Genomic DNA, 115,343 nt, shown 5'->3' with positions numbered 1-115,343 from the left:
TCAGAAATCAATGACGATCCTTTGAACCCGATTTCCCGTTTTGCCAAAGATTTAATTACCGAAAAAGGAGATGCCACTCCAATATCCTGGTTGCACCGTAGTGAACGTTTCTTTGAGAAATTAGCCACTCCAGATGTTACTGTAGCCGATTTAATAGGTGATGTCGATCCGATAAAAGCAGCTAATTTAAAATTATCCTATGCTGATGATCGAGTAATTCATTTTGGGATGATTCCGCGTGCCAACCGCTGTATTTTTGTGATAAATGAATTACCTGATTTACAGGCCAGAATTCAGGTGGCTTTGTTTAATATTCTGCAGGAAGGCGATATCCAGATACGTGGATTTAAATTGCGGTTACCTCTTGATATGCAGTTTGTATTTACGGCAAATCCTGAAGATTATACAAATCGTGGAAGTATTGTGACACCTTTGAAAGATAGAATTGGTTCTCAGATATTAACCCATTATCCGGAGACTTTAAAAATAGCCAGAACTATTACGGAACAGGAAGCCAAATTAGATGCTGCTCAGGACAGTACGGTTTATGTTCCTTCATTAGCCAAAGATTTATTGGAACAAATTAGTTTTGAAGCCCGAGAAAGTGAATATGTTGATCATAAAAGTGGTGTAAGTGCCCGAATGAGTATTACGGCTTATGAAAATTTATTGAGCACTGCTGAACGTCGTGCATTGAAAGCAGGAGTTGATAAAACGACTTTACGGTTGTCAGATTTTATGGGGATTATTCCGGCTATTACCGGAAAAGTTGAATTGGTTTACGAAGGAGAGCAGGAGGGAGCTGCTGCTGTTGCTGAACATTTGATTGCTGCTGCTGTAAAAACGATGTTTCCTGCATATTTTCCTAAGATAGAAAAGCTGGAAAAACCAAATGATAAAACCCCTTATTCCGATTTAATTGAATGGTTTTTTGCTGAAAGCGGTTTTGAATTGCCGGATGATTGTACAGATGAAGAATATCAACAAATTTTAGGAGCTATCGTACCTCTGGAAATTCTGGTAAAAGAATATCAAAGTGATTTAGCAAAAGAAGATAAATTTTTCATGAAAGAATTTATTCTTTGGGGATTAGTCGAATATCGAAAATTAAGCAAAGACAGGATTACCGAAGGGTATCAGTTTAAGGATATTTATGGAAGTTATATCAGTAAGTTGTAATTTTAGTTAAATAATAAGTTCTAATAGTTATGAAAAATATTCTATTTGTAATTTTTTCTTTGATTTCGTTTTCAGGATGGGCTTGTAGTTGCGGTCTCTTAAATATGACTGAAAAATATATTGAGTCTGATTTTGTGGCTATGGTAACTATAACTAAAATATATCCAAATGAAAAAAATGCTAATAGTTACAGAGCTGATATCAAAATAAACGATTTGTTTAAAGGTGAAAAGCTAAAATCTATATATGTTTATGGGAGAAGTGATAAAAGTATGGGGACATCTTGTGATATTTTTATTCCGGTAAACACAAAATTAGTAGCCTATGCCAGAAAAGATAGTGATGGGAATTATAGTGTTGGAATGTGTTCAGGTTTACTTTATTTAAATGGAAGAGATGGTAAGCGACAAGATATAGAATTGGAAATATTAGAAGTATTGAAGTCTAAAAATATTGATTATACAAATAAAACAAGGTATCTTGATATTACTAATTTCCCTGCTAATTTAAATCAGTTTAAAGGAATTCAGTTAGATAAAAAATATGGAATTTATGAAATAACTTTAGATCATGATTTGAAAAGTACACAGGTTAAAGAAATAAGTGGATTTGGAGGCGATATTGATGATGAAATGATTCAGATTTTAAGTAAAACAAAATGGCGTGTTTCTAATCCTAAATTGAAAGATGATATTGATAATAATAAATTATTAGTTGGAGTATATTATTATGAAGCAGATAAGGAAAACCCTTCTTTCTTGAGTGATTTTTATTTATGGTAATAAGCACTAAATATATTTTTTAGATAGTCTATGTGAGTTATATTTAGTTTACATTCGCTTGCTGGCCCTACTTGGAGCTATTGACAAAATGGAAAAGAATTTTGAGGCTTTAATTGCTTCGTATATTGAGAATAAAGTGGGGATTTCTGAACACTTTTTGAGTGATGAGTTGGCCAATAATTTAAAACAAAATTTATTTTCCTTAAACAAACAAAGTTTATTGAAAGAAGCAGGAACAGGTAATTCAGAAACTGTTGCCTATGATAGTGCTGTTCGAAGCGATTCTATTTACTGGTTGGATAAAAAGCATAATAATGCGTTTGAAAATGAGTTTTTCAAACAGATCGAAGATTTTATTCGTTACCTCAATCAAAGTTGCTACACCGGAATTACGGGTTATGAATTTCATTATTCCTTATACGAAAAAGGCGATTTTTATCTCAGGCATTTCGATCAGTTTCAAAACAATTCCAGTCGTAAATTTTCGATGATTAGCTATTTAAACAGCAATTGGCAACCCGAAGATGGAGGAGAATTAATGATTCATCAGGACAATAACAATTAAAAAATAAGTCCAGTACAAGGAAAAACAGTTTTTTTTAAAAGTGATGAATTACTCCACGAAGTGTTGCTCACGAATACCACCAGAATGAGTATCACAGGTTGGTTAAAATGTGATTAATTATAAAAAGCTCCACGCAATTGCTTAAAGACAATTGGTATGGAGCTTTATAAAAGGTATTTTTGAATCTTATTTTTTTAGAGTTGTTCGGCCATAATTAGCAACAACTGCTAAGCAAATTAAGGGTAAAATAAACGAAAAGTTAACTTCAGGAATGAAACCTAAAACTTTTACATCTGAAAATCCGGGGCCGCCCCAGTCTAAAATGCTTCCTTGTAAAACCGGCATTAAAGCACCTCCTACAATCGCCATTACTAATCCTGCGGAACCAATTTTGGCTTCGTCTCCCATGTCTTTTAACGCAATCCCGTAAATTGTAGGAAACATAATTGACATGAATAATGAAATGCCTACTAAGCAGTACAAACCGGCAGTTCCGGAAAGTAAAATAGTTCCTGTACACAAAAGAACCCCTCCAATACCAAACAGCATTAATATTTTTGAGGGATTAATAGTTTTCATTAATGCTGTTCCAATCCATCTGCCTGTAAGGAAAATTATCATTGCCGAAATATTAAACCAGGAAGCCGTTAATTGTTGACTTTCCGGTAGGTTTTCGTTGATATTGTCGACATATTGGAAAATAAATGTCCAGCACATGATTTGAGCTCCTACATAAAATGCCTGAGCAATTACTCCCTGAATATAAGTCTTATTAGCAAATAACTTTTGGAAAGATTCAGAAATAGACATTTTATCATGATCCGCTGTTTTTGGGATTTTAGTAAAAATAATAATCGTCATAATTACTAAAACAACTCCTCCTAAAAGAAGGTAAGGAACACTAATTATTCCCAAATCGTTTTCACGAACTGTAGCTTTTGCAGTTTCAGATAAAGTATCATAAATTAAGGCTCCCGAAGCATCTTTATCGTCAGAACGCAAGGCTGAAATAACAAATTGCTGTGCCACAATCATTCCCATTAAGGAACCAACCGGATTGAAAGATTGTGCCAAATTTAACCGGCGAGTAGCGGTTTCTGTATCTCCTAAAGCTAAAATTAAAGGATTAGATGTTGTTTCTAAAAACGCTAGCCCACAGGTGATTACCCATAAGGATATTAAGAAAAAGTTATAGTCCTGATAAGCGGCAGCCGGGTAAAATAAAAATGCTCCCGAAGCATACAGGCAAAGCCCTAAAATAATTCCGGATTTATAGCTGTATTTTCGAATGAATAAAGCTGCCGGCAAAGCCATAAAAAAATAGCCAAAATAGAATGCAAACTGTACAAGTGAGGCTTGCATGTTAGATAACTCAGGCATTACTTTCTTAAATGCAGAAACCATTGGGTTGGTCAAATCGTTAGCAACTCCCCACAAGGCAAATAAAGATGTGATGATAATAAACGGGAAAAGTAGTTCCTTTTTTACTACAGGGATTTTTGAAGTTTTTGTCATTTGGTATACGTTTAATAATGGTTTTTGGTCTGGTTTGTCAAGAAAAAGAACAAATCCTATCAGAATAAGATTTGTTCTTTCACAGTTGAAATAGTATTATTCGGTTAGTAACGAGCGGTCTAAATGAACGTAACCACCGTCACAAAAGATGAATTGCCCTGTAGTATGTGATGATCTTTCTGAAATGGTAAACAAGCAGGTATCTGCAATTTCATCAGGTGTAGTCATTCTGTTTTCCAAAGGAATTTTTTTGACAATAGATTTCAGTTTTTCTTCACCGTTTTCCAGTGTTTTAATCCAGGTGTCATAAGCGGGAGTCCAGCTTTCGGCAATGATTACGGCATTCACTCTTATCGAATGCTTGATTAAATCTACGGCCCATTCGCGGGTTAAACCTAACACGCCACCTTTTGCAGCAGCATAACCCGAAGTACCACCCTGACCTGTTAAGCCTACTTTAGAACCAATATTTAAAATAGGTCCTTTCGATTCTTTAAGGTAAGGAAGTGCGTGTTTCACCGTTAGAAAATAACTCACCATATTGAGCTTTAAAGAATCCATAAATTCTTCATAAGAAGCATCTAATCCTGCTCCGTCATTAACACCTACATTATTGATTAAAGCATCAATTCGACCGTATTTTGCAGTAATTTCGGCAATTGCTTTTTCAATTTGCTCAGGATTAGTAACGTCTGTTTTGCAAAATAAGGCGTCAATTCCTTTTTGTTGTAATTCTTCTACATAGGCAAATCCACGATCATTTCTGTCAATCACTGCTGGTATTGCACCTTCGGCAGCTAAATGCTGTAAAATAGTTTCTCCAATACTTCCTTTAATTCCTGCAGCCCCGGTAATAACGACTACTTTTCCTTTTAATCCTAAATCCATTATTTATAAGTTATAAAATTTAATTGCATTTCCACCCATAATGGCAGCTTGCTCCTCTGAACTTAATTTTGCAATAAATTGGGTTACTAATTCTTTTGTTTTTGTATAGTTTCCAGCGACTAAGCACACTGGCCAATCAGAACCAAATAAGATTCTGTCAGTGCCAAAAGCATCTAAAACCAATTGCATATAAGGCTCAATTTGTTCTGGTGTCCAAGTGTTGTAATCGGCTTCTGTGGTCATTCCGGATAATTTGCAGTACACATTTGGATATTGACCTATTGTTTTCATTAAAGCTGCCCAACCATCATAAAACCCATCTTTTATGTATGGTTTTGCAATGTGATCAATAACGAATTTCTGATTTGGAAAACGGCGAACTAATTCTAATGCAGCGCCTAACTGATGTGGAAAAATTAAAATATCATAAGTGAAATTGTATTTTTCTAAAGCAGCAATTCCGTTTAGGAAATTGGGGCGAAGCATAAAATTATGATCGGCTTCACCTTGCACCACATGTCTGAATCCTTTTAGTTTTGGAAATTGACTGTAGTGTTTTAAAACCGTGTCAATATCAGAGGCTCTTAAGTCAACCCAGCCTACAATTCCTTTGATAAAATCATTTTTTTTAGCTAAATCCAAAAGAAAATCCGTTTCGGCTAAGGTTTGGTCTGCCTGTACCGCTACACAACCATCAACGTCATTTTGCTGATAAACCAATTTTAAATCTTCAGGCAGAAAATTTTTACGAATGACTTTCATGTTATCGTCAATCCAGGCATGTTTTTCTGCTTCGTAAATCCAAAAATGCTGATGCGAATCTACTACCATATTATTTTAATTTAAAATCGACCGTAGCTTTAATAACGCCTGTTGCAGGGTTTAACCAACTGTCAAAATTTGCAATCATTTCTGTGTAAGGAACTGTATGGCTAATATAAGATTCTGTTGGGAATTGGTCTAAAACACTGATTACGTGTTCAAAATCTTCTGTAGTAGCATTTCGGCTGCACATTAAAGTCATTTCTTTAGCGTGAATAGCAGGGTGGCTGTAAGTCAATTCTCCTTTAGATAAACCTACAAGAACAAAACGTCCACCATGTGACATATAATCAGGGCAGATTTCTAAAGCACCTTTATGTCCCGAAGCATCAAAAACAGCGGTACATAAATCGCCATTCGTGATTTTAGTAATTTCTTCAACCGTATTTTCGCCTGCTTTTACAGTGAAATCTACTCCGATTTTATCTTTGGCGTAAGCCAGACGTTGCTCATTCATATCAATAGCAATTACTTTTGCACCGGCAATTTGAGCTAACTTCATAATCCCGATTCCAATAGGTCCACAACCTACTACCGCAACTGTTTCGCCGGGAACAATGGCTGCTCTGCGTATAGCGTGTGCTCCAATTGCTAAGGGTTCTACAATAGCCATTTGGTCATCAGTTAAATTGTTTGCAGGCAAAAGAATAGAAGCCGGAACTGTAATTTGTTCCTGCATCCCGCCATCGGCATGAACACCTAAAACCTTAATGTTTGTACAGCAGTTTGTTTTTCCATTTCTACAGGCAATACAAGTACCGCAGCTCACATAAGGCATTACTACAACATTGTCACCTGCTTTAATTCCTCTGGGATTATCTCCAATTTCGAGTACCGTAGAGGCTAATTCATGACCTAAGATTCTGGGATATGTAAAAAAGGCCTGATTTCCGCCATAAGCGTGTAAATCAGTACCACAAATCCCAACCTTGTTGATTTGTAATAAGGCTTCATTTTCTTTTCTGACAGGAGCTTCTTTTTCTTTTAAAATAAATTCACCTGGCTTTTCGCAAACAATGTATTTCATATATGTAAAAGTTATTTGTTGTTGGTCATTGATATTATCGCTTTTGTTTTAGAGTTGTTTACCGGCAAACTATGTGCGATGCTGTTTTCTCCTGAATCTTTAAATCATTTTTTAAATAAAAAAAACACAACTGACAGGAATTGTGTTTCTCGTTAAAATTTCTATTTTTGTTCAATCGATTGAACAAATATAAAAACTAATTGGAGAATAAAAAAAAATCCACAATAAAAGATATCGCAGCAGTTTTAGGTTTAACACCTTCTGCAGTTTCAAAAGCTCTGAGTGATCATCCCCGAATTAGCGATAAGACTAAAATTGCAGTAAGGCAGGTGGCGCAGGAATTGGATTATCAGCCTAACTTTTTATCCAGTGCTTTACGCAAAGGGAAAAGCAATTTAGTTGGCGTAATTATTCCCCGTGTCAACAGTCATTTTTTTTCTTCGGTAGTCGAGAATATTGAAAAAGTACTGAATTTAAACGGTTATAATATTATTATGACTCAGTCGAATGAATTGTATGCTAAAGAATGTCAGGAAATAGACACTTTATTGAAAATCCAGGTTGACGGGATTATTGCTTCTATGGCTAATGAAACGATTGATTTAGAATATTACGAAAAAATTAAATCCAAAGGAACGGAACTGGTTTTGTTTGATAGGGGTGAGGAGGAACTGAATGTGGATTATGTAGGGATTGATGATTATAAAAGTAGTCATCTGGTTGTTGATCATCTGGTTTCTCAAAACTGCAAACGCATTGCACATATTGCAGGATTTCATCATATCCGGATTTATAAGGAAAGAATTCGAGGATACAAAGATGCGCTGGAAAAATGGAATTTGTCTATTCAGGAAGATTGGATTATTGAAAGTAATCTGCGCATTGATGATGGGCGACGTATTATGCAGCAATTGCTAGACGCTCCTGAAAAACCCGATGCAGTTTATGTGGCAGGTGATATTGCGGCACTGGGAGCATTGCAGGTCCTTTTAGAAAATAATATTAAAGTTCCTGAAGAAATTGCTTTGATCGGTTTTAGTGACGAACCTTTTACCTCATTAACACAGCCTTCCATTTCAACAGTGAATCAGCATAGTGACCAAATAGGGAAATTAGCTGCCGAAGCTTTTTTAGAGCGAATGAAAAAAACAAAGAAAAAAACAGTAAGCCGTATTATATTAGAACCTGAATTGATTATCAGGCAGTCTTCTGATAAGAATGTAGAATAGATAACCATAGGGACTTTTGGGACACTAATTGGAGTAATTAAAAGGATTGTAAAATATAAGAAAAAAGGTTTCTATTTTCAATTTTTTTTGACTCGGTATTTTTAATACTATTCTGTTTTTCCATAAACAGGAACGATGAAATTTCCATTTAAAAAAGATTCGGTTTCCAACTGACTCTGAAGAATAATACCTTTAAGATTATTATCAAGTAATAGTTGAGCTGATTGTACCAAAGGAGCTGAAGTAGTGGTTTGTATTGCTCTTAGAGTGTAGTTCCCTATCCTTTGAGGTAAGATGCATTTGTGAACTTCTTTTCTTCTTAAAATACCTTTTTTATCTCTGCCTTCAACAGCAGCATACAAAATAATCTGATCTTCTTCAATGAGCGGAATTTTCTTTTGCATAATATTTTGTAATTCCTGAATGGTATTTTCGTGATTTCCTATTGTAATTAATTGTTTATGTATCCAGTCGTAATGCCCTGGGAAACGGAGTGTTTTGTAATTTAGATTACGGACTTTACCACATAAGGCATCCGGTAAATCTGCTGCACCGCCTGAAGTTAAATCAGCTTCATACATAATTCCGTTAAGGATAACAGAAGTTCTTTCAGATAAGGCAGGGATTTCGGTTTTTTTATAATTTCTTAAAACGGTAGCTTTTTTAAGATATTCTGTTGCGACTCCCACAGGACTCCAGGTAAAACCATAATAATGTGGAGCAACAGCATTTTTTGTCAATGCTCCAACTTTAAACTCCAGTTTCTCGACAGTATCTGTTTGATGCTCGCTGCAGAATTTTTGAAAAAGGGAATTAGCAAGTACATTAATGTAACCTGGAGCGATTCCTGTTTGTAAAATAAAACCTGTTTTAGCTTCCTTGGCTAAAGATTTAATCTCCTCAGTTTCGGCAACATATTCGGTTAGATTAGCGTAATGCAAATGATATTCTCTGGCTAATCGGGCAATTCTAGGCGCTTCACTTCCCGGAAGGCAGTCTAAAATAATATCACCTTTTGTCAAAACAGCCTGCATTTGAGCTGTAATTTTATTTTCGGCAAAGTAAAAAGCTTCAACGGTACAGTTTTTAGTGGTTCCTTTTTTAATCCATTCTGCTACAGATTGTGCTTTAGCAAGTGTCCGGTTTCCAATAAATATTGTTGGTGTAACCTGACTCCATTCAGCCAGAATTAAGCCGGTTGCTTCAGCAATTCCTCCGGCTCCTGCAATAATAATGTTGTAGTGCTTTTTCATAGATTATTGTTTTCCCTGAGGGGATATTGGCAATCTTAAAGTTACAATTTTATATTTAATCAATTAGCAGGGCATATGAACTGCACTAAAATAAAGTTCCCTGGCCGTAAAACGAATCCGGATTATTGTTAAAAGAAAAGGAACTTACTATTTCAAATTGTTTGACATCAGGATTATAACAGCGCAGCGTAATGCTGTCGCAAATAAAATTTAGCGCAACAGCTGATGGAAATAACCGATAGGCTTTTTCAATTTTCTCAGGACTTAATTTGCGTGCAATTGACAGATGAGGTTCGCTGTTTTTAAAGCGTGTGTTTGTATTAAAGGCTTGATTTACATATTGAAGTATCGATTTTAATTCCGGTTTTGTAATTTCATCAGGTGCCAGAAAAAAAGCACCATTTGGATAGGTACCAAAAGTTTTGAGTGAAACGGCAACAGGTTTTATGCTGTCACAAATAAGAATCAGTTCTTTTTTTATAAACTCAATCTGTTTTTCTGACGCCATAAATTCATTAATAGTAATATGCGCCAGAGAATTTTTACTGTTGAACCAGCCGATTTCTTCCGCTAATTGATCTTTCATAGATTTAACTATGGAGATAATTGTTTCCGGCGGACTTATTACAAGTGAATATTTATTTTGCATCGTTTCTTAATAATACAATCTGAAATCAAGGTATTTACAGAGTGCGTAGTTTTTTTGATGTAATTCTTCTACAATTTCCACTAAATCATCCAGCTCATCACATAAGTTAAAAAAGAATTTGTCAAGATGTATGCTGCTTACTTTGTTCCATTTAGCACCATAACCGGAAATTGCTCTGGCACCAGTAATGTCAAGAAAATATTGCGCTTCATCTGCAGATAAGTCTAAAATTTTTTTGTTAGCAAAATGAACAATTTTGCCTTTGAGTTTTCCTTCGAACAATTCCGCTATTTCTTCTAAGCTATAATAATAATCGTGGAGACAAATGTTGTTTTCCTGCCCGGGCATAACGAGATAGATTATTCTGTAATCTTTAAAATTATGGTCATCATATAACAAAGCGCCTAAACTTTCTTCAAGTCCTTCAATGGTGTCGCAGCTTTTATATATACTGGCAATTTTATGTTCGAATGCTAAATGTTCCAGGTTTTTAAGAACCTCTGTAGTAATATAAGTGTCTACGTCAGGAACTCCTTCGAGACAAAAAATAAAGGACTCATTAAGCATGTAGTTTTTGTTTTAAAAATGTTTGAGTACTACAAATGTATCATTTTATTAAAATTCAATCTGTTCAAATAAGAGGGGATTTTATCTTTTTATAGTATTAAGTATAATTAATAATCGTATCGGGCTGATAAAATCATCAGCAATATTAACTTTGTAATCCTAATAATAAAACTATGAGACTTTCTATACTGGATTTATCAATTGTTCCACAGAATGGTGACCGCCATCAGGCTTTGATGAATACCCTTGAAACAGCAAAACAGGCTGATGAGTTAGGTTATACCCGTTTTTGGCTGGCACAACATTATGCAGCCAAAGCCGGCGCTGGTCGCAGTCCCGAAGTGATGATACCTTTTATAGCAGCTCATACTCATAAAATTAAAGTAGGATCAGGTGCTTTATTATTGAATCATTACAGTCCGTTTAAAGTTGCTGAGATTTTCAACACTATGGAAGAATTATTTCCCGGCCGGATAGACATGGGAATAGGAAGAGCGTCAACAGGAATGATTAGTGATTTAGCTTTACAACGTTATCGGTTTGTTGGTTCCAAAAAAAATGATGATTCTGAACAACAAGTAGTGGAACTTCTGAACTGGATGCATCAGGATTTTGATGATGAAAACCCTTTTTCTGAAATTATATCTTACAATAATGGTACTTCACCTGATTTTTGGTTACTGGGTTCGGGTTCATGGAGTTCAAAAACAGCTGCCAGTCTGGGTTTACGATATGTGTTTGCAGGATTTATAAATCCGGCTATGTCTTTTAACATTGTACAAAATTACCATAAGGAATTTACGCCGTCTGATTATTCGGCGAAACAAAAACCTGAATTAATATTGGCACTGAATGTTTTTGCTGCCGAAACAGAAGAAAAAGCCCATAGAATGACAGCGCCTTATCAGTTATTTGAACATCGCTTAAAAACAGAAGGAGATACGCAAAGTCTGTTGGAAGACGAAGAAACAGCTTTAATACTACTGGGAAACAAGTTCCGTTCGCCTGAAATTAACCTGATTGATCCCAGACAGCCTCCACGATTTTTAGCAGCAACTCCTGATAAATTATATGACTGGATTAATCAGATAGCAACAGCTTTTGGAGCTCATGAGATTATGATACAAACCATTACCGGAAATCATCAGGAGCGTTTAAAATCCAACAGATTACTGGCAGAGGTCTTCTTTAAGAATACATTTAGTTAAAAATAAAATCATAAATAATCCAATTATTTGTTTAAACAAAAAGCTTAAAAATATATAAATATGAATCCTTTAGAATTAGCCCAAATACGATATTCTGCGAAAAAGTTTGACAGCAGTAAAAAGATACCTCAGGAAATTATTGACGATCTTAAAGAAATTTTGCGTCTGGCACCCTCTTCTATAAACATCCAGCCCTGGAAATTTACGTTTGTACAAAATCCCGCAATAAAAGAAAAACTGGCAGCTGTTTCAATGCACAATGTAGAAAAAGTAAACCAGGCAGATTTATTGGTAGTTTTTAGCGTGGCAGATGATCTGGATGCCTTTCAGGAAGTGGTAGACTGCGGTGTACTCTCTGACAGACATAAGGACTGGTATAACAGTCTTAGAAAAAACACTCCCGAAGCAGATTTAAAAACATGGATGGCAAAGCAGGTTTATATTGCTTTGGGAGTAGGATTGAATGCATCTGCTGCTTTTGGACTGGATGCCACCCCAATGGAAGGAATAGAAACGGATAAATATGCTGCTATTCTTGAGATGACTGTTTATAAACCACTTTTTGCTATGGCGGTGGGCTATGCAGCAGCAGATGATCACAACCGACTTGAAGTTACACCTAAGTTAAGACGACCATTAGAGGATGTAATTGAAAGTGTTTAGGTTGTTTGTGGAAAACAAATAAATTCAAGAAGTCATACTTATCAGATTAACTGTTTTGTTTGTTTTTGGTTCGATTATTCTTGAATAAAACAAGCATTATTTTATTAATGATAAAAAATAATGCTTTTTTTTATCAAAAAAAATGCAACCGATTGTGTAAATTTTGTATGTTTGTAATGTTAAAATGCTGTAGAGTTTTATTATGTAAGATTTTTATTCCTTTATTAAGGAAAATATGAAATAGATAAAACAGTGTTTAATACTTTATTAATTAACCAACTAAATTATTTTTATGACGAACTTTTTTATTATTAAAAGTGAATCAAAGCATATGAAACATTTGGGGTTTCTTGTTTTGATGTTTTTGTTTTCTGTTGGAGCTAATGCTCAATCAACAGTTTCTGGAGTTGTCTCTGATGCAAATGGTCCCATTCCGGGGGCAAATGTTTTAATCAAAGGGACGAGTACAGGAGTAATGACAAATTTTGATGGTGCCTATTCGATTAAAGATGTACCTTCTAATGGCATTCTTGTCTTTAGTTTTGTGGGTTTAGATACTAAAGAGGTAACTGTAAAAGGACAAACTAAAATCAATGTTGTTTTAGAGGAAAATTCGAATGCTTTGAAAGAAGTAGTGGTTATTGGATACGGAACGCAAAGGAAAGAAGCGGTAACAGGATCTGTTGCTTCTATAGGAGGAAAAGAACTTAATGAAGTACAATCTGCCAACATAACACAAGCATTACAAGGTAGATTACCGGGGGTAGAGCTCACACAGACTTCCTCTAAACCAGGGGCGGCTATGCAAATCCGTATTCGTGGAACCAGATCACTTACGGGCAGTAATGATCCCTTAGTAGTCCTTGACGGAGTTCCTTTTGCAGGGCAGATTGGAGATATTAATCCGGTTGATGTTAAATCTGTTGATATATTGAAAGATGCTTCAGCTACTGCCATTTATGGGTCAAGAGGAGCGAATGGGGTAATATTAGTTACAACTAATAAAGGACGTAAAAATCAGAAAGCTACCTTTACTTATAATGGTTTCACTGGTATCAAGCAGGTTTTTGGAAAATATGATATGATGGACGGTGCTAAGTTTGCAGCACTCCGTGATTATTCGACTTTATATACTGATGGTGTAGACGAAACAAGGGATACCAATATTGACTGGCAGGATTTATTATATGGATCGGGTGAGATGAGTAGTCATGATGTTAGCATTTCAGGAGGCAGTGAAAATGGCACATACAATGCAGGTTTAGGATATTATAAAGAACAGTCTGTATTACCGGGTCAAAAATACGAACGTTTTACATTAAGAGCAGGTTTAGATCAGCAACTTGGGAAATCTATACATATTGGATTTAATACTAATAGTAATTATGCTATTACAAATGGAGATAATATTGGTACTGGAACTATCTTAGGTACTTCACCTTTAGCTAATCCATATAATACAGACGGATCACTAAAAAGAACAGTTAGAATGGGAGCTGACGAAAATTGGGTATATACAAGAAATACAATTGAAGGTTTAGGAGATTCCTATGTGAATCAAACAAGGGCTTTTAGTTCTTATAACAATATATTTGGTGAGGTTAAGATTCCAGGAGTTGAAGGGTTAAAATATCGTATGAATGCCGGATTAAACTTTCGTACCTCTAACAGCGGTTATTACGAAGGTCAGGGTGTGTTTGATGTTAATCCAGCAACGATTTCAAATGCTTCAATCAGCAATACTATGTCAACTCAATGGCTAATTGAAAACCTGTTAACTTATGATAAAACTTTTGCTGACAAGCACACTGTAAATTTTGTAGGATTATATTCGAATGAACAGTTTACAGGCAATACTTCCCGTATAACAAGAAACGGAATTACTTCTGATGCATTTCAATTTTATAACTTAGGACAAAGTGAAGAAGAAGCAGTTATAAATCCAGCAGATCAGGATTATACGCAATGGGGATTGAGTTCATATATGGCAAGAGCGATGTATTCCTATGATAATAAATACTTCATTTCAGCAACTGTTCGTTCAGATGGCTCATCGCGATTGGCTAAAGGAAATAAATGGGTAACTTATCCGGCTGTTTCTGCAGGATGGACCGTTTCTAATGAATCTTTTATGAAAAATCTTTCATGGGTTAATTTATTAAAATTCCGTGCAGGATACGGTGAGACTTCTAATCAGGCTGTTAATCCATATGCTACTTTAGGTGCTTTGAGTACAAGGCCTTATAACTTTGGTAACACCAATTCAACGGGTGTATATGTTACTGAATTGCCAAATCCAAATTTAGGATGGGAATTTTCTACAACATGGAATTATGGACTGGACTTCGGATTCTTTAATAATCGTTTATCCGGTACGATTGAATATTACAGGACCAATACAAAAGATATTCTGCAAAGAGTAAATCTCCCAGCAACATCGGGAGTGGGAAGTTATGTTGCAAATGTTGGAGAGACTGAAAATAATGGTTTCGAAATAGCATTAAACGGAGTCATTATCGATAATCCGGAAGGTTTGAGCTGGTCTGTTGGTTTGAATTTATATGCTAATAATAATAAGCTAGTCAAACTGGCATCAGGAGCTACCAGAGATGAAGGGAATTCCTGGTTTGTAGGTCATAATATTAATTCTATATATGATTATGAAAAAGTGGGTATCTGGCAGGAAGGTGATCCTTATATGTCAATATTAGAACCTGGTCCAACAGGAATAAATGATCAGGGAACAGTTGTAGGATCTATCAAAGTTAAATATACGGGAGATTATAACGCGGATGGTTCTCCTACACGTGCTATTAATGCAAGTGACAGACAAATTATAGATACTGACCCGGATTTTCAGGGAGGATTTAATACCAATTTAAGCTACAAAGGTTTCGATTTTTCTGCTGTTGGGGCATTTAAAAGCGGCGGAGTATTAATCAGTACCCTTTATGGTGGAGCAAGTTACCTTAATTTACTTAATGGAAGAAGAAGCAATGTTGACGTAGATTACTGGACACCGGATAACAGAGATGCCGAATTTCCTAATCCAAGAGGGATAAGAAGTGGTGATAATCCTAAATATATGTCAGCAATGGGATATTTTGATGCGTCTTATGTAAAAATCAGAGCATTAACATTAGGATATACATTAGATCAGCAATTCATGAAAGATTTAGGTATTGAAAAATTAAGGCTTTATTTTACAGCGCAAAATCCTTTTGTACTGTTCTCTCCTTATCATAAACAATCCGGAATGGATCCAGAAACTAATTCATTTGGAGATGAAAATCAGGCAGTAAACTCATACCAGCGAAGGTTTTTGGTTATTGGAACGAACACTCCTTCAACCAGAAATTATTTAATCGGACTTAATTTAACATTTTAATAAGGAACAACCATGAAACGATATATTTTTAAAAAATTAATTATAGGATCAGTAGTTTTGTTCTCCTTTGCAGGCTGCTCTGATATTTTAGAAGAAAAACCACATGACTTTTATGAACCGGGCTATTTTAAAACAGAACAGGGTGTAATACAAGGGTTAACTTCGCACTATGCTCATTTACGCTGGATATACGGTCAGGCTTATTATTACAATTCTGTTCAAACCGGTACAGATGAACATACTTATGCACAGAGTGCTGACGGAAATTTTAAGGATCATGATTTGTCAGGAGTAGGAGTTATTAATCCTAATTCGAGCAGGGCTGACGTAGTCTGGAACAATTCTTACAATGATATTAATACTGCCAGCGGTATTATTGAAAATGGAGCGGAAGTGGGAGTGGCAAGCAGCTTAATTGCCGAATCCAGGTTTTTCAGAGCTTTTGATTATTTTCTACTGGTACAGAATTTTGGTGGTGTACCTTTAGATTTGGGAGCAGGTGAACTTAAATTTAACAATAAACCATCAAGATCTTCTAAACGAAATACAGTAACAGAAGTCTATACTAAAGCCATTTTTCCGGATTTGGTAACGGCTGTGAATGAATTGCCTGATGTTCCAAGATTAACAGGAACGGCAACTAAAACATTAGCTCGTTTGTATTTAGCAAAAGCATATTTAACGTATGCCTGGTGGTTAGAAAATCCAAATAATATTCCAACTTATCCTGAAACGCCAAGAACAGATCCGGATGGACACAATGCACAATGGTATTTTCAAAAAGCTTATGATATTGCTTTAGAAGGAATTAACAATCCTGGGTCTTACGGATTATTAGATTACTATTATGATGTTAATTTAGGTGTTAATGATCGCAATAAGGAAATGATGTTGTATGCAGATCATACTGAAGAGAGTGAATATTATAATGGTGCCAGCCTTACTTATGGAAGTGGTGGTTCACCTGATAATTTTGCCGGATGGATGGGGACATGGAATTATACAGCGATAAGAAGTAAAAATGGTGCAGGGGCATCTGTTTCTACAGTACAGCGTGCAGCTGATCAGTTTTTAGGACGTCCATGGACAAGAATGGCACCACCTATCGAAGTTTTTACTAATACTTTTGCTGACAAAACAAATGATTCCAGATATGATGGGACGTTTACAACTGTTTACCGTGGAAACTGGAATCTAAAAGGTACAGGGTTAACCGATGTCACGACACTTTACAATGCAAATTCATTACCGGTAAATCCGGGTGATGCAATTGTAAGTTTTCTTAATAATGAGCCTGCTACATCAATTACTTATCCTTCAGGAGCAGGTGATAATGGTGTAGGTGCCGGAACTTTGCCAGGAAGAGCTGACTATGTAATTTCTCCACAAGGAATAAGCAGAATTGTATATCCGGGATTGTGGAAATTAGGACCATACCGTACAGATAATGATGGAGGCTTAGGTCAGCCTAATGCCGGAAGTACGAGACCTTTCCCAATAGCTAAATTCTCAGAACTTTATTTTGTTGCAGCTGAAGCAGCAGTAAAAGGGGCGACAGGTTCTATGACTGCTAGAAATCTTATCAATGTAATTCGTGCTCGTGCAGGAAAATGGCGTTGGGACAATAATGGTAATATGGTTAAAAATGCAGATAATAGTGCCGTATTGACAAGTGCAACTCCTGCTGTAATTACTATAAATTATATTCTGGCTGAACGTTCCCGTGAATATTACGGTGAAGGATACCGCTGGTATGATTTAGTAAGAACTCAAAAATGGAATGAGCTTGCTGGTACCTACTCAATAGGTGGTTCAAATTATGGTCAGCATACGCCACAGATTGTTACCAGAACTATTGAACCCTATCACTATTTGCGTCCAATTCCTCAGGGTCAGATAGATTTAATGGAGATGAGTGATGCTGATAAAGCAGCATATCAGAATCCAGGTTACAACTAATATTAGATAATTTATTAGTACCAATATGAAAAGAATCTGTTATTTCAATTGGTATTAATATTTTAAAAACAATGTGTGTTTTAATTAGTATTTTTTGGTTTTTAAGTCGAGAGCTGGTTACTCTCGGCTTTTAATTTTTGTTAGATTATAATTTAAAAAATTCATAGAAAAAATATCTATGAATTTTTTTAGGCTTTTTTTTAAATGTAATACATACACATATAATATTTAACTAAATACATTAGTATTTTATGAGAAAAATATTCATTATAGCTTTGCTTTTAGTACAATGTTTAGATTATGCACAAGAGAACAATAGTCTTAAGCTTTGGTACAACCAACCATCAGCTAGTACTTGGGAAAATGCTTTGCCGATTGGTAATGGATTTTTGGGAGCTATGGTTTATGGGAATGTTGCTCATGAAATTATTCAGTTGAATGAAAATACCGTTTGGAGTGGAGGACCTAACAGAAATGATAATCCAGCTGCTTTTGCTGCATTACCAAAAATTCAGAAATTAATTTTTGAAGGCAAACACAAAGAAGCGGAAAAATTAGCTAACGAAGCTTTTATTTCTAAAAAGTCCCATGGTCAAACGTTTCAAACCGTGGGGAATTTGAATTTGACTTTTGAAGGACAGGAAAACTGTTCTAATTATAGAAGGGAATTAGATATAGAAAAAGCAATAACAAAAACTACTTATGTTGTTTATGGTATAACCTATACCAGAGAGGCTTTTGTATCTTTTGCAGATAGAGTTATTGTTATTCATCTTACGGCAAGTAAAAAAGGGAGTATTTCATTTACTGCCGATTATACTTCGCCTCATAAAATCAAAAATTTTAAAGTAAGCAATTCTAAAGATTTAGAAATTTCAGGTTCTACTAGTGACCATGAAGGCGTGGCAAGTTTAATTAAGTTTAAAGGCATCACTCGTATTCAATTAAATAAAGGAAAACTAGAGCAAACCGAAAATTCGCTTACAGTAAAAGGGGCAAACTCAGCAATATTATTCATATCAATAGCGACTAATTTTAATAATTATCAGGACGTCAGTGGCAATGAAAACCAACGCGCTTTGGACTATTTGAATAAGGCTTCTGGGAAATCGTATGAATCTCTTAAAAAAGCACATATTGTTGGATATCAAAAATATTTCAATCGGGTAAAATTGGATTTAGGTACAACTCAAGAAGCCAATTTGCCAACAGATGAGCGTTTGAAAAATTTTAGAAATACCAATGATCCACAATTTGTAGCACTATATTATCAGTATGGTCGCTATTTATTGATTTCGTCTTCTCAACCAGGAGGACAACCAGCGAACTTACAGGGAATTTGGAATAACAATCTTAATCCGGCTTGGGACAGTAAATACACGATTAATATCAATGCCGAAATGAATTATTGGCCAGCCGAGAAAACAAATCTTTCCGAATTGCATGCTCCTTTTTTACAAATGGTTAAAGATTTATCTGAAACTGGAAAAGAGACAGCTAAAAGAATGTATGGTGCGAGAGGTTGGATGGCACACCACAATACCGATATTTGGCGAACAACTGGTGCTGTAGATGGTGCTTTTTGGGGATTATGGACTGCGGGTGGCGGATGGACCAGTCAGCATTTATGGGAACATTATCTTTACACAGGAGACAAAGAATTTTTGGCATCCATATATCCTGCACTTAAAGGCGCTGCTTTGTTTTATGTCGATTTTTTGGTAAAACATCCTAAATACAATTGGTTGGTAGTCAATCCTGGGAATTCCCCGGAGAATGCTCCGCAAGCTCATAATGGTTCTTCTCTTGATGCCGGAACCACAATGGATACTCAGATTGTAAGTGATGTTTTTAATACAACCATTCGTGCTGCACAAATTTTAAATGAAGACTTTACTTTGATTGATACTTTAAAGCAAATGCGTAGCCAATTGGCACCAATGCACATTGGAAAATATAACCAACTTCAAGAATGGCTGGATGATATTGATGATCCAAAAGACAATCACCGCCATGTGTCTCATTTATATGGATTATTTCCATCCAATCAAATATCAGCATACAAAACGCCGGAATTATTTGCGGCTTCTAAAAATACATTATTGCAACGTGGCGATGTATCTACAGGTTGGAGTATGGGATGGAAAATAAATTGGTGGGCAAAATTACAAGATGGTAACCACGCTTATTCATTGATTAAAAATCAACTCACTCCTTTAGGGGTAAACAAAGGAGGCGGCGGAACTTACAATAATTTATTTGACGCACATCCACCTTTTCAAATTGATGGAAACTTTGGGTGTACGTCTGGAATTACTGAAATGCTGGTTCAAAGTTCCGATGGTGCCATTCACTTGCTTCCTGCATTACCCGATGTATGGAAAAATGGAAGCATTAGTGGAATACGCGTCAGAGGTGGTTTTGAGATTGTCAGTATGGAATGGAAAGCCGGTAAACTTATTAATATAGCAGTGAAATCAGCTTTAGGAGGAAATTTAAGATTACGTTTACCAAATACTATGAAAGAAAAGTCAGGAGCTGATTTGGTAATTGCAAAAGGGGAAAATCCAAATCCTTTTTATTTTGTAAATGAAACGGCAGAGCCCATTATATCTAAAGAATCTAACATTAAAGCATTGGAATTAAGACCAACAATTTTGGTCGATATAAATACCGTGAAAGGAAAAACGTACACATTCGAAACTAAATAAATTATTATATACAAAATCTAAAAATAGAATAATATGAAAAATAAATTAAACGGCTTGTTTCTAGTAGCAGTATTATTTTGTGTATCAAATACATTTGGACAAAATCCTAAATTTTATGTTTATCTGTGTTTTGGGCAATCTAATATGGAAGGTAATGCTAAGTTTGAACCACAAGATACTGTAGTTGATAAAAGATTTAAAGTTTTAGAAGCAGTCAATTGTGATAATTTGAAAAGAAAAAAGGGGGAGTGGTACACTGCAGTTCCGCCTTTAAGTCGTTGTACTACAGGATTGACTCCATCTGATTATTTTGGAAGAGAAATGATCGCTAATTTGCCTGATGATGTAACAGTAGGTGTTATCAATGTAGCTGTTGGTGGCTGTAAAATTGAACTTTTTGACAAAGATAATTATGAATCCTATGTAAGTACATCGCCAGATTGGTTAAAAAACACGGTGTCACAGTATGATGGAAATCCTTATGCCAGATTAGTAGAAATGGCTAAAATTGCTCAAAAAACAGGTGTAATAAAAGGAATATTATTGCATCAGGGAGAATCAAATACGGGTGATGTGCTTTGGCCAAAAAAGGTAAAATTAGTGTATGATAATTTATTGAAAGACCTAAATCTTAAAGCGGAATCTACTCCTTTACTAGCCGGAGAAGTGGTTCATGCGAATCAAGAAGGGATTTGCGCGAGTATGAATAATATCATTGCGACTTTGCCAGAGGTAATTTCAAATTCTTATGTGATTTCGTCAAGTGGTATTCCTGATGCTAAAGATAATCTTCATTTTACAGCCGAAGGGTATAGAATATTAGGGAAACGATATGCAGCAAAAATGCTTGAATTAATGAAAATTAAATAAGAATATGAAATTCAGAATATATGTATTTATTGGATTTTTGTTTGGAATACTTCCAACTTTTTCCCAGCAATTAAAATTACAATCCCCAAATAAAAAAAACAGGGTGGAATTGTTCTCTATGAATGCTGGTAATAGAGGCGAATGGTATTTAAAAGTATCCTACAATACAGATAAAAATACATCTGAAATTCTTCCAAAAGTACATCTTGGATTATCTCGAAATGATCAGGATTTTTCGAAAGAACTTCTTTTTTTAAAGGCAAGTAAATCAAAAATGATAAAGGAGCACTATGAACTTCCTTTCGGCAAAAAGGCAGTGCGTGATAATGAAGCCAACGAAGTGGTGGTCTCATTTGAAAATCCTAGCAAAGCTAAGTTAAACCTTATCATTAGAGCTTATAATGACGGAATTACTTTTCGATATGAATTTCCTGAAAAAAAAGGAACTTATAGTTTAAAAGATGAATTTACCGCGTATGAAATTCCAAATAAAAGTATGCGATGGTTAGAAAAATGGAATCCTGCCAATGAAGGTTTGTATGCTGCTTCTAGTGAAGATAAATTGCTGCAACAAGAGTGGTGCTATCCTGCCTTATTCAATTCTGCAGACAAATCGTGTTGGTATTTGCTTCACGAAGCTGATTTAGACCGCAATTATTGTGGAACAAAATTAAGTAATATGCAGGATGTAAATACATATAAACTTACTTTTCCTGATCCCAGAGATGGTAGAGGAACTGGTGAATCAAAACCGAATATTTCGCTTCCATGGCAATCGCCTTGGAGGGTAATTACTATTGGTAGTTTAGCCGATATTGTAGAAAGCACTTTAGTTGAAGATGTATCAACTCCCACAAATTTTAAAAATTCGGATTGGGTAAAACCAGGAAAAGTATCCTGGAATTATTGGTCGAGTAACCACGGCACCAAAGATTATAAAATTGTTTGCGATTTTACTGATTTGGCAGTAAAAATGGATTGGCCTTATACGCTTTTAGATTGGGAATGGGATGGAATGACAAATGGCGGGAATCTTGAAGATGCCTTGAAATACATCCATTCTAAAGGTATAAAACCCTTGATGTGGTATAATTCCGGAGGAGATCACACTTGGGTTTCTTCTACTCCAAAAAATCGTATGCTTACCCATGAAAATCGAGTGGAAGAATTTACAAAATTGAAAAAATTAGGTGTTGCTGGTGTCAAAATAGATTTTTTTGAAAGTGAAAAACAAAATATGATACAATACTATCTTGATATTTTGGAAGATGCCGCTCAATTTGAAATGATGGTTTATTTTCACGGATGTATCGTACCTCGTGGTTGGTCTCGAACCTATCCTAATTTAATGACTTACGAAGCCGTACGTGGTGCTGAATGGTATAATAATGGTCCAGAATTTAGTACTACAGCACCAGAGCATAATACTATTTTGCCTTTTACAAGAAATGTTGTTGGAGCGATGGATTATACACCTGTTACGTTTACCAATTCGCAATTTCCGCATCATACTTCTTATGGGCATGAATTGGCTCTTTCCGTCATTTTTGAGTCTCCTTTGCAACATTTGGCAGACAGACCAGAAGGCTATTATGAACTTCCTGATGAAGCCAAAACTTTTTTGAAGGAAGTGCCAACAGCTTGGGATAACACCAAACTTATTGATGGTTATCCGGGGCAAGAAGTTACTATGGCACGACAAAAAGGGGATACATGGTATATTGGAGGTATTAGTGCCTCAGAACGTCAAGAAAAAACAAAGAAAATCAAGTTGGACTTTTTGAAAGAAGGGATGAGTTATCGCGCCGTTATCATTACTGATGGTAAGCACGATAAGGATTTTAATTCACAAGTAATGGTAGTAGATAAAACAAGTGCAATTGAAGTAAAACTACTCAGAAGAGGAGGTTTTGTAGTGTCTTTAAATCCAATTCGAAATTAAGATTAGCGATAAAATATAAACCATTAGGTAATAACTATTATAACCAACCTAAAATAACTATAAATATGAAATTGAAAACTAAGATTGTATTGGCATTTTGTTGTTTGCCAATGATTGAAATGACAGCCCAAAATCCAATTATAAAACACATTTTTACTGCAGACCCTTCTCCGATTGTACATAACGATACTTTGTTTCTATATACTGGTCATGATGTGGCAACAGAAGCAGATACCAATTATAAAATGGCCGATTGGCACGTATTTTCAACAACTGATATGGCCACGTGGAAAGATCACGGAGCACCGCTTTCTCCAAGTACTTTTTCTTGGGCTACAGGAGATGCTTATGCCGCTCAATGTATCGAGCGAAATGGTAAATTTTACTGGTTTGTCTCTACCTTTCACGAAAAAGATGATGTTAGTGGCGGTGGAGCTGCCATAGGAGTTGCTGTTTCAGATACGCCTACAGGGCCTTTCAAAGATGCCATAGGAAAAGCACTTGTTATTAACGAAATGACTAAAGATTTACCTCACGCATGGGATGATATTGATCCTACCGTATTTGTGGATGATGACGGGCAGGCCTACATGTTTTGGGGTAACGGAAGTTGTAAGTGGGTGAAATTGAAAGAGAATATGACTGAAATAGACGGTTCCATTACTACTTTCAAACCAAAAAATTATATAGAAGGACCTTGGGTTTACAAAAGAAAAGGCCTGTATTATTTAGTATATGCTAGTGCTGGTACAAAACCAGAAATGATAGAGTATTGTACAGCAACAAGCATTACAGGACCTTGGACGTACCAAGGAATTATTCAGGAAAATGTACCTAACAGTTTTACTACTCATCCAGGTATCATTGACTATAAAGGAAAATCGTATTTCTTTTACCATAACGGAACTTTACCAACTGGAGGTAGTTACAGACGCTCTGTTTGTGTAGATTATATGTATTATAATGAGGACGGAACGATTCAAAAAGTAATACAAACTACTGATGGCGTTAAAAAAATCGAGTAATAATTAATTCAATTTAAATCTTTTATCCAATGATACATAAGAACAGGTTTATCTTCTCATGTCTGCTTATAATTATCCAAATGGTCGCTTTTGCACAAGAAAAAAAAGCACAAAATCCAATTATTTATGCTGATGTTCCGGATATGTCTATGATAAGAGTAGGAGATACGTATTATATGAGCAGTACCACAATGCACGTGAATCCAGGAGTACCCATTATGAAATCGACTGATTTAGTCAATTGGAAACTGGTTAATTATGCTTACGAAACATTAGAAGATAATAACGATAGACTCAATTTAGAAAACGGTAAAAATGATTATGGCAGAGGTTCTTGGGCTAGTTGTTTGCGCTACCAAAACGGAATTTATTATGTAAGTACTTTTTCAGGAACAACAGGCAAAACCTATATTTATTCAACAAAAGATATCGAAAAAGGACCTTGGAAAAAAATAGTTTTAAACAGTTCTTACCATGATCATTCTATTCTTTTTGATGATGATGGAAAAGTGTATCTGGTTTGGGGAGCAGGAAAACTTGAAATTATAGAGCTAAACAAAGACCTTTCAGGTGTAAAAGAAGAAACGAAAAGAGTCTTGATTGAAAATGCCAGCGCACCTGCTGGAAATAACATTATGCTAAATTCTGAAGGTTCTCAACTTTTTAAAATAAACGGAAAGTACTATTTATTTAATATTTGTTGGCCGCGTGGCGGAATGCGAACTGTAGTTATCCATCGTGCCGATAACATCAATGGTCCTTGGGAAGGTAAAGTGGGATTACAAGATCAGGGTGTGGCACAAGGCGGACTTATAGATACTCCGGATGGCAGATGGTTTTCGTATTTATTTAAAGATAATGGAGGCGTTGGTCGAATTCCTTATTTAGTTCCCGTTAAATGGGAAAATGGTTGGCCAAAATTAGGCGAAAATGGGAAAGTTCCTGAATATTTAGATTTACCACCTAGCAAAGGATTAATTCCTGGAATCGTAAATTCTGATGAATTTAATCGTAAAAAAGGAGATGCAGCTTTGCCTTTGGTTTGGCAGTGGAATCATAATCCGGATAATTCACTTTGGTCGGTTACAGAGCGAAAAGGCTATCTAAGATTAAAAACCGCAAGAATAGACAGCAGTTTTGTTCAAGCCAAAAATACCTTAACTCAAAGAACTTTTGGACCAGAAAGTTACGCAACGACACTTGTTGATGTTTCTAAAATGAAAGAAGGAGATCTTGCCGGACTTTCTTTGTTACAAAAACAATATGGTTTGATTGCTGTCAAAATTGAAAATGGTTCTAAAAAAATTGTAATGATTGATGCCGCACAAGACATTCCAAAAGAAATCGAAAGTGTTCCTTTAAATCAGGACAAAGTATATTTTAAAGCAGCATGTGATTTTAAAAACAGAGCAGATAAAGGACGGTTTTATTACAGTCTTGACGGAAAAAAATGGACTCCTATTGGAAACACGATAAACCTACCTTATACACTTCCGCATTTCATGGGGTATCGTTTTGGCTTATTTAATTATGCAACTAAAAATCCAGGAGGATATGTTGATTTTGATTGGTTTAGAATTAAATAGTTGATTTAATATTATGATTATAAAAAAGTAAAAATTTAAATAATTAAAAAACATGAAAAAGTATTCAATTATCTTATTCGTATTTCTAATGTTCTCTGGTTCTTTGTGTTCAGCACAAACAGCACAGGCAACTATTATTGAAGATTTCAAAGCTTCAACAGTTAATCAACCCGGACAAGAATATCCACAAGTGAATTCTCAAGGTTATGCCCGATTCCAAATTAAGGCACCCGATGCTAAATCGGTTGTTGTAAGTCTAGGATTGGGTGGAGCAAAAGGCGGAACTGAACTTTCTAAAGGAGAAAATGGATTTTGGACAGGAACAACAGCTGGTCCTATGGATGAAGGATTTCATTATTATCACGTTACAGTTGATGGAGGTGTTTTTAATGATCCTGGAGCACTAAATTTTTATGGCTCTACTCGTTGGGAAAGTGGTATCGAAATTCCGGCTCATGATCAAGATTTTTATGCTTTGAAAAATGTTCCTCATGGTCATGTACAGCAAATTCTTTTTCCTTCAAAAAGCACCAATACTTCACGTAGAGCTTATGTCTATACACCGCCAAGTTATTCAAAAGAGCAATCAAAACGTTTTCCAGTTTTGTATTTGCAACACGGTTGGGGAGAAGATGAAACAGCTTGGAGCAATCAAGGACGCGTCAATTTGATCATGGATAATTTAATTGCCGAAGGGAAAATAAAACCTTTCATTATTGTGATGACTTATGGAATGACTAATGAAATCAAATGGGGGGGTATAGCAAGTTTCAAGATTGAACCATTTCAGACGGTTTTGGTCGATGAATTAATTCCTTATGTAGACGCTAATTTCCGTACGTTAGCCAACCAACCCAATCGTGCAATGGCTGGTCTTTCTATGGGAGGTATGGAAACCCATACAATCACATTGAATAAACCAGATGTTTTTTCACAATTTGCACTGCTAAGTGGAGGCATTTATACTCCGGAAGAGATTAAAGATAAATCTAAAGTGAAACTTATTTTCATAAGCTGTGGAAGTCGCGAAAATCCAGATCGAGTTCAAACTGCGGTAAAAGGGCTTAAAGAGGCTGGATTCAATGCCGTTTCCTACGTGTCTGATCAAACAGCTCATGAGTTTCAAACTTGGCGTCGCAGCATAAAAGAATTAGCTCCTTTGCTTTTTAAAGATTAAAAGAATAATTAAGCTATCAATCAATCTAAAAATAAAATAATGAAAAAAATTATCGCTACAGCAAGCATGCTTTTTATGTGTAACCTAATTGTTGTTGCCCAAAAAATAGAAAAAGAAGGACCAAAAGGATTTGACCAGGAAAGAGCAGCTATTGCACACGGTAAAATAGACACCATTTCTTATGATTCTAAAACAGTAGGTACAACCAGAAAAGCTTTGGTTTATACTACTCCTGGTTTTTCAAAAAGTAATAAATATCCCGTACTTTATTTGCTACACGGTATTGGTGGTGATGAAAAAGAATGGTTAAAAGGAGGTTCTCCTCAAGTAATATTAGATAATTTATATGCTGAAGGAAAAATTAAACCAATGATTGTGGTGATGCCAAATGGTCGCGCTATTAAAGATGATAGAGCTACAGGAAATATTATGGCTTCGGATAAAGTTCAGGGATTTACCACTTTTGAAAGAGATCTTTTGGACGATTTAATTCCGTTTATTGAAAAAACATATCCCACCTTGACCGATAGAGAGAACCGTGCCATTGCAGGACTTTCTATGGGAGGTGGACAATCTCTGAATTTTGGTTTGGGGAACTTAGATAAATTTGCCTGGGTGGGAGGTTTTTCTTCTGCTCCCAACACTAAATTACCTGAAGTTTTAGTTCCAAATCCAGAAGAAGCAAAGAAACAATTAAAACTGTTATGGATTTCTTGTGGTGATGCTGATGGATTACTTAATTTCAGTAAACGTACTCACGACTATTTACTTCAAAACAATGTACCTCATGTGTATTATTTAGAACCAGGCGGGCATGATTTTAAAGTTTGGAAAAATGGTCTATATATGTTATCTCAGTTTTTGTTTAAAGCTGTTGATGTTTCATCATTAAACAAATACACAATTTTAGATAACACCTCTAAAGGAGAGTAAAAAACATCAATTATGATTAAATTATTAGAATGTAACACAAAAAAAATACGGGTTTTAGGAATCCTATTTCTTTTGAATTTTGCAGCAGTAATGGCTCAAAAACCAATAATTCAAACTAAATATACAGCTGATCCTGCTCCAATGGTGCATAATGATACCATATTTCTTTATACTTCCCATGATGAAGATGATGCCAAAGGATTTAAAATGCTTAATTGGTTATTGTATACATCAACCGATATGGTCAATTGGACAGAACATGGGGTAGTTGCCTCTTTAAAAGACTTTTCTTGGGCCAGACAAGATAATGGTGCTTGGGCAGTGCAATGCATTGAACGCAATGGTAAATTTTATTTATACTGTCCCATGCATGGTGGAGGTATCGGGGTTTTGGTTTCTGATAGTCCTTATGGACCATTTAAAGATCCTCTGGGTAAGAGACTAGTGTATTCTGATCATAATATTTGGGACGACATCGATCCTAGTCCGTTTATTGATGATGATGGTCAGGTTTACTTATACTGGGGGAATCCGCATTTGTATTATGTTAAACTAAATGAAGATATGATTTCTACTTCAGGCAAAGTTGTAAAAGTGGATTCAAAACCTAAAAATTATCAGGAAGGACCGTGGGTATGGAAACGAAATAATCATTATTATTTGTCTTATGCTTCTACTTGTTGTCCGGAAGGCATTGGTTATGCAATGAGTAATACTCCAACAGGACCTTGGGAATACAAAGGAATGATTGTAGATGCAAGCGAAAAAACAAGAGGAAATCATCCCGGAATTATTGATTATAAGGGGAAATCTTATGTCTTTGGGCACAGTTATGATTTGATTAAAAGTGAAACTTCTACCTTTTATGAAAGACGTTCTGTAGATGCTGACAGGATTATTTATAACGAGGATGGAACCATTCAAAATCATTCTTATTTTACAAATGAAGGTCCTGAACAAATAGAAACAGTCAATCCATTTAGACGTATTGAAGCCGAAACGATGGCTTGTAGTAAAGGCGTTAAAACAGATAAAAGTGAGGATAAGGGAGTATATGTAACCCAAATTCACAATGGCGATTTTATTCAGGTGCGAGGAGTTGACTTTGCAAAAGGAGCTAAAAAAATAGAAATTATAGCTGCTTCTTTAAATGAGGGAAAGGTTGAGGTTCGTTTGGATAATGAAGTTGGTGAAATTATTGGAACACTAAAAATTGAAAATACTGGTGGATGGCAAAACTGGAAAACAGTTCAAACTAAAGTTAAGAAAGTAGATGGTGTGCATGATTTGTTTTTTATTTTTAAAGGAGGACAAGGAGAGTTGTTTAATTTTGATGCATGGAAATTCAGTAAATAGATAAAAATGAGAAAAATAATTGTTTTATACTGCTTGATAATGGCTTCGGTAGTTTATTCGCAAAACACAATGTCAGTTTCTAGTCCTGATGGAGAATTGATATTGAATGTATTGGTCAAAAGTGGTCAACCCGTTTATTCAGTAACGTATAAAGGTGGAATTGTACTAGAAGATTCTCCATTAGGACTAATTACTAATGCAGGTGATTTTACGGCTAATATGAATTTTGTAAGTTCAGCTACAGCTAAAGTGGAGGAAAATTACAATCAAACAAAAATTAAACAATCGCAAGTAAGTTATAAAGCAAATGCTTTAAACTGTGTGTTTTCGAATGCTAAAGAACAAAAAATAGCTGTTTTGTTTCAAGTGAGTAATAATAATATTGCTTTTCGATATGAAATCCCTTCTTGGGGAGATACTAAAGTTTGTGTCGTTACTGAAGAAAAGACAGGATTTAGCTTTCCATCTTCAACAACTACATTTCTTTCTCCAATGATGCGACCAATGACTGGATTTGCACGTACAGCACCTAGTTATGAAAGTGGTTACGAAGCCGATTTGCCATTGGATAAGGCTACATCTTCTGAAGGTTATGTATTTCCGGGACTTTTCCATTTAGGAGATAAAGCATGGGTTTTGTTATCCGAAACAGGAGTTAGTAGTTTATATACAGGCTCACATTTGAGTAAGTTTAAAGATGGATTGTTTACTGTAGAATATCCTAATCCCAAACAAAATAATGGTTTTGGAAGCTCGGGAGCACAAATAAGCCTTCCTGGAGTAACACCTTGGAGAACGATTACTGTTGGTGAAACACTCAAACCAATTGTTGAAACAACAATCCCTTTTGATGTAGTAAAACCACTTTATAAACCATCGCAAGAATATAAAACGGGGCGTGGTTCCTGGAGTTGGATTGTTTGGCAAGACAATAGTATGAACTACGATGTTCAGGTTAAATATATTGATTTGGCTGCTGCTATGAAGTTCGAATATATTCTAATTGATGCCTGGTGGGATGAAAGAATTGGTTATGAAAAAATGAAAGAATTAATCCAGTATGCCAAATCTAAAAATGTAGAGGTATTCTTGTGGTACAATTCGAATGGTACTGCAAATGATGCATTTCAGACTCCGCTTAATAAAATGAATACTACGATTGCCCGAAAAAATGAGATGAAATGGCTCAAAGAAGCTGGTGTAAAAGGGCTGAAAGTAGATTTCTTTGGTGGTGACAAGCAAGAAACAATGAAATTGTACGAAGATATTCTTTCAGATGCGAATGATTATGGTCTAATGATAATTTTTCACGGTACAACTCTTCCACGTGGTTGGGAAAAAATGTATCCCAATTTTGTTGGTAGCGAAGCTGTTCTTGCCTCCGAAATGCTAATTTTTTCGCAGGATGTTCGCGAAAAAGAAGCTTATTTTGCGTCATTACATCCTTTTATTCGAAATGCGGTTGGAAGTATGGAATTTGGTGGGGTATTGTTAAATAAGTTCTTGAACAAAGGAAATCAAAAAGGACAAGAGCGTTTAACCACTGATGCTTTTCAGTTAGCAACTGCTGTTCTTTTTCAAAATCCTGTTCAAATGTTTGGTTTGACTCCCAATAACCTTCAAGATGTGCCAGCATTCGAATTGGATTTTCTGAAAACTGTTCCAACCACTTGGGATGAGACTGTTTTTATTGATGGTTATCCAGGGAAATATACTGTAATTGCCCGAAGAAATAATCAAAAATGGTGTGTTGCTGGTGTGAATGCCGAAAAAGCAGCTAAAGTATTAAAACTTAAATTGCCAATACTTGCTGGTCAAACAATCAATATCTATAATGATAAGGTTGATAAAGAAACGTATACAACATCGGTTAAAGTTTCTAAAAAAGGAGATCTTACAATTACAATACAACCTAATGGAGGATTTGTATTAACAAATTAAAACAAAATGAAGCATCTTTATAAAATAGTAGTATTACTTATAATTCTTTTAAAAGCTACAATAGGAGAGGCTCAAAATCCTATTGTACAAACCAATTATACGGCCGATCCCGCACCGATGGTCTATAATGGGAAAGTATATTTATATACTAGTCATGATGAAGATGAATCGACTTGGTTCACTATGAATGATTGGCGATTATATACCACAGAAGATATGGTCAATTGGACAGATCACGGAGCTGTATTATCTTACAAAGAGTTTGCTTGGGCAAAAATGAATGCCTGGGCACCACAATGTATCGAGCGTAACGGAAAATTTTATATGTATGTACCCATTACCGATCGCCAGGGGAAAAATGGTATTGGTGTCGCTGTTTCCAATAGTGCTTATGGACCATTTATTGACTCATTAGGAAAACCTTTAGTATCAAATAGTAATGCCGATATTGATCCAACCGTTTTTATTGATGATGATGGACAGGGGTATTTATTTTGGGGAAATCCTGTTTGTTACTATGTAAAGTTGAATGAAGATATGATTTCTTATGAAGGCGAAATCAAGCAAATTCCTAATACAATTGAAGCTTTTGGCAAGCGTGAAGGAAAAGTGAACGAACAAAGACCAACGACTTATGAAGAAGGCCCTTGGATGTATAAACGGAACAATCTCTATTATTTATTTTTTGCTGCCGGTCCAATATCGGAACATATTGGTTATTCAACCAGTAAAAGTATCACAGGACTTTGGAAATATCAGGGTGTTGTAATGCCTACACAAGGCGGATCTTTTACCAATCATCCCAGTGTTATCGATTTTAAAGGGAAAAGTTATTTTTTCTATCACAATGCGGGCTTGCCTGGAGGAAGTGGTTTTAATCGTTCGGTATGTGTAGAAGAACTTCAATTTAATAAAGATGGTTCTATTATACCGTTGAATATGACCGAAGGCATAAAACAGAGTTTAAGTCCATTAAATCCTTATGCTAAAAATGAAGCAGAGACTATTGCCTGGTCGGAAGGTGTAAAATCAATGAAAAATGATGTTGTGGGGAATTTTATCACCGCAAAATACAATGATGCTTACACTAAAGTAAAAGCTGTAGATTTCCGAAAAAAAGGCGCTTCAAAATTTACTGCAAGAATTGGTACTACTCATAATGGAAATGTGTCAATGGAAATAAGATTAGACAGCAAAGACGGAGAATTACTAGGAACGCTAAAAATACCCATGACGGGAGGTAATGACCGTTGGTCGCTACAGACAATTGATATTAAAAAAGTAACCGGAATTCACGATTTATATTTTGTTTTCAAAGGAAAAGCAACGAGTCAAATCATGTACTTCGATTATTGGATGTTTTCTAAATAATCCTCTTTTTAAATATTTAAGCAATCGGTTGTTTTTGTGTTGAAAAAAGTATAAATTAGATTTTTTAAACAACCGCAATTTAATGCTATTAAAAATTATTTTTTAATAAATGAATTATAATATAAATTAACCAATTAAAATTAATGTAATGAAAAAACCGCAAGTGCAGCAATTGTTATTAATGTTAGTACTGTTTTCTTTTATGGGAGCCAACAGTCAAAATAAATCAAAGAATAATGCACCATTATTTTCGAATTTTACCTACCAAGGAGATGATCAAGTATATAAAGATAACCCCTTAAAATCGGATGAGTTTTATACGCCAATTTTGCAAGGTTGCTACCCAGATCCTGCCATTACCAGAAAAGGAGATGACTATTATATGGTTTGCTCTTCCTTTGCGATGTTTCCGGGAGTACCTGTTTTTCACTCTAAAGATTTAGTAAACTGGACAGATTTGGGTGGAGTATTAAATGATGTTACTCAATTTAATCCTCACGATACAGGTATTAGCGCAGGTGTTTATGCTCCTGGGATTACTTATAATCCTCACAATGATACTTTTTATATGATTGTAACCGCTTTTTCTGGAGGTTTGAACAATATTATTGTAAAAACTAAAGATCCTAAGAAAGGTTGGGGTAATCCTATAAAATTAGGATTTGGAGGAATAGATCCTTGTATCTTTTTCGATGATGATGGAAAAGGATATATTGTTCATAATGATGCACCGGATAATGGGAAAGAGCGTTACAATGGCCACCGTGTGATTAAAGTATGGGAATATGATGTTGAAAATGATAAGGTAATTCCGGGAACAGACAAAATTATTGTGGATGGAGGAGTAGATCCGGCTAAAAATCCAATTTGGATCGAAGCACCACATCTGTATAAAAAAGATGGAAAATATTTTTTAATGTGTGCTGAAGGTGGTACAGGAGGTAATCATACCGAAGTTATTTTTAAAAGTGATAGTCCAAAAGGGCCTTTCATTCCTGCTCCAAGCAATCCAATTTTGACTCAGCGCTTTTTTCCAAGAGACAGAGCCAATAAAGTTGATTGGGCTGGTCATGCGGATTTAGTAAAAGGACCTGGAGATAAATACTACGGAGTTTTCTTGGCAGTGAGACCAAATGAAAAAAACAGAGTCAACACAGGTCGTGAAACTTTTATTCTACCTGTAGATTGGTCTGGAGAATTTCCGGTTTTTGAAAATGGTTTAATTCCATTAGAGCCAAAATTAAAAATGCCAAAAGGAGTTAGCGAAAATAAAACAGGAAAAGAGGGATTCTTCCCTAATGGAAATTTTACATTCAATGATAATTTTACCGCAACTAAGTTAGATTATCGTTGGATTGGTCTAAGAGGACCCCGTGAAAAATTTATCACAACTTCGAAAAAAGGTCTAACAATTAATCCGTTTGATACTAATATTAAGGAAGTAAAGCCAACTTCTACTTTGTTTTATCGTCAGCAGCATAATAGTTTTTCATTGACGACTACGATTGATTATAAACCAAAATCAGACAAAGATTTAACTGGGGTTGTGGCTTTGCAAAATGAAGCTTCTAATTATGTATTTGGAATTACGATGAAAGACAAAGACTATTATGTGGTTTTACAAAAAAATCAAAAAACAAGAAGAGATGCTGCAGTAAACTCTACAATAATTGGCAGTGTAAAAATTGATATTAAAAAACCAATACAATTACAAATAAAAGCCAAAGGAGACGAATACAACTTCAGTTATTCTCTCGATGGAGTTAATTTTGTTAATGTTGGCGGACCTGTTTCAGGAGATATTTTATCAACTGATGTAGCAGGTGGATTTACAGGTTGCTTGTTAGGATTGTATGCTACTTCAAACAATGATGCACACCCATAAATAAAGGAATATGTTTTATCTGTTAAGCTTGAATCAAGTTTAACAGATAAAACAATCTTCTAAAATGATTTAACTACTATAAATATTGTTTAAATAATTATTACCTGAAAAAAACATAAAGCTTGCTTAGGTTTAATGTTGCTATATGTGTAATTCAATTGTTATATAAATACAGTTAAAATATTTTATTTTACTTTTTTTTGTATTTATATTAAAAAAAACAACACAATCGGTTGTTTTTATCTTTTTTTATTTTACATTTGTTTAACACTTACTCAAAAGACTGTGTTAAAATTATTTAGTGTTGTGCTAACACTTATTTTTTTAAAACAATTACACAACCGATTGTTTAAACAGGATTTGGATTTTAAAAATTTTTAAATAACCAACAATAAACTACTATTAACTAACCAAATAATAACCAAAAAGCCTATGGGATAAGTTTTCAAAAAGAAAACACCTTTTTATGTAACTAATATTCATATTTCTTTAGAAGATGTGAAGTAAGAGGAGGGTGTTTTATTTCAATTAAATCATGTACTGTGTTTTATTTTAGATATAAGTCTCAAAGTATTATCAATTCGATTAAGCTTAAAGTAGAATAGTTTGTAAAGTATGTGATGTTTAATTTAAGTGTTAATTTTTAATAAATTAAAAAATGTCAAAATATTAATATGAAAATACAATTAATTAAGATTCCACGAAAAGGAAAGTTCGTGGTAATGGGAGTTTTATTTCAGTTTATGTATTCGAATGTATTATTGGCTAATGAAGGAAATACTTCTTTACCTTCTGTAGAAACTAATAAATCTCAAAAAACACAACAAATAATTATTACAGGAACTATAACATCGGCAGAAGATAAGATGCCAATTCCGGGTGTAACTGTATCTGTAAAGGGAAACCCTAAAATTGGTGTTGTAGCCGATTTTGATGGTAAATATAAAATTAGTGTACCATCATCAGATGCAATTTTAATTTTTTCTAGTATTGGTTTTACTACTATTGAGAAAAAATTAAGTGGGCAGTCTGTGATTAATGTAGTAATGACTTCAGATCAAACAGTATTAGAAGAGGTCGTTATTGTTGGTTACGGAACGCAAAAAAAGGAAAGCTTAGTTGCTGCTATTTCCCAAGTATCAGGAAAAACGTTAGAAAGAGCGGGTGGGGTTTCCAGTCTTGGTGCAGCCTTGACGGGTAATGCACCAGGTTTAGTGACTAATGCCAGTACAGGTATGCCAGGAGAAGAAGATCCTCGTATTGTAATACGTGGTTCAAGTTCGCCTAATGGATCAGATCCCCTTATTTTAGTTGATGGTATTGAGCGTCCAATGAATAGTGTTGATATCGGATCCGTTGAAACGGTTTCTGTATTAAAAGATGCTTCAGCTACTGCAGTTTATGGAAGTAGAGGGGCTAATGGGGTTATTCTTATTACTACTAAGAGAGGTAGTTTAGGAAAAGCTCAAATTCGTGCAAGAATTAACTCTACAATGAAGAGTCCTTCTCAATTGCCAAATAAGTTTGATGCTTATGACGCTTTAATGGTGAAAAATCAAGCTATCGAAAACGAGTTGTCTCTTTCTCCTGGAGCATGGAATAATTATTTGCCTCAGGATATCATTGATAAGTACAGATTTCCGGCTAATCAAACAGAGAGAGAACGTTATCCAAATGTGGATTGGGCAAAAACTTTATTTAAGGATTTTGTGATGTCACACAATGCCAGTTTAAACGTAAGTGGTGGTACTGATTTCGTGAAATATTTCTCAAGTATCGATTATTTACATGAAGGTGATCTTTTTAGAAAGGTTGATAATAATAGAGGTTATGAAGGAGGTTATGGTTTTGACCGTATCAACGTAAGAACAAATTTAGATTTTACATTGAGTCCTACAACTACTTTTAAGGTAAGTTTATCAGGTTCTCATGGTGTTAGAAAAATGCCGGCAGCACGTTTAAATGAGTATACCATGTGGGATGCTGCCTATTCTACTGCACCAGATGTATTCCTGCCTTATTATGAGAGTGATGGTTCTTGGGGATATTTTGCACCTAATGAAGGTAAAGCCTCTAACTCCGTTCGCAGTTTAGCACTTAGTGGGGTTGAATATCAAACTACTACAAGGATTAATACGGATTTCAGTTTGACACAAAATTTAGATAAACTAATAAAAGGACTTTCTATAACAGGTACAATTGCTTTTGATAATAGTTTTCGTGAAGTTTCCAGAGGTGTTAATGATATTAATAACAATACTCAGGAAAAATGGATTGATCCAGCAACTGGTCTTGCAATTTTCAAAAGACCATTTGATGCAAATAATAGATTTGATTTTCAAGATGGTGTCAGATGGACACCTAATGCCGGGAATGTTGATAACAATCAAACTTTTAGAAGATTGTTTTATCAAGGACAGTTAAATTATAATACAACAATAAACAGGGACCATAACATAGCAACTACAGCTTTGGTAAATCGTAACGAATTTACACAGGGGTCACAAATTCCGAGTTATCGTGAGGATTGGGTTTTCCGTACTGCTTATGATTACAGAGGCAAGTATTTTATTGAATACAATGGAGCTTACAATGGTTCAGAAAAATTTGGTGTAGGGAATCGTTTTGGTTTCTTTTCTTCAGGTGGATTGAGCTGGATTATCAGTAAGGAGAATTTTATGAAAAAAACAAGTTCCTTTATTGATTTATTAAAGTTAAGAGCTAATTACGGTGAAGTTGGTGATGACTCTGCCGGAGCAAGGTTTGCATATCAATCCCTGTGGGGGTTAGGAGGTCAGTCTCAATTAGGTACACTTGGCGAAGGTGGCGAATTAAGTCCTTATGTATGGTACACGGAAAATTCAGTAGGGAATCCTAATGTGAAATGGGAAAAAGTGGTTAAATCTAATTTTGGTCTTGATTTTGGTTTTTTCAAAGGCTTCTTAAAAGGTTCTGTTGATGTATTCCAGGATGAACGTTCAGATATTTTGGTAAATGGTGTTAATAGAGCGATTCCTTCTTACTATGGTGCTTCTTCACCTCCTGCGGCTAACCTTGGAATAGTTAGAAATAGAGGTTATGAAATTGAGATAAAACTAAATCATACTTTTGCTAATGGCTTGAATCTATGGTCAGATTTAAATATGACTCATGCCAAGAGTGATGTCATAGAATTAGATGACCCGAAACTTTTACCAGATTACCAGAAGCGAGTGGGAAGACCATTAGGTCAAGCTTATTCTCATGTAGCTCAGGGTTATTATAATACCTGGGATGATTTGTATGCTAGTACAATACACGATCAGAACGACGCCCAAAAGTTACCAGGTAATTATAATCTTATTGATTACAATGGTGATGGAATTATCAACACTTTTGATAACATACCATTTGGATATTCCGGAGTACCTCAAAATACTTATAATGCAAATGTGGGGCTAAATTGGAAAAATTTTAGCGTTTTTGTTCAGTTTTATGGGGTAAATAATGTGACCAGGCAAGTGGTTTTAGGCAGTTTAGTTTCACAAAATACAGTAGTTTATGATCAAGGGACACTTTGGAATAAAGACAATATAAATGCTGATGTTCCTATGCCACGATGGTTGTCAACTCCTAGTCCATATAATAATGCCCAACGTTACATGTACGATGGTTCGTATATAAGATTTAAAAATGCTGAAATAGCATACACTTTTGATAATTCGAGCTCTTTTGTAAAATCTTTAGGAATACAAAGTGTAAGAGTATTTGTCAACGGTGACAACTTATATATTTGGTCTAAAATGCCAGATGACAGAGAGAGTAATTTTGCTGGAACCGGATGGGCATCACAGGGCGCTTATCCTACCGTGAAACGATATAATGTAGGTGCTAATATTATTTTTTAAATTTTAGAATTATGAAAAAATATTTTAAATCAATAGTAAAGTATAGTTTTTTATTTAGTATAGTTTTTTCTGCTAGTTCCTGTGAAGACTATTTGGATATAACACAAGAAGCTGTTGTTTCAGAAACTGCAGCTTTTGAGAATTTTACCAGATTTCAGGGTTTTACTGAAGAGTTGTATATGTGCATTCCAGATTTCACTAATGCCTATTGGACTAATTCATGGAATTGGGGTGAGGATGAGATTCAATCCACGGCTCGTGATTTTCACTTTGTAGTAAAAATTGATAATGGAAATTTTTTAGGTTGGCAATCTGAAAACGATGGTTGGCAAGCTGGCTGGATGAATAGAAATAGGAATAACATGAGAACTAGCGGAGATCGGTTCCAAAAAGATCTTTGGACTTTGGGTTGGTATGGTATTCGTAAAGCCAATTTGGGATTAGCTAATATCGATCTTTTAGAAGAAGCTACTCAGGAAGAAAAAAATTTGATAAAAGGACAGTTGCTTTTCTTTAGAGGCTGGTTTCATTTCCAGTTTATGCAATATTTTGGAGGTTTACCTTATATCGATAAAGTGATTCCCGGAGATGCACCAATACAATTGCCAAGATTATCTTATGCAGAATGTGCGGAGAAAGCAGCAGCAGATTTTAGGGCAGCAGCAGATTTGTTACCTGCTGATTGGGATAATACAGTTACAGGTAAAAGAACCGAAACAAAAAATGCATTACGTATTAATAAAATAATGGCTTTAGGTTACCTTGGTAAAAACTATTTATGGGCGGGTAGTCCATTGATGAATAAAGTTTCTACAGGTAGTGAATCGTATAATGCTGAATTTTGTAAGAAGGCCAGTGAGGCATTTGCTGAGTTATTGAATATTACGGAATCAGGAGGTTCTAAACATGCTTTGTTGCCATTTGCAAAATACAGTGACAATTTTTATACAACTGGTCAAAACTGGGCTATACCAGGTGGAACTGAAGCTATTTTTAGAGGTCCTTATTTAGGAGCACACAGTTCCACTTATGGTACTGCAAAACAATACCAGCCTGCACCAATTTTAACTGATGGGGATGTGAAATTCTTACCAACAGCAAATTATGTTGACAACTATGGTATGGCTAATGGTTTGCCAATTGCAAACCCAACACAAGCTGATCCAGTATCAGGATATGATCCTTCTTATCCATGGAAAAACCGTGACCCGCGTTTTTATAATGATATAATTTATGATGGGGTAAAAATGGTAAGTGGTACAATGCCTGCCGGAAGTGCTTCAGATCGTTATGCTAATTTATTCTCAGGAGGAAGTTATAGAAATATTAGTACTGGTAGCCGTACAGGGTATCTATTGTACAAATTTATTCCTATTACAGCTAATTTGTATGATGGTGGATATAATTATGGTAATAATCTAAATATTCACCTTCCATGGATGCGTTTGTCTGATATTTATTTGATGTATGCTGAGGCTACTGCTGTTGCTTACAATTCACCTACTGCTAAAGATCCATCTTATAATAAAACAGCTGTTGATGCTATTAACTTTGTAAGAGACAGAGCAGGAGTAGGTCATGTTGCAAGTAAATTTACCGGTTCAGTTGATGCTTTTATGCCAGAGTTACGCAGAGAACGTGCTGTAGAACTGGCTTTTGAAGGACATCGTTTTAATGATTTACGTCGTTGGATGTTATTGATTAAAAGTCCTTATACATTGAAAAAATCACTTGAGTTTGATCGTGACGCTTCATTTAATCCAGCTACGCCAAAGACGAATAAGGTGAATAACCTAAGACAAGTAACTATTTTGGAAAGAAACTTTTCAGAAAAGCACTATTGGTTGCCATTAAAAAATGCTGATGTGAGTATGTATCTTGAGTTTCCTCAAAATCCAGGTTGGTAATACTTACAATCATTTTAAAATTTATAAATACAAATTAGAAAATAATGAGATATATACAGCTAAGAATAGTGTTATGTTTTTTAATTATTGCTTTTTTTCCTAAGATATCATTGGCTCAAGTTAGTAATGTTGAAGTTAATGGTATCGTGAAGACTGCAGAAGGAAAGCCTATTGATGGTGCTTCTCTTGTAGACGAGAAAGACAATATATTATCGATTACCGACCCGAGTGGTAAGTTTTCGATGAATGTTCCTATGGGGGCAAAATTATCAGTTGTTGCCAAAGGGTTTGGTACTAAATCATTTTCGGTTAACAGTAATTCAAGTGATTATAGTATTTCTTTACTAAAAGACAATGCTGTACAAGTTGCTTTCAAGAAAGTACAGGAAAGAGACCTTTCTAGTGGAATTTCTTTTGTTAATGTACAGGATATTTTAAATAAAGGTTATTCCACATATAGTTTGGATGGAATGCAGTCTTTAGTAGGAGGTTTTAATTACAACATTTGGGGACAAAGTGGATATTTAGTCCTAGTTGATGGTTTTCTTCGTGAGCCAGGTTCTATTTTGCCTGTTGAAATTGATCAAATTACTTTTTTAAAAGGAGCCAATGCAGTTGCTTTGTATGGTAGTAGAGCTGCTCAGGGTGTGGTATATATTACTTCTAAAAGAGGTTCTGTGCAAAAACAGCAAATTAGTGTTCGTGCTAATGCTGGGATTGATGTACCAAAACGATTTGCTAAGTATCTGGGATCAGCTGAGTATATGACTTATTACAATCAGGCATTGGCTAATGATGGTCTTGCACCTTTGTACAATGATGAAACAATATATAATCACGCGTTTGGTAATGAATTTCGTTATCCTAATGTTGATTACTATTCCTCTAAGTACTTAAAAAACTTTTCAAATCGTTATGATGCTAACATTGAAATAAAAGGTGGAAGCCCAGTTGCTCAGTATTATACGGTTGTTAATTTTTCTAACAATAATGATCTTTTAAACTTTGGTGAAGCCAAAAACAATCAGACAACTCGCTTTAATGTCAGAGGGAATGTTGATGTGGCGATTAACGATTTCATCACCGCAAAACTGGGTGTTAATGCTATTTATTCTAATTCTCGGGGCGTAAATGCAGATTATTGGGGTGGTGCTGCTACTTTGAGACCATTTCGTTATACTCCTTTAATACCTATCGATCTTATTGAAGCTTCTGATGCTGCAACTCAATTGCAAATTAAAAATAGTAAGAATGTAATTGATGGAATGTATTTATTAGGTGGCAATCAATTAGAGACAACTAATCCAATTGGATCAATTTATGCAGGAGGTAGTAGTAATTTTGTAAGTCGTCAATTTCAATTCAATACAGGTATCGATGCTAATTTGAACAGTTTATTAAAAGGTTTGACATCACATACTAATTTCGGTATTGACTATGATACGCAATACACGACTTCTTATAATGATACCTATGCTGTTTATCAACCTACATGGAATACTTTTGCAGGTTTTGATCAAATCACTTCATTGTCAAAAATTAATGATGATGCTAGTAATGGCAGACAGAATGTAGGTAATAGTTTTTACAGACAAACACTTACTTTCTCCACTAATCTTGATTACAAAAAGCAAGTAGACAAAAATAATTTTGGTGCGATGTTTCTTGTCAACGGTTATCAACGTTCAACTTCTGCAGTTTATCACAAGGAAAGTAATGCCAATTTAGGTTTAAATCTTTCCTACAATTATGATAGCAGATACTATGTTGATTTCAACGAAGCCTTGGTACATTCAGCAAGATTTGCTAAATCTAAAAGAATGATGTCATCACCAACTTTGTCTTTAGGATGGAGGCTAAGTGAAGAAAACTTTCTTAAAAACTGGAAGTCTTTAGATAATCTGAAAATTACTGTTTCTGCGGGTATTTTACATACTGACATTAGTGCTTCAAACTATTATCTTTATGAAACTGTTTATTCTCAAACAGATGGACAATGGTTTAGCTGGAGAGATGGTGCTTTAGAGAGAAGTACAGATATTAGAAGAGGGGAAAATTTAGATCTTACATTTGCACAAAGACGTGAGATTAATGCAGGTTTAGAAGCATCATTCTTTAATAGAATGATTACCTTCAATGGAAGTTTTTATGCCAATAGAATGAAGGGAAATATTACACAAGCAAATGCTTTGTATCCAAATTATTTTGTCACTGGTTTTCCTAATAGTTCATTGCTTCCTTATATTAATTTCAATAATGACGATCGTATAGGTTTAGATTTTAATATTAATTTTAATAAAAAAGTAGGTACAGTTGATTTATCGTTAGGAGTTACTGGAAATTACTATAATTCTACGGCATCACAAAGGGCTGAAATATTGGAAGATAATTATCAGTATAGAGAAGGGAAGCCTCTAGATGCCATTTTCGGTTTAAAAAATCTAGGTTTTTACACCGATCAAACTGATATCACTAATAGCCCAACTTCTGCTTTTGGTACTGTAAAACCTGGTGATATTAAATATCAGGATCAAAATGGTGATGGAGTAATCAATCAGCAGGATGAAGTTTATTTAGGAAAAGCTGGTTTTAATGGCTCACCTTTCTTTGGAGGTATTAATTTCACTGTTAAATGGAAAAACTTTACATTATTTGCTATGGCTACGGGCCAAGTTGGTGCTTATGCCTTGAAAAATCAGAGTGCATATTATAACATTGATGGTATTGACAAGTATTCTGTGAATGTGAGAAACAGTTGGACAGTTGAAAATCAGGCTACAGCAACTTTCCCAAGATTGACAACACTTACTTCTGATAATAACTATCGCAATTCTGATTTCTGGTTGTATAGTACTAACAGATTTGATCTTTCCAGAGTTCAATTTACTTACGATTTCCCAAAACGTATTTTACAGAGTTCTTTTGTGAATGAGTTAAGCGCTTATATTAATGGAGCCAACCTATTGACGATATCTCAAGAACGTGAATTGATGGAATTAAACATAGGTGGAGCTCCACAAACTAGGTTTTTTAATTTAGGCTTGAAAGCTTCCTTTTAATTAGAAATCATTATAAAATTAAATGATATGAATAAATTATTTTTAATACTAATCGCTTTTACTCTAACTTTTACTAGTTGTGATGATTTGATTGAACCAAATATTGCTAACAATAGAAATCTTGAAGATATGTATGAAGATGCATTATTTGCTCAGGGAATTCTCTTGAATGGATACACTCGTTTGCCTACAAATGGATGGACTTTTAATGACGTAGCAACAGATGATGCTGTCTCTAATGATTTGCAGAACAATTACAGAAGATCAGCAACTGGTCAATGGAACTCTAATTTTAATCCTTTTGACCAATGGACAAATTCAAAAGCAGCAATTCAATATTTGAATATTTTTATTGCTGAGGCTGACAAGGTAATCTGGACTAGAGATGAAGGTGCTCGATTGTTATTTGCACAACGATTAAAAGGAGAAGCTTACGGTCTACGTGCTTTATATATGTATTATCTTTTACAGGCTCATGCGGGAGTGACTGATAATAATGAACTATTAGGTGTTCCAATTTTATTAGAACCAGAATCAGCTTCATCCAATTTTAATATTCCACGTAACACATTTCAGCAATGTTTAGCTCAAATATACAGTGATATTGAAAAGGCGAGTGCTATGCTTCCATTGGATTATGAGACTGCTACTACTTTACCTCCAGGTTTTACAAATTTAAGTGATTATAATCGTGTATTTGATAATCAGGCAAGACAGCGTGTCAGTAAAAGAATAGTGATGTTCCTGAAAGCGCAAGTAGCATTACTTGCTGCAAGTCCGGCTTTTAATAATGGTAATCAAACGGCTTGGGTAGATGCTGCTAATTATGCTGGTGAATTACTTACCCTAAACGGTGGTGTTGCAGGAATAGACCCTAATGGTTTAACCTGGTATCGAAATGCAGAAATTGAAACCTTAGGTTCAGGAGTTAACTCTAAAGAGGTAGTTTGGAGAGGAGATATTGCTAACAGTAATAACTTAGAATTAGATCATTATCCACCATCACTTTTTGGTAGTGGTCGTCTAAATCCAACTCAAAATTTAGTAGATGCTTTTCCTGCATCTAATGGTTACCCAATTTCTCATCCTTTGAGTAATTACAACGCTTCAAGTCCATATACAAACCGTGATTCACGTTTAAATCATTTTATTTTAGTTAATGGTCAGACCGCTGGTGTATCAGGAAGTGTAATTTCAACAGCAAGTAATAGTACAACTGTTGATGGCTTAAACAAAGTAGAGACTAGTACTCGTACGGGGTATTATATGAAAAAACTACTTAGACAGGATATCAACTTAAATCCGCAAACAAGGACTCAACAGAGGCATTACAGACCTCGTATGCGATACACGGAATTGTATTTAATTTATGCAGAGGCAGCTAATGAAGCTTGGGGACCTCAGGGAACTTCTAATTTTGGATTCTCTGCATATGATGTGATTGCTGCTTTGAGAAAAAGAGCTGGAATTACAACAGACAATTATTTAGAGTCAATTAAGAATGACAAAGATGCTATGCGTACTTTAATTAGAAATGAACGTCGTTTAGAATTGTGTTTTGAAGGTTTCCGTTTTTGGGACTTAAGAAGATGGAAAGCAAACTTGACTGAACCTGCAAAAGGTGTTAATATTCAGGTTACAACCGGATCACCAACTTATACATTACTTCCTGAAGTAGAGAAAAGAGTATTCACTCCAGATATGATTTATGGTCCAATTCCATATTTTGAAACATTAAAATTTACTGCTTTGATTCAAAACAAAGGCTGGAGATAGAGATCCATTACTTTGTAATTTATTTAATATAATATATAAAAAATGAAAAATAAAATATTTTCAGTTTTAGTCATTTTATTGGTTTCCTTATCTTCATGTACTAATCAAGATACTGATTTTAATAATTTTGACTATAAGTCAGTCTATTTTGCCTATCAATTTCCTGTCAGAACCATAACTTTGGGTGAAGATATTTTTGATACTACTTTAGACAATGATTATAAATGTAGAATTATGGCTACACTAGGTGGAGTCTATGATAACGATAAAAATGTTACTATTGATGTTGAAGTGGCTAATCCACTAACTTCAGGTTTATTGTTTAGAGCAGGAGGGGATCCAATAGTTGCTATGCCGAGTAATTATTATTCTTTACTTTCAAATAAAATTGTAATTTCTAAAGGTCAGGTGACCGGAGGTGTTGATGTACAGCTTACGGATGCATTTTTTGCAGACCCATTATCAGTTAAGCAAACTTATGTAATCCCTTTGTTAATGACTAATGTAGTAAATGCAGATACAATTTTGTCAGGGACTCAGCTAGTTTCAAATCCTAACAGAGCCATTGCTGGTCAATGGTCTGTTGCTCCAAAGGATTTTATTTTTTATGCTATAAAATATATCAATCCCTGGGATGGTTTTTATTTAAGAAGAGGAGTTGACGTTTATACAAACAGTATTAACACTTCTCAAAACAGAACAGATAAAAGACATCAGCAATATGTTGAGCAAGACCAAGTATTCAAAATTAACACACTTTCATTATCTACGATTGATTTCCCGGTTACTTACAAGGATGCATCCGGGAATAACATGAATTTGAATTTGGTATTGACTATTGACAAAACTACTGGAGATATTAGTGTTTCTTCTTCTAATCCTACTTCGTATTCAGCTACAGGAACAGGAAAATTTGTTAAACGCGGAGAGAAAAATAGTTGGGGTGCTAAGGATAGAGATGCACTTTACTTAAAGTACAACGTAAACTATGGTAATTTTAATATTACTACTACGGATACTCTGGTTTTAAGAAATAGAGGGGTTAAAGCTGAAGTATTTACTCCAGAGCTTAATTAATTTGTTTTGATAATTACATCAACAATTAAAACTATTAAAAATGAAAAATATATTTAAATTTTTATCAATTTCAGCTTTACTATTTTTATTAACATCCTGTACTGAATCACATACGCTGCCTTTCGAAGTTGAAAAGCCATCGAGTATTGCAGATCAGGAAATAATAAATGCTTATTCCGATTTAAAGTCTTATGTAGACAGGCAGCTAAATCCTAGTTTTAAATTAGGAGCGGGTATTACTTTAACAGACTATACAAGCAAATCGGTAATGTATAGATTAGTTAACAGTAATTTTGATGAGGTTACTATGGGGTATGAAATGAAGCATGGTGCTGTTGTACAAGCTGATGGAACTCTAAAACTTGATAATATTCAAGATCTTCTTGAAACAGCAGCTGCTGCAGATGTTTCAGTTTTTGGACATACCCTTTGTTGGCATGCCAATCAAAATGCTGCTTATTTAAAAAAGTTAATTGCTCCAGATGTACTCTCATCAACAGGTCCTGGTTGGGATTTGGTAACAGAGAATGATTTTGAGACAACAAATAGTGCAAATTTTCAGGTTAATTCAGGTTTAACGGTTAGTTACACTGCAGTTGGTCAAGGATCAAATGGTTCAGGAAAAGCACTCAAATTAACAAATGAAAGTGTTCGTACTAATGAATGGGATGCGCAGCTATACGTAAAGTTTTCTCCAGGAGTAAAAGTAGGCGAGAAGTACAAGCTTACTCTTGATGTACGTGCTGATGTAACGGCTTCTTCTCCGACACAGGCACAATTAAATCCTGGAGGATACAGACATTGGGATTTCTTTGGAGCTGTTCCTTACACCACTACGTGGGCTCCTTATGTCAAAGAAATTACGGTTACAGAACAAATGGTTGACTGTAATACTATTGCATTTAATCTTGGAAAAACGGCTAGTAGTTTTTACTATGATAATCTAAAAATAGAAAGATATAACGCTACAGGTAGTGTTCAAACATTAGAGAAAACACCAGAACAAAAGAAGGTAATAATAGGTGAGGCATTAGATAGTTGGATTTCTGGAATGCTTACTGTTTGTGCTCCTTATGTAAAAGCCTGGGACGTTGTTAATGAACCAATGGATGATGCAAATCCTTATGAATTAAAAACGGGAGTAGGCAAAACCAATATCGCTGGGGATGAATTTTACTGGCAGGATTATTTAGGTAAAGATTATGCAGTAGAAGCTTTTAGACTTGCAAGAAAGTATGGCAATTCAACTGATAAATTATTTGTAAATGATTATAATTTAGAGTATAATATTGATAAATGTAAGGGTCTTATTCAGTATGTTAATTATATAGAAAGTAAAGGTCAGGTGGTTGATGGTATAGGAACGCAGATGCATATTAATATTCATTCCGATAAAGATAAAATAGAGACTATGTTTCAGTTACTTGCAGCTACCGGAAAACTTATTAAAGTTTCTGAACTTGATGTGGCAGCAGGTCTTAGTCCAACTGCTTTTGATCTTCAATTGCAAGCCGATATGTACAAGTTTATTGTGGACAAGTATATGCAATATATTCCGGTAAATCAAAGATATGGAATTACAGTTTGGGGAATAACGGACAGCCCCGCAAGTTCGTCTTGGTTGCCAGGACAAAATCAGGGAATATTTAATCAGGTATTTACCCGTAAGCCTTCATATGCTTCATTTGCAGAAGGTCTCAAATCGTTATAGTAATATAGTTGATAATACTTTCAATTATTTAAAATCAATCTTAAATATCAAGTTTGAGTTTTCCCTTTGGTCGTATTTATTTTTAACTACGTCCAAAGGGTTTTTAATTTTAAAATTAATCCAAATGAAATTATATAAAATTTTGAGTATCCAATTTGCTTTTTTACTCTTTTTTTCTTGTTCAAAAGACGATACTCCTAAAACATCAAGTCCTAAAGATGATACACCTCCGGCTGAAGAAACAATCAGCTGGCCATTAAGTACACCTAAATTAAAAGTAGTTGGCAAATATCTGAAAGATCCTTGTGGCAATATTGTTAAGTTACATGGTGTAGCTATGACACCAAGCCCTTGGTTTAATGGAGGAGCTGTAGAGGAGTGGCGTTGGAATAATTATGACGTAGCAGGATGTTTGACTTACAACAAAGCGGTAATGAATAAATTATCGGATGCAAAGCAAGGTTGGTATCTCAATTATGTGCGTTTGCATATAGATCCTTATTGGACAAATAATCCAGGTGTTTCAGGCATTCAGGAAAATGATATATCCCAGTTTAATTTTGAAAGATTTAAGTCGGCTATTGATAATGTTATTCTACCGCTTATTACTTATGCAAAATCCAAGGGAATGTACATTATTTTAAGACCTCCGGGGGTATGCCCTGAAGAGATTGCTGTTGACGATGCTTATCACGATTATTTAAAATTAGTTTGGGATTATATATCGAAACATCCTTCTTTAAAAAATGCTGATAATGTTATGTTTGAATTAGCAAATGAACCTATAAGAGTTAAACTTCCTGATAATTCGGTAGGAGCAAATACTCAGGCACATTTTTACCAATTAAAATTGTTTTTTCAGCCCATTGTTAATATGATTAGAGCTAATGGAGCGAATAACATTCTTTGGATACCAGGTTCCGGATGGCAATCTCAGTATAAAGGTTATGCCGTAAATCCTATTGTAGGAGAGAATATAGGCTATGCTGTACATATTTATCCAGGTTATTGGGGAAGAGATAACAATGATCCTGCAGTATTTAGAGCCAACTGGAATGAAAATATTAAACCTGTAGCTGACATCGCACCTATAGCCGTTACAGAAATCGATTGGGGACCAGATAAATATGCTGTATGGGGTAAAGGAGGAGTTACCGGTACAGCGGGTTGTTGGGGGTTTGGTGCTAATTTTAAAGCTATTACTGATGAATCCGGAAATGTAAGTTGGAATGTTTTATCCCCGGAAAATCTTATTGATAAAGGATCTATAACTGGTGGAGTTGCTTATGATAATGATCCACAGGCATGCGCTAATCCAGTTTATAAATGGTTCAAAGAATACGCTAAAACAATGAAATTGTGTAACTAAAAAAGCAATTATTTAGAAAACAAAAAGATGCTTGATGTTTGTCTTAAAAAAATGTAATAAACTATAAAATGAGTAGCTGACTCATCTGGTTAAAATTTAAATAAGAAACCAATCAACCAAAATAATCCTTTGAAAAGCTATCCTAAATTTTTGGATAGCTTTTTTTATGCCAAATGTTTACGAGAGGATTATAATGAAATTTTGATATGGGTATTCACGTAAATTTTACTTCAATATAGAATGAATTAAAATTTTAAGATTAATATCAAAATTAAGCAAAAAAAAAAACAGTAGTATACCCAGAGTTACTACTGTCAAAAAGCGTAATATATTTTTATCTATCTACTGAAACATTTTCGGAATCATTTATTAGTATTCAATCGATATTTTTTTTCATAGGGATTAATAGTTTTTATACTTCCGTCTTCATTGTAAGTAATCTCAGTAACTTTAATAGATCTTAAATGTGTTATTCCTTCAGATAGAGAGGAGTCATGATAGAATAAATACCATTTTCCGTTTACTTCGCAAATAGAATGGTGGGTTGTCCATCCAATAACAGGTTCTAAAATAATTCCCTGATAGGTAAATGGTCCATAAGGACTGTTGCCCGTTGCATAACAAATATAATGAGTATCTCCTGTAGAGTAGGAAAAATAATATTTTCCACTGTATTTATGAAGCCATGGTCCTTCAAAAAAACGACAATTATGATCTCCGGCTAAGAGTTCGTTCCCCTCTTTGTCTAATATTTTGATTTCTTTAGGTTCTTCTGCAAATTCTTTCATATCATCTGAAAGCATCGCTACAATAGGTCCTAAAGCGACTTCTTTTGCTGTTGGTTCTTCATTTTCTTCCGCAAAAATATTGTTTCGGTATTTTTGTAATTGTCCGCCCCATATACCGCCAAAATACATATAATATTTCCCATCCTCATCTTCAAAAACGGCTGGATCAATACTATAACTTCCTTTGATGGGTTCTTTTTCAGGAATGAAAGGACCAGTTGGGGAATCACCAATTGCGACACCTATTTGGAAAATACCATCTGCTCGTTTAGCAGGGAAATAGAAATAGTATTTTCCGTTTTTATGAGCAGCATCAGGAGCCCACATTTGGCGTTCAGCCCAAGAAACATCTTTTACATGTAGCGCAACTCCATTGTCTTTTGCTTCAGCGTTAATAGTATCCATAGAAATAACATGATAATCTTCCATTCCAAAATGATCTCCATTATCATTAAAAGGAATTCCGGCATCTATATCATGTGAAGGATAAATATATATTTTTCCATTAAATACATGAGCGGATGGATCGGCAGTATATATGTGAGATACTAGTGGTTTTGATATAGATTTTTGTACTAATTCTTTAAAATCTATATGTTCTATACTTTCTTCAGGCATATTCTTGTTTTTAGTATTTGTATAATGTAATTATGATCTTCTTTGTTTTAAATCGGATTCTATTTGGACTTCCATTTTTTTGTTAATCTCGTAGAAAAACAATAAACCAACTCCAATTAGGAAAGGTGTTGCTGGAAAAATGCTTACTAATAATTTAATTCCGTTTATAGCACTTTCAGGTTGTTGTAATGAATTTGGCACATAATTAAAAAGGCCCAATAGGGAAGTGGTCAAAGCACCACCAATACTTAATCCAGCTTTTAACCCCACCATCATAGCCGAAAAGATGATAGCTGTTGCACGACGTTTGTTTTTCCATTCAGAATAATCAGCAACATCAGCAATCATAGCCCATAAAATAGGAATAGTGATGCCATAGAAGAAACCATGTAAAATTTGAGAGAAAAACATCAAAGAAACCGATTGCGGAGAATAAAAATAAAAAGCGATAATAAACAGTGTTGAAATGAATAAGAAAAGACCAAAAATGTCTCGTTTTCCATATTTGTCTGCTAATTTTTTAGACAATGTAATCCCCACAATCATGAAGATAATTCCACCGGCATTAAATAAACCAAATCCAGCCGAAATAGGATCTTCACCAAAATAGTTCAAACCCAGCGAGGAAAGAATGTCTAAAATTGGCTTGATAATTAAAGCTAACTGTTCTTTGTCTACATAATTTTCAAAATAATACACATAAGAACCTCCTTTTAAAGCTAATGTGATAAATACTAATGTGGTAAGTGTCAACATAATTACCCAGGGTTTATTTTTAACCAAATCTTCTAAATCTTCTTTAACACTTGATTTTTGTTCCGGTTTAGGAACAATTCGTTCTTTGGTAGTGAAAAATGTAATCAATAGCATAATAGTACCAACAATAGCCAAAATTGTCATTACTTTTTCAATACCAATGGCTTTGTCTCCATTTCCGGCACTCTTGATAATTCCTAACATAAATACCTGCACAAAAAATTGAGCAAACATTACAGCAACAAACCGGTAAGAGGATAAACTATTTCTCTCAGCCATATCTCCTGTAATTACTCCGCTTAAAGCTGAATAAGGCAGGTTGTTAGCGGCATAAAGCAATAACAAAAAGGAATAGGTTATTACAGCATAAATTACTTTTCCTTCATAGGAAAAATTTGGAGTGCTAAAAGCTAATAAGGCTACAATTCCCAAAGGAACAGAAGTCCATAAAATCCATGGACGGAATTTTCCCCATTTACTAGTGGTTCTATCCGCAATTGCACCAATAATTGGGTTGAAAATAAAAGCAGCAATTAATCCTACAACTAACATTATTATAGACGAATGCGTAGGCGATAATGCGTAAATATCTGTATAAAAATAGGCTAGGTAGGTCATTAAGGTTTGAAAAACCAAATTGGCGGCAAGGTCTCCTAAGCTGTATCCAATTTTTTCTTGAATAGATAATTTTTGTGAAGTCGTGTTCATTGGGTTAGTTATTTGCTTTTTGCTTTAAATTTAAAACTTGATAATATGCTTTCTTTGGTTGGAATTTGGTATCAAATAATAAAGGATAATCCGTTCTACCTCTAATAGGGAAACCATTTAACCAAGACTGCGTATCATTAACTCCCCAGAAGGTAACTCTGCTTATTTTGTCTTTGTGTTTCAAAAAAAGTTTAAAGATATCCTCATAACGTTGCGCAAGTTTAACTTGCATGGAATCAGGTAAAGATTTTGGATACGGATTCATCTTTTCATTATTTTCAAATCGTTGACTCACTTCAGCCCCTTGCAATCCATAAGGACTTGGTAATGCAGATACATCAAGTTCAGTAATAGCTACTTTTACACCTAAACTGGAATACGCAAGAATACTTTTTTCTATTTCCTGAATTGTAGGTCTATCAAGATGCCAGTGTCCCTGCATGCCAATACCGTCAATTTTAACTCCTTTTTCTTGTATTTTTTTTACCATTCTGATTACTCCTTCTCTTTTTGCGGGATTTGTCATGCTGTAATCATTATAATAAAGATCCACTTTAGGGTCAGCTGCTGCCGCAAGTTGGAATGCTTTAGCTATAAAATCTTCTCCAAGTGTTTTTAAAAAAACCGATTTTCTTAAACTTCCATCATCGTTGACTGCTTCATTAACAACATCCCATGAATTAATTTGACCTTTGTATTTTTTTACAATGGTAGTAATGTGGTTTTCGAATGCGGCATTCATTTCCGCACTATCTTTTATTTCAGAAAACCATTTCGGTAATTGGCTATGCCAAATTAAAGTATGCCCGTGAATAAACATATTGTGTTTTTTTCCGAAAGCCACATATTTATCTGTTGTTTCAAAATCAAATTTATCTTTTTGCGGATGCACAAACATTGATTTCATGATGTTTTCAGCAGTAATAGCATTAAACTCATTCGAAATTAATTGAGTTGTTTTGGAATCTTTCTCCTCAATTTGATACACATCTAGTGCCGTTCCAATATAAAAATCACCATTATAGGCGTTTTTAAGCGAAGTATTTACAGCAGATTGGTTGTTAATTTTATTATTGCAGCTACTTAAAACAAATACTGCTGAGAATAATAATAAAAAAGGTTTGGTTGGTTTCATATTTAAAATTTAATATTTTGAATTATTTTTTATGTTCAAACTTTGAGGTGGTCCTAAATAGCTTTGTTTTAAATTACTTTCTTCCGTTTCTATAATGATTTTTTGAAGTACCAAGCCTTCGTCAATTCTAAAATAATTTAGAATATGATTGCCTTCTTGTATATCAAATTCGGTGGTAATCACTTTTATGTTATCCGAAACATTTTTATCCCAAAATTTAGGGACTTTTCCGTTATAATCAAAAATATTAGGCTCTGAGGCATAATTTATTTGACTAGGTTTTTCGTTGTCAAAAGATAATCCATAGTAAAATCCTTCTCTTGTAGAATAGTTTATGGTTGGAGAAAAATAAAGATGTACTTTAACTTTTCCAGCCTTTTGAAAATTCACATTATAGGAAAGTTTAGGTGAATTTTCAGTCAATGCTACGCGTCCTTTTTGGATAGGTAAGGATATAACTCCTGCGGTACTTTTGCCTAAATTTTCTACCACTTCCCATTTGAAATCTTCAGGCTCTGATTTGTCTGAGAAATTTTCTGCATTAATAACAATATAGCCATCATTGGTTACAAAACCTTGAATTCCTTGTTTGCTACGATTATTCGTTGTTATTCTAACTGGAATTTTTTCTCCAGCTCCTGAAATTATGATTTCTGATGTTTGAACACCCTTAGGTGCTTTTTCCCAATTTATAGTTATTGCTATGCGTTCTTGTTGCTCAATTGTCCCTTTTGTTTTAGAAATCTGTATCCAATTAGATTTTGTACTGATAGTATAATTAAAAGATTTTGAACCTCGATTGAAAATATCAACGTAGGAAATATTGTTAGAAAACGCATTAAATTCCGGGAAAACAGCAACTTCGGAGGAATAAGGCCACCATTGTGTACTGCCTTCAATAGCAATTCCAATTTCCGCTTTTTCCGGAATTGTAATTGTTTTGGTTTCTGGTATAATGTTAGTTCTTGGTTCTTGCCAATTGGTGTAGCCAATATGAGTTTGAGACATCATATGATTCCATTTTCCATTGGCCATTGTTTTGTGGTAATAGTTAGAAAGTTCAGCATCTTTGTCAAACAATGTTTTTACTTTATCAGCATATTGATTAGTAGCTGATCTTCCCTGGCTGGCATACCAATTATTTTTTGCTGCCGTCACATACAATTCATTTAAATTAGCACTTGCCAAGACAGGATACAATACTAATTGATAAAAAGCATCTTTATATTCAGGACTTAGTTTTGCATTTACTGCTTGTGCTTTTTGAACCAATTCGTTATAGCTTGCCACTACGTTTTCGGCTTCGTTATAATTCACTAAACTATAGGTTGAAGCGTTCAATAATTCAGGTTTTCTATTTGAATTGTATTTGGTGTACATTTTCAAGATAGTTGCAATGTCGTTTGCATTTTTTTTTCCAAAATTTGCTGAAGCCCATTGGATATAATAGTCTTGTAAATTTGTGGCATTCCAATATTCTGGATTCCAAGCATAATCCAAGAAGAATTCAATTGGGAATTCAACAGGTTTGATGTCGCCTACATTTACAATCCAAACTTTGTTTACGCCATGTTCATAAGCGAGATGCATTTGTTCCCAAGTACGTTCAATTTGGTTGGTGTTAATCCATTTGTAATTTCTGGGACCACCTACGTAATCAAAGTGGTAATAGATTCCAAAACCTCCTTGACGCGGCTTTGCATTCAATTCAGGTAATTTTCTTAAATTTCCCCAGTTATCATCGCAAAGTAATAGGGTTACATCCTCAGGGACTTGCATTCCTTTGTCATAGTATTCCTGAACTTCTTTGTATAATGCCCAAATTTGAGGGGTTTTATCCGCAGGTTTTTGGGTTACGTTACTTATGATTTCGCGTTGTGTTTTTACAATTTTTTCTAAAAGTTCAATGGCTGTACCTTCGGTCATAGGCTCATCTCCATCGCCGCGCATACCTATGGTAACCAATGTTTCTTTAGTACCCATTCGTTGCATTCCATCCGTCCAGAATTTCTTTAAGCCTTCAGGATTTTTATTAAAATCCCATTCACCATTAATAGCTTTATTCCATTCCCCATGCGCTTTAGCTAGTGGTTCGTGATGCGAAGTTCCCATGACAATACCGTATTCGTCAGCCAAAATTCCGTTTTGAGGATCATCTGCATAAAATTTTTCATTCCACATGGCTGGCCATAAATAATTCCCTTTCAGTCTTAGGATTAATTCAAAAACTTTATCGTAGAATTTAGCATTGAATTTGCCGTAATTTTCACGAACCCAACCGGTAAGTGCAGGAGCTTCGTCATTGATAAAAATGCCTCGGTATTTTACTTTTGGTTCTTCCAAAGTATGAATCCCCGGTAAAACATGTAATTCCGATTGTTTTTTTACAGGAACATCAGCCCAAAAATACCAGGGAGAAACGCCAATTTGATTTGATAAATCATACATGCCGTATATGGTTCCTCTTTTGTCTGAACCTACTATTACTAAAGCTCTTTTTATATTTTTTGTTGGATTTTCTACAATTTGAGTACTGAATTTCTCCCATTTCCCATTTAGTTCAGCGGCATTTATTTTTCCGTCTTTCACTAATTGGTCAATGATTGCACTATGCCCTAATGTACCAATGATAATGACATTTTCTGTTTCCTGATTATTATTTTCTAATCTTTTAGCATGTAAATCAGTTACATTATAAAGATCATTTTCTAAATGTCCTGCAACACGTAAAACACCCGCAAAATCATTATCACTTACTAAGATTGAGGCAATTTCACCTTTGCTTACAATAGGAAAACTTCCTGTTGTAATAGAATTAGTTACATATTTATTAGGATTGATTGCATAGTTGTTCTGAACAGTTAAAATCAATACTGTCAATAAAGTATAAAAGCTGTATTTTTTGATTATGTTGTTCATTCTATTTTTCAATTCTTTATTCTAATTTGTACTATTCCTGTTTTGTCAATTCTGAAATGCTGTTTTTTTATTAATTATTTCCCGGAGCAAATGGAAATTTGAGTGATTCAAAATACTCTAGGGTTTGTGTGGGTTTTTCAACCCCACTAGGTAATTCTTTGCCTGAAAATTGTTGAAAATAGAGTAAGCAAGCATCACGCCACCATTTGGCTTCTTTGTGTTGAATATTTAAAAGCATTTCCACTTCATGAAAACGTTGTTCATCAACATAAGATTTCATCTTGCCCCAAGTACTTTGCATACGCGCCACTTGATTTACACCTTCCTGATATTTTAGTGCTAATCCGTCCCAAAGTGTTGTCCCATTTTTTAGTTTATATTCCCAGAATACATGATGAAACCATAATAGATCTTTTTCCGGGCACTTGGCTATATCGTTAAATTCTTTCGCTATTTCGGGAGCGTATTGTGCTGTTGCATTGCTTCCAGTTGAAGAACGGTCGAATCCAATTCCATTTTTATCGGCTTTGTGATAATAAACAGGATTCCATTCAGGTCTGGATAAATTGCTCACCCATGGTCCGGGACCATAATGATGTCCGGTATCCATAATATGGTGTAAACCTAGTGGTGTCATGTAATTAACTACGGCTTCTCTGGAATCTATCATCATTTCTTGGACTGGTTGAACAAATTTTTCATTATTAGAAAATGTCATTCGCAACCATTCTTCTGCAATAGTTTTGGAGTCTAAATTAGGATTCCATGCCAAGCGTCCAAATCCATACCAATTCGCTTGCGCAAAAGGATGTCCGCACCAATTAATATCACTGCCAATATTAGCAACACCAGCCATTCCGGTAAGTTTATGATGGTCTAATGAACCATCAATTATTTTAGCTACTGTAGAACCTTTTCCTTTGCTGTAGGTATCTGATTGTAAAACTTCCTGGAATAATTTAGGAAGAAAAACCAAATGGGTACTAAAGCCTAAATATTCCTGAGTAATTTGAAACTCCATAATTAAAGGTGTTTTGGGCATAGCTCCAAACATAGGGTGAAAAGGTTCGCGAGGTTGAAAATCGATAGCCCCATTTTTAACCTGTACAATTACATTATCTCTAAATTTTCCATCATAAGGAACAAATTCGCTATAGGCTTGTTTGGCTCTGTCATCAGCATCGTGTTCAGAATATACAAAGGCACGCCACATTACAATCCCGCCAAAAGGCGCTAAGGCATCTGCAAGCATATTGGCTCCATCCACATGATTTCTGCCATAATTTTGTGGTCCGGGCTGTCCCTCCGAATTGGCTTTTACAAGAAAACCTCCAAAGTCAGGAATTGATTTATAAATTTCAGCGGCCTTGTCTTTCCACCATTTTTGTACTTCAGGGTCATAAGGATCGGCAGTTTTTAATTTTCCTATTTCAATAGGTGCCGAAAAACGAGCTGTTAAATATACTTTTATTCCATAGGGTCTAAAAGTGTTAGCTAAGGCAGTTACTTTTTCTAAATATTGTGGCGTTAATATGAGGGCATTGGCATTTACATTATTTAAAACGGTACCATTTATCCCTATTGAAGCATTAGCGCGCGCATAATCAATATAACGTTGATCAATAAAATCAGGAAGTTTTTGCCAGTTCCAGATAGAGGAACCTGCATAACCACGCTCAACAGTTTCGTTAAGGTTATCCCAGTGGTTGAGTATTCGAACATTTATTTTAGGAGCATCTGTAATAGCCAAATTGCTAATAGATTGATTGGTTTGTAATAATTTTAAAAAATGAAATACACCATATAAAACAGCTACATCCGTTTTTCCAGTTATTAAAACTTGTTTGTTGTTGTTTAAAGTTTTGATAACATAACCTTCATTGTTTATGGTTGTGATGTCTTTTTTTATGTTTTGCTGTAATTCAGCAGGAAGTTCAGATGTCTTTCCTATTACTATTATATTTGCGCTGTTTTCGTTATTTATTTTATGTATTTCTTGTCCTAATAGGTTACTTAAACCTTGTTCGATTTCTTTTGTTGCTATAGCAACTGTCTCTGAATTCCCAAAGGCATGAACTCCTTTAATAGTAGATCGATAACTATTAAGGATTGTAGCATCTTCTACCTTATCATATTGTAACCATAATTTATAATCTTTTTGAGCAGACATTTTCTGTAAACTCAAAAGTATAAACAGGAATAAAACTGCTTTTTTGTAATTACCCAATATTTGAAATTTTAGAGACATTTTCTATTACTTTATAATGAAATAATTTTTTGTTTTCTGGATTTGATAATTTACGATTTTATTTTTTTTGTAAATCTAATTTATTTTCCTGTATATTTGCAATCGGTTGCGTAAAAGTAAAACATTAGAATATATAAAAAAAATTTTACTGTGTTTTTTTTATATTCGTAATAAAATCATTAAAAATCTGATAAAAGATAAAGTTATGAGGGTTAATTCTAGGTATTTCGTTTTGGTATTGTTGTTGTTTATTGATTTTTGTTGCGTAGGACAAATAATAGCTAATAAAAATCAATCAATGCCTTTTTATAATACATCTTTGTCTATTGATGAGCGGGTACAGGATCTAATATCAAGATTGACATTAGAAGAAAAAGTAAGTCAAATGATGAATAGTACTCCAGCAATAGAACGTTTGAATATCCTGCCTTATGACTATTGGAATGAAGCCTTGCATGGAGTAGGGCGTTCAGGAGTGGCTACTATTTTTCCACAAGCTATTGGTTTAGGAGCCACTTTTGATAGTGATTTAGCGTATCGGGTTTCTTCAGCAATATCTGATGAAGCAAGAGCCATGTATAATGTGTTTAATGACAAAGGATATCATTCTCAATATGGAGGATTGACCTTTTGGACACCCAATGTTAATATTTTTAGAGACCCAAGATGGGGGCGAGGGCAAGAGACTTATGGAGAAGATCCTTTTTTGACTTCAAAAATAGGAACTGCTTTTGTAAAAGGTTTGCAAGGGGATAATCCAAATTATTTAAAAACAGCTGCTTGCGCCAAACATTTTGCTGTACACAGCGGTCCGGAAAAATTAAGACATGAGTTTAATGCCGAAGCTACTCCAAAAGATTTATGGGAAACTTATTTGCCTGCTTTTCAATCTTTAGTCGAAGAGGCTCAAGTAGAGTCAGTGATGTGTGCTTACAATAGTACTAATGGAGAGCCTTGTTGTTCTAATAAATATTTAATTTCTGATGTTCTTAGAAAACAATGGAATTTTAAAGGACACGTAGTAACTGATTGTGGAGCAATAGCAGATTTTTATGCTGCTAAAGATAAAGGCGGTCATGGAGTTGTTGCTACCAAAGCTGAAGCGGCAGCTCTTGTGGTTAAAAGTGGTGTTAGTTTGAACTGTGGAAATTCGTATGATGCATTGCCTGAAGCAATAAACAAAGGCTTGATTACAGAAAAAGAAATAGATGCTCAACTGGCCACTCTTTTAAAAACACGATTTAAGCTAGGTTTGTTTGATAAAGTTGGAAGCAATCCTTATGATGCTATACCTTATGAAGTGGTTGATAGTCAGAAACATAGAGCTTTAGCCAAAGAAGTAGCGCAAAAAAGTATGGTTTTGTTAAAAAATAATGGAGTTTTACCATTGAGGAATGATCTTCAAAAATATTTTGTTACTGGTCCCAATGCTTCAAGTACAGAAGTGCTTTTAGGGAATTATTATGGCATAAATCCTAATATGGTAACAATATTAGAAGGGATTACTGCGGCTATAAAACCACAAAGTAAATTAGAATACCGATTAGGTGCTATGTTGAATAAACCTTCGATAAACCCAATTAATTATGCTACTGGAAATGCTGGAAATAGTGATGTAACCATTGTTGTGTTAGGCGTTTCAAGTACTTTGGAGGGAGAAGAAGGCGATTCTATAGATTCTAATTCAGCGGGAGACAGATTGAATTATGATTTACCTGAAAATCAAATAGAATACCTTAGAGATTTAAGAAAAACAGCTAATAAAAAGCCGGAAAATAAAAAACCAATAGTAGTGATTATTACTGGAGGTAGCCCTATTAATTTAGCGGAAGTGCAAGAACTAGCCGATGCTGTTTTGCTAGTTTGGTATCCGGGAGAAGAGGGTGGAAACGCAGTAGCGGATATTCTTTTTGGAAAAGTTGCCCCTTCGGGAAAATTGCCAATCACTTTCCCAAAATCTTTAGATCAATTGCCTCCTTTTGAGGATTATTCTATGAAAGGCAGAACCTATAAATACATGAATGTTGACCCAATGTATCCTTTTGGTTTTGGGTTGAGCTATACTAATTTTACTTATAGTGGAGCTAAAATTTCTAAAAATAAAATTTCTAAAAAAGAAGACGTAACTGTAACAGTAAAAGTGACCAATACAGGTCAGGTGAAATCAGACGAAGTAGTACAATTGTATGTCTCCGATTTAAAAGCTTCAGTTGATGTTCCGAATTTTCAATTGAATGCAATCAAAAGAGTTAGCCTAGAGGCAGGCGAATCTAAAGAAGTATCTTTTCAGTTGACACCAAAAGCTTTTGAAATTGTGAAAATGGATGGTTCAAAAACAATAGAATCAGGAGAATTTAAAATTTATGTAGGAGGTTCCAGTCCAATGAAAAGAAGTTTTGAATTGGGTGCGCCAAAAATGGCTGAATTAGTAGTAAATGTGAAGTAATCTAATAAAAGTAACGCAATGAAAACAATCAAAAATTTATTTATAGCTTTATTTTTTGTGCAGGTGGGTTCCTTGGTTGCTCAAATTAGATTACCAAAATTGATAAGTGATGGTGTTGTTTTGCAAAGAAATGAAAAAGTGAAAATTTGGGGTTGGGCTGCGCCAAATGAATCCATTCAATTAGAATTTAAAGCTAAAACATATACTGCTAAAGCAGATGCAGAAGGGAATTGGAACATGATACTTCCTGCCCAAAAAGCTGGTGGACCTTATGAAATGGTTTTTAAGGCAACTAATGAAATTAAAGTAAAAGATATTTTGTTTGGCGATGTTTGGATATGTTCAGGACAATCCAATATGGAGTTGCCAATGGAGCGTTTAAAAGAAAAATATGGTGCCGTAATTAAGAATGCTAAAAATTCTAATATTAGACAATTCTTAGTACCTGATAAATATGATTTTAACAAAGAACAAACCGATTTAGATGCGGGGAATTGGGTTTCGGCAGATCCAAAAACGGTGCTTGAATTTTCTGGAGTTGCTTATTTTTTTGCTAAAGCAATATATGAAAAAGAGCAAATTCCTATTGGTTTGATTAATTCAGCTTTAGGTGGTTCTCCTATAGAATCCTGGTTGAGTGAAGATGCCTTAAAGGCTTTTCCGGAAGCGTATCAGGAAAGTCAAAGATTTAAAAATAAAGAGTTAATCAAAGAAATTGAAGCTGGTGACAAAAAAAGAAATGATGACTGGTATGATTTATTGAATAAAACCGATTTAGGTTTGGAAAATCATTGGGATTTAGCGGGAACCTATGATAAAGATTGGAATCAAATGCAAATACCAGCCTATTGGGCTGATTCTTCATTAGGAAATGTAAATGGAGTAGTCTGGTTTCGCAAAGAAATTGAGGTTCCAAAAGCTATGGTTGGTAAGCCAGCTAAATTATTCATGGGACGTATAGTAGATCAGGATTTTGTTTATGTAAATGATCAATTAATTGGAACAACAAGTTATCAATATCCTCCTCGAAGATATGATGTCAATGCTGATGTATTGAAAGAAGGAAAAAATACTATTTCGATTAGAGTAATCAATAATTCAGGCAGAGGTGGTTTTGTAGAAGACAAGCCTTATTTTCTGGCTGTAGGTAATGATACCATTGATTTAAAAGGGACTTGGAAATATAAATTAGGAGCTACAATGAAACCTTTGCAAGGGCCAACATTTATTCGTTGGAAACCCGAGGGATTGTTTAATGCGATGATAGCACCTTTGACTAATTTAAAAATTAAAGGAGTGTTGTGGTACCAAGGAGAATCAAATGCGGGAAATCCAAAAATGTATGCTAAAGCATTGCCTGCTTTAATTCAGGATTGGAGAACAAAATGGAGGCAGGGAGATTTTCCTTTTCTATATGTACAATTACCTAATTATATGGAAACCTATGCAGAACCAAGAGAAAGCAACTGGGCAGTTTTAAGACAAGCACAGCTTGAATCTTTAAGTGTTCCTAATACGGCTATGGCTGTTGCTATCGATTTGGGCGAATGGAATGATATTCATCCATTAAACAAAGAAGACGTTGGAAATCGTTTGGCATTATTGGCTCGTAAAATTGTCTATGGTGAAAAGAAATTGAATGCCGAAAGTCCGATGCCCTTTCAATCTGTGTTTGAAAAAGATAAAGTGATTATTACTTTTAAAAATATTGGCAGTGGATTGATTGCTAAAAATGGAACTGAATTAAAGTCTTTTGCGATTTCCAATGATGGTAAACACTTTGTTTGGGCAAATGCTAAGATAATTGGAGATAAAGTGGAAGTTTGGAATGATAAAATAAGCAATCCAACTGTGGTACGATATGCTTGGGATAATAATCCGGATGAAGCTAACTTATATTCTAAAGATGGTTTACCTTCGACTCCTTTTGAAGTAAAAAAGTAAATAAAAAACTCATTGATAATCTAATTTGTCAATGAGTTTTTTTTCAATTATTTTCTTTTAGAAGATTCTCTTATTAGTACTTCGGTATTTAAAAAAGTAATTTCTTTAACGTCTTCTTTCTTAGGAGATTTTATATTTTTTAAAATAATTTCGGCCGAAATTTGTCCCATTTTAGCTGCGGGATGTGTAATTGTAGACAAATTAGGATCAATAATTTCTGAAATAGGATCATTATTGAAACCAATAATTGCAATATCTTCCGGAACTCTCATTCCTTTTTTCTTGGCACTTTGTATAGCACTTACCGCCATAATATCTCCTGAAGCAAAAATTCCGTCAGGGGGAGTTTTTAAGCTCAGTAGTTTATTACTTGCTTTTACACCTTCGGTGTAGGTAACCGTCTGAAGGTCTACAATGAGTTCTTTACTTGCAGATAAATTATGTTTTTTAAGTGCGTCTAAATAACCCCGCATTCTTTCGGTATATAAATTTCCAAATTTAGATCCTGCCGTGAGATGCCCAATTCGGGTGCATCCTTGCTCTATAAGATGTTCTGTAGCTTTAAAACCTGCAGCATAATTGTCAATGATTACCCTAAATGTATTAAATTCTTTTGGAACCCTGTCCACAAAGACTAAAGGTATATTATTGCTTACAAATTGTTGAAAATGAGAAGTGTCAGTTGTTTTCATTGCTAATGAACAAATTACACCACTAACTCTGCTCCCGTATAATGATTTTGCCATACTGACTTCTGCCTCATAGGAGTCATTGGATTGCATAATAATAACATTATAACCTGACTTTTGTGCGGTTATTTCTATACCACTAATTAACGAAGATAAGAAAGGTTGTGTTACAGTAGGAATTAATACGCCTATTGTTTTTGTTTTGTTACCGCGTAATCCTGCTGCTAAAGTATTAGGAACATATCCCATTTCTTCAGCAGTTTTTTTTACTTTTTTTATAGTTTTTTCACTAATTGAATGGTGGTCTTTTAAGGCTCTCGATATAGTGGATGTTGCTAAATTTAACTTGCTTGCTATATCGTAGATAGTAATGTCTTTATTTTCTTCCATAAAAATTAGTGTATGAATTGCAAATGTACATATTTTAAAGTTTAGTTGTAATGCTTATAGTTTAGTTGTAATAACAAAATATAAACTCATTTTCAATCTGTTGCCTAAATTAGGAATAAAGTTTAATTGAGCAAAAAAGCTAACAAAAATTGTTATGGTAAATTTAACAAAAACAGTGGCAGAACAAAAAATCAGCAATAGCAAGGTTGCTTCCGGTAATATTTTACAATGCGGAAACCTTTGGGTTATGATTGCTTCATTACGTATTTGTTCTAACTGGTCTTTCTGCCCATTAACAGTAAGGCAACACCAATACCAATTCCTGTAAATAAAGCCAGACCGAGTTTATGAGTTGTTTTTGACGGCGGATTTCCGTACACCTGTAAAGGCTCTTTAGAATTTTTTATTATATTTCCGGGGTCATTTTCTTTGTTTTTATTCAGTTTCATTTTCATTCGCAGTGCTGCAGATGCTGAATTCATAATAAGTTTTGGAAATAATTTATAAGTCTTTGTCAGAGCGGCGGCTTTTAAATCAGGAAAACTGTCTTTTTTGGGATGTTTTGCTAAATCTACCATTGCAGCTGCGGTATCACGTGGGTCTGAAGCAATAAAAGGGATGGAGATATCAAAACCGGAATATTTGGCTGAATGTAAATTACCGGTAGAGTTTTGTAACTGCGGATACAGATTACAGATATGGATATGCTTTCGGTTTGATATTTCTCCTTGCAGGCATTCCATCATTCCTCTGATTCCATATTTAGTAGCGGAATACACAGCACTGTATGGCGCAGGCATAAATCCTCCAATGGATACATTATTAATTAAAATGCCTTCGTTTTGCTTTTTAAATATTTTGAGTGCATTATAAGCTCCGTGCATATAGCCAAACAAATTAGTTTTAATGAGCTGTTGGTGAATTTCCAAGGGGATTTCTTCAAATTTTCCACTTGCCATTACGCCGGCATTATTTACCCATATGTCAATTTTTCCACCCATTGAAAGCGCTTCTTCAACTACTTTTTCAACATCCTTGGCAACAGACATATCAGCATATACACCCACCGCAAGAACATTTAATGTTTGACAGTATGCTACTACATCATCTATTCCTTTTTTACCTCTTGCTACTGCTACTATATTGCATCCCTGAGCGGCAAAAGCTTCTGCAGCTGCACGACCAACACCACTACTGGCACCTGTAATGACAACGTTTTTTCCTTTGAGACTGTTATTTGTGTTTTTTATATCTTCCATAATATTAACTGTTTATAGTTTAGATGTATTAAATTACTAAAATATTTTTTGGTGTGTATCCATTTAAGAAAACTTTAATTATAAACAATCGTCTTTATTTAAAAAGAAGTAAAAAATAAATAAACTAAATCTTCGATGATGAACTTAGTTATTTTAAAAAGTTTGCTAATGGCGTAGTTTAAAATCGTTATTTTTTAATTTCCACAGAGACCTAAAAAATAAATTTTATTAAAAACAGTATAAAAAATCATTCAGTTATTAAATAATTATATGCTTATAGCTTAGATTTACTGTTTTTTTATATTTTTATAAAATGGAATTTAGAAACTTACTTTTGATTGATGATGATACTGATGATCAGGAAATATTTATCAGTGCCATCGAAATTGTATCAGCTGAGATGATATGTACAGCTATGACAGACGCAAGTGCTGCTTTAGAAAAATTACTGACTAGTGAACTACAACCTGATGTTATATTTGTAGATTTAAATATGCCTATTATGAACGGACAGGAATTTGTTTCCAGGCTTAAAAAAGTTGAGCAATTCCAGTCGGTGCCGGTAATCATATTTTCAACTTCGGCAAGTCCGGAAACTATTGCAAATACTAAGGAATTAGGAGCTGCTGATTTTATAACCAAGCCTAATAGTTTTAACGACCTGGTAAAAATTCTTTCATCATTATTCACTAATTAAATAACTGGTCTTGGGTAAAAAAAAATATGAAGACTTTCTCAGTGGAGGAGGAGAAATGGGAGCATTGATACGCGATTTTGACTGGGAAAATTCTGCTTTAGGAAGCCCGGATAAGTGGCCTTTGAGTCTGCATATTACTTTGGCTACCATTGTTCATTCAGCCTTTCCCATGTTTTTGTTTTGGGATGAAGATCATTTTTGCTTTTATAATGATGCTTACAGACCAAGTCTGGGTCAGGCAGGGAAGCATCCTATGATTGGAAAAAAAGGAAAGGAATCCTGGACCGAAACCTGGGAATTTATAGGACCTCTTATAGAAAAAGTAAAAGCTACGGGAGAATCCTTTAAATATGAGGATATGTTAGTGCCTATTTACAGAAATGGTTCGCTCGAAGATGTGTACTGGACATTCACTTACAGTCCCGCTTATGGAGACCTTGGCGAAATAAGAGGGGTGATTGTAACCTGTATGGAAACTACAGAAAAAATGACCACATTTAATATCATTTCTGCTGCTAATGAAAAGCTTCGGCAAAATGAAAATCTTCTTCAGCAAAGCAGAGACCAGTTACAATTTGCTATTGATGCAGCAGAATTAGGAACCTGGGAACTGGATCCAGTGACGAATAAATTCAGAGGTAATTCCAGACTAAAGGAATGGTTTGGGTTACAATCTGATGATGAAATACAATTGTCTTCAGGCATACAGGTTATTGCTGAAAAAGACAGAAAAAGAGTCAGTGATGCCATATCATATGCGTTATCTTATGAATCCGGTGGAAATTATGATATTGAATATACCATTGAAAATCCGGTAAGCGGGAAGGAAATTATTGTAAAAGCGAAAGGGAAAGCAATATTTAATGCTGAAAAGCTGCCTTATGCATTTAATGGTACTCTTGAAGATATCACAGAACAAACTAATATTAAGCAGCAACTGGAATTAGAAGCAGCTGAACAGAAAATAGCCAAGCAGAAACTGGAAGAAGCTGAATTATTTTCAAGAGATATATTTGAAAATTCTCCGGTAGCTAAATTAGTGCTTCTAGGCCCTGAAATGAAAATTGACAGAATTAATGAGTATATGCTTGAAATTCTTGGTCGGGATCGTTCGGTTGTTGGTTTGCCGTTTTACACAGCAATACCGGAACTAATGTCAACAGAGCATAAAAATCGTTTAGAAAAAGTATACAACAGTGGCGAAACCTTTTATCAGCTTGAAGAAGAGATTACAATATTACGTTCTGGCGTACCTTATACCGGATACTATAATTATGCTTACAAAGCACTTTCACTATCAGACGCTATTTACGGTATAATAGTTACGGCAACTGAAGTTAGCAGGCAGGTAGAATCCAGACGCATCATTGAAGCAAAAGAGAAAGAACTTAGGGATTTAATTACAGCTGCACCCATAGGAATATGTGTGGTGAGCGGTGATCCAGTATGGGCAGAGGAAATAAATGACCGCTTTTTGTTAATATCAGGAAAAACAAGAGAGCAGTATGCTACTAAACCTTATTGGGAAGTCTTAAAGGAAGTAGAGGCTACTTTTAAGCCCGAACTCGATAAAGTGTTTCAGACAGGAGAAAAATATTCAACAGAAGAACATGAAATGCTTCTTATTCGCGACGGAATAGAAGAAAATATTTACCTGACTTTTGATTATATACCGCTTAAAAATAAAGAAGGAATTACCATTAAGGTTATTATTTTAGTTGTTGAGGTCACACATCAGGTTGAGACACGCAGAAAAATTGAACTGGCAGTGGAAGAACGCACAAAAGAACTGGCAGAAATGAATTATAGCTTAATGCGTTCGAATGCTGAACTGGAGCAGTTTGCCTATATAGCTTCTCATGATTTGCAGGAACCTGTTCGTAAAATCAGTACTTTTCTTGAAATGCTGCACCATAGTCTGGGCGATATAAGCGAAAAATCAGAAGGCTATTTTAAAAAGATACTGAATTCTACCAACCGCATGACCCAATTAATACGTGATGTACTGGCTTATTCCAAGGTATCAGAGAATAACGATGCTTTTGTCGAAGTAAATCTTAACTCAATTATAGAAACGATAAAAACCGACTTCGAACTATCCATAGCTAGTAAAGGGGCTATAATTAAAACTAAAAATTTGCCAGTAATTGAAGGGATTCCATCACAGCTGGTACAACTTTTTAGTAACTTACTGTCCAATTCCTTGAAATTTGCCAAACCGGATATCACACCGATTATACAAATTTCAGCAGTTGTAGCCGGAAAAAAGATAATCGAAAAATATCCTGAACTTACTCATAAAGAATACTATCATTTGCAGTTTAAAGACAATGGTATTGGTTTTGATCAGGATTATGCAGACAGAATTTTTAAGATTTTCCAACGACTCCATAATAAGATGGATTATGAAGGTACCGGTATCGGATTATCCATTTGTCGCAAAATTGTACAGACTCATAAAGGACATATTTCGGCAAGTTCCAGTGAAGACGGAGGTGCTACTTTTCATATTTTGTTTCCCAAATACTGAAAACCGACTGGACACATTTCAAAATTAGATCGTTTAGTATCATAATATTTTGATTTCGTCTACTTCCCGATACAATAAGTAATAATCCTTATTTTTAAACGGTTTATAAGGGTAGGGGTGTACAAAAGGAGTACCGTTTTAGTTAAAATGAGAGTAGTTATTGTTATTAAAAATAACGATATTTATTTTATAAGTGAAATTTGAATAAGCATAAAACTGTTTTTACGCACCATGTAAAAAGACTTCTGCTGGAATACCAAAAAAGTTTTTGAGCTTTTGAGCCATCTTTAGGGTGATTTCACGCTTGCCAGATAGTATTGCTGATACGTGTCCTTTACTCCCAATAATTGGTTCTAAATCTTTATTCTTCATTCCCATTTCTTGCATTTTTATTTTGATAACTTCCAAAGCATCGAGTTCGGGCATAGGATAATTTTTATCTTCAAAATCTTTTATCAAAATAAGTAAAACACCTAATTCGTCATCTTCGGGAGTGTTGGGTTCTGCGTGAAATATTTCCATTGCACGCTTTACGGCTATTTTATGTTCTGCTTCGGTTTTTATTACTTTCCAGTTCATTTTTTCATTTTTAAGTATTATAATTTTTCGTCAAATTCAATAGTTTCAACATCAATTTTATCATATTCTTTGTGTGTGCCAAACCAAATTGAATAACAGGTTTTTCGTCTAAAGTTGAATGAAACAACTAGTCTAAAATCATTTCCTTTGATATTAAAAACGACTCTTTGATTGTTTACCAAACTAGCGTTTCCGTAAACTTCCTTGAGTTCATTAAAATTGTCAAAGTCTCTTTTGGAAATTTCATTATACCACATCAATAATTGATTTTTTGCAATCGGGTATTTTTGGGTATAATAAATTATTGTGTTCCTACTGATTATATTCATTTGTCAAAGGTATTAAAATGTTTTCAAATTGAAAACATTTTAATATTATATTAGCAGTAAGTCATAATTAAATTTTTTTGTCACAAATACAGTGAAAAATTTGTGACAAAAAATATTTTAGAATCAATAGGTATTAGGTAGTAAGAATATTTTATTTATTATTTGTTTCATTATAAACGTCCACAAATCATTAAAAATACATGGATAATACTTGTTTACAATAAAAATGACCGCTATTTCATATTAACTAGAATTAGCTTTATAAATCTACTTTACACATTGTTGCATTTTTATTGTAAAAGCATTTTTTAATAGAAAAATTATATTAAAGGTGTCAAAAAGAAATTATGTTTTTTAAACTCATTAATAATTTCTTCAAAATTTTCTTTGATAAATTCCCAATATTTACGTTTGATCAAGTACTTTTTTTATTTGATCGCTTTTATAGAAACGTTTAATTTCTTCTATTTCAATAGCATTACCACGCTCAAATACCCGTTTAATAACGGCTATACTTTGTTTTTGCCAATCAATTTTAGAAATGTCTGTATCCCAAAATAAAGATTTTCTTAAAAGAGTTAGATCTGGAGTATTTTGCTTTGTTTTGCTTTTTTCGTCGTTGATATCAAAATAAGTTTGTAAAAGTGCAAGAGATCCTTCTTCTAAACTTAATTTTTCTTCAATTTTCAAAGCCAGCGCTATATTGAGTTTCCTTTTGCCTTTAGTAATTGCATTTAATGTTTGCGGATGTTCACCAATAGAAAGGGCAAAAGGACGCTGTGAAATCGCTTTTTTCTTAAGTAAGCGTTCCAATATTATTCCAGGGTGGATACCTTTGTATTTTTCTATTAATGTATTCATAATACAAATATAAACAATTTTGTTTATATTTTTTTTTAAAGCTCTAACTAAATTATCATGAGAAGAGCAATCATATTAGTACACGGAAAAAGTGCTGGGATTTTGATGGAAGTTTGAATATTCTTAATACTTATTTTATGTTAAAACAGCAAAATAAGTAGAGTAAAATCTGCTTATTCATATATAAATTGGACAAATAAGGTTTTTTCAGGATTGAAAATTGTTTATTTATCTAAATTCCAATCTATATTTAATGAATTATTCTCCGCAAAAAATGCAGCAATTAAGTTGTTTGATCACCGCATTTTAAATTCGACTTTTTTCATATCATACCCTATATCTTAAAGAAAAAAAATCTTAAGTAAAAGACTTACTTTATCCGACTTAATATTAAACATAATCTGTGTATTAACTTAGTGTATTAATTGCCCCACTTTATTTACTACCTTATATTCCAAATCCTCAAATTCCTCAAAATGTGCTTTTCCGCATTTAATTTTCATTTGTTCATCCCCACTTAGTTTTAATAAGTCAACTTGTGCTGTTCCTGTATCTTTTGTTTCAGCTACAAAATAAATTTTTTGCTCATCTTCAAATATCAATGCCCAATCGGGATTATAATTTCCTATTGGTGTCGGTATTTTAAACCAATTTGGTAATTTGAAATAGAATTTTATTTGCTCACTGGTTTCGCAATCTTTAGCAAATTTACTTTCAACACCTGAATCTAAAGGTACAAATTCTTCATAAATGGTTTTGGAAGAATCGGAAACTTTAAATGAAAAGTCATTCAAATACACTTCCAAGTCCTGAGCTTCAAACAAAGCCATTTCATACTCTTTGCCTCCTATTTTTTGATATTTAATTCCGTCAATCATTAAATCATATAAAGTTCGTTTTATGGCTTGTATAGCCAAGTCTAAAAACAGTTGAGGATTTATAGTTATATCCACAATTCTACCTGATTTACTCAATATTTCTTCAATAGTGGAACGGGTCAATTCTGTTTTACTTTGAATATAGCCCAACACATCAGGAATTTTCCATGCGTAACCACCATATGATTCTACTTTCTCTCCAACATAATTTGTACCTATACCTTCATCTGTCATTGTAATTCCAATTTTTGTGGAACGAATGGAAGGCGATTTTATTTCAGGTAAATCTCTTATCGCTTTTGCAGTCAAAGTAATTAAATCGTCAGTTTTGTAATCTACTCTATAAGTAGTTCTCTTTTTCAGTTTTCCCCAAATTTCCAAGAATTTAGGGTCGGCTTCAAATCCTTTTCGATATTTGATAGCAGTACGTGTTTGCTTATTTTTTATTCTACCTGTAAATGCAACACCGCAATCCTCTTCAATTTCTTTTTGCAATGCTTTGGCAAAATCGTCATAAGATTCATTGGCAATAATCGTCAAACGGTTTATGTTTTGGTCGTAGGTTCTTTTTCCTGTTTGGTCAACCGCCAAACGCAAACCCCTTCCAATTTCCTGACGCTTTTTAATTTCTGACTTAGTTTCGTTTAGGGTACAAATCTGAAATACATTCGGATTGTCCCAACCTTCACGAAGTGCAGAATGTGAAAAAATGAAACGCAATGGATTATTAATATCCAATAGGATTTCCTTTTCCTTCATAATCCAACGATATGTTTCATTTGCATCTTCGCTATTTTGAGATTTTTCGTTGTCCAAAGTATCTTTCCAGTTTCCTTTTTTGTCTTTGGAAAAATAACCATTGTGAGTTTTATCAAAAGGAAATTTATCTAACTCCTTGAAAGCTGGTTTTGAAATGTATTCCTGATAAATTTCTTCAAACCATTCGGCAAACTTTCCTTTTACATGATTTCCAGCCGAATCATAACTGCGATAATTTGCAACCTTATCAATAAAGAAAAGTGACAAAACTTTAATACCTAATTTGTTCAGACGTTTTTCTTTCTTTAAATGTTCTTCAATTGTTTTACGGATCTGGAACTTCATTACCTCGTCCGTTAAATCGCCTTGACTATCGCCTTTATACAATAAGTTTCCGTTGGAAATCGAAATACATTGGTTTACAGCATCAATTTCTTCAATAATATAACCATCAACGTAAATTTCTCTTTCATTAGAAAGTTTATATAAATCATCACCTACTTTTACAGTAATTGTTTTCTTCCTTACTCCATTATTCTCATTACTGTTTATGGCAACTTTCGCAGTTACTTTTGTCTTAGTAGCGGTTATAGATTCCACAGAAATAAAAGCATCATTATAGGCGTTTTCTTCAATGATTGAGTCAACCTCAATCTGTTTAACCAACCCTAAATCATAAGCCTTTACAGGGTTTAAATTATAAGTGAGGTTGTATTGGTTTTTATGGGTTGCAGAATATCGAAGCGTACATAGTGCTTTTAAGTTTTCAATAGCTGTTCTACGCTTTTCTGTTTCCATATTTTGTGGCTCGTCAACAATTACAATTGGAAATGTAGCCTGAATAAACTCAAGTGGTTTTTGCCCGTTTAGTTTATCGTTAGGTTTGTTAATAACATTCTCGTCTTTGGCAAATGAATCAATATTGATCACCAAAACTTCTATGTTATTGTTAGTTGTAAACCCTCTTAGTGTTGATGGCTTTGAGCTATCATAAACCTGAAAATTAACAGGAACATTGTCGTAAAGAGTTTGAAAATGTTCGTGAGTAATTTCCAGATTTTTCAAAACACCTTCGCGAATAGCCACTGAAGGCACTACAATCACAAATTTTTTGAAACCATATAATTTATTTAGTTCATAAATAGAACGCAAATAGACATACGTTTTACCTGTCCCTGTTTCCATTTCTACGGAAAAATGCATACCATCCAACTTATCTGAAACTTTAATTTCGTTGTTAGTTTGTATGCTTTGCAGATTGGCAAGGATTTGCTCCTCTGATAAAATTAAGTTGTTGCTAATACCTTGAATAAAGGATCTTTGTTTCTCCTTTAAATCAAATTCTAAAATAGAATCTTCTAAAGGTTGCCCTTCAAACAAATCTGTAATAGATTTTATAGCATCTTGCTGGTATTGGAGATTGGACTCAAACGTTAGTTTCATTGAATATTTTTTGAAAAATCAAACATTAAGTGATAAAGAACCACGCTATCTTCTGACACATTGTGACAGGAACAGTAAGAGAAGCCAAAATTTGTAACAATTTCTCTGTATTGCAAGTCTTGTGTTGTATTTGCTTCTGAAAAATTATTTGCTAATAGATTATTTATTGACGTCACATTAGCACTAATATCTATTGGTTCTACCACAAAACCAATCATCCCATTTGTTTTATAGTGAGTTGAATAAGTTGTTGAAGCAAATCTATACATTCCATCTTTGATATATTTTGCATTTAAACCAGTTGTACCACTAAGATTTGTAGCATTAAGTCTTTTACATTCAATAATATAATATGCACTTGTATCCTGAAAAGTATTTAGTGTCTGAATTTTTAAATCAGTTCTACCTATACTTCTATCTTCTGGAACTTCTCTGTCAAACAGGTAGTCAGTTAGTTGAATTTTTTTTCTGATTGAATTGTCTTTGAGGTAATTTATCAATAGTACATCTCTAATAGCATTTTCATCATTCGTTAGCGATACATTGTCAGCAATCATTAAATTATAGCAAATAATGATTTTTGAAAGTATATCTTCAAATTCAGCATTATAGAAAACACCATTATATTCATAACCAGAGGCATTTAGTTCTGTAAATATCATATACCTTTCCTCCCTGCTTTAAGAATGGCATCAGCAAATTCATTTACATCTAAATAACCAATGGCTTTGTGCCAAAGTCGCTTTTCATTCGGTTTAAAAATATAGAAATAGTCTTTTTCAAATCCTCTTATATCTTTCTGTACAAAGAGTTTATCTGTGACTTTTTCAGAACTAACTTTTGTTAAAAATGACATTATACCAGATACATCATCTTGCTTATCTTTCCATTTAATATCCTTTTCATATTCATTAACATAAACTATTTTAAAGAACATTCCAATGATTTGCTTAGTATGCCATATCTTAACTATAAATTTCTTATCATCTTTACTTACATTTTGGGCAAAGCGTTTGATGTATAGTTGGGCGTAATCTTCCAAAAATTCATCATGCAATTTAATCGGTTCAAACAATTTTGTTTTTTCGTAAATTTTCCCGCTAATTATTGTTTTGTTTATTGATAATGCGTAGTCAATCAAAGCATATTCGCTGTCCGATAATTCTAATTTTTTTAATACTTTATTGTTAATATTAATGAGCTTATCTTCAACTCGTTGGTTTAAAACATCCAATTCCAGAGTATTTAATGTCTCATTTCTTGTCTTGTTATGTAATTCAAGTTTAAGTTTTTCAATCTGTTCTATATCATCTCGAACATCCAAATCAAGATACGGCAAACTATATTTATCGTAATTTTGAGTTTGCTCTCTTTCAATTCCTATAAATGCGAATGAGTAAATCGCAAAATAGGATAATATATACGAGGATAAAATAGCTTGTATATTATATATGCTGTTAATATTATTATTGTCTAATGGAGATATTGAAGTAAGACTATTTTTAAAAAGTAAATCCTGTTTTGAAATAGCCGACTTTACTATTAGGTTATTCATGTCCAACCCCATTCGCATTAGTAACATTGGTGCTTTAAAAATCTTTGGCTTATCAGTTCTAAGCCTGTGAACCATAGGTTTATCAAAGTCTGAAATTTTATCTTCATCAATAAAAAACGATTCAACACCATAGGCATCAAGAAATGATTTGCCTATTAAATGCTCTGAATTGTAAGTAGGCTTACTACTATACTGAATTCCAGTACCCTCTACAAACTTTGTCTCGTCTGAAATTATTTTCTTTATAGAGGGAAAACTACCTTTTATTCGGCTTAAAAAATTAAAATCAAGATATGAGCCATACACAAGTGTTTTCCAAAGCCAATCGTCTATTTTCAATTTATATTGTTGTACTTTTTTATAATCACTTCTGTTAATCGTAAAAATCTTAAAAAGAGAGAAAAATTTACTTGGCTTTAAAGTAATATGTTCAATTAGATTATTGTCTGTACTTTCTCCGTTTGAATGTCTATAAAAGACAATTACTGCTGGTGCAGTCGCTGGATCGCTGGATCGGTCAAATACTTCTTTGCGTACAGGTGCAAGTTCAAGAACCTGGTCGATATAGAACTCTTGTAACCAATATGGTCTAAATGGACTTTCCTCGGTATATCCCAGATTGTAAAGTATTGAACTTTTTATAATAAATGCTATTTTTGTATTAGGTGAACAAAAATCACTTGTTCTTAACAGGAAACCTTCTGCTATTTCATTATTGTTTATTCCTATTTCATTTTTTTTATCTTGCCCCTTTTCTCTTTTATATCTTTGTTTAATGTATCCTTTACCAATACTGTCTAATCCTTTTTTCCCTCCAGCCCAAGGTGGATTTCCAAAAATAAAATCGAAATTTTTATTAGAAAATATTTTATTATAAGTACTTGTTTGATCAAAATAATCAGCTACAAAAAAATTAGTGTTTAAAAGAGGAGGAAATTTAAACGTTTCAATTTCAGGAGGCTCTTGGTAATCTAATAAAATCAAGTAAATAGAAAATATTGCTACCTGAATAGCACTTTCGTCCTTGTCAATACCAAAAATATTTTCACGAGCTAAATCTTTAATCGTTTCTTTAAAAGTACCTTTATTATCAGAAATACCATTTAAGGCAATATGTTTTTCTATGATTTTTCGTAAAGTTTCCACAAGAAAAATCCCAGAACCACAGGCAGGGTCTAGTACTTTGCACGAAACATCATTGTTACTTGTATTGAGTTTTTTTGTGACGCTTTGACTTATAATATAATCGACTAGGAAAGTTGGTGTATAATAGGCGCCCGCTTCTGCTTGATTCTCTTTTCCTATAAATCGTTCATATACATTACTGATAAACTCAATGGGTAATATAGAAAAATCATATAACTGAAAAAGAGACTGCTGACCTGTTTTTACATCTTCACCTTCTAATAATCGTTTTATAAGTTTAAATGCCCCATCGGGAAGAGCATCAAAAGAATCCTTATCTATAGGGAAGAGTTCACCATTAAACCCTGTATCTTTATTTTGCAAGCGATTAAAACAAAGATAAAGATATTCTCTATTCAGTAGTAATTGACAGAACTCTTCATTTGTCCAGACTCTTGATGTCCCATCTAAATTTAATTTTACTTTTCGGTCAATCAGATAACGGATAAAAATGATTTTACCAAGTAATGCATTGGCAGTTTTTCTACTACAATTGTATTTATTCAGAAGTTCATCCTGTGTGTCTTCAATGTTCTTTAACAAACGATAATCTACTCGGTGTAAATAATTGAATTCGTTATAATATTTTTCAAAGGTTTTACCTGTAACTAGTTTAAAATAATTTAAATCATTTAATATTTCATCACCCCCTAGTTTTTGGAGTAATTTAGTATTTTCATCTATTGCAAAACCATTATATACAGTAATATTATCATTTTCTGATACAATAATAATTGGAGTCTCATTGAAATTCCAAACTGTCTTATGTAGTTCTTCTTTGTTTATTGGATTTTCGAAGAATAAAATGAGTGGTTTATTGTCAAAACAGAAGATAGCCTTAGGTGACCATTTTTTAGAATCTTCCAACAATCGAACAACACGACTTGGAAAAGCAACCTTCATTTTCCAGTCCTTGTCTGACAATTTAATTAAAGAGTCTTTTTTGTTGATTTCTAAATCTGAAAACAGTTTTTGTAAATTCATAATAAAACTCTTATATCGTTTTAAACTCAATGCCAACATCTTTCATTTGAAGTACAGTATTGGTTTTTAGTTGGTCATTGCCTTTAAACAATTTGTCTAACGCAATTACTTTTATTGGCTTTTCAGCAATTACGAAATCAATAATTTCTTGAGTAGCTTTCTCTAATACAAAAACTAACTCACAACTATTAATTTTATAAAAACTGTTTTTCTTCTCAATAGTACTATTTAGGTCTTTACCACTTTTTAGTAACAGTTCGTAAACCATATTTTCAATAGTCGCAGATTCTGAAACTGGATCAACAAACAATTTCATTTGCTCTGCTAAAGCCTCAGCATTATTACCCTCAATTTGTTGCCATTGTTTAAAATTACTGTCTTCTAATTTCAATACTTTGAAACCTAAATCTTGTATTTTTAATTGCTTTATTTTTATTTTAAGATTTTCAATTTCTGTTTTATTTTCATCTGTAGGCAATTCCCCTTGCAGTTTTTTTATTTGAGCTTCTATTTTTTTTATTTCAGCCTTAACCTCTTCTTCTATTTTCTTGCTTGCTCTGCGTATGCGTTCTTTAGAAATGTCTGCGATGGTCTTATATCCAGCTTTGTAGGCTTGACTTTTTTCTTCACAGAGTTCGGGTAATTGTACACAAACATATTTTCTATTTCCACCATCTTCCTTGTTAAGTTCCATTACTGCATGTGCTGTAGTACCACTACCTGCAAAAAAATCAAGTACAATTTCATCCCTTGATATTACTTGATTTAAAAGAAGCTGAATAAGTTTAACAGGTTTTGGGAATGTAAAGAATCCTGTACCAATAATACTTGCAACTTCTTTTGTTCCATCATTTGTAGATATTTTCGTTATTAATGAAGTAATGTTTTTCATTAATGAATCCATTTCATTCATAAACAACTTATTTCTTGGTCTACCCTCAGGATTATCAGGCCATAAAATACGCTTCTCTGCAATTTTAATTTTCATTGTTTTAGGCTCATATCTCCATCCTTTGGGGGGGCATTTATATTCTATACCTGTTTCTGGATTAACCAAATCATAATGACAATTAGGTCTTTGGTCAATTGTAAGTAATCCTGTCAAATCAGAACTTCGCCAAGGTCCTCTGGAGTCATTATCTGGATTTGAAAATTTTTCTAGGTCTTTTTTTATTCCAGTTAATATACCAGACTGTTTCCTGAATATAAGAATATATTCGTGGTCTATTGAAACACCTGTTAAGTTTCTGTTATCTTCACTTACACGTGATTTCCAAATAAATTCTGCAATAAAATTTTCCTCCCCAAAAATCTCATTCATCAGTAGTCGAAGATTATGCACTTCGTTATCATCAATAGACACAAAAATAACTCCATCTTGTCTCAAAAGATTTTTAGCCAAATACAACCTTGGCATCATCATATTGAGCCAATTACTATGGTACTGTCCATTTTCTTTGCTGTTCCTTTTGAACATACCATCTTTCGTCATATAGCCTTCTTCATCTTTGTCGCCAACACGCTTTTCATATTCGGCTTTACTTTCAGAGAATTTGTCTGGATATATAAAAGAATCGTTACCGGTGTTATAAGGTGGGTCAATATAAATCATTTTAACCTTACCGAAATAGCTTTTTTGAAGCACTTTCAGGACTTCTAAATTTTCACCTTCAATAAAAATATTTTTGGTGTTGTCAAAATTTACACTTTCATCTTTAGCAGGAATCAATGTTTTAGTTGTTGGAGTTTGTAATACTTTAAAAGCATCACTTTTTCCAGCCCAATTCAAAACGTAACGTTCGTTAGAAAAATTAATATTTTCTCCAAGCGTAGCTTTTAATTTTTCCCAATCTATTTTTCCTTCGCTAAAAGCTTCGGGTAAAATTTGTCGCAATGCATTTATTTTTTCTTGTTCAGGAGTAAGACTTGTTCCGTCCATATTTTACTGTGCTTTTCTTTCAATTAATAATGTTGCGACTTCAACGTCAAGGATTTCAGCAATCTTGTATAAGTCTTCTATACTTGGTTGTCTTCTATTTTGCGCATACGAGTTTACCATATTGTAGCTCTTTCCCAATTGTTCAGCCAACCACTTTTGCTTAATTCCTTTCTGTTCTAAAACGTCTTTTATTCGGTTCATTTTTGAACTTTTTTTATTGTGATCAAAAATAAGGATAAAAGTTTAACATCTCACATAATGAGCGTTTAAATCATCATTCTATTTGGGGTGGCTGAAATTTATATTATTTTTGTGAAAACAATTGATTATGATTGAATTAACCGTTAAACCTAAAAATAAAGCTGAACTTGTAATGATTAAAAAAGTTTTAAAAGCTCTAAATATTACATTTGTTGAAAATGATAGTGTTTTAGAGAATATAAAAGCAGGACTGGAAGAAATGCATTTGTATAAAAAAGGAGAGTTAAAAACGACTACAGCTAAAGATTTTTTGAATGAGTTATAGAAAATTAACTGGACGAAGAAAAAAGTTATTCTATAAAATTCTTGAGCTAATTCAAAAAGCTCAAAAGAATTTTCTGGAAATAACTTTTTACAGTGAAGATATTTTTATAATTAAGCATTTTAATCAATAACTTTTCTTAATCATTTACATTTTGTAGATTTACAAAAATATTACAACTAGCGTAAGCTGTCGAAATTGGTTACAGAAAACTCGGAATCTTCTAAAAAACCCAAACTTCGTCAGACTTACGCCTGTGCCTTATAGGGCGTGGGCTAAGTCTTTCTGGGTTTTAGGAATCCGAGTTCCTCTGTAACAGTTTGATATTAGACTCGCGCCTTTATTAACTACAAATAAGGTACTATGAAAAAAATTGCATTGTTTTCGGCACTCCTATTCTCTTTAACTATATTTAGTCAAACTCCAAAAAAAGTATTAACTTCTAAAGAGCAAGAATTAAAAGCTCAACGATATATCGAATATCTGAAAAAGCAAAATCGTAAACGGGATAGTATTTACAAAATCGGTCAATTTTCAGAGAAATCGTATCCCATTAATAATGATTCGGAAATTATGAAAAGAATTTTTCGTGAAGAAAAACTTAGAAGCGTAAAGAAAGATACTCTTGTAAAGTTATTAAACGAGCATAAATAATGGAGACCAAAGAATTTTACAAACCAATTAAATCATTAGTCAACCTAATTTTAACAGGTGAAAAAGAAATTAATGTAAACAACAATCCAATCATTGTTACTCAAGAATTTTTAGTCGCCATCTCTGAGTATAGTAGAAATACTTATAATTTATATTTTTTAAATAGGATCGAAAGTTTTCTAGAATCTTGTAATAATAATGATCGATGTGATTTACTCAAATTTTATCAGGAAAACAATGTATTACTAATTGGAGCATCAATCTTGAATGAACAACTTGCTGATTCGGCAAAATTAGAGGGAAAGGATTTCTCAGAGATACTAGATTCTATGTTTTCTGATTATATTGTAAATAAAGAAGTGCATCCAGTACTTTGTTTTGCAATATATTTTTATGTGGAAAATTTATCCAAAATTAATATTGTCAATGGAATGGTATCAAGAAAAGAATATCAGAAAGCGATAAAATTTAACTCAATTAAAAGAGATGTTAAAGATGTATATGATATTTAAAAACGTTACGCATCTAATTAAAAGTAAATAAGCCACTCAATTGAGTGGCTATTTTAAAATATTTTTATTCCATTTCAATAAAATTATTGTACCGTTATAATGATATATTGTTATAGTGTTACTTTGTTATATTGTTACATTGATATATTTAAGACAGGCTAGTGTGAAATCGGAACGTAAAACTTAAAAACTTGAACATCATGAAAAATCATATTGAAGGTATATGTTCCTTTTGTAGTTTTGATTACAAAAAAATTAAACCCCAACAGGATCTTTTTTACTGTCCTGATTGTGGAGAATCCTGTGCAGATATTACAACTCATTACATTAGAGTAATTGAATTAAAGTCAGTCTCTCGAGAAGACGATAAAGAATTTAAATTATTATTTTAAGGATTTATATCTAATTGGTTTAGCTGGTTTTTTAGCAGTTTCCCTTATACATAATGTTATATTGTTAGTTTGTTATAATGATATATTTTCATTTAGCTTTTGGGATAGTGTAAACTCGAAAGATTGTTACAAAGAGATAGTTCTATTTTGGAACATCTCTATTCCATTTTTTATACTTTTTTACTACTTCTGGGTTTTTTAGAAAAAATAATTCAAATGTCTTGATCTCATTTTTTAATGCACTATTCTCATTAATCATTAATTCATAATTGTTTTGATTTATAGACTTTTTAATTGCTATATAAACCGAAATTCCTGTTGTTAAAAGCAGAAGAATATTTAAGAGAATAATGTAGAATAATCGTTTAGAACTTACATTTTTATGCATTTTTAATAGCTCTTGATTATTCTTATTTATTTGTTCATGAAAAATCTCAAAATCAGTTTTCAAATCTTCTTTAATTGCTTTCTGAGTCGATTTAAGTACAGAAACATCGACTTTGAAGGAGTTATCCATCTTTTTAGAAAGCTGAATTTGAGTTTGACTATTTTGATTTACTGACTTTTCCAAAACAGCTACTTGCTGTAAAAGGATTTCCACTAACTCAGTAACCTTTGGTTGTGTTTTTGCCATATAATTATCTCTTTAATTTTTTCTTTTTCTTTAAATTATCATCCATATCATCCGCTATATCAATAGAAAGTAATGAAAATAATGAATTCACCAGTTCTGAGTTGATTTTCCAATCCTGAAATGGAGTTTCTTTTAGATCTGGTTCAGTAGCTATGATTTCTTCATTCCTAAATAGTTCATTTAGTTTTAAGTTTCTATCTACTTCACTCGCTTTAAGATTTATTCCTGATGGTTCGTGCAAGAAACGGTATCCTTGAATGTTACCTTGTTTATTAATAGTTGGCAAAACTTGAATACCGCCTTTAGCCATTTTTTCTTGATATATTTTTAAGTTTTTAGGTTTAGTTTTTAAAACATCAAAATGAGCATTTTTGATTGTTTTTTTAATATCAATGTTAGTAATCTTGTTTTTCAGCTCCTTTCGCTCTTTAATATCTTTTGCAGAAGTGAGATTATACTTTATTGCAACTTCGTGTGCTGCTGCCTGTGCTTTTTTGCTAATAAAATTATCCTTTATCAAAGTTCCGTCTGTTCTTACTCGATTCATCAGGATATGAATGTGTTTGTGTTCTTTTTCAGTATGAACAAAAGCTATATACTGATTTATTCTTGGATCAAGATTTAATGTTTTTAGGAAATCCTGAGTTAGTTCTCGTAAGTGATTATCTGACATTCTTTTACCATCAGATACTGTTGGAGATAAAACAATTGAAATTGTATTGTTGTTACATCTTAAATTTTGTTGTTGCAGTACAAGCATATCAGAATAAATCTCTTTGGGAGTTGTACCCGAAAGATCATTTCTTATAAGTTCATATCCTTTTTTTTCATTTACAACATAGTTAAATAATGCCGTTCCACCTGGGCAGGATTTTGCTTTACTTATCATATCAATTTATTTAAATGCTCACGTATTAATAAAGCGGTTGATACAGCAGTTTCTTTTACTGCTGTTGTATCCCCTAATTTGAATAGGTTGCCAATTCTTCTAAAGTTATCAGCAAACTTATTCAGCTCTTTGTAAACCTCAATTTCTTCTTCAGTTAATTTGTAAGTAACGTTATAACCTAAGGCGGTATTTCTAAGAAATTCGGAAGTTGAGCATCCAGTTTCTTTTGCTTTTTTCTGAATAATTAGGTATTCAGTGAGTGTGACTCTAAACTCAATTTTTTTAGTTTTTTTCATCTTTTACTTTTTTGCGACCATCGGGAGAAAAACGAGAAGTCTATGTAAGCCAAATTTTCAATTTGTCATGACATTGACACCTCTCGATATATTTTTACTTTCCTAAGCATTGTGTATGATGTCTAGTTAACCATTCGTTCAAGTCTTTAAAACCGTTATAGAGACAACTGCAATCAATAGCATAAGTGAATTTTTCTAGTATAAATTTGGTATACTTTATTCCCGTTTCATCATTATCTAAGTACAATTCGACTGTTTGGTAACACTTTAAAACTGATATGTTCTTAATTAGTAAAGCAGCTGAGTTTAGTATCAAATAGTTTGATTCTTTTCTAAATTGATTCCCTTTAATGTGTAAAAAACTGAGATAGTCAAAATATCCTTCAAATATTCTAAGTAAAACACTTTGATTATCTATTAGGGTAATATCCTTTTTACCGAGACATATTTTTGAATATTTGGATCTTAGTTCCCAACCTTCACTATTATTGTGGAATCCCAAGCCAAAATATTTTTTATCATTTATGGTGTAATGAATTTCTTTTAGTTGTTCAATATTATTATAATAGATAATGTTTCTACTTTTTAAATATTGGATTAAAGCCGGGTGTTGAATGGGAATTATTTTTTCGATTTGATTTGTTTCTCGTTTTTCCTTGATTGGTATTTCAAGATTTTGCTTTTGAAAAGAAAAAGAACCGATGTTGCTTGTAAAGTCTTGTAAATAATTTAATGCTTCATAAACAGAACAGTTAAATTTATAAACTATATAATCGATTACATTTCCACCTTTTTGTTCTCCATGATCAAACCATCTATTTAGTTTTAAATCAAGTTTAAAAGAGGGGGTTTTCTCGGGTCTAAAAGGCGATAGGTACCAGTTACAATAACCAATGCTTTTTGATGGAAAATAGCCTTGTTTTTGAAGTACTTTTTCTATTGAAATTTCTTTAGCTTGAGCTGAATTCATGCTTTTTTGTTTTTGGGGTTAAAAAAGTAAAAAAATTGATGACGTGATGACAGTAGCCTTTAAGGTCAATGGTGGTAAGGGATTGCGCTGTCATCAATTTGTCATCACGTCATCAATTTTTACTCTTAATTTTTGTTTGTCATCATTTTTCTGTCATCACTTTTAATTTTGATGACAAATTGATGACAAGCTTAAGCCTTATGAATAAAGGGCTGAGACCATGCTGTCATCACGTCATCAATTTTTCGGCTAAAAAAATCTTAGAAATTGTATAGTACCTTCCTTTAGCCTGATTTTGATAAAAATCTAAATCATTTGTTACTGTTATTTTTTGGTATTTATTCGAGTTTGTGGCAGGAGATAATTCCCAATTATCACGTATGATTTTTTTTATTTCAACAGCATCGTATTTGATCTTGAATTTGTTTAAAATATTTAGTAAATCAGAGAAACATAATTCTAAAAACTCAGCATCAATGCTCTCCATGACATTCAATAAAGTGTTAGCTATTTCACTCTCTATTTTATTTGAATTGTATCGAACTAATTTTTCTAAAGCTTTGGTCTTGATTTGTGCCGGAGTAAACCACATTCGAGACTGGTTTTCAGTTGATAATTTTCTATTGGTTAGAAAATATAGGAATGCAGGAATTTCTTGGATGAGTTTTTTTAAGAAATCAACATCTTCTTTTTTGTACCGATTAATTTTAATAACCCAAAATCGAATTTCATCAGCATCTATTTTAATAAATGAAGTTTCATTATTAGAACAGAGAATAAATTTCCCAAAAAAGGAACTTTCTTTTTTATCTTTCCCTTTTGCTTCTGTTTTGTGAGTATTTGTTGTAGAAAGATATTTGATGCGTTCAGTTAGTTCATCTGTTTTAAACAAAACTTCATCTATACAAATTAAAAGTTTAGAACTCCAGTCGGAGTTAAAATTTGAAGTAAAGTCATTGTTCGTTAAAAAGGTTAAATTGTATTCATAGATTTCTTTTAACCATTTTAGAAAAGTTGATTTCCCTGTAGAACGTTCTTTGCTAACTAAACAAAGGATAGGTAAAATTTGAGTTGGTTTTAAGTAAATTAGCTGCAGATAGTCAATACCTAATTCAAGTTGTTCACCAAAAATATGAGTTAAAAAGTTAATAGTGTTGCTAATATCACCTTCGCAAGGCGATTTACTTATTTGATGATACGTGTTATAATAGTCCTTAATTCTTTTTTGAAAGAACTCAGGGCGGTTTTCAGGAATACAAATAAAACCATCATATTTTTCAATTTCTGATAGCACGTTTTTACCATGATCTTGTCTGATTAATTCAGGAGACCATATAACTAAAATCTCAACAAAGTCTCCTGAAGATAAGGGGTATAGGGATTTCTTAAAATAGTAAGTACCTATTCTTAAATACAAATTTTTCATTATACAATATGATTTTTATTGTATCTTTGTGGGATACAACACAGTTAGAGTTAAAATAAAGCGTTACAATTTGGCAGAATTGAACGCTTTTATTTTTTTACAGCATTTGTATATTCTCTAGCTTCTTTTTCAATTTGAGAAATCGATTTTGATTTGTTTTGTAATAACCATTCATCAATCTCTGATTTAGTAAAAAAGAGAGTTCTATTATTTGGTTTTGAGAAAGGTATGATGTTATTATGCACAAGCTTATATACATAACTTTTTGAGAACCCCGTGTAGTTTACAACATCATCTACTGTGAAGATTTGTTTGTTAGTTCCAATTATAAGTTTTTCTAATTGGGTCAATTTTTGAAGAATTACATTGCTTTCCATAAGATATAAGTGTTTTCGTTATGGGAGCAAATGTCAGTAAAAGCAAGTGTTTGAATTATTACATTCATTACAATGTAATAAAAGTTTAGTTTGGAAAGTTGTCAAAAATATTTTTAAAAACATTAATTAGTTTATGATCTGGTTTATTGGAATAATTTCTAAATGTACCATGATTAAAGGGATTGTTATACTCATCACGAAAGAATTCAATAAAACTAATTTGAGAAATTTTTTTATCTATTAATTTATTAATTTCTTTATGAAAATGATAGAGACTTATTGTTTCCATATCTATTACAAGTGGATTCACTAAAAAATTTTTGCAAAAAAAATCTTTGGAACAATTTTCATCAATGATATTGTTGTCGCTTAGAGTTATCCATAGATACTCAAGTTGTTTTTCGGAAAAACAAGAATTGTAATTTATCGTATCTGAATTTATTTTAATTGATTTTTTAGGTTTTAGTTTTTCAACAATTTCTTCGGAATTAGTTTTAACTATTTTTTCTAAATTTTGTGTTATTACCTCGACATCAACTAATCTTATTTTTTTTGGAGGGTTTTGGTTGTCTATATCTAAGTGCTGTTTAAATTCTAGCTGTTCAATTTCTTTCTGTTCATCCAGTTCATATTGTATCTGTTCTATAGTTTTTCTTTGAATTAGCCTTTTTCTATTAAAAAAAATAAGAGAAAAAAAAGTATTTACGAAAAGGATTAATATCGCATAAATTATTATTGAATAATCAGTTATTTTATTATCGGAAACCAAAACGTAAGTAAATCCTATTGTTATAATACAGAAACAACTAAACAAAATTGTAAATGTTGGATCATAATAAGGATTCCAAGATTTTTTTCTTTTTAAAATACTATCAAGTATAAAAGGTTTTAAGTATAAGACCGTTAATACAACTTGGTAAAGAATTGATAGAAATGATATTATTACTATGGAATATCCTATAATTTTCATGTAAATAAAATTTAAATGTGTAAAGTTGGTATTAAGTTCGCTGCTTCTTTCATTTTTTGATCCACAATCTTAGCATATATTGCAGTAGTGCGTATTTCGCGGTGTCCTAATCTTTTAGAAACGGTGTAGATGTCAGCTCCATTCTCAAGTAAGAGTACTGCATTAGTGTGTCTCGCGCTGTGAAAAGTAATATGTTTTGATATTCCGGCACGATTGCACCAGCGAACAATTTCATTGTTGTAAACTGCACTGTATTTCAATCCAACAAAAACTCGTTCTGAAGGTGATTTTCTTTTTCCTAGCAGTTCACGGGCTTGATTAGAAATATATAGATATTCAACCCCATCTGTTTTTTCTTGCCTAAAATTTACTTTACTTATATTGTCTTCATCTCTCACTTCTGACCAAACAAGGGTGTTAATATCCGACCAGCGCAAACCTGCTAAACAAGAAAAAAGAAAGGCACGCTTTAGTACTTCATATTTACATTCCGTTTGTGATAATTGCTGTAATTCTTGAAAAGTCAAGTATTCTCTTTGACTTTCAGCTTGTTCAAATGATTTCGTTTTTGAGGCGTAATTAATTGATAAATAACCATCATCAAATGCAGCTCTTAAACAAGCTTTGAATTTATTGTAATAAGAGTATTTTGAATTTAATGATAGGGGAGTGTCACTTTTCGTTTTGGCTTCTTTGTCAAAGTAGTTACGAACTCTCTTGACAAAATTTTCATCAACTTCTTCAAAAGTTAAGTTGGCTGAAATACATTTTTTTAAATGGACTAAGGTAGCAGTCCAGTTTCCATAGTTTTTAGGAGAATCAATTTTTTCCTCTGTTTTCTCTATGAAAAAATCTAAAAATGTTCTTTTTGATTTTGAAGTATTTTTAATATCAAATTTACCTTGAAAATATTCCGCTTTCCTGATTGATAAAATTTGTTCACTCAAAGTGTCAATTTCTTTGTTCTCTTTTTTTTCAGCAGCAGTCTTTGGATCTTGATATGGGTATAACTTTAGATATTCAAAATCTCTTAAGTGAATTCTTTTTCCTTCTAAGTTTAGAGTAGAGCCTTTGTAGTATTCTAGATATAGACTAAACTTTCCATTTTGTAATTTCTTTTTCTTTAAAGTAATATTCATAGGTGTACATTTTTACACCTTTTATACTTAAAGGTGTACATTGAGTGTAACAAATGTATATATTAAAGATAACATAAGAAAGTAAAAATACAGCTAATTCAATGGTAGTCAAGTAATAGAAAGCTAAAGAAACTTAAGTAAAGCACTTTTATTTCCCGATACAGAAATTTGCAAAAATATTTCCAAGCAATTCATCATTAGTAACCTGTCCGGTAATCATTCCAAAATGGTATAAGGCTTCGCGAATATCTAATGCCATCAGATCACTGGAAAGATTGGTTTCAAGACCAAATCTTACTTTCTGGATTTCATCCAAGGCTTTTAAAAGCGAATCATAGTGACGGGTGTTAGTCACAATAGTTTCGTTGTTGCGTAAAGCTCCGGTATTGACAAAAGATAGGAGTTGGTTTTTGAGCTCATCAATTCCTACTTTGTTTTTGGCAGAAATAAATTGAAGTTGTGTGTTATGTGTTGTGAGTTGTGTTTCAATTAACTTAATTTTTTCTTCTGAAAGTAAATCCATTTTATTGATAACAATCAAAAGTGGTTTTAAGGGAAATTGATTTTTAACTTTTTCAATCTCAATTTTTAGTGCTTCCAAACTCACAACGGACAACTCATAACTGTCAACTAAATAAAGAACTACTTGTGCCTGTTCGATTTTTTCAAAAGTTTTTTTGATTCCGATGCTTTCTACTACGTCTTGAGTTTCACGAATTCCGGCCGTATCGATGAAACGGAATCCGATTCCGCCAATGACTAATTCGTCTTCGATAGTATCCCGCGTTGTTCCGGCAATGTCCGAAACAATGGCGCGTTCTTCGTTCAATAAAGCGTTTAAAAGTGTTGATTTCCCAACGTTTGGTTCGCCTACAATGGCTACAGGAATTCCGTTTTTGATGACGTTCCCAATAGCAAAGGAGTCAATCAGTCGTTTTAAAACAAATTCGATTCGGTTGATTAATTCGTTAAACTGAGTTCTATCGGCAAATTCGACATCTTCTTCAGCAAAATCCAGTTCGAGTTCGATTAAAGAAGCAAAATTCAATAGTTCTTCACGCAGTTTGGCAATTTCATTCGAAAATCCGCCACGCATTTGCTGCATTGCAATTTGATGCGAAGCTTCATTATCAGATGAAATTAAATCGGCAACCGCTTCGGCTTGCGATAAATCCAATTTTCCGTTTAAGAAAGCTCTAAGTGTAAACTCCCCGGCATCGGCCATGCGACAGCCTTTTCGAAGGAGTAACTGAATAATCTGCTGCTGGATATAAGTAGAACCGTGACAGGAAATTTCAACGGTATTTTCGCCTGTATAGGAATTAGGACCTTTGAATATAGAAACCAATACCTGATCCAGTGTTTTGGAGTCGTCAATGATATGCCCCAGATGCAGGGTATGGGATTTTTGCTTTGTTAAATCTTTGTTTTTGATGGATTTAAATACCGAATTGGCAATTACAATCGCATCCTGACCTGAAATACGAATAATTGCTATGGCGCCGGAACCGGAAGCTGTGGCCAGTGCTACTATAGAATCGTTGTTTAGCATTTTCTTAATTATTGGCTGTAAAGGTACTAAATCTACTGAAGTATTGTGGAAAGCCTGAATATAAAACCACAATTTTTTGGAAACTAAAGCGTTAAAATCGTATCTTTAATTCAGTTACCGAATGTTTAATTTTAAAAGCTGTTTAAAATGAAACGTATTTTATTTCCTACCGATTTTTCTGAAGCGGCAACGAACGCATTTGTACATGCTTTAGAATTTGCTAATAGTGTTGACGGTGAGCTGGTATTATTACATGCCTTTGATCTGCCTGTTTTTGACAATCAGTATTTTCCCGAAAATTACATGATTATTTACGAATCAGTAGAATTGAGTCAGTTTGAAATGTTTAAGGATGAATTACCTAAACTTAGAGATATTGCCCAAAAACGCAATCTAGATGCTGTTAAAATGACACACCGCCTAATGGATGGGGGTTTATTATACAATATTGAAAAAACAATTGCAGAAGACCAAATCGATTATATTATTATGGGAACCGAAGGAGCATCAGGCTGGTCTAAATTGTTTCTGGGAACCCACACGACCGATGTTATTTCGGATGTCTCCATTCCGGTGCTGAGTATTCCTCTGAAAGCACATTATAAATCGGTTAAAAATATTGCTTTTACTACCCGTTACCGACCTAAAGATAAAGCTGCGTTGAGAGAAGTTATAGCAATTGCTAAAAAAATGAAGGCAAAAGTCAGACTGGTGTATGTCAAAACCAGTTATTCGGATGTGAAAAAAGAAACTATGAAAGAATGGGAAACTGAATTTGCCGGTGAACCCGTAGAATTTAGCGTTATTTACAGTGATGATGTAAAAGAAAGTATCACCGATTTTATTTTGTTTAAACAAATTTCAATTTTAGCGATGCTTACCTACAAACGAAACTTTTTTGAAAGTTTATTTCACCATAGTCTCACCCAGGATTATGCTTCAGAATTGGATATTCCTATTTTAGCCATTCCCATTAAATGAATTTTAGCTGTTGATTTTGCAGATTAAATTTAAAATATGCCAATTTGAGCTTTAGCTCCTTTATATTTGTATTTCATTTGATACATTATGGATATTTATAAGTCTAAAGTTGATTTTTTTACTGGCGAATTAAGCAAAATTAATACAAGATATAACACTGTTAGTGTGCTACGGCTTTCCAGCATTGTGCTGTTGCTGTTTGCTTTATATTATTATTTTCAAAATCAGGAAATTACTTTATTGCTTGCAGCGGTGCTGTGTTTTACAGCCTTTGTTGTTTTGATGCGAATGCATTCGAAATTACAGTTCAAGCGAAAAATCACTCAGGCATTATTCAGCATCAATCAGGACGAGATTCATTTTCTGGAAAGAAAAACAATTCCATTTGAAAATGGCGAAGAATTTCAGGATTTTCAACATCCGTATGCGTATGATTTGGATATTTTTGGGAATCATTCTTTGTTTCAGCATCTTAACAGAAGTGCCACATTTATTGGAAAAAAAACACTCGCTAAAGATTTATTACATATAGCAGGCAATCATGATATTCTGGATAATCAACAGGCAGTAAAGGAACTGACTCAAAAATTAGACTGGCGTCAGGAGTTTTTGGCTTTCGCCAAAGTAACTAATGACAGCGAATCCAGTTATAAGACATTATTGCAGTGGAGTACTTTCAATAGTGAGTCTTTGCCTAAATGGCTGGTGTTTTTTTCGTATGTAAGTCCGTTGTTTTTTGTTGTAATTTTTCTAAGTTATTTATTTACTTCTAATCTTTTTTTACTGAGTTGTTTGTCGTATTTGTTTGTTTTGAATTTGATGGTTCTGGGGCGATTTTTTAAACGAATTCAATTAGAAATTGCTAATTCAGATAATATTGATAAATTAATTGGACAATATGGATTATTGCTGGAGAAAATAGAAACAGAGCAATTTGTATCTAAAAGTCTTTTGGATTTGCAGCAAAAACTAAAATTCAAAACCGAAAATGCCAGTGTTCATTTGAAAAAATTATCCGAATTATTTTCCAGAAATGATGCTATTGCCAATTTATTTACGGCTACTTTATTTAATGGAACTTTCTTGTTTAATATCCATGTTTTAAAAGCATTATTACAATGGAAAAAGGAACATGCAGCAGCTCTGGAAGATTGGTTAATTGTAATTGGCGAATTCGAGAAATTAAATAGTTTAGCTAATTTCTCTTATAATAATCCTGATTGCGTCTTCCCGGAATTGAATACTGATTATAAAATTAATTTTTCTGATCTCAGCCATCCACTGTTAAATCCGGAAACCAGAGTAGGGAATGAGGTGGCTTTTCATCCGCAGTCGTTTATGATTTTAACCGGATCTAATATGTCCGGAAAAAGTACGTTTTTGCGCAGTTTAGGAGTAAATATGGTTTTAGCGGGTATAGGTTCAGTGGTGTGTGCCAGTGCAGCTCATGTGCATCCTTTACCGGTTTTAGTATCCATGAGACTTTCAGATTCTTTATCAGATAGCGAATCTTACTTTTTTGCCGAAATCAAACGTTTGAAACAAATTATGGATGCTTTAGAACAACAGCCGGCATTTGTTTTACTGGACGAAATTTTAAGAGGAACAAATTCGGATGATAAACGAAACGGAACCATCGAAGTACTGAAAAAAGTAATTGCTAAAAAAGCCATTGGCGCCATTGCGACGCATGATATTGAAGTTTGTCTAACTACTAATGATTATCCCGAAATTTTAAGTAATAATTGTTTTGAAGTGGAAATACAAGACAACGAACTGCATTTTGATTACAGACTAAGAGAAGGTGTTTGCCGCAATAAAAGTGCTACTTTCTTAATGAAAAAAATGGGAGTTATTTAAATTTCAGCCACGGAATTCACGAATGTTTTTTTAATACTTATGTATTTGAGATTAAATTTCTCTAATCAGACTTTTGATAAATATGATTTATAAAAATTTATTCTTAAACAATTTGTGTATTCATGGATTAATAATCAAAAAAAAACCGCTTACCTAATGGATTCGCGGTTTTTTTAAATATAAAAAATGGTTGGTTAACAGTGCAATAGTAAGTATAAAATTTGGATATCAAAAATTTTATACCAAAAAATATGCAATATTCTTAACTATTTAGCATAACTGGCATAACAAGCATCGTTACTGTTTCACCATCTTCTAGCCCGTCTACAGGAGTTAAAATTCCGGCACGGTTAGGCAATGACATTTCCAGCATGATCATGTCTGATTGTAAGTTAGTCAGCATCTCAGTCAGGAAACGGGAGTTGTAACCTATTTGCATATCGTCTCCCTGATAATCGCAGGTCAGGCGCTCTTCAGCCTTATTAGAATAGTCGATATCTTCTGCAGAAACATTCAATTCAGCTCCTGCAATTTTTAGGCGAATCTGATGCGTAGTTTTGTTAGAAAAAATAGCGACACGACGTACCGAACTCAAAAACTGAGAGCGGTCAATCATTAATTTATTTGGATTTTCTTTTGGAATTACTGCTTCGTAATTTGGATATTTTCCATCAATCAGACGGCACATCAATACATAGTTGTCAAAAGAAAAAGTAGCATTCGAATCGTTGTATTCAATTTTTACTTCAGCATCAGATGTGGACAGAATATTTTTTAAAATTGTCAACGGCTTTTTAGGCATGATAAAATCAGCTACCTGAGAAGCAGTAACATCGGTACGGGCATATTTAACTAATTTATGAGCATCTGTTGCTACAAAAGTCAAACCTTGTGGAGAAAACTGGAAGAATACTCCTGACATAACCGGACGTAAATCATCATTACCGGCAGCAAAAATAGTTTTACTTACTGCAGTAGCTAATACATCAGCAGGCACTAATGTTACAGATGGTTCGTCTAAATTTACGGCTTTAGGGAAATCTTCGCCGGGAGCATACGCTAAGGCATATTTTCCTGAATTTGAACTTATTTCTATAGTGTTGTTTTCTTCTACTGTAAAAGTCAACGGTTGTTCCGGAAATGTTTTCAGGATTTCCAAAAGCAATTTTGCCTGTACTGCAACACTTCCCTGGCTCGTAGAATCGATAGACAAAGTAGCAGACATGGTTGTTTCTAAATCAGAAGCAGAAACGGTTAACTCGTTATTGTCTAATTCAAATAAAAAATTATCCAGGATAGGTAATGTATTGCTGCTGTTGATAACACTTCCTAAAACTTGTAATTGCTTTAATAAGTACGAACTCGATACTATAAATTTCATATGAAGATTATATTTGTTTTTTTTATTGGAATTTGGTCACCGTCATTATTCGTGTTTGAAAACAGAACGGTTTCAGCTCTTTTATTTTATTTTTTAAGTATCTTTTTTTAAAATTGGCAAAGGATACATTTTTACAAATATATCGTAAACAAATCTAGTTTTGAAAAATTTTTATTAACATCTATTTGCTGTATTTGTATTTTCTCATAAAGCTGAATGCAACGCCAAAAACACCTAAAATTAGGATTGGAAGCCCGATAGTTAAGACTTGGGTTCGGGTATAATTTTGATAAACTTTCTCTTTGTCCAATAAAGGTAAATCTAAATCCTTAGAACGAATGTTAATAAGTCCCGTATCATCAAGCAAATAATTAACGCAATTGAGCAGAAAATCTTTGTTATCATATACATTTCCGGAACGTTGATCAAAACCCAGTTCTACGGGTTCGTAATTTTTGTCCAGTTGATTTTTGATGATATCACCATCTGAAATTACAATCATTTTTCCGGTTTTTCCAGTAGGTTCAAAATTGCTCTGGTCAAAAGCTAAAACCCGGTTTTCAAATGCCGAATGAAAATTTCCTTCAAGCAAAACTGCCATCGGAAGGTTTCCGGTATTGATGTAATGATTTGGGCTGGTTTCTTCGGCTACGATATTCAGATTAATTTCTGCTGGTGTTCCTGTTTTTTTAGAATATTGGGAGGATTGTAATAAAACAGTTTTCTTAATTCCGTTTTTTAAAGTATCAATCGGATTGGCAAAATCAAATTTAATACCGCCCAGATTTTTCACAATTGGATGCTGGCTTTCCGGATATACCAATGGTGCATATTTCCAGTTAAAAGTCTGGTATTGTGCAGCGCTTCCTTGTTCTCCCGTAGCCAGTTTTAAAGGACTTCCCTGTTCATCTTTTACAATATCAGGATTGATTCTGATGCCGTATTTGAAAAACATATCGTTTAAATTCAAATCTCTTGGAAAAGCAAAAGCAGCTCCAGCATCGTTGTATAAACTATCCATTTCTATGGCAACCTGATCTAAGAGCCAGATTGTTTTCCCTCCATGAATAATGTATTGATCTAAAACCTGTTTTTCTGCATCGGTGAATGTTTCGGTAGGTTTGGCAATGATAGCCAAATCATATTTTTTTAAAGATTCTAAAGTTGGCACAGGACTTTTGGCAACAGAATCTAATGTAAAAGGACCAATGTGATAGCTTTCTCTTATTTGCAATAAAAATTTAGCGATAAAAACATCCTGAATTTCTCCGTTTCCTTTGATTACAGCAATCTTTTTTTGTTTTTCTTTAGTCACTTTATTCAAAGCATCGGCAATAGAATATTCTAAATGCTGTACAGACCCGATTACTTTTTCAGTCGTGGAAGCCCCCATGATATTTTTGAGCAAAGGGATATTCACTTCTTTATTATGATAAACCGCAATTGCCCACGGAAAAACCATTGCCTGAGACTGCTTTCCTTTGTCGTCTACTGTTATGTTTACAGGAGTCAGACCTTTCATGTACAACGCTTTTATGTTGTCCATACTGGCTTCTTCATTTTCTAAAGGATTGACAAATTCAAAATTAATATTTGAATTATATGCCTGGAATTCTTCGAGTAATTCTCTGGTTTCCTGTTGCAGTCTTTTAAATTCAGCCGGCAAATCGCCTTCCATATAAATTTTTACTGAAAGGGGTTCCTCTACCTGTTTAATAATATCTAATGAAGTTTGTGATAAAGTATACCGATGATCCTTAGTTAAATCAAACCGATGAAAAAATGAGTTACCTGTAATATTTAGAATGAGTAGTATTACTACGGTAACTAATACTGATTTCAGATTTCTTTTTTTAGTAGCTTTCATTACAGTTTAAAAGATTTAAGTTGGTAAACAGTAAACGAAAGAAAAGCCACCATAAGGCTTATAAAATAAAGGATATCACGGGTGTCGATGACGCCTCGACTCATACTTTTAAAATGATTTTGCATTCCTAAAACTGAAATTAATGATGAAAAAGAAGGGATTAAAGATGAAAATCCTTCGAATCCAAAATAGAAAAAGAAACATAAAAAGACCGCCAGAATAAAAGCGACAATCTGATTGTCAGTAAGGGCAGAGGTGAAAATTCCGATAGCGGTGTAAGCACCAATTAAGAATAAAAGCCCAAAATAAGAACCAATAGTACTTCCCATATCGATGTTGCCTTCGGGCATTCCTAAATTAGATATAACAGCAACATAAGTAAAAGTAGGGATGATGGCGATGATAATTAATAAAAAAGCTCCAATAACTTTTCCGTTTGCTATTTGCCATACCGATAATGGTTTTGTTAGAAGCAATTCAAGAGTTCCCTGTTTTCTTTCATCAGAGAATGAACGCATAGTGACCGCCGGAATTAAGAAAATAAAAATCCATGGTGCAAGGGTGAAAAAGGGAGTCATATCGGCAAAACCCGAATTCAGAATATTGTAATCACCTTCAAAAACCCACAGGAATAATCCGTTTATAATAAGAAAAATGGCGATTACTAAATAAGCTGTCGGAGAACCAAAAAAGGATTTAATTTCACGTAATAATAAGGCTTTCATTCTTCTTTAGTTATGAGTTGTGCGTTGTGTGTTAATTCTGTTTAGATATTTATCAAATCTGCAATCTAAAATCATAATTCTTAATTCTTAAATTCGATAGTAACTGCGTCGCGATAATTAAGTCCTAATAAGCTACTGGCAGAACCAATTTTAGAAGGATTACTTCTGAAAATGGCAATTTCTAAATACCCGGCTTCATTAAAAATGGCTAGTTTTTCACCTTCGTAATTTTTAATTGGATATTTATCTGAAATAGCAATTGCTGAATAATTAGGTAATATGGTTTTGATGTTTTTAGTTTTCATCTGGATTTCGTAGGGTCTTCCTTTGGCTACTTCCAGAAATTGTTTTTTGGTAATATTAGTCACCACATTCCCAAAATGATCAATGTAAATCACATGACCTTTTAAGCTGTTATTATCATTGGCAGTTACGGCTTTCATTTCGGTGACTTCTTTTACCGAGGGTATTTCCCTGCCAATAACATTCAGTAAACCACCTCTGGCAATATGACAGGCCACAGTTACAAAAACATCCAGTCCCGAAGCATCGCTGGGCAAACGGTCGTGAATGTTGATAGCAACAATTTTTTGCGGAACAATCTTTTGCGAAAGCATACTTAAAATTCCATTATCGGCAGCAATAAAGTAAGAATCATTCCATTGCATTACGATATGCTGATTTTCTTTGTTTAATTCCATGTCAACCCCAATAAGATGCACTGTTCCTTTAGGAAAACTGGAATAGGCAGCACTGATAATATAGCTGGCTTCTACGATATTAAACGGATCTATGTCATGTGAAATATCTACAATCTGAGCTTCCGGATATTCCGATAAAATTTTCCCTTTCAATGCACCTACAAAGTGATCTTTTAAGCCATAATCGGTAGTAAGGGTAATTATTGACATATTTTTGTTTATAACTATTGGTGAAATCTAAAATTAATTTTCATTAAATTTGAGAAATGCAAAGCTAATAATAGTAATCTCAAAAACGCAAAAAAGCCAAAATAAATTCTAAATAGTAACCAAATAAAACCAGGATGAAAGACATTTTGGAAGAGTTTTTAAATTGAATTAGTAATACTATAAAATTATACCCTTTGAACGAAAGAATTATCGAGCTCATAGACATCGCTCCAAAAGAGTTTTGGGGTGCTCAAGACACTCATCTTGAAACGATTAAAAAATATTATCCAAAATTAAAAATAGTTGCCAGAGGGACAACTTTAAAAGCATTTGGAGAAAAAGACATTCTGGACGAGTTCGAAAGGCGTTTTCAAAGATTAATGCTTCATTTTACCCGTTACAATAATATTGATGACAATGTAATTGAGCGTGTAATACTAGGAGACGTACAGGACGACAAACGCATGAGTCCAAATGACAAAATTTTAGTACACGGAGTAGGTGGCAAAATTGTAAAAGCCATGACTCCTAATCAACAATTACTGGTAGATACCATTAATAAAAACGACATGGTTTTTGCAGTTGGACCGGCTGGTACCGGAAAAACGTATACCGGTGTGGCTATGGCGGTAAAAGCTTTGAAAGAAAAACAAGTCAAGCGTATTATTCTCACGCGTCCGGCAGTGGAAGCAGGAGAAAATTTAGGATTTCTTCCGGGAGATATGAAAGAAAAACTGGACCCTTACATGCAGCCGCTTTATGATGCGTTGCGTGATATGATTCCGAATGAGAAACTGGAAGATTATATTTCCAAAGGAATTATTCAGATTGCTCCATTGGCTTTTATGCGGGGGAGGACTTTAGATAATGCTTTTGTAATTCTGGATGAAGCTCAAAATACGACGCATTCGCAAATGAAAATGTTTTTAACCCGTATGGGAAAAAATGCAAAATTTATGGTTACCGGTGATCCCGGACAGGTAGATTTACCCAGAAGAACAATTTCCGGACTTAAAGAAGCCTTACTGGTTTTGAAAGATATTGAAGGAATCGGAATTATTTATCTGGATGATAAAGACATTGTAAGACACCGATTAGTTAAAAAAGTAATTGATGCTTATAAATATACTGAAAATCAGGATTAAACAGTAATTGATTTCTCCGTTTTACATCATTTTTAGAAAATAATTCTAAAAGAAAACCGGTGAAATTTTTTTTAATCTGTAGTTAATTTTGTTGTTTTGCCACAACTTTATTGATAATGTATAATAAATAAAATAATATTCTAACTGCGGCCTCAACTGAGGTCGCATCTTTTTAATAAATACCACAACTATTGAAGAACGTAATCATAACAGGCGCATCAGGAGGAATAGGAAAGGAATTAGCGGTACATTTTGCAAAAAATAACTGGAATGTTATCGCTACAATGCTCTGTTTGGAACAAGGAAAAGAATTAAGAAACATACCTAATATTCACTGCTACTTACTCGATGTAACTTCGACAGAAAGTATAACTGTAGCCAAGCAAAAAATTCTGCAGGATTTTAAAACCATTGATGTGGTTATAAATAATGCCGGAATAGGATACAGAAGTTTTGTTGAATTCTCCGAAGATGAAGAAATTAATAATATAGTTGATGTCAACTGGTTAGGAGTGGTTAAAGTTTGTCGCGCTTTTACATCTGTTTTCAGAAAGCAGAATAAAGGTCATTTTATTAATATTTCTTCTATTGCGGGTTTAGTGAATTTACCATTAGGGAGTTTTTATCATTCTACCAAGCATGCCGTAGAGAGTTTTTCAGAATGCATGGCATATGAATTAATGAATTTTAATATCAGCGTTTCAACAGTACAATTTGGAAATACACCTTCTAATTTTCAAAAAAATGTAACCAGATGTAATCATACTCCTGTGAAATGTTACAATGAACTGATGGAAAAAATAAGTACGGTTGTAGAAGGTAAAACCAAGAAAAATGTAGATTTAAAACAAAATATTATTACTAAAGTATTCGAAATCGCCGAAAATCCACCTAAGAAATTTAAGCGTAATACTATTGGTTTTGATGCCAATGCTCTTAACGTGTTGCGTAATTTCCTAGGTTATCGATTGTTTGGAAGAATTATACGGTATTCGGTTTTTAAATGATACCTGATTTAAGTAACATTTTATAGAGTTTTTTTATATTAACAATTCCCTGTTTATACCTGTTCCCTTTTTCAAAAAAACATTCAACTTACAAGAAAAAACTGCCTCCTGACTCAGCAACTGTATTTCATTTTATAAAACAAAGCATTGACTTGTTAATTTTTTTAATTTTTGACTTTAAACGTTTTTTTACGTCCTTAAACGATTAAATGGTTCCGGATTTATTTTATGAATAAGTAACTTTATATAAAGTTATGTTTTCTTGAATTGCTTATTAAGTATTAAAAAACAGATAATTAGAATACATTTCTTGCGAGCTTTTTATTTACAAATTTGAAATAAAATGAAAATAGGATACCTCTACATTATCTACTGTACACTTTACTGCAAATTTAGTTTTGCACAAGGGATTCATGATATTCAATTTACGCCACCACCACCGGGACTTCCCCCACCACCCGGATTGCCATTTAAAGCAGGAACTGAAATCATTTTCATTACAATCATCCTAGGTTTGTTTTTGATTGCAAGAAAAGTAAGGTAAAGAAATACTCCTACATTCTACAGAAAGAATAGTTAGATAATAAGAAACCGTTTAATTAAAGTATCAGGGATGAAGAATATAATTTTACTTTTATTATTGAGCATAACCACAAGCAGTATTTCTCAAATATATTTTAGTCCAAACGCTAATATGTATGTGAAAAATGAGGTACTGTTCGTAAATCAAAATGTCAATTTAGATACCGGTTCTAATTTGTATCTCAGGAGTAATGGGCAGCTGGTACAAGGGACAAACGCTACTTCTGCTAATAGTGGGGAAGGGGTAGTTTCTGTTTATCAGGAAGGTACTGCGGATAATTTTGATTACAATTACTGGTGTTCACCCGTGGGTACTGCCTCTTCAGTATCAGGAAACGGAAACTTTGGGATAAGCATGCTACAACAGCCTCAAACCGCTGTAAATTCTAATCCGGCAACTATTTTAAATTCTGACCTTGATGGTATTTCTAATCCTTTATCAATTTCAGCACGCTGGATTTATAAATTAGTAAACGCAAGTGGTTATTCTCAATGGACATTAGTTGGTTCGCTTTCAAGCTTAGCACCCGGTGAAGGATTTACAATGAAAGGTACCAGCGGAACAGATGCAACTGATCCCGAAGGTACCGGGATTGTTAATAATCCCGGAAGTGCCCAGCGATATGATTTTAGGGGCAAACCTAATGATGGTACTATTACCATTAATCTTGGAGCTAATAATTCTACTTTAACAGGAAATCCATATCCTTCCTCGCTACATCTAAATGCTTTTCTTTTAGACCCCGGAAATACAGCTACTGGTGGTATCGCTTATTTTTGGGAACAGGATAAAACGGTAAATTCGCATTATCTTGCGGATTATCGTGGGGGATATGGGGCGTATTCGCCTATCAGTCTGGCTTCAAACGGTGTTTATGTTCCGGCGACTTTTAATTCTTATAATCCGGATGGTTCTCTTAATACAGTTGGTTTGTCATCAGGGCTATCCATAGAGCGCAAATATTCTCCTATCGGACAGGGATTTATTATTTATGCTTCTGCAAATGGTACAGCAACATTTAAAAATGCACACCGTGAATTCTACAGAGAAAGTAATGCTTTGTCCCAGTTTGAAAAACAGACGGTAAAAGCAGATAAAACAGCTGTTGAAGAAAACTCCGGGAACGAAGTAACAGAAGTTTCTCATTTTAAGTTAAACACCATTATCAATAATCAGTTTACGAGACAACTGGCATTGGCTTTTGTTCCGGAAGCTACTGATGGAGCAGATCGGGGAATAGATGCTTTACATTTGGATGAAGCATTACCCAATGATGTAACTTTTTTGATAGCTAATAACAGCTATATTATTCAGGGAATTCCATTTGATAATACCAAAAAAGTACCCTTACGGGTAAAAGCCGCTGTACCTACAACTTTAAAATTCTATGTACCGGAAGTTGTTAATTTTGATTCTTCTCAGCAAATTTTCCTCTACGATACCTTAGATAGTTCTTATCATGATATTAAAAATGACAGTTACCAGATAACAGTTGCTGCGGGCGTTTATTCAGAGCGTTTTAAAATTGCCTTTAAGGACGAAAATATATTGGCAGAAGAAAATAAAAATACTCCAAAAATAATAATTGTTCAGGACAATAAAAACCGCATTATTAAAGCTTATAATCCCGAAAATATAACTGTAGAATCATTTATACTCTATGATATGCTGGGCAGAACAGTGATTTCAAAGAAGGATTTACCACTTCGTCAGGAGTATTCTTTTTCTACCGGGAATTTGCATAATGGAATTTATATTGCAAAATTGATTACTGCTGATAAAAGAGAAATAAAACAAAAAGTAATCCTGAAAAACTGAGATATTAATTAACAAACCAAAGAATATGATACCTAAAAAGACCTTAACCAATTACAGAATAGTTTTACCGTTACTTTGTTTTTTAATGAGCTTTTTGGTAAAAGCACAAATAGGAATCGGTACGACCAGTCCGGCTGCTTCTTCTATGCTTGATATTCAATCTACTTCTAAAGGATTGCTAACACCAAGAATGACCACCTTACAACGAAATGCAATTACGAGTCCTGCCGAAAGTTTACTGGTTTTTGATACTACCGAGAAAGCATTTTACTATTATAATACCACCACATCTTCGTGGATTAAATTAGCGGATGATAGTATTAAGAGAAATAATTATAAACTGGTAAAATCGGCAGCAGATTTGGCACCGGAACTGGCAGCGGGAGGAGGAACCACTTATTTATTAAGTACCAATACTTATTATGAAATTAATGGAATCATAACCTTGACAAGATCTATTAATTTAAATAATGCCTACGTTTCCGGACTGGATGCTAATGAAGATGTTCTGTCTTACACCGGTGGAACAATTTTTCAGGGAAATACAGGAGGCAGTGTCAGAAATGTGACATTAAGAGGAGGTAAAGCTTTTGAAATTACAGGCCCAGGAATAACGTCTTCATCCTCTTTACTCGTTCAGAATACTGTTGTGTCCGGTATGACTACCAGTGTAGGAAGTATATCAGGAATCGGACTTTATTTTGGTAATATTATTCAGTTTGTTAGTAATACTACCGGTATTACGTATTCAAATATTGGTAATTTACTTCTTAATAATCAGGCCTGGCTGGATAGTAATAATGGTACATTTGAAACATTTTCCGGTAACTTTGGATTAATTCAAAAAGCCAGTGGTTTTAGTACGGTAAATGGTAGTGATGTTGCAATGGATGTTAGTACTGCAGGATTAAATGTAGGAACCGGTATTGTAGAAGGAACTGTTTTTTCAGGTACTACTTCAAATGCTTCCGGATATATAAGAGGTTATGCCGCAGCCTCGACTTATCCGGGCTATTATTTTAGTACCGTCTGGACAGTAAATGCTCCGGGTATTCCCAGAGAAGGAGACGAAGTAGCTACAGGGGATATTAATCTGGATGCAGTAGTAGGAAGCGGTCAGGTCACTTTTTTCACGGGAACAGGAACATCGAGCAGAACAAAATTAGTTGGTACTACTACTTCTAATAATTTGTTTCGCTTTACAAGGGATGGAAATAACAGAATTACATACAGAGGAAATAAAACGAGATATTTTCAGGTAACGGCTTCGGTTTCCTATCAGGGAAGTGCTGCCGATATGACTTTAATTCTTTATTTTGCCAAAAACGGTACAGTGATTACAGATACTAAAGTTTATGGAAGACCCTCTACAGGATTCTTTTCATCAGCAGGTATCTTAGCGTTACCCATAGTAGGAACAGTACAATTAAAGAAAGATGATTATATTGAAATCTGGGGTGAAAGATATGACGGAAGCGGAAATATGTCTACCGTTTCATTAAATCTAACTGCCAGATAATTTTAGCAATACGTTAATTTGCTGTTATTTCAACCTCTGTTTACTACGCCTTCTTCTGATTTTCAATATTTTTGTACTGAATTAGAGTATAAGAATATATGATAAAAGAAAATATAAAAGTAATTATAAGCGACTTAGACGGAACATTACTTAACAGTGAACACCGAATTTCAGAATATACCAAGGAAATTTTCAGAGAATTACACAATCAGAATTATTTAATCATTGTAGCCACCGGGCGTCATCATCTGGATGCTATGCCTATAATCGAAACTTTAGGGTTTCCCATTTATCTGGTTACTTCTAATGGTGCCCGAATACATTGTCCCAAAAAAGAATTGCTTTTTTCTACTAATATGGTAGCCGAAGCCGTAAAATCAGTTCTGGAGATGGATATTCCGGCTGAATATACTACGGTGCTTTTTAAAGAAAATGTATGGCAAACGAATAAACACAACGATAAATTACTGGAATTTCAAACGGAACTGAATTATATTCCTGAATTAGTAAACTACAAAGAAGTGACTGATTTTGATGTAATAAAAATATTTTTTACACACGAAAGCCATGGAAAATTACTGGAGTTAAGAGAAAAAATTCTGGAAAAGCATCCTGATATTTTTAGTCATGCCTTCAGTTTACCTCATTGTTTGGAATTTATGGATAAATCTGTGGATAAAAGTGTAGCAATTGCACGTATTCTGGAAATAGAAGGATATGATTTTTATCAGGCGATTTCCTTTGGAGACGGATATAATGATGAAAAAATGTTAACTACTACCGCTAAAGGTTTGATAATGGGGAATGCTCCTGATAGTCTAAAGAATAAGTTGTCGCATCTGGAAGTGATTTCTAATAATCATAAAGACGGAGTTGCAAGTTATTTGGTGGAAAAATTATTAAACAACATAAGTCTGGAAACTAAATAAGAAACGCCTGTTGGTCAATAAGAATATAAAATTAACTTGTGAAAGCTGTTATAAAAACGGAGTGAGAGTTAAAAGTATTTATAGAAACAGCACTTTCTTTGTTTTTCTGTGTAAAATAATCCTAAATTTGCATTCTTATAAAATCAACGCAATACCTATCTACAATGAGCAATACAATCACTACAACTAATTTTAATTTTCCGGGTCAGAAGTCAGTTTACAGAGGAAAAGTAAGAGAAGTTTATAATATAAATGACAAATTATTAGTAATGGTGGCAACCGACAGGCTTTCGGCATTTGATGTGGTTTTGCCAAAAGGAATTCCTTACAAAGGGCAGATTCTAAACCAGATTGCTACCAAATTCATGGAATTAACAGCGGATATTGTTCCTAACTGGTTGATTGCTACTCCGGATCCAAGTGTTGCAGTAGGTCATTTATGTGAGCCGTTTAAGGTAGAAATGGTTATTCGGGGGTATTTATCAGGTCACGCTTCCCGCGAATATGCCGCAGGCAAAAGAACCATTTGTGGAGTACCGATGGCAGAAGGCTTAAAAGAAAATGATAAATTTTTAGAGCCTATTATAACCCCAACAACTAAAGCGGATAACGGGGAACATGATGCCGATATTTCCAGAGAAGAAATCCTTTCTAAGGGAATTGTAAGTGAGGAAGATTACGTTATTTTAGAAAAATATACCAGAGCTTTGTTTCAAAGAGGTACTGAAATTGCTGCCAGTCGCGGATTAATTTTAGTTGATACCAAATATGAATTTGGAAAAACTAAAGATGGAGAAATTGTTTTAATTGACGAAATTCATACACCGGATTCTTCTCGTTATTTTTATTCTGAAGGATATCAGGAAAGACAAAATAAAGGGGAAGAGCAAAAACAATTGTCTAAAGAATTTGTACGTCGCTGGTTAATAGAAAATGGTTTTCAGGGTAAAGAAGGGCAACAAATCCCCGAAATGACGGATGCTTATATTGAGACAGTTTCAGACAGATATATTGAGTTATACGAAAACATTATTGGAGAAAAATTTGTAAAAGCAGATATTTCGAACATCAATGAAAGAATTGAAAAAAACGTTTTAGCTTATTTAGAAGAAAGAAAATAGAAGAAAAAGTCAAGAGAAAAGATAATCCAAAGCCGCAATTTCTAATTTTTGAAATTGTGGCTTTGTTTTTTTAAACAATTTCAATTTTATTTTTTAGGGGAAAATAAAAACGATAAATCTTTAAATCGCTAAGTTTGTAAAAAATAGAATTATGAATATCCTACTTGTTGAAGATGATAAAAGAATTAGCGACTTTGTTACCAAAGGGCTTCAGGAAAATGGTTTTCATGTTCATTTGAGTGAAAATGGTGTTGAAGCCAGAGAATTACTTTTATCAGCACAATGGGATATTATTTTAATGGATATTATGCTTCCTGATATTAGTGGTGTAGAATTGGTAAAACTTATTCGCTACAAAAAGAAAACGACTCCTGTTATTATGCTCAGTGCATTAGGTGATGCTGATGACAAAGTAGATGCTTTAGATTCGGGAGCAGATGATTATCTGGTAAAACCATTTCATTTTAAAGAATTAATTTCCCGGATAAATGCACTTGCAAGAAGGACGAAATTAAAATATGAAGAAAACAACAATTCTTATAGCTGTGGAAGTATTTCTGTTAATACTGATGAACATAAAGTGATGCTTGACCATGTAGAGGTTGAGCTTTCTCCGCGGGAATATAAATTACTTTTATATTTGATAGAAAATAAAAACAAAGTATTAGCGCGTACGCAGATACTGACAAATGTCTGGGGTATTAATTATGATACTAATACCAATGTAGTTGATGTTTATATCTCTTATCTCAGAAATAAAATGAAACTTAATTCAGGTGTTTTACAGACTATTGTAGGTACAGGGTATATGCTTAAAGAGGTGTAGATGAAAATTAAAAACAGACTTACTATTCTTTCTTCTGTTACTTTTGGCGTAGTTTTCATAATTGCTGCGTTAATTATTTATGTTGCATTTTATCGCAGTTCTGAAAAAAGAATTTATGATAATATGCAAAAAAACTGTTTGCTTTCGGCCATCTATTATCTTGAAAAAGATGAATTACCTATTAATGAACACAAACAGATAAAAGAACAATATAATGAGAATGTTAAAGATATAACGGTTGGAATTTATAATGAAAAAAATGAAGTTCAATACGGTTCAAATCTGAGTTTAAAAACAATTACTCCGGCAGTATTAGAGAAAGCAAGGAAGAATAAAAAAGTGATGTTTGAATCAGAAAATCATTTTTATTTTGGAATTTTTTATCAGGATAATCAGGGAGATTTTGTGGTTTTTGTTCAGGCCAATGATTATGAATTTAAAACTCAGAACCATCAGTTAATGATAATTATGACGGTTGTGTTGTTTACCGGATTATTGGTTATTTATCTTTTGAGTTTGTTTTTGTCTAAAATAGCCTACAAACCCATCGATACTATTATCAAACAGGTAAATGAAATTGAAGCTTCGTCTTTAGACCAACAAATTGTAAATCTGAATACTAATGATGAAATTCAGAATTTAATTGAAAGCTATAATAATCTTTTTCAGAGGTTATCTAATACTTTTAAAACGCAGAAAAATTTCATTAATTATATTTCTCACGAATTTAAAACACCATTGGCATCGATATCAGGACATTTAGAAGTTTTTGCGCAAAAAGAACGTACGCCTCAGGAGTATCAGGAAACAACAGCAAAGGTTTTAAATAACGTTTATGAAATTGAAGAAATATTGAATACGCTGATGATTGTTTCGGGACTTAAATCGGAAATGGTACAAAAAGAAAGTTTCAGAATCGATGAACTGATATGGAATTGCAGTGATAAAATCACCAATACCAATAAATTTTCTGCTGCCAGACTTCGTATAGAATTAGAAATAGAGGAAGAAAGTAATCTTACAGTAAAAGGAAATGAGTCAGAAATTAGTATAGCTATTTATAATATTATTGAAAATGCAATTAAATATTCGGATGAACTTGTTGTAATAACGCTTTTATTATTTCAAAAACAAATCCAAATAAAGATTAAAGACTTTGGCAGGGGAATTAAAGAAAAGGACTTGCATCACATTCATGAGACTTTCTATCGAGGCAGTAATGTTGGAAAAGTGCAGGGAAGTGGTATCGGACTTTCACTGGCTTCTGTTTTATTTGCTAAAAATAATATCAATTTTCAGATTACTTCAAAAGAGAACGAGGGGACACAAGCTGTCATAACTTTTGCAAAACTCTAATCAGTTTCTAATATCGTTCTTACTTTTTTCTAATTTGGTTTAAAGATGGGTTTAATACGGGCAGTATAACTTTGCTTATTATTAAATCAGAAAGCTTTGAAACAACTTATTTTACCCACAATTTTTCTTTTTTCTGTTTTGGCATCAGCACAAAATATAGTAAACGATACTATATTTTTAAGCCGTAAGAATGCCGAAACGATTTTTTTACAAAATAACCTCAGTTTGATTTCTGAAAGGTTAAATATCGATATTGCTCAGGCTCAAATTATTCAGGCTAAAGTATGGCCTAACCCGACATTTTCAGTAAATGAATTCAATCTCTGGCGTAATACTGGTTCAGAGGAATTACCTGCGATTTGGGGGGATTATGGCCGCTATCAGGAATTCGGTGCCAGTTTAGAACAATTAGTTTACACTGCAGGAAAGCGAAAAAAAATGATTGCCATTGAAAAAGTGGGAGCAGAAATGGCTGTGGAATATTATAAAAATTTCCTAAGAAATTTAAAAATGGAATTCCGCAACAACCTCACGGCAATGCAATACAATCAGGCTAAAAAGATTGTTTATTTAAAGCAACTTCAATCCGTACAAAATTTAACAAAATCATATGCTATACAAATGGAGCTGGGTAATATTAGCCCCGGAGATTACATTCGGTTAAAAGCATCGGAAGTAGAATTTCTCAATGAATTGAATACAATTGAAATAGAAAATAATGCATTGCAAAGTGAAATGAAAAAACTATTGCATCTTAATCCTATGAGTTATGTAAAAATTAGTGAGGATGACGCTATTCCGGACATGGATAACATAAACAATTTAAATATTGAGAATAGCATCGCCCAAATTGAGAATTACAGACCTGATGTAAAGCTGGCAAAACTCAACGAGAAGTACAGTCAAAACAAATATGTTTATGAAAAAGCTTTGAAAACTCCCGATATAACTCTGGAAGCATCTTATGACAGAGGAGGAAACATTATGCAAAATTTCTTCGGACTTGGTTTTTCCATAGACCTTCCCGTTTTTGATAGAAATCAGGGAAATATTAAAGCTGCACAATTTTCAGTAGAACAAAGTAAATTGAATAAGGAGGAAGTTTTAAACAATGCGCAGACTGAAATTATGGAAGCCTATAATAATTTTAAAGCAGTACAAAGTCTATATGAAAACATTGGTGATGACTACCAGACAAAACTAGATAAAATGTTAGATAATTATCTGATGAGTTTCAAAAACAGAAATATAAGCCTGCTGGTTTATTTAGATTATGTTGAAGCCTATCTGAATAATAAGATGATTTTATTAGACACACAGAAAGAATTAAATAATCGTCTGGAAGAATTTAAAAATGCCAGCGGACAAGAATTAAACTAAAAAATATGAAAAACACTATTTTATTATCCATAACGCTTATTCTGCTAATTTGTGGATGTGCTAAAAACAAAGAAGAAGAGAAAGCAACTGTTGAGAAATTTTGTCTTACACCTAAATTAAAAGAAAAAATAAGTATTGAAACGGCTCAGCTATTGCCGGTAACAGAAAGCTTTTCTTTAACAGGAAACGTTGCTTATAATGCCGATGGTGTTGTACAATTTTCCAGCTTAGTTAACGGTTTAATAACTACTACTTTTTTCTCATTAGGAGATTATGTAAAAAAAGGCCAGATTTTAGCTGAAATTAAAAGTACAGAATTGAATAGTTTGCAGGCAGAACACAAATCACTAAAATCACAACTATTAGTGGCAAAAAGAAAACTGCAAGCCACACAGTCGATGTATGAAAATGAAATAGCCTCTCAAAGTGATCTTATTCAGGGGCAAAGTGAAGTGGATGTTTTAAAATCATCAATCGACAATGTAGAACAAAATCTTGCATTATACAGTGCCAGTGGAGAAAAATCTGTCTTCCAAATCAAAGCACCCGTAAACGGTTATATTGTTTCTAAAAACATGAGTCCCGGAACTCAGATTAATGACAATGAAGGCTCACTTTTTACTATTTCTAATCTTTCTAAAGTATGGGTAATGGTTAATATATATTCCACAAATTTAAAAGATGTTCACGAGGGAATGGATGTTAAAATTACCACCCCTGCTTATCCTGATCAAACTTTTGATGGAAAAATTGACAAATTATCTCAGGTTTTTCAGTCAGATGAACATGTACTTAAAGCAAGAATTGTAATGGATAATTCTAATTTAAAACTCAAACCAGGTTTAACTGTAGATGTTTTGATAAATAAAAAAGTAAATCAGAAAGATATGGTTGCGGTACCGGCGAAAACTTTAATTTTTGATAACAATCAAAATTATGTCTTGATATACAAAGATGACTGCCATTTAGAAAGAAGGCAGATAACTCCAACTATAAAAAATAAGGATTTTATATACTTTGAAAACGGACTTGATGCAGGTGAAAAAGTAATTGTTAAGAATCATTTACTTATTTCAGAGCAGTTAAAAGACAATGAGTTAAAAAGCGGTAACAAAAATCAGTTAAGACAAGATTAATTATGCAAAAATTTGTTCAAAATATTGTGTCCTTTTCCCTTAAAAATTCGCTCATCATATTTTTTATGACTGCTGCGTTATTTATTGGAGGAGTCTACAGTTATATTCATACCCCCATAGAGGCATTCCCCGATGTAACAAATACCAGAGCCAGAATCATTACGCAATGGCCGGGTAGAAGTGCTGAAGAAGTAGAAAAATTCATCACATTACCCATTACTAATGCGATGAATACTATTCCCAAAAAAGCAGAAGTCCGTTCCATATCTTTATTCGGATTATCTGTAGTAACGGTATTGTTTAATGATGATGTAGATGATTTTTATGCACAACAATATGCGTCAAACCGGATGAATAATATCGACTTACCGGAAGGAAGTGATCCTGAGATTGACCCTCCATCCGGTGCAACAGGAGAAATTTTCAGGTATGTAATAAAAAGTGATCTTCCTATAAAAGAAGTTACTGCATTACAGGATTGGGTAATTGAACGCGAATTAGTTTCTGTTCCAGGAGTGGCCGATGTAGTTAGTTTTGGCGGAGAAGAAAAAACTTTTGAAATCAAGATTAATCCATCAGAATTGAATAATTATGATATTTCTCCTTTAGATGTTTTTGATGCTGTATCTAAAAGTAATATCAATGTGGGTGGAGATGTAATTCAGCGTGGCGATCAGGCTTATGTCGTTCGTGGTGTAGGTTTAATCGATAAAGTAGAAGATATTGGAAATATCTTGATTAAAACCGTTGGAAACACAGCTGTTCTAGTGAAACATGTGGCTGATGTTTCTATTTCTGCAAAACCCAGATTGGGACAGGCCGGTTTAGATAATGATACTGATGTTGTCGAAGGAATCGTTATCATGCTTCGTGGTGAAAATCCTGGTGATGTAATTGAAAATTTACGTGCAAGAGTGGACGAGCTAAATGAGAGAATACTACCTTCTAATGTAAAAATTATCCCTTTCATTGACCGTACTGAGCTGGTTGATCATACTGTTCATACTGTAAGTAAAAATCTTGTTGAGGGAGTATTATTAGTATCGTTGATTGTTTTTATTTTCCTGTATAATTGGAGAACAACGGTAATTGTGGCATCGGTAATTCCATTGGCATTTCTTTTTGCAATTATAATGTTGCGTATTCAGGGTTTGCCCGCCAATCTTATTTCGATGGGAGCACTTGATTTTGGGTTACTGCTCGAAGGAACATTAGTAATTGTGGAGACCGTCTTTGTGTCGCTCGAAACAAAAGCGCATAAGATAGGCATGGAGCGCTTTAATAAAATGTCAAAAATGGGATTAATTAAGAAAAGTGTGGGTAGCGTGGCAACGTATATTTTCTTTGCATTAATTATTTTGATAGTAGCACTTTTACCTATTTTTTCTTTCCAAAAAGTGGAAGGTAAAATGTTTTCTCCATTAGCATTTACTTTAGGTTATGCATTATTAGGTTCTTTAATTTTGTGTCTTACTTATGTTCCGGCAATGTGCAAAGTGTTGCTGACTAAAAATATAGTCGAAAGAGAAAATAAAATCAGCCGCTTTTTTAGAGAAAATCTTTTTAAATTATTTCGATGGAGTACAAAATACAGAAAAGCGACTCTTATTATATTCTTCAGTTTGTTAGCCATTTGTATAGGACGTTTTGTTTTTTATGGTTCAGAATTTATTCCGAAGCTAAATGAAGGGGCTATATATCTAAGAGCGACTTTGCCTAATAGTGTGAATTTGGACGAATCGGTTCGACTGACTCAGGAAATGAAAAAAGAGATGCAGAAATTTGATGAGGTAAAATTCATTCTTTCGCAAACAGGAAGGCCAAATGATGGAACAGATCCAACAGGTTTCTTTAATATTGAGTTTCATATCGAATTAAAACCGGAATCGGAATGGAAACGAAAAATCAGCAAAGAACAACTAATTGCTGAAATGAAGGAAAAACTGGAACTATATCCGGGAATTAATTTCGGGTTCAGTCAGCCTATTCAGGATAATGTCGAAGAATATGTAGCAGGGGTTAAAAGTCCGTTGGTAATTAAAATCTTCGGAAATGATTTATTCGAATTAGAGTCAATGGCACAAGAAGTAGCCAATTCTATAAAAGATGTAAAAGGAATTGAAGATATAAATGTTTATAAAAACATTGGTTTGCCGGAACTTCGAATCCAGCTTCACGACGAAAAAATGGCACGTTATGCAATCACTACTGCCGATGCACAAGCAGTAATAGCTATGGCAATAGGTGGGCAGGCAGCATCTACTTTCTATGATGATGAAAAAATGTTTGATATTCGAATTCGTTTTCAAAAAGAATACAGAGATTCTAAAGAAAAAATAGAAAAAATTCTAATTCCGACGATGGACGGAAAACGTATTCCTTTAATGGAAATAGCCACTATAGATTATAAAACAGGACCTACCTTTATTTACCGTGAAGGAAACAGCAGGTATATTGCCATCGGCTTTAATATTGCCGGTCGCGATTTAGGAAGTACAATTACTGAAGCCCAAAAGAAAGTGGCAAAGGATGTGAAATTGCCTAAAGAAAATGTAATGAAATGGGCTGGAGAATTTGAAAGTAAAGAGCGCGCTACAAAACAGTTAGCTCTTATAGTTCCTGTAGTTTTGATATTAATCTTATTTTTACTGTATTTCAATTTTGGTAATTTTAAAGACACACTTATTGCCGTAAGTACCATGCCTTATGCTTTCATTGGCGGATTTATTTCTCTATGGATAACAGGTACAGTATTTGGGATTTCTGCAGGAATAGGATTCATTATTTTATTTGGAGTCAGCGCCATTGACAGTATAGTTTTAATTGGCGTAATAAAAGAAAATCTTGCCAAAAGAATGCCACTGAAAGAAGCCATTAATAATGGAGTTTATAGTAGAATCAGACCTATTGTTATGATTGCGTTGATGGGGTCCTTAGGACTCTTACCGGCAGCACTTTCAACAGGAATGGGGTCTGAAATTCAGAAACCATTGGCAATTATGATTGTGGGAGGATTGCTGGTTTGTATGATATTGTCTTTAACAGTATTACCTCAGGTATTTTATTTAAGTTACAGAAATAGCAAAAAATAATAGTTAATCAATTAATTCAAAAAAAAGACTATTCTTTATCTTAGGACAGTCTGTTTCTAAAAACAAAAAACTTTTTTCAGTTTTCCAAAATTTAAAAATCCGTCTCGTTCTGTTATGAACAAGACGGATTTTTTTACCCCGATAGTTTCCTTCCGGATTTCGGAATTGGAAGAAATCCTCTTGTGGTGCGATAGCTAAAACAAGAGATATGGCGGATAGCAGGATTAGCTCCTGAAAATATTATTTAAAATAGGAAAATGTTTCGTTATTTTCTATTTTAAGTAAGGATTCATAAATTAACCGAATCACATTTTCTACATCTTCTTTATGTACCATCTCAACAGTGGTATGCATATAACGCAGTGGTAGCGAAATCAATGCCGAAGCTACACCGCCATTGCTGTATGCAAAAGCATCGGTATCTGTTCCTGTTACGCGGGAAGAAGCCAAACGCTGAAAAGGAATTTTTTTCTCTTCGGCGGTAGTTACAATTAAGTCTCTTAAATTATTTTGTACTGCAGGAGCATAGGTAATAACCGGGCCACTGCCTATTTTTGTTTCTCCCTCAATCTTTTTATCAATCATTGGAGTAGTAGAGTCGTGGCATACATCAGTAATAATGGCTACGTTTGGCTTAATGGTTTGAGTAATCATTTCGGCACCACGCAAGCCTACTTCTTCCTGAACGGCATTTGTAATATACAGACCAAAAGGCAATTTTACTTTGTTTTCGTGTAATAAACGAGCCACTTCTGCAATCATAAATCCTCCCATACGGTTATCGATAGCGCGACAAACAAATTTATTGTCGTTTAAAACCATAAATTCGTCAGGATAAGTAATCACACAGCCCACATGAACACCCAGTTTTTCAACCTGTTCTTTGGTTTCACAACCTAAATCAATAAAGATATTGCTGATTTTTGGATTTTCTTCTTTGTCTCTGTTTCGGGTGTGAATTGCCGGCCAGCCAAAAACACCTTTTACAATTCCGTTTTTAGTATGAATGTTAACACGTTTTGAAGGCGCAATCTGATGATCAGAACCTCCGTTTCTGATAACGTAAATTAAACCGTCTTCGGTAATATAATTTACATACCAGGAAATTTCGTCAGCGTGTCCTTCTATGACAACTTTAAAAGGGGCATCAGGGTTTATGATTCCTACAGCTGTTCCGTAAGTGTCTGTTATAAATGTGTCTACATAAGGTTTAAGATAATCCATCCAAAGTTGTTGACCACTACTCTCATAACCAGTGGGAGAAGCATTATTAAGGTAGCTTTCTAAAAAAGCCATTGAATGGTTGTTTAGTATTGATTTTATGCTCATAAAAATATTTTTTTGCTAAATTATAAATTTGGTATTACAGTTGTGTATATAATGTATAATTTTACAGCAAAATATTGTCTTTATGAAATCAATTTATTTTTTAATATTCTTTTTATTACTGTCATTATCCGGCTTTAGTCAGTTAGAAACTCCTTATGATCCAAATGCAATGGGGTATGTATTGACGGAAAAGGACAGTGTATTAAATGATACTATAAAGTTACCCGAAATTATAGTTGCAAAAGATAAACAGGATCCCGAAGCAAAAAAACAATTTCTGATTTTACAAAGCAGGGTTTACAGAACCTATCCTTATGCAAAACTGGCAGCAGACAGATTGACTAACTTAAATAAAGGAATGGAACGACTTTCCTCTGAAAGAGAAAAGAAGAAATATTTTAAAATAGTGGAAGACTATCTTACTAATGAGTTTGAGGCAAGATTGAAAAAATTATCCCGAAGCCAGGGACGTATTTTAGTTAGGTTAATTGACAGGCAAACAGGTAAAACTACTTACGAACTGATAAAAACATTAAAAAGCGGATGGAAAGCCTTCTGGTCTAACACCACAGCAAGTGTATTTGATATTAATTTGAAATCTAAATATGCACCTTTTGAATCCAATGAAGATTATCTGATAGAGAATATTCTTAAAGAAGCCTTCGAAACAGGAAGATTGCAAAATCAGCCCGCCGCTGTTCCTATAGATATTGATAAATTGAACGAATACTGGGATACTAAATTATCTTCCAAGCCTAAAATCTAAATTATAAGAAGCTCGTACTACAATATAGTGTGAGTTTTTTTTATGTAGCATTCTCCTGCTATGCGCTACAATCTTGTTTTCTGAACGCCAGAAAACAAGGATTTCCGCTGCTATCAGGGCTAGGGGATGGTGCTTACAAGAAAAATGTTCTTCATTAATATATAGTAAAGACTGGTATTTGAGTCAAAAATGCTCTGCGGGTTTCTGTTTCTTTATGGCAAATCTTGTTGAAATCCGGTAAGATGTTTTTCTAAATTCTTACAAATGATAAAAAATCTAAAATTCAAGTGGTGTATTTTCAGTGAGTTAAAAAAAAGATTAAAAATAGTTGGTTTAAAAGTATTGAATAACGGTATGAAGT

At 33.7% G+C, this 115,343-nt stretch carries 82 protein-coding genes and 1 pseudogene (1 of these 83 running past the window's edge); 47 read left to right on the top strand and 36 right to left on the bottom strand.

What is annotated here, in order from left to right:
* The 3 genes and pseudogenes from ACSV4D_RS11305 to ACSV4D_RS11295 form a co-directional block, all read left to right on the top strand.
* Positions 1–1,179, top strand: partial view of a magnesium chelatase gene (locus ACSV4D_RS11305; protein ID WP_439228372.1) — the 3' portion only. The gene continues 285 nt to the left of window position 1, outside the view; the window shows 1,179 of its 1,464 coding nt (coding positions 286–1,464); the start codon falls outside the window, past its left edge; the stop codon is at positions 1,177–1,179.
* 29 nt (positions 1,180–1,208) lie between these two features.
* Positions 1,209–1,961 (top strand): hypothetical protein, encoded by a 753-nt coding sequence (locus ACSV4D_RS11300; protein WP_439228371.1) that lies wholly within the window; start codon positions 1,209–1,211, stop codon positions 1,959–1,961.
* A gap of 88 nt (positions 1,962–2,049) precedes the next feature.
* A pseudogene (locus ACSV4D_RS11295) lies at positions 2,050–2,643 on the top strand (2OG-Fe(II) oxygenase).
* A 69-nt stretch (positions 2,644–2,712) separates the two neighbouring features.
* On the opposite strand, the gene fucP reads toward ACSV4D_RS11295, so the two are convergent.
* The 4 genes from fucP to ACSV4D_RS11275 form a co-directional block, all read right to left on the bottom strand.
* Entirely contained in the window at positions 2,713–4,041 is a 1,329-nt protein-coding gene (gene fucP, locus ACSV4D_RS11290) for an L-fucose:H+ symporter permease (RefSeq protein WP_439228370.1), read from the bottom strand.
* 96 nt (positions 4,042–4,137) lie between these two features.
* Positions 4,138–4,929: an SDR family oxidoreductase gene (locus tag ACSV4D_RS11285; RefSeq protein ID WP_408081883.1), complete on the bottom strand. Its 792-nt coding sequence runs from the start codon at positions 4,927–4,929 to the stop codon at positions 4,138–4,140.
* Positions 4,930–4,932: 3 nt separating this feature from the next.
* The gene (locus tag ACSV4D_RS11280) at positions 4,933–5,760 is read right to left on the bottom strand and encodes an amidohydrolase family protein (protein ID WP_439228369.1); all 828 of its coding nucleotides are present in this window, start codon (positions 5,758–5,760) and stop codon (positions 4,933–4,935) included.
* 1 nt (position 5,761) lies between these two features.
* Positions 5,762–6,778, bottom strand: a complete 1,017-nt coding sequence (locus ACSV4D_RS11275; protein WP_439228368.1) for a zinc-binding alcohol dehydrogenase family protein — start codon at positions 6,776–6,778, stop codon at positions 5,762–5,764.
* A 200-nt stretch (positions 6,779–6,978) separates the two neighbouring features.
* Here ACSV4D_RS11275 and ACSV4D_RS11270 point away from each other — a divergent pair, with 200 nt between their 5' ends.
* Entirely contained in the window at positions 6,979–8,007 is a 1,029-nt protein-coding gene (locus tag ACSV4D_RS11270; RefSeq protein WP_439228367.1) for a LacI family DNA-binding transcriptional regulator, read from the top strand.
* Positions 8,008–8,114: 107 nt separating this feature from the next.
* On the opposite strand, the gene ACSV4D_RS11265 is transcribed toward ACSV4D_RS11270, so the two are convergent.
* From ACSV4D_RS11265 to ACSV4D_RS11255, 3 genes are all read right to left on the bottom strand, one after another.
* Positions 8,115–9,260, bottom strand: coding sequence for a saccharopine dehydrogenase family protein (locus ACSV4D_RS11265; protein ID WP_439228366.1), 1,146 nt, complete (start codon positions 9,258–9,260; stop codon positions 8,115–8,117).
* 85 nt (positions 9,261–9,345) lie between these two features.
* Positions 9,346–9,846, bottom strand: coding sequence for a 2'-5' RNA ligase family protein (locus ACSV4D_RS11260; protein WP_439228365.1), 501 nt, complete (start codon positions 9,844–9,846; stop codon positions 9,346–9,348).
* A gap of 69 nt (positions 9,847–9,915) precedes the next feature.
* The gene (locus tag ACSV4D_RS11255; RefSeq protein WP_439228364.1) at positions 9,916–10,476 is read right to left on the bottom strand and encodes a DUF6642 family protein; all 561 of its coding nucleotides are present in this window, start codon (positions 10,474–10,476) and stop codon (positions 9,916–9,918) included.
* Positions 10,477–10,649: 173 nt separating this feature from the next.
* Here ACSV4D_RS11255 and ACSV4D_RS11250 point away from each other — a divergent pair, with 173 nt between their 5' ends.
* From ACSV4D_RS11250 to ACSV4D_RS11145, 22 genes are all read left to right on the top strand, one after another.
* Entirely contained in the window at positions 10,650–11,684 is a 1,035-nt protein-coding gene (locus tag ACSV4D_RS11250; RefSeq protein ID WP_439228363.1) for an MsnO8 family LLM class oxidoreductase, read from the top strand.
* 60 nt (positions 11,685–11,744) lie between these two features.
* Complete coding sequence (locus ACSV4D_RS11245; protein WP_439228362.1) at positions 11,745–12,347, top strand: NAD(P)H-dependent oxidoreductase; 603 nt, start codon at positions 11,745–11,747, stop codon at positions 12,345–12,347.
* A gap of 292 nt (positions 12,348–12,639) precedes the next feature.
* Positions 12,640–15,735, top strand: a complete 3,096-nt coding sequence (locus ACSV4D_RS11240) for a SusC/RagA family TonB-linked outer membrane protein (protein ID WP_439228361.1) — start codon at positions 12,640–12,642, stop codon at positions 15,733–15,735.
* 12 nt (positions 15,736–15,747) lie between these two features.
* Complete coding sequence (locus ACSV4D_RS11235; RefSeq protein WP_439228360.1) at positions 15,748–17,694, top strand: RagB/SusD family nutrient uptake outer membrane protein; 1,947 nt, start codon at positions 15,748–15,750, stop codon at positions 17,692–17,694.
* A gap of 251 nt (positions 17,695–17,945) precedes the next feature.
* A complete protein-coding gene (locus ACSV4D_RS11230; protein ID WP_439228359.1) occupies positions 17,946–20,405 on the top strand; it encodes a glycosyl hydrolase family 95 catalytic domain-containing protein in 2,460 nt (819 codons plus the stop codon).
* A 33-nt stretch (positions 20,406–20,438) separates the two neighbouring features.
* Positions 20,439–21,275 (top strand): sialate O-acetylesterase, encoded by an 837-nt coding sequence (locus ACSV4D_RS11225; RefSeq protein WP_408081871.1) that lies wholly within the window; start codon positions 20,439–20,441, stop codon positions 21,273–21,275.
* Between the two features lie 4 nt (positions 21,276–21,279).
* Positions 21,280–23,217, top strand: coding sequence for a glycoside hydrolase family 97 catalytic domain-containing protein (locus ACSV4D_RS11220; RefSeq protein ID WP_439228358.1), 1,938 nt, complete (start codon positions 21,280–21,282; stop codon positions 23,215–23,217).
* Positions 23,218–23,282: 65 nt separating this feature from the next.
* Entirely contained in the window at positions 23,283–24,242 is a 960-nt protein-coding gene (locus tag ACSV4D_RS11215; RefSeq protein ID WP_439228357.1) for a glycoside hydrolase family 43 protein, read from the top strand.
* A 29-nt stretch (positions 24,243–24,271) separates the two neighbouring features.
* Positions 24,272–25,828, top strand: coding sequence for a glycoside hydrolase family 43 protein (locus tag ACSV4D_RS11210; RefSeq protein WP_439228356.1), 1,557 nt, complete (start codon positions 24,272–24,274; stop codon positions 25,826–25,828).
* A 52-nt stretch (positions 25,829–25,880) separates the two neighbouring features.
* The gene (locus tag ACSV4D_RS11205; RefSeq protein ID WP_439228355.1) at positions 25,881–27,005 is read left to right on the top strand and encodes an alpha/beta hydrolase-fold protein; all 1,125 of its coding nucleotides are present in this window, start codon (positions 25,881–25,883) and stop codon (positions 27,003–27,005) included.
* Between the two features lie 39 nt (positions 27,006–27,044).
* The gene (locus ACSV4D_RS11200; protein ID WP_439228354.1) at positions 27,045–27,938 is read left to right on the top strand and encodes an alpha/beta hydrolase; all 894 of its coding nucleotides are present in this window, start codon (positions 27,045–27,047) and stop codon (positions 27,936–27,938) included.
* A 12-nt stretch (positions 27,939–27,950) separates the two neighbouring features.
* The gene (locus ACSV4D_RS11195) at positions 27,951–29,294 is read left to right on the top strand and encodes a glycoside hydrolase family 43 protein (RefSeq protein ID WP_439228353.1); all 1,344 of its coding nucleotides are present in this window, start codon (positions 27,951–27,953) and stop codon (positions 29,292–29,294) included.
* 6 nt (positions 29,295–29,300) lie between these two features.
* Complete coding sequence (locus ACSV4D_RS11190) at positions 29,301–31,235, top strand: glycoside hydrolase family 97 catalytic domain-containing protein (protein WP_439228352.1); 1,935 nt, start codon at positions 29,301–29,303, stop codon at positions 31,233–31,235.
* A 6-nt stretch (positions 31,236–31,241) separates the two neighbouring features.
* Positions 31,242–32,606, top strand: coding sequence for a glycoside hydrolase family 43 protein (locus ACSV4D_RS11185; protein WP_439228351.1), 1,365 nt, complete (start codon positions 31,242–31,244; stop codon positions 32,604–32,606).
* Between the two features lie 148 nt (positions 32,607–32,754).
* Positions 32,755–34,491, top strand: a complete 1,737-nt coding sequence (locus ACSV4D_RS11180; RefSeq protein WP_439228350.1) for a glycoside hydrolase family 43 protein — start codon at positions 32,755–32,757, stop codon at positions 34,489–34,491.
* A 674-nt stretch (positions 34,492–35,165) separates the two neighbouring features.
* Entirely contained in the window at positions 35,166–38,378 is a 3,213-nt protein-coding gene (locus ACSV4D_RS11175) for a SusC/RagA family TonB-linked outer membrane protein (protein WP_439228349.1), read from the top strand.
* A gap of 11 nt (positions 38,379–38,389) precedes the next feature.
* Positions 38,390–40,285 (top strand): RagB/SusD family nutrient uptake outer membrane protein, encoded by a 1,896-nt coding sequence (locus tag ACSV4D_RS11170; protein WP_439228348.1) that lies wholly within the window; start codon positions 38,390–38,392, stop codon positions 40,283–40,285.
* Positions 40,286–40,329: 44 nt separating this feature from the next.
* On the top strand, positions 40,330–43,344 hold the full coding sequence (locus ACSV4D_RS11165; RefSeq protein ID WP_439228347.1) for a SusC/RagA family TonB-linked outer membrane protein: 3,015 nt from the start codon (positions 40,330–40,332) through the stop codon (positions 43,342–43,344).
* 27 nt (positions 43,345–43,371) lie between these two features.
* Entirely contained in the window at positions 43,372–45,120 is a 1,749-nt protein-coding gene (locus ACSV4D_RS11160; protein ID WP_439228346.1) for a RagB/SusD family nutrient uptake outer membrane protein, read from the top strand.
* Between the two features lie 42 nt (positions 45,121–45,162).
* The gene (locus ACSV4D_RS11155) at positions 45,163–46,197 is read left to right on the top strand and encodes a DUF5627 domain-containing protein (RefSeq protein ID WP_439228345.1); all 1,035 of its coding nucleotides are present in this window, start codon (positions 45,163–45,165) and stop codon (positions 46,195–46,197) included.
* A gap of 40 nt (positions 46,198–46,237) precedes the next feature.
* A complete protein-coding gene (locus ACSV4D_RS11150) occupies positions 46,238–47,908 on the top strand; it encodes an endo-1,4-beta-xylanase (protein ID WP_439228344.1) in 1,671 nt (556 codons plus the stop codon).
* A 124-nt stretch (positions 47,909–48,032) separates the two neighbouring features.
* Positions 48,033–49,277, top strand: a complete 1,245-nt coding sequence (locus ACSV4D_RS11145; RefSeq protein ID WP_439228343.1) for a cellulase family glycosylhydrolase — start codon at positions 48,033–48,035, stop codon at positions 49,275–49,277.
* A gap of 362 nt (positions 49,278–49,639) precedes the next feature.
* Here ACSV4D_RS11145 and ACSV4D_RS11140 read toward each other — a convergent pair whose 3' ends face one another.
* The 5 genes from ACSV4D_RS11140 to ACSV4D_RS11120 all read right to left on the bottom strand — a co-directional run bounded on the left by ACSV4D_RS11140 (position 49,640) and on the right by ACSV4D_RS11120 (position 58,449).
* On the bottom strand, positions 49,640–50,683 hold the full coding sequence (locus ACSV4D_RS11140; RefSeq protein WP_439228342.1) for a glycoside hydrolase family 43 protein: 1,044 nt from the start codon (positions 50,681–50,683) through the stop codon (positions 49,640–49,642).
* 30 nt (positions 50,684–50,713) lie between these two features.
* On the bottom strand, positions 50,714–52,147 hold the full coding sequence (locus ACSV4D_RS11135) for an MFS transporter (RefSeq protein WP_439228341.1): 1,434 nt from the start codon (positions 52,145–52,147) through the stop codon (positions 50,714–50,716).
* Positions 52,148–52,151: 4 nt separating this feature from the next.
* Positions 52,152–53,282: an endo-1,4-beta-xylanase gene (locus ACSV4D_RS11130; RefSeq protein ID WP_439228340.1), complete on the bottom strand. Its 1,131-nt coding sequence runs from the start codon at positions 53,280–53,282 to the stop codon at positions 52,152–52,154.
* 9 nt (positions 53,283–53,291) lie between these two features.
* The gene (locus tag ACSV4D_RS11125; protein WP_439228339.1) at positions 53,292–56,201 is read right to left on the bottom strand and encodes a glycosyl hydrolase 115 family protein; all 2,910 of its coding nucleotides are present in this window, start codon (positions 56,199–56,201) and stop codon (positions 53,292–53,294) included.
* A 70-nt stretch (positions 56,202–56,271) separates the two neighbouring features.
* Positions 56,272–58,449 carry an alpha-glucuronidase family glycosyl hydrolase gene (locus ACSV4D_RS11120; protein WP_439228338.1) on the bottom strand — a complete coding sequence of 726 codons (2,178 nt, stop codon included), beginning with the start codon at positions 58,447–58,449 and terminating at the stop codon, positions 56,272–56,274.
* 205 nt (positions 58,450–58,654) lie between these two features.
* Between ACSV4D_RS11120 and ACSV4D_RS11115 the strand changes: the two genes are divergently transcribed.
* Both ACSV4D_RS11115 and ACSV4D_RS11110 read left to right on the top strand, forming a co-directional pair.
* On the top strand, positions 58,655–60,895 hold the full coding sequence (locus ACSV4D_RS11115; protein ID WP_439228337.1) for a glycoside hydrolase family 3 C-terminal domain-containing protein: 2,241 nt from the start codon (positions 58,655–58,657) through the stop codon (positions 60,893–60,895).
* An 18-nt stretch (positions 60,896–60,913) separates the two neighbouring features.
* Positions 60,914–62,839: a sialate O-acetylesterase gene (locus tag ACSV4D_RS11110; protein WP_439228336.1), complete on the top strand. Its 1,926-nt coding sequence runs from the start codon at positions 60,914–60,916 to the stop codon at positions 62,837–62,839.
* A gap of 47 nt (positions 62,840–62,886) precedes the next feature.
* Here the strand turns inward: ACSV4D_RS11110 and ACSV4D_RS11105 are convergent, their stop codons facing one another.
* Together ACSV4D_RS11105 and ACSV4D_RS11100 are read right to left on the bottom strand one after the other, a co-directional pair.
* Entirely contained in the window at positions 62,887–63,918 is a 1,032-nt protein-coding gene (locus ACSV4D_RS11105) for a LacI family DNA-binding transcriptional regulator (RefSeq protein ID WP_439228335.1), read from the bottom strand.
* Between the two features lie 272 nt (positions 63,919–64,190).
* Complete coding sequence (locus ACSV4D_RS11100) at positions 64,191–65,177, bottom strand: SDR family NAD(P)-dependent oxidoreductase (RefSeq protein WP_439228334.1); 987 nt, start codon at positions 65,175–65,177, stop codon at positions 64,191–64,193.
* Positions 65,178–65,490: 313 nt separating this feature from the next.
* Between ACSV4D_RS11100 and ACSV4D_RS11095 the strand changes: the two genes are divergently transcribed.
* Both ACSV4D_RS11095 and ACSV4D_RS11090 read left to right on the top strand, forming a co-directional pair.
* The gene (locus ACSV4D_RS11095) at positions 65,491–65,874 is read left to right on the top strand and encodes a response regulator (RefSeq protein WP_439228333.1); all 384 of its coding nucleotides are present in this window, start codon (positions 65,491–65,493) and stop codon (positions 65,872–65,874) included.
* 10 nt (positions 65,875–65,884) lie between these two features.
* Positions 65,885–68,404, top strand: a complete 2,520-nt coding sequence (locus tag ACSV4D_RS11090; protein WP_439228332.1) for an ATP-binding protein — start codon at positions 65,885–65,887, stop codon at positions 68,402–68,404.
* 222 nt (positions 68,405–68,626) lie between these two features.
* On the opposite strand, the gene ACSV4D_RS11085 is transcribed toward ACSV4D_RS11090, so the two are convergent.
* From ACSV4D_RS11085 to ACSV4D_RS11050, 8 genes are all read right to left on the bottom strand, one after another.
* A complete protein-coding gene (locus ACSV4D_RS11085) occupies positions 68,627–68,983 on the bottom strand; it encodes a helix-turn-helix domain-containing protein (RefSeq protein ID WP_373406594.1) in 357 nt (118 codons plus the stop codon).
* A 17-nt stretch (positions 68,984–69,000) separates the two neighbouring features.
* Positions 69,001–69,312 (bottom strand): type II toxin-antitoxin system HigB family toxin, encoded by a 312-nt coding sequence (locus ACSV4D_RS11080; protein ID WP_439228331.1) that lies wholly within the window; start codon positions 69,310–69,312, stop codon positions 69,001–69,003.
* 405 nt (positions 69,313–69,717) lie between these two features.
* Positions 69,718–70,173 (bottom strand): helix-turn-helix transcriptional regulator, encoded by a 456-nt coding sequence (locus tag ACSV4D_RS11075; RefSeq protein WP_439228330.1) that lies wholly within the window; start codon positions 70,171–70,173, stop codon positions 69,718–69,720.
* Between the two features lie 413 nt (positions 70,174–70,586).
* On the bottom strand, positions 70,587–73,253 hold the full coding sequence (locus ACSV4D_RS11070) for a DEAD/DEAH box helicase family protein (RefSeq protein ID WP_439228329.1): 2,667 nt from the start codon (positions 73,251–73,253) through the stop codon (positions 70,587–70,589).
* A complete protein-coding gene (locus ACSV4D_RS11065) occupies positions 73,250–73,915 on the bottom strand; it encodes a hypothetical protein (RefSeq protein WP_439228328.1) in 666 nt (221 codons plus the stop codon). The genes ACSV4D_RS11070 and ACSV4D_RS11065 overlap by 4 nt, the downstream gene beginning before the upstream one ends.
* Positions 73,912–76,977 carry an HsdM family class I SAM-dependent methyltransferase gene (locus ACSV4D_RS11060; RefSeq protein ID WP_439228327.1) on the bottom strand — a complete coding sequence of 1,022 codons (3,066 nt, stop codon included), beginning with the start codon at positions 76,975–76,977 and terminating at the stop codon, positions 73,912–73,914. The genes ACSV4D_RS11065 and ACSV4D_RS11060 overlap by 4 nt, the downstream gene beginning before the upstream one ends.
* A 10-nt stretch (positions 76,978–76,987) precedes the next feature.
* Entirely contained in the window at positions 76,988–78,916 is a 1,929-nt protein-coding gene (locus ACSV4D_RS11055; protein WP_439228326.1) for a site-specific DNA-methyltransferase, read from the bottom strand.
* Positions 78,917–78,919: 3 nt separating this feature from the next.
* Entirely contained in the window at positions 78,920–79,117 is a 198-nt protein-coding gene (locus ACSV4D_RS11050; RefSeq protein WP_439228325.1) for a helix-turn-helix domain-containing protein, read from the bottom strand.
* Between the two features lie 127 nt (positions 79,118–79,244).
* On the opposite strand from ACSV4D_RS11050, the gene ACSV4D_RS11045 reads away from it, so the two are divergent.
* From ACSV4D_RS11045 to ACSV4D_RS11035, 3 genes are all read left to right on the top strand, one after another.
* Positions 79,245–79,442, top strand: coding sequence for a hypothetical protein (locus ACSV4D_RS11045; protein ID WP_439228324.1), 198 nt, complete (start codon positions 79,245–79,247; stop codon positions 79,440–79,442).
* Between the two features lie 360 nt (positions 79,443–79,802).
* Positions 79,803–80,093 carry a hypothetical protein gene (locus ACSV4D_RS11040; protein ID WP_439228323.1) on the top strand — a complete coding sequence of 97 codons (291 nt, stop codon included), beginning with the start codon at positions 79,803–79,805 and terminating at the stop codon, positions 80,091–80,093.
* Positions 80,093–80,605: a hypothetical protein gene (locus ACSV4D_RS11035; protein ID WP_439228322.1), complete on the top strand. Its 513-nt coding sequence runs from the start codon at positions 80,093–80,095 to the stop codon at positions 80,603–80,605. Before ACSV4D_RS11040 ends, ACSV4D_RS11035 begins: the two co-directional genes overlap by 1 nt.
* 534 nt (positions 80,606–81,139) lie before the next feature.
* Here the strand turns inward: ACSV4D_RS11035 and ACSV4D_RS11030 are convergent.
* From ACSV4D_RS11030 to mnmE, 9 genes are all read right to left on the bottom strand, one after another.
* On the bottom strand, positions 81,140–81,631 hold the full coding sequence (locus ACSV4D_RS11030) for a hypothetical protein (protein ID WP_439228321.1): 492 nt from the start codon (positions 81,629–81,631) through the stop codon (positions 81,140–81,142).
* Positions 81,632–81,635: 4 nt separating this feature from the next.
* Positions 81,636–82,520 (bottom strand): relaxase/mobilization nuclease domain-containing protein, encoded by an 885-nt coding sequence (locus ACSV4D_RS11025; RefSeq protein ID WP_439228320.1) that lies wholly within the window; start codon positions 82,518–82,520, stop codon positions 81,636–81,638.
* Entirely contained in the window at positions 82,517–82,816 is a 300-nt protein-coding gene (locus ACSV4D_RS11020) for a plasmid mobilization protein (protein WP_439228319.1), read from the bottom strand. Before ACSV4D_RS11020 ends, ACSV4D_RS11025 begins: the two co-directional genes overlap by 4 nt.
* A gap of 94 nt (positions 82,817–82,910) precedes the next feature.
* Complete coding sequence (locus ACSV4D_RS11015) at positions 82,911–83,786, bottom strand: toprim domain-containing protein (RefSeq protein WP_439228318.1); 876 nt, start codon at positions 83,784–83,786, stop codon at positions 82,911–82,913.
* 229 nt (positions 83,787–84,015) lie between these two features.
* Positions 84,016–85,212 (bottom strand): primase-helicase family protein, encoded by a 1,197-nt coding sequence (locus ACSV4D_RS11010; protein ID WP_439228317.1) that lies wholly within the window; start codon positions 85,210–85,212, stop codon positions 84,016–84,018.
* 89 nt (positions 85,213–85,301) lie between these two features.
* Positions 85,302–85,589 carry a helix-turn-helix transcriptional regulator gene (locus tag ACSV4D_RS11005; RefSeq protein WP_439228316.1) on the bottom strand — a complete coding sequence of 96 codons (288 nt, stop codon included), beginning with the start codon at positions 85,587–85,589 and terminating at the stop codon, positions 85,302–85,304.
* Between the two features lie 85 nt (positions 85,590–85,674).
* The gene (locus ACSV4D_RS11000) at positions 85,675–86,559 is read right to left on the bottom strand and encodes a hypothetical protein (protein WP_439228315.1); all 885 of its coding nucleotides are present in this window, start codon (positions 86,557–86,559) and stop codon (positions 85,675–85,677) included.
* An 11-nt stretch (positions 86,560–86,570) separates the two neighbouring features.
* Complete coding sequence (locus ACSV4D_RS10995) at positions 86,571–87,698, bottom strand: site-specific integrase (protein WP_439228314.1); 1,128 nt, start codon at positions 87,696–87,698, stop codon at positions 86,571–86,573.
* Positions 87,699–87,846: 148 nt separating this feature from the next.
* Positions 87,847–89,250: a tRNA uridine-5-carboxymethylaminomethyl(34) synthesis GTPase MnmE gene (gene mnmE, locus ACSV4D_RS10990; protein ID WP_439228313.1), complete on the bottom strand. Its 1,404-nt coding sequence runs from the start codon at positions 89,248–89,250 to the stop codon at positions 87,847–87,849.
* Between the two features lie 147 nt (positions 89,251–89,397).
* Between mnmE and ACSV4D_RS10985 the strand changes: the two genes are divergently transcribed.
* Together ACSV4D_RS10985 and ACSV4D_RS10980 are read left to right on the top strand one after the other, a co-directional pair.
* Positions 89,398–90,231, top strand: coding sequence for a universal stress protein (locus ACSV4D_RS10985; RefSeq protein ID WP_439228312.1), 834 nt, complete (start codon positions 89,398–89,400; stop codon positions 90,229–90,231).
* 87 nt (positions 90,232–90,318) lie between these two features.
* A complete protein-coding gene (locus ACSV4D_RS10980) occupies positions 90,319–92,091 on the top strand; it encodes a MutS-related protein (RefSeq protein ID WP_439228311.1) in 1,773 nt (590 codons plus the stop codon).
* Positions 92,092–92,353: 262 nt separating this feature from the next.
* Here the strand turns inward: ACSV4D_RS10980 and dnaN are convergent, their stop codons facing one another.
* The 4 genes from dnaN to ACSV4D_RS10960 form a co-directional block, all read right to left on the bottom strand.
* Positions 92,354–93,472: a DNA polymerase III subunit beta gene (gene dnaN / locus ACSV4D_RS10975; protein WP_439228310.1), complete on the bottom strand. Its 1,119-nt coding sequence runs from the start codon at positions 93,470–93,472 to the stop codon at positions 92,354–92,356.
* A 181-nt stretch (positions 93,473–93,653) separates the two neighbouring features.
* Positions 93,654–95,339, bottom strand: coding sequence for a gliding motility-associated ABC transporter substrate-binding protein GldG (gene gldG, locus ACSV4D_RS10970; RefSeq protein WP_439228309.1), 1,686 nt, complete (start codon positions 95,337–95,339; stop codon positions 93,654–93,656).
* The gene (gldF, locus tag ACSV4D_RS10965; RefSeq protein ID WP_439228308.1) at positions 95,339–96,064 is read right to left on the bottom strand and encodes a gliding motility-associated ABC transporter permease subunit GldF; all 726 of its coding nucleotides are present in this window, start codon (positions 96,062–96,064) and stop codon (positions 95,339–95,341) included. The genes gldG and gldF overlap by 1 nt, the downstream gene beginning before the upstream one ends.
* A gap of 80 nt (positions 96,065–96,144) precedes the next feature.
* Positions 96,145–96,975 (bottom strand): SAM hydrolase/SAM-dependent halogenase family protein, encoded by an 831-nt coding sequence (locus tag ACSV4D_RS10960; RefSeq protein WP_408082726.1) that lies wholly within the window; start codon positions 96,973–96,975, stop codon positions 96,145–96,147.
* 194 nt (positions 96,976–97,169) lie between these two features.
* Between ACSV4D_RS10960 and ACSV4D_RS10955 the strand changes: the two genes are divergently transcribed.
* The 11 genes from ACSV4D_RS10955 to ACSV4D_RS10905 all read left to right on the top strand — a co-directional run bounded on the left by ACSV4D_RS10955 (position 97,170) and on the right by ACSV4D_RS10905 (position 112,887).
* The gene (locus ACSV4D_RS10955) at positions 97,170–98,120 is read left to right on the top strand and encodes a PhoH family protein (protein ID WP_408082727.1); all 951 of its coding nucleotides are present in this window, start codon (positions 97,170–97,172) and stop codon (positions 98,118–98,120) included.
* A gap of 191 nt (positions 98,121–98,311) precedes the next feature.
* Positions 98,312–99,127 (top strand): SDR family NAD(P)-dependent oxidoreductase, encoded by an 816-nt coding sequence (locus ACSV4D_RS10950; protein WP_439228307.1) that lies wholly within the window; start codon positions 98,312–98,314, stop codon positions 99,125–99,127.
* Between the two features lie 613 nt (positions 99,128–99,740).
* On the top strand, positions 99,741–101,528 hold the full coding sequence (locus ACSV4D_RS10945; protein WP_439228306.1) for a T9SS type A sorting domain-containing protein: 1,788 nt from the start codon (positions 99,741–99,743) through the stop codon (positions 101,526–101,528).
* A gap of 25 nt (positions 101,529–101,553) precedes the next feature.
* Positions 101,554–103,047 carry a hypothetical protein gene (locus ACSV4D_RS10940; RefSeq protein ID WP_439228305.1) on the top strand — a complete coding sequence of 498 codons (1,494 nt, stop codon included), beginning with the start codon at positions 101,554–101,556 and terminating at the stop codon, positions 103,045–103,047.
* Between the two features lie 98 nt (positions 103,048–103,145).
* Positions 103,146–103,976, top strand: coding sequence for a Cof-type HAD-IIB family hydrolase (locus tag ACSV4D_RS10935; protein ID WP_439228304.1), 831 nt, complete (start codon positions 103,146–103,148; stop codon positions 103,974–103,976).
* Between the two features lie 164 nt (positions 103,977–104,140).
* Positions 104,141–105,097, top strand: a complete 957-nt coding sequence (locus tag ACSV4D_RS10930; protein WP_439228303.1) for a phosphoribosylaminoimidazolesuccinocarboxamide synthase — start codon at positions 104,141–104,143, stop codon at positions 105,095–105,097.
* 151 nt (positions 105,098–105,248) lie between these two features.
* A complete protein-coding gene (locus tag ACSV4D_RS10925; RefSeq protein ID WP_439228302.1) occupies positions 105,249–105,923 on the top strand; it encodes a response regulator transcription factor in 675 nt (224 codons plus the stop codon).
* Complete coding sequence (locus ACSV4D_RS10920) at positions 105,924–107,279, top strand: ATP-binding protein (RefSeq protein WP_439228301.1); 1,356 nt, start codon at positions 105,924–105,926, stop codon at positions 107,277–107,279.
* A gap of 96 nt (positions 107,280–107,375) precedes the next feature.
* Complete coding sequence (locus tag ACSV4D_RS10915) at positions 107,376–108,659, top strand: TolC family protein (protein ID WP_439228300.1); 1,284 nt, start codon at positions 107,376–107,378, stop codon at positions 108,657–108,659.
* Positions 108,660–108,664: 5 nt separating this feature from the next.
* Entirely contained in the window at positions 108,665–109,795 is a 1,131-nt protein-coding gene (locus ACSV4D_RS10910; protein ID WP_439228299.1) for an efflux RND transporter periplasmic adaptor subunit, read from the top strand.
* Positions 109,796–109,797: 2 nt separating this feature from the next.
* Positions 109,798–112,887 (top strand): efflux RND transporter permease subunit, encoded by a 3,090-nt coding sequence (locus tag ACSV4D_RS10905; protein WP_439228298.1) that lies wholly within the window; start codon positions 109,798–109,800, stop codon positions 112,885–112,887.
* A 240-nt stretch (positions 112,888–113,127) separates the two neighbouring features.
* On the opposite strand, the gene ACSV4D_RS10900 is transcribed toward ACSV4D_RS10905, so the two are convergent.
* Complete coding sequence (locus tag ACSV4D_RS10900; protein WP_439228297.1) at positions 113,128–114,216, bottom strand: M42 family metallopeptidase; 1,089 nt, start codon at positions 114,214–114,216, stop codon at positions 113,128–113,130.
* 82 nt (positions 114,217–114,298) lie between these two features.
* Between ACSV4D_RS10900 and ACSV4D_RS10895 the strand changes: the two genes are divergently transcribed.
* Positions 114,299–114,982: a DUF4294 domain-containing protein gene (locus ACSV4D_RS10895; RefSeq protein ID WP_439228296.1), complete on the top strand. Its 684-nt coding sequence runs from the start codon at positions 114,299–114,301 to the stop codon at positions 114,980–114,982.
* Positions 114,983–115,343: the final 361 nt, after the last annotated feature.

The organism is Flavobacterium sp. ARAG 55.4, assembly GCF_051846875.1.
GTDB classification, from domain to species: domain Bacteria; phylum Bacteroidota; class Bacteroidia; order Flavobacteriales; family Flavobacteriaceae; genus Flavobacterium; species Flavobacterium plantiphilum.
Note: the sequence above shows the minus strand (reverse complement) of the source record. Positions and strands in the feature narration are given on the sequence as shown.

Excerpts from the sequence above, each read along its gene's own strand:
- ACSV4D_RS10995 (WP_439228314.1), bottom strand. The coding sequence starts at position 87,698 with ATGAATATTACTTTAAAGAAAAAGAAATTACAAAATGGAAAGTTTAGT.
- ACSV4D_RS10920 (WP_439228301.1), top strand. The coding sequence starts at position 105,924 with ATGAAAATTAAAAACAGACTTACTATTCTTTCTTCTGTTACTTTTGGC.
- ACSV4D_RS11205 (WP_439228355.1), top strand. The coding sequence starts at position 25,881 with ATGAAAAAGTATTCAATTATCTTATTCGTATTTCTAATGTTCTCTGGT.
- ACSV4D_RS11175 (WP_439228349.1), top strand. The coding sequence starts at position 35,166 with ATGAAAATACAATTAATTAAGATTCCACGAAAAGGAAAGTTCGTGGTA.
- ACSV4D_RS11280 (WP_439228369.1), bottom strand. The coding sequence starts at position 5,760 with ATGGTAGTAGATTCGCATCAGCATTTTTGGATTTACGAAGCAGAAAAA.
- ACSV4D_RS11020 (WP_439228319.1), bottom strand. The coding sequence starts at position 82,816 with ATGAAAAAAACTAAAAAAATTGAGTTTAGAGTCACACTCACTGAATAC.
- ACSV4D_RS11185 (WP_439228351.1), top strand. The coding sequence starts at position 31,242 with ATGAAGCATCTTTATAAAATAGTAGTATTACTTATAATTCTTTTAAAA.
- ACSV4D_RS11140 (WP_439228342.1), bottom strand. The coding sequence starts at position 50,683 with ATGCCTGAAGAAAGTATAGAACATATAGATTTTAAAGAATTAGTACAA.
- ACSV4D_RS10985 (WP_439228312.1), top strand. The coding sequence starts at position 89,398 with ATGAAACGTATTTTATTTCCTACCGATTTTTCTGAAGCGGCAACGAAC.
- ACSV4D_RS11105 (WP_439228335.1), bottom strand. The coding sequence starts at position 63,918 with ATGGAAGAAAATAAAGACATTACTATCTACGATATAGCAAGCAAGTTA.
- ACSV4D_RS11265 (WP_439228366.1), bottom strand. The coding sequence starts at position 9,260 with ATGAAAAAGCACTACAACATTATTATTGCAGGAGCCGGAGGAATTGCT.
- ACSV4D_RS11200 (WP_439228354.1), top strand. The coding sequence starts at position 27,045 with ATGAAAAAAATTATCGCTACAGCAAGCATGCTTTTTATGTGTAACCTA.
- ACSV4D_RS11225 (WP_408081871.1), top strand. The coding sequence starts at position 20,439 with ATGAAAAATAAATTAAACGGCTTGTTTCTAGTAGCAGTATTATTTTGT.
- ACSV4D_RS11045 (WP_439228324.1), top strand. The coding sequence starts at position 79,245 with ATGATTGAATTAACCGTTAAACCTAAAAATAAAGCTGAACTTGTAATG.
- ACSV4D_RS11095 (WP_439228333.1), top strand. The coding sequence starts at position 65,491 with ATGGAATTTAGAAACTTACTTTTGATTGATGATGATACTGATGATCAG.
- fucP (WP_439228370.1), bottom strand. The coding sequence starts at position 4,041 with ATGACAAAAACTTCAAAAATCCCTGTAGTAAAAAAGGAACTACTTTTC.
- ACSV4D_RS11275 (WP_439228368.1), bottom strand. The coding sequence starts at position 6,778 with ATGAAATACATTGTTTGCGAAAAGCCAGGTGAATTTATTTTAAAAGAA.
- ACSV4D_RS11080 (WP_439228331.1), bottom strand. The coding sequence starts at position 69,312 with ATGAATATAATCAGTAGGAACACAATAATTTATTATACCCAAAAATAC.
- ACSV4D_RS11055 (WP_439228326.1), bottom strand. The coding sequence starts at position 78,916 with ATGGACGGAACAAGTCTTACTCCTGAACAAGAAAAAATAAATGCATTG.
- ACSV4D_RS11075 (WP_439228330.1), bottom strand. The coding sequence starts at position 70,173 with ATGAATACATTAATAGAAAAATACAAAGGTATCCACCCTGGAATAATA.
- gldF (WP_439228308.1), bottom strand. The coding sequence starts at position 96,064 with ATGAAAGCCTTATTATTACGTGAAATTAAATCCTTTTTTGGTTCTCCG.
- gldG (WP_439228309.1), bottom strand. The coding sequence starts at position 95,339 with ATGAAAGCTACTAAAAAAAGAAATCTGAAATCAGTATTAGTTACCGTA.
- ACSV4D_RS11060 (WP_439228327.1), bottom strand. The coding sequence starts at position 76,977 with ATGAATTTACAAAAACTGTTTTCAGATTTAGAAATCAACAAAAAAGAC.
- ACSV4D_RS11015 (WP_439228318.1), bottom strand. The coding sequence starts at position 83,786 with ATGAATTCAGCTCAAGCTAAAGAAATTTCAATAGAAAAAGTACTTCAA.
- ACSV4D_RS11035 (WP_439228322.1), top strand. The coding sequence starts at position 80,093 with ATGGAGACCAAAGAATTTTACAAACCAATTAAATCATTAGTCAACCTA.
- ACSV4D_RS11065 (WP_439228328.1), bottom strand. The coding sequence starts at position 73,915 with ATGATATTTACAGAACTAAATGCCTCTGGTTATGAATATAATGGTGTT.
- ACSV4D_RS10980 (WP_439228311.1), top strand. The coding sequence starts at position 90,319 with ATGGATATTTATAAGTCTAAAGTTGATTTTTTTACTGGCGAATTAAGC.
- ACSV4D_RS11165 (WP_439228347.1), top strand. The coding sequence starts at position 40,330 with ATGAGATATATACAGCTAAGAATAGTGTTATGTTTTTTAATTATTGCT.
- ACSV4D_RS11070 (WP_439228329.1), bottom strand. The coding sequence starts at position 73,253 with ATGAAACTAACGTTTGAGTCCAATCTCCAATACCAGCAAGATGCTATA.
- ACSV4D_RS10940 (WP_439228305.1), top strand. The coding sequence starts at position 101,554 with ATGATACCTAAAAAGACCTTAACCAATTACAGAATAGTTTTACCGTTA.
- ACSV4D_RS11255 (WP_439228364.1), bottom strand. The coding sequence starts at position 10,476 with ATGCTTAATGAGTCCTTTATTTTTTGTCTCGAAGGAGTTCCTGACGTA.
- ACSV4D_RS10960 (WP_408082726.1), bottom strand. The coding sequence starts at position 96,975 with ATGTCAATAATTACCCTTACTACCGATTATGGCTTAAAAGATCACTTT.
- ACSV4D_RS11220 (WP_439228358.1), top strand. The coding sequence starts at position 21,280 with ATGAAATTCAGAATATATGTATTTATTGGATTTTTGTTTGGAATACTT.
- ACSV4D_RS11005 (WP_439228316.1), bottom strand. The coding sequence starts at position 85,589 with ATGGAAAGCAATGTAATTCTTCAAAAATTGACCCAATTAGAAAAACTT.
- dnaN (WP_439228310.1), bottom strand. The coding sequence starts at position 93,472 with ATGAAATTTATAGTATCGAGTTCGTACTTATTAAAGCAATTACAAGTT.
- ACSV4D_RS11210 (WP_439228356.1), top strand. The coding sequence starts at position 24,272 with ATGATACATAAGAACAGGTTTATCTTCTCATGTCTGCTTATAATTATC.
- ACSV4D_RS11115 (WP_439228337.1), top strand. The coding sequence starts at position 58,655 with ATGAGGGTTAATTCTAGGTATTTCGTTTTGGTATTGTTGTTGTTTATT.
- ACSV4D_RS11100 (WP_439228334.1), bottom strand. The coding sequence starts at position 65,177 with ATGGAAGATATAAAAAACACAAATAACAGTCTCAAAGGAAAAAACGTT.
- ACSV4D_RS11125 (WP_439228339.1), bottom strand. The coding sequence starts at position 56,201 with ATGAACAACATAATCAAAAAATACAGCTTTTATACTTTATTGACAGTA.
- ACSV4D_RS11000 (WP_439228315.1), bottom strand. The coding sequence starts at position 86,559 with ATGAAAATTATAGGATATTCCATAGTAATAATATCATTTCTATCAATT.
- ACSV4D_RS11180 (WP_439228350.1), top strand. The coding sequence starts at position 32,755 with ATGAAAAAACCGCAAGTGCAGCAATTGTTATTAATGTTAGTACTGTTT.
- ACSV4D_RS11135 (WP_439228341.1), bottom strand. The coding sequence starts at position 52,147 with ATGAACACGACTTCACAAAAATTATCTATTCAAGAAAAAATTGGATAC.
- ACSV4D_RS11110 (WP_439228336.1), top strand. The coding sequence starts at position 60,914 with ATGAAAACAATCAAAAATTTATTTATAGCTTTATTTTTTGTGCAGGTG.
- ACSV4D_RS11155 (WP_439228345.1), top strand. The coding sequence starts at position 45,163 with ATGAAAAATAAAATATTTTCAGTTTTAGTCATTTTATTGGTTTCCTTA.
- ACSV4D_RS10945 (WP_439228306.1), top strand. The coding sequence starts at position 99,741 with ATGAAGAATATAATTTTACTTTTATTATTGAGCATAACCACAAGCAGT.
- ACSV4D_RS11160 (WP_439228346.1), top strand. The coding sequence starts at position 43,372 with ATGAATAAATTATTTTTAATACTAATCGCTTTTACTCTAACTTTTACT.
- ACSV4D_RS10930 (WP_439228303.1), top strand. The coding sequence starts at position 104,141 with ATGAGCAATACAATCACTACAACTAATTTTAATTTTCCGGGTCAGAAG.
- ACSV4D_RS11215 (WP_439228357.1), top strand. The coding sequence starts at position 23,283 with ATGAAATTGAAAACTAAGATTGTATTGGCATTTTGTTGTTTGCCAATG.
- ACSV4D_RS11190 (WP_439228352.1), top strand. The coding sequence starts at position 29,301 with ATGAGAAAAATAATTGTTTTATACTGCTTGATAATGGCTTCGGTAGTT.
- ACSV4D_RS11245 (WP_439228362.1), top strand. The coding sequence starts at position 11,745 with ATGAATCCTTTAGAATTAGCCCAAATACGATATTCTGCGAAAAAGTTT.
- ACSV4D_RS11010 (WP_439228317.1), bottom strand. The coding sequence starts at position 85,212 with ATGAAAAATTTGTATTTAAGAATAGGTACTTACTATTTTAAGAAATCC.
- ACSV4D_RS11195 (WP_439228353.1), top strand. The coding sequence starts at position 27,951 with ATGATTAAATTATTAGAATGTAACACAAAAAAAATACGGGTTTTAGGA.
- ACSV4D_RS11150 (WP_439228344.1), top strand. The coding sequence starts at position 46,238 with ATGAAAAATATATTTAAATTTTTATCAATTTCAGCTTTACTATTTTTA.
- ACSV4D_RS11250 (WP_439228363.1), top strand. The coding sequence starts at position 10,650 with ATGAGACTTTCTATACTGGATTTATCAATTGTTCCACAGAATGGTGAC.
- ACSV4D_RS10895 (WP_439228296.1), top strand. The coding sequence starts at position 114,299 with ATGAAATCAATTTATTTTTTAATATTCTTTTTATTACTGTCATTATCC.
- ACSV4D_RS11025 (WP_439228320.1), bottom strand. The coding sequence starts at position 82,520 with ATGATAAGTAAAGCAAAATCCTGCCCAGGTGGAACGGCATTATTTAAC.
- ACSV4D_RS10925 (WP_439228302.1), top strand. The coding sequence starts at position 105,249 with ATGAATATCCTACTTGTTGAAGATGATAAAAGAATTAGCGACTTTGTT.
- ACSV4D_RS11235 (WP_439228360.1), top strand. The coding sequence starts at position 15,748 with ATGAAACGATATATTTTTAAAAAATTAATTATAGGATCAGTAGTTTTG.
- ACSV4D_RS11145 (WP_439228343.1), top strand. The coding sequence starts at position 48,033 with ATGAAATTATATAAAATTTTGAGTATCCAATTTGCTTTTTTACTCTTT.
- ACSV4D_RS11040 (WP_439228323.1), top strand. The coding sequence starts at position 79,803 with ATGAAAAAAATTGCATTGTTTTCGGCACTCCTATTCTCTTTAACTATA.
- ACSV4D_RS11030 (WP_439228321.1), bottom strand. The coding sequence starts at position 81,631 with ATGGCAAAAACACAACCAAAGGTTACTGAGTTAGTGGAAATCCTTTTA.
- ACSV4D_RS10905 (WP_439228298.1), top strand. The coding sequence starts at position 109,798 with ATGCAAAAATTTGTTCAAAATATTGTGTCCTTTTCCCTTAAAAATTCG.
- ACSV4D_RS11170 (WP_439228348.1), top strand. The coding sequence starts at position 38,390 with ATGAAAAAATATTTTAAATCAATAGTAAAGTATAGTTTTTTATTTAGT.
- ACSV4D_RS11085 (WP_373406594.1), bottom strand. The coding sequence starts at position 68,983 with ATGAACTGGAAAGTAATAAAAACCGAAGCAGAACATAAAATAGCCGTA.
- ACSV4D_RS11285 (WP_408081883.1), bottom strand. The coding sequence starts at position 4,929 with ATGGATTTAGGATTAAAAGGAAAAGTAGTCGTTATTACCGGGGCTGCA.
- ACSV4D_RS10935 (WP_439228304.1), top strand. The coding sequence starts at position 103,146 with ATGATAAAAGAAAATATAAAAGTAATTATAAGCGACTTAGACGGAACA.
- ACSV4D_RS11120 (WP_439228338.1), bottom strand. The coding sequence starts at position 58,449 with ATGTCTCTAAAATTTCAAATATTGGGTAATTACAAAAAAGCAGTTTTA.
- ACSV4D_RS11230 (WP_439228359.1), top strand. The coding sequence starts at position 17,946 with ATGAGAAAAATATTCATTATAGCTTTGCTTTTAGTACAATGTTTAGAT.
- mnmE (WP_439228313.1), bottom strand. The coding sequence starts at position 89,250 with ATGCTAAACAACGATTCTATAGTAGCACTGGCCACAGCTTCCGGTTCC.
- ACSV4D_RS11260 (WP_439228365.1), bottom strand. The coding sequence starts at position 9,846 with ATGAAAGATCAATTAGCGGAAGAAATCGGCTGGTTCAACAGTAAAAAT.
- ACSV4D_RS10910 (WP_439228299.1), top strand. The coding sequence starts at position 108,665 with ATGAAAAACACTATTTTATTATCCATAACGCTTATTCTGCTAATTTGT.
- ACSV4D_RS11050 (WP_439228325.1), bottom strand. The coding sequence starts at position 79,117 with ATGAACCGAATAAAAGACGTTTTAGAACAGAAAGGAATTAAGCAAAAG.
- ACSV4D_RS10900 (WP_439228297.1), bottom strand. The coding sequence starts at position 114,216 with ATGAGCATAAAATCAATACTAAACAACCATTCAATGGCTTTTTTAGAA.
- ACSV4D_RS11240 (WP_439228361.1), top strand. The coding sequence starts at position 12,640 with ATGACGAACTTTTTTATTATTAAAAGTGAATCAAAGCATATGAAACAT.
- ACSV4D_RS11130 (WP_439228340.1), bottom strand. The coding sequence starts at position 53,282 with ATGAAACCAACCAAACCTTTTTTATTATTATTCTCAGCAGTATTTGTT.
- ACSV4D_RS11300 (WP_439228371.1), top strand. The coding sequence starts at position 1,209 with ATGAAAAATATTCTATTTGTAATTTTTTCTTTGATTTCGTTTTCAGGA.